The 115,343-nt window shown below is 64.2% G+C and carries 90 protein-coding genes, 1 tRNA gene and 7 pseudogenes (2 of these 98 running past the window's edge); 58 read left to right on the top strand and 40 right to left on the bottom strand.

What is annotated here, in order from left to right:
- Both OKW41_RS04145 and OKW41_RS04150 read right to left on the bottom strand, forming a co-directional pair.
- A protein-coding gene (locus OKW41_RS04145) for a heavy metal translocating P-type ATPase (RefSeq protein WP_429571665.1) crosses the window boundary here: on the bottom strand, nucleotides 1-328 show its beginning. It extends 2,309 nt beyond the left edge of the window; 328 of the gene's 2,637 nt are visible here — the first part of the coding sequence; the start codon lies at nucleotides 326-328; its stop codon lies off the left edge, out of view.
- A gap of 95 nt (nucleotides 329-423) precedes the next feature.
- The gene (locus tag OKW41_RS04150; RefSeq protein WP_429571666.1) at nucleotides 424-1,071 is read right to left on the bottom strand and encodes an FMN-binding negative transcriptional regulator; all 648 of its coding nucleotides are present in this window, start codon (nucleotides 1,069-1,071) and stop codon (nucleotides 424-426) included.
- 344 nt (nucleotides 1,072-1,415) lie between these two features.
- On the opposite strand from OKW41_RS04150, the gene OKW41_RS04155 reads away from it, so the two are divergent.
- Together OKW41_RS04155 and OKW41_RS04160 are read left to right on the top strand one after the other, a co-directional pair.
- Nucleotides 1,416-2,834, top strand: a complete 1,419-nt coding sequence (locus tag OKW41_RS04155) for a DUF1254 domain-containing protein (protein ID WP_429571667.1) — start codon at nucleotides 1,416-1,418, stop codon at nucleotides 2,832-2,834.
- Between the two features lie 213 nt (nucleotides 2,835-3,047).
- Nucleotides 3,048-6,818, top strand: a complete 3,771-nt coding sequence (locus tag OKW41_RS04160) for a DUF748 domain-containing protein (RefSeq protein ID WP_429571668.1) — start codon at nucleotides 3,048-3,050, stop codon at nucleotides 6,816-6,818.
- Between the two features lie 143 nt (nucleotides 6,819-6,961).
- Here OKW41_RS04160 and acnA read toward each other — a convergent pair whose 3' ends face one another.
- From acnA to OKW41_RS04190, 6 genes are all read right to left on the bottom strand, one after another.
- Nucleotides 6,962-9,676 carry an aconitate hydratase AcnA gene (acnA, locus tag OKW41_RS04165; protein ID WP_429571669.1) on the bottom strand — a complete coding sequence of 905 codons (2,715 nt, stop codon included), beginning with the start codon at nucleotides 9,674-9,676 and terminating at the stop codon, nucleotides 6,962-6,964.
- Nucleotides 9,677-9,718: 42 nt separating this feature from the next.
- On the bottom strand, nucleotides 9,719-11,170 hold the full coding sequence (locus OKW41_RS04170) for a bifunctional 2-methylcitrate dehydratase/aconitate hydratase (protein ID WP_429571670.1): 1,452 nt from the start codon (nucleotides 11,168-11,170) through the stop codon (nucleotides 9,719-9,721).
- Nucleotides 11,171-11,194: 24 nt separating this feature from the next.
- Entirely contained in the window at nucleotides 11,195-11,698 is a 504-nt protein-coding gene (locus OKW41_RS04175; RefSeq protein WP_429571671.1) for a hypothetical protein, read from the bottom strand.
- A 101-nt stretch (nucleotides 11,699-11,799) separates the two neighbouring features.
- Nucleotides 11,800-12,987 (bottom strand): bifunctional 2-methylcitrate synthase/citrate synthase, encoded by a 1,188-nt coding sequence (prpC, locus tag OKW41_RS04180; protein ID WP_429571672.1) that lies wholly within the window; start codon nucleotides 12,985-12,987, stop codon nucleotides 11,800-11,802.
- Between the two features lie 53 nt (nucleotides 12,988-13,040).
- On the bottom strand, nucleotides 13,041-14,057 hold the full coding sequence (locus OKW41_RS04185) for an HpcH/HpaI aldolase/citrate lyase family protein (RefSeq protein WP_429571673.1): 1,017 nt from the start codon (nucleotides 14,055-14,057) through the stop codon (nucleotides 13,041-13,043).
- A 191-nt stretch (nucleotides 14,058-14,248) separates the two neighbouring features.
- Complete coding sequence (locus OKW41_RS04190) at nucleotides 14,249-15,232, bottom strand: malate dehydrogenase (RefSeq protein WP_090808272.1); 984 nt, start codon at nucleotides 15,230-15,232, stop codon at nucleotides 14,249-14,251.
- Nucleotides 15,233-15,771: 539 nt separating this feature from the next.
- On the opposite strand from OKW41_RS04190, the gene OKW41_RS04195 reads away from it, so the two are divergent.
- From OKW41_RS04195 to OKW41_RS04310, 24 genes and pseudogenes are all read left to right on the top strand, one after another.
- Nucleotides 15,772-16,572 carry a GntR family transcriptional regulator gene (locus tag OKW41_RS04195; RefSeq protein ID WP_429444906.1) on the top strand — a complete coding sequence of 267 codons (801 nt, stop codon included), beginning with the start codon at nucleotides 15,772-15,774 and terminating at the stop codon, nucleotides 16,570-16,572.
- Nucleotides 16,573-16,729: 157 nt separating this feature from the next.
- Nucleotides 16,730-17,146, top strand: coding sequence for a succinate dehydrogenase, cytochrome b556 subunit (gene sdhC, locus OKW41_RS04200; RefSeq protein ID WP_429571674.1), 417 nt, complete (start codon nucleotides 16,730-16,732; stop codon nucleotides 17,144-17,146).
- Nucleotides 17,147-17,149: 3 nt separating this feature from the next.
- On the top strand, nucleotides 17,150-17,518 hold the full coding sequence (sdhD, locus tag OKW41_RS04205) for a succinate dehydrogenase, hydrophobic membrane anchor protein (protein ID WP_429444908.1): 369 nt from the start codon (nucleotides 17,150-17,152) through the stop codon (nucleotides 17,516-17,518).
- Between the two features lie 4 nt (nucleotides 17,519-17,522).
- Nucleotides 17,523-19,298, top strand: coding sequence for a succinate dehydrogenase flavoprotein subunit (gene sdhA, locus OKW41_RS04210; RefSeq protein WP_429444910.1), 1,776 nt, complete (start codon nucleotides 17,523-17,525; stop codon nucleotides 19,296-19,298).
- A 26-nt stretch (nucleotides 19,299-19,324) separates the two neighbouring features.
- A complete protein-coding gene (locus OKW41_RS04215) occupies nucleotides 19,325-20,029 on the top strand; it encodes a succinate dehydrogenase iron-sulfur subunit (RefSeq protein ID WP_184004350.1) in 705 nt (234 codons plus the stop codon).
- Between the two features lie 83 nt (nucleotides 20,030-20,112).
- Entirely contained in the window at nucleotides 20,113-20,385 is a 273-nt protein-coding gene (locus OKW41_RS04220) for a succinate dehydrogenase assembly factor 2 (RefSeq protein WP_018424116.1), read from the top strand.
- A gap of 72 nt (nucleotides 20,386-20,457) precedes the next feature.
- Nucleotides 20,458-21,759, top strand: coding sequence for a citrate synthase (gltA, locus tag OKW41_RS04225; protein ID WP_429444912.1), 1,302 nt, complete (start codon nucleotides 20,458-20,460; stop codon nucleotides 21,757-21,759).
- Nucleotides 21,760-22,084: 325 nt separating this feature from the next.
- Complete coding sequence (gene leuC / locus OKW41_RS04230) at nucleotides 22,085-23,494, top strand: 3-isopropylmalate dehydratase large subunit (RefSeq protein WP_429571675.1); 1,410 nt, start codon at nucleotides 22,085-22,087, stop codon at nucleotides 23,492-23,494.
- Between the two features lie 5 nt (nucleotides 23,495-23,499).
- Nucleotides 23,500-23,658 carry an entericidin A/B family lipoprotein gene (locus tag OKW41_RS04235; RefSeq protein ID WP_018424119.1) on the top strand — a complete coding sequence of 53 codons (159 nt, stop codon included), beginning with the start codon at nucleotides 23,500-23,502 and terminating at the stop codon, nucleotides 23,656-23,658.
- Nucleotides 23,659-23,742: 84 nt separating this feature from the next.
- Complete coding sequence (leuD, locus tag OKW41_RS04240; RefSeq protein WP_429571676.1) at nucleotides 23,743-24,396, top strand: 3-isopropylmalate dehydratase small subunit; 654 nt, start codon at nucleotides 23,743-23,745, stop codon at nucleotides 24,394-24,396.
- A 90-nt stretch (nucleotides 24,397-24,486) separates the two neighbouring features.
- On the top strand, nucleotides 24,487-25,554 hold the full coding sequence (gene leuB, locus OKW41_RS04245) for a 3-isopropylmalate dehydrogenase (protein WP_429571677.1): 1,068 nt from the start codon (nucleotides 24,487-24,489) through the stop codon (nucleotides 25,552-25,554).
- 360 nt (nucleotides 25,555-25,914) lie between these two features.
- Entirely contained in the window at nucleotides 25,915-27,042 is a 1,128-nt protein-coding gene (gene asd / locus OKW41_RS04250; RefSeq protein WP_429571678.1) for an aspartate-semialdehyde dehydrogenase, read from the top strand.
- 133 nt (nucleotides 27,043-27,175) lie between these two features.
- Nucleotides 27,176-29,833 carry a FimV/HubP family polar landmark protein gene (locus tag OKW41_RS04255; protein ID WP_429571679.1) on the top strand — a complete coding sequence of 886 codons (2,658 nt, stop codon included), beginning with the start codon at nucleotides 27,176-27,178 and terminating at the stop codon, nucleotides 29,831-29,833.
- Nucleotides 29,830-30,642 carry a tRNA pseudouridine(38-40) synthase TruA gene (gene truA, locus OKW41_RS04260; RefSeq protein WP_429444922.1) on the top strand — a complete coding sequence of 271 codons (813 nt, stop codon included), beginning with the start codon at nucleotides 29,830-29,832 and terminating at the stop codon, nucleotides 30,640-30,642. The genes OKW41_RS04255 and truA overlap by 4 nt, the downstream gene beginning before the upstream one ends.
- A complete protein-coding gene (locus tag OKW41_RS04265; protein WP_429446904.1) occupies nucleotides 30,639-31,349 on the top strand; it encodes a phosphoribosylanthranilate isomerase in 711 nt (236 codons plus the stop codon). Before truA ends, OKW41_RS04265 begins: the two co-directional genes overlap by 4 nt.
- Before the next feature lie 60 nt (nucleotides 31,350-31,409).
- Nucleotides 31,410-32,603, top strand: coding sequence for a tryptophan synthase subunit beta (trpB, locus tag OKW41_RS04270; RefSeq protein WP_429444924.1), 1,194 nt, complete (start codon nucleotides 31,410-31,412; stop codon nucleotides 32,601-32,603).
- A gap of 9 nt (nucleotides 32,604-32,612) precedes the next feature.
- Nucleotides 32,613-33,527 (top strand): DNA-methyltransferase, encoded by a 915-nt coding sequence (locus OKW41_RS04275; protein WP_429571680.1) that lies wholly within the window; start codon nucleotides 32,613-32,615, stop codon nucleotides 33,525-33,527.
- An 81-nt stretch (nucleotides 33,528-33,608) separates the two neighbouring features.
- Nucleotides 33,609-34,421, top strand: a complete 813-nt coding sequence (gene trpA / locus OKW41_RS04280; RefSeq protein ID WP_429571681.1) for a tryptophan synthase subunit alpha — start codon at nucleotides 33,609-33,611, stop codon at nucleotides 34,419-34,421.
- Between the two features lie 79 nt (nucleotides 34,422-34,500).
- Nucleotides 34,501-35,373, top strand: a complete 873-nt coding sequence (accD, locus tag OKW41_RS04285) for an acetyl-CoA carboxylase, carboxyltransferase subunit beta (protein WP_018424130.1) — start codon at nucleotides 34,501-34,503, stop codon at nucleotides 35,371-35,373.
- A 345-nt stretch (nucleotides 35,374-35,718) separates the two neighbouring features.
- On the top strand, nucleotides 35,719-37,029 hold the full coding sequence (gene folC, locus OKW41_RS04290) for a bifunctional tetrahydrofolate synthase/dihydrofolate synthase (protein WP_429571682.1): 1,311 nt from the start codon (nucleotides 35,719-35,721) through the stop codon (nucleotides 37,027-37,029).
- A 31-nt stretch (nucleotides 37,030-37,060) separates the two neighbouring features.
- A complete protein-coding gene (locus OKW41_RS04295) occupies nucleotides 37,061-38,050 on the top strand; it encodes an SPOR domain-containing protein (protein ID WP_429571683.1) in 990 nt (329 codons plus the stop codon).
- A gap of 7 nt (nucleotides 38,051-38,057) precedes the next feature.
- Nucleotides 38,058-38,609 (top strand): CvpA family protein, encoded by a 552-nt coding sequence (locus OKW41_RS04300; protein ID WP_429571684.1) that lies wholly within the window; start codon nucleotides 38,058-38,060, stop codon nucleotides 38,607-38,609.
- A gap of 89 nt (nucleotides 38,610-38,698) precedes the next feature.
- Nucleotides 38,699-40,249, top strand: a complete 1,551-nt coding sequence (purF, locus tag OKW41_RS04305) for an amidophosphoribosyltransferase (RefSeq protein ID WP_429571685.1) — start codon at nucleotides 38,699-38,701, stop codon at nucleotides 40,247-40,249.
- A 238-nt stretch (nucleotides 40,250-40,487) separates the two neighbouring features.
- Nucleotides 40,488-41,542: pseudogene (locus tag OKW41_RS04310) on the top strand (PLP-dependent transferase).
- Nucleotides 41,543-41,626: 84 nt separating this feature from the next.
- Here OKW41_RS04310 and OKW41_RS04315 read toward each other — a convergent pair.
- Together OKW41_RS04315 and OKW41_RS04320 are read right to left on the bottom strand one after the other, a co-directional pair.
- Nucleotides 41,627-42,415, bottom strand: coding sequence for a helix-turn-helix domain-containing protein (locus tag OKW41_RS04315; RefSeq protein ID WP_429571686.1), 789 nt, complete (start codon nucleotides 42,413-42,415; stop codon nucleotides 41,627-41,629).
- Between the two features lie 19 nt (nucleotides 42,416-42,434).
- A complete protein-coding gene (locus tag OKW41_RS04320) occupies nucleotides 42,435-42,776 on the bottom strand; it encodes an FKBP-type peptidyl-prolyl cis-trans isomerase (RefSeq protein ID WP_090808322.1) in 342 nt (113 codons plus the stop codon).
- A 195-nt stretch (nucleotides 42,777-42,971) separates the two neighbouring features.
- Between OKW41_RS04320 and OKW41_RS04325 the strand changes: the two genes are divergently transcribed.
- Both OKW41_RS04325 and OKW41_RS04330 read left to right on the top strand, forming a co-directional pair.
- Nucleotides 42,972-43,793: a sensor histidine kinase gene (locus OKW41_RS04325; protein WP_429571687.1), complete on the top strand. Its 822-nt coding sequence runs from the start codon at nucleotides 42,972-42,974 to the stop codon at nucleotides 43,791-43,793.
- Between the two features lie 91 nt (nucleotides 43,794-43,884).
- Nucleotides 43,885-45,228 (top strand): hemolysin family protein, encoded by a 1,344-nt coding sequence (locus tag OKW41_RS04330; protein WP_429571688.1) that lies wholly within the window; start codon nucleotides 43,885-43,887, stop codon nucleotides 45,226-45,228.
- A gap of 40 nt (nucleotides 45,229-45,268) precedes the next feature.
- Here the strand turns inward: OKW41_RS04330 and treY are convergent, their stop codons facing one another.
- The 8 genes from treY to OKW41_RS04370 form a co-directional block, all read right to left on the bottom strand.
- On the bottom strand, nucleotides 45,269-48,136 hold the full coding sequence (gene treY, locus OKW41_RS04335; protein ID WP_429571689.1) for a malto-oligosyltrehalose synthase: 2,868 nt from the start codon (nucleotides 48,134-48,136) through the stop codon (nucleotides 45,269-45,271).
- Complete coding sequence (malQ, locus tag OKW41_RS04340) at nucleotides 48,133-50,328, bottom strand: 4-alpha-glucanotransferase (protein WP_429571690.1); 2,196 nt, start codon at nucleotides 50,326-50,328, stop codon at nucleotides 48,133-48,135. Before malQ ends, treY begins: the two co-directional genes overlap by 4 nt.
- Entirely contained in the window at nucleotides 50,325-52,229 is a 1,905-nt protein-coding gene (gene treZ, locus OKW41_RS04345) for a malto-oligosyltrehalose trehalohydrolase (RefSeq protein ID WP_429444946.1), read from the bottom strand. Before treZ ends, malQ begins: the two co-directional genes overlap by 4 nt.
- 139 nt (nucleotides 52,230-52,368) lie before the next feature.
- Nucleotides 52,369-54,582, bottom strand: coding sequence for a glycogen debranching protein GlgX (gene glgX, locus OKW41_RS04350; protein ID WP_429444948.1), 2,214 nt, complete (start codon nucleotides 54,580-54,582; stop codon nucleotides 52,369-52,371).
- A gap of 115 nt (nucleotides 54,583-54,697) precedes the next feature.
- A complete protein-coding gene (glgB, locus tag OKW41_RS04355) occupies nucleotides 54,698-56,908 on the bottom strand; it encodes a 1,4-alpha-glucan branching protein GlgB (protein ID WP_429444950.1) in 2,211 nt (736 codons plus the stop codon).
- Nucleotides 56,901-60,368, bottom strand: a complete 3,468-nt coding sequence (gene treS, locus OKW41_RS04360; protein ID WP_429571691.1) for a maltose alpha-D-glucosyltransferase — start codon at nucleotides 60,366-60,368, stop codon at nucleotides 56,901-56,903. The genes glgB and treS overlap by 8 nt, the downstream gene beginning before the upstream one ends.
- On the bottom strand, nucleotides 60,365-63,817 hold the full coding sequence (locus OKW41_RS04365; RefSeq protein ID WP_429571692.1) for a maltotransferase domain-containing protein: 3,453 nt from the start codon (nucleotides 63,815-63,817) through the stop codon (nucleotides 60,365-60,367). The genes treS and OKW41_RS04365 overlap by 4 nt, the downstream gene beginning before the upstream one ends.
- Nucleotides 63,818-64,348: 531 nt before the next feature.
- The gene (locus OKW41_RS04370; RefSeq protein ID WP_429444956.1) at nucleotides 64,349-65,011 is read right to left on the bottom strand and encodes a DUF1345 domain-containing protein; all 663 of its coding nucleotides are present in this window, start codon (nucleotides 65,009-65,011) and stop codon (nucleotides 64,349-64,351) included.
- A gap of 336 nt (nucleotides 65,012-65,347) precedes the next feature.
- Between OKW41_RS04370 and OKW41_RS04375 the strand changes: the two genes are divergently transcribed.
- The 4 genes from OKW41_RS04375 (at nucleotide 65,348) to OKW41_RS04390 (ending at nucleotide 70,062) form a co-directional block, all read left to right on the top strand.
- Nucleotides 65,348-65,974 carry a sugar dehydrogenase complex small subunit gene (locus OKW41_RS04375; RefSeq protein ID WP_429571693.1) on the top strand — a complete coding sequence of 209 codons (627 nt, stop codon included), beginning with the start codon at nucleotides 65,348-65,350 and terminating at the stop codon, nucleotides 65,972-65,974.
- Between the two features lie 109 nt (nucleotides 65,975-66,083).
- Nucleotides 66,084-67,685, top strand: a complete 1,602-nt coding sequence (locus tag OKW41_RS04380; protein ID WP_429571694.1) for a GMC family oxidoreductase — start codon at nucleotides 66,084-66,086, stop codon at nucleotides 67,683-67,685.
- 20 nt (nucleotides 67,686-67,705) lie between these two features.
- The gene (locus OKW41_RS04385) at nucleotides 67,706-69,136 is read left to right on the top strand and encodes a cytochrome c (RefSeq protein WP_429571695.1); all 1,431 of its coding nucleotides are present in this window, start codon (nucleotides 67,706-67,708) and stop codon (nucleotides 69,134-69,136) included.
- A gap of 188 nt (nucleotides 69,137-69,324) precedes the next feature.
- Complete coding sequence (locus OKW41_RS04390; protein WP_429571696.1) at nucleotides 69,325-70,062, top strand: metallophosphoesterase; 738 nt, start codon at nucleotides 69,325-69,327, stop codon at nucleotides 70,060-70,062.
- 37 nt (nucleotides 70,063-70,099) lie between these two features.
- On the opposite strand, the gene OKW41_RS04395 is transcribed toward OKW41_RS04390, so the two are convergent.
- Together OKW41_RS04395 and OKW41_RS04400 are read right to left on the bottom strand one after the other, a co-directional pair.
- The gene (locus OKW41_RS04395; protein WP_429571697.1) at nucleotides 70,100-70,801 is read right to left on the bottom strand and encodes an RES family NAD+ phosphorylase; all 702 of its coding nucleotides are present in this window, start codon (nucleotides 70,799-70,801) and stop codon (nucleotides 70,100-70,102) included.
- Nucleotides 70,798-71,160, bottom strand: coding sequence for an MbcA/ParS/Xre antitoxin family protein (locus OKW41_RS04400; RefSeq protein WP_018424156.1), 363 nt, complete (start codon nucleotides 71,158-71,160; stop codon nucleotides 70,798-70,800). The genes OKW41_RS04395 and OKW41_RS04400 overlap by 4 nt, the downstream gene beginning before the upstream one ends.
- Before the next feature lie 187 nt (nucleotides 71,161-71,347).
- Between OKW41_RS04400 and OKW41_RS04405 the strand changes: the two genes are divergently transcribed.
- Nucleotides 71,348-72,022: a hypothetical protein gene (locus tag OKW41_RS04405; protein ID WP_429571698.1), complete on the top strand. Its 675-nt coding sequence runs from the start codon at nucleotides 71,348-71,350 to the stop codon at nucleotides 72,020-72,022.
- A 44-nt stretch (nucleotides 72,023-72,066) separates the two neighbouring features.
- On the opposite strand, the gene OKW41_RS04410 is transcribed toward OKW41_RS04405, so the two are convergent.
- Entirely contained in the window at nucleotides 72,067-72,918 is an 852-nt protein-coding gene (locus tag OKW41_RS04410) for a LysR family transcriptional regulator (RefSeq protein ID WP_429571699.1), read from the bottom strand.
- A gap of 99 nt (nucleotides 72,919-73,017) precedes the next feature.
- Here OKW41_RS04410 and OKW41_RS04415 point away from each other — a divergent pair, with 99 nt between their 5' ends.
- From OKW41_RS04415 to arsH, 6 genes are all read left to right on the top strand, one after another.
- On the top strand, nucleotides 73,018-73,410 hold the full coding sequence (locus OKW41_RS04415) for a tautomerase family protein (RefSeq protein ID WP_429444970.1): 393 nt from the start codon (nucleotides 73,018-73,020) through the stop codon (nucleotides 73,408-73,410).
- A gap of 91 nt (nucleotides 73,411-73,501) precedes the next feature.
- Nucleotides 73,502-73,834, top strand: a complete 333-nt coding sequence (locus tag OKW41_RS04420) for an ArsR/SmtB family transcription factor (RefSeq protein ID WP_429571700.1) — start codon at nucleotides 73,502-73,504, stop codon at nucleotides 73,832-73,834.
- Entirely contained in the window at nucleotides 73,831-74,298 is a 468-nt protein-coding gene (locus OKW41_RS04425; RefSeq protein WP_429573347.1) for an ArsI/CadI family heavy metal resistance metalloenzyme, read from the top strand. The genes OKW41_RS04420 and OKW41_RS04425 overlap by 4 nt, the downstream gene beginning before the upstream one ends.
- Nucleotides 74,295-74,816, top strand: a complete 522-nt coding sequence (locus OKW41_RS04430) for an arsenate reductase ArsC (protein WP_429444975.1) — start codon at nucleotides 74,295-74,297, stop codon at nucleotides 74,814-74,816. Before OKW41_RS04425 ends, OKW41_RS04430 begins: the two co-directional genes overlap by 4 nt.
- Nucleotides 74,803-75,900 carry an ACR3 family arsenite efflux transporter gene (gene arsB / locus OKW41_RS04435; RefSeq protein ID WP_429571701.1) on the top strand — a complete coding sequence of 366 codons (1,098 nt, stop codon included), beginning with the start codon at nucleotides 74,803-74,805 and terminating at the stop codon, nucleotides 75,898-75,900. The genes OKW41_RS04430 and arsB overlap by 14 nt, the downstream gene beginning before the upstream one ends.
- Nucleotides 75,897-76,658 (top strand): arsenical resistance protein ArsH, encoded by a 762-nt coding sequence (arsH, locus tag OKW41_RS04440; protein ID WP_429444977.1) that lies wholly within the window; start codon nucleotides 75,897-75,899, stop codon nucleotides 76,656-76,658. Before arsB ends, arsH begins: the two co-directional genes overlap by 4 nt.
- A gap of 59 nt (nucleotides 76,659-76,717) precedes the next feature.
- Here arsH and OKW41_RS04445 read toward each other — a convergent pair whose 3' ends face one another.
- Nucleotides 76,718-76,966, bottom strand: coding sequence for a hypothetical protein (locus OKW41_RS04445; RefSeq protein ID WP_429444979.1), 249 nt, complete (start codon nucleotides 76,964-76,966; stop codon nucleotides 76,718-76,720).
- A gap of 144 nt (nucleotides 76,967-77,110) precedes the next feature.
- On the opposite strand from OKW41_RS04445, the gene OKW41_RS04450 reads away from it, so the two are divergent.
- Together OKW41_RS04450 and OKW41_RS04455 are read left to right on the top strand one after the other, a co-directional pair.
- Nucleotides 77,111-77,815: an SDR family NAD(P)-dependent oxidoreductase gene (locus OKW41_RS04450; protein WP_429444980.1), complete on the top strand. Its 705-nt coding sequence runs from the start codon at nucleotides 77,111-77,113 to the stop codon at nucleotides 77,813-77,815.
- Between the two features lie 85 nt (nucleotides 77,816-77,900).
- A pseudogene (locus tag OKW41_RS04455) lies at nucleotides 77,901-78,747 on the top strand (TOBE domain-containing protein).
- A 37-nt stretch (nucleotides 78,748-78,784) separates the two neighbouring features.
- On the opposite strand, the gene OKW41_RS04460 reads toward OKW41_RS04455, so the two are convergent.
- The 4 genes and pseudogenes from OKW41_RS04460 to OKW41_RS04475 all read right to left on the bottom strand — a co-directional run bounded on the left by OKW41_RS04460 (nucleotide 78,785) and on the right by OKW41_RS04475 (nucleotide 81,860).
- Nucleotides 78,785-79,495, bottom strand: coding sequence for a sulfate/molybdate ABC transporter ATP-binding protein (locus OKW41_RS04460; protein WP_187612177.1), 711 nt, complete (start codon nucleotides 79,493-79,495; stop codon nucleotides 78,785-78,787).
- 1 nt (nucleotide 79,496) lies between these two features.
- A pseudogene (modB, locus tag OKW41_RS04465) lies at nucleotides 79,497-80,172 on the bottom strand (molybdate ABC transporter permease subunit).
- Between the two features lie 22 nt (nucleotides 80,173-80,194).
- Nucleotides 80,195-80,968 carry a molybdate ABC transporter substrate-binding protein gene (gene modA / locus OKW41_RS04470; protein ID WP_429444986.1) on the bottom strand — a complete coding sequence of 258 codons (774 nt, stop codon included), beginning with the start codon at nucleotides 80,966-80,968 and terminating at the stop codon, nucleotides 80,195-80,197.
- A 190-nt stretch (nucleotides 80,969-81,158) separates the two neighbouring features.
- Nucleotides 81,159-81,860: a phosphatase PAP2 family protein gene (locus OKW41_RS04475; RefSeq protein ID WP_429444988.1), complete on the bottom strand. Its 702-nt coding sequence runs from the start codon at nucleotides 81,858-81,860 to the stop codon at nucleotides 81,159-81,161.
- Nucleotides 81,861-82,218: 358 nt separating this feature from the next.
- Here OKW41_RS04475 and OKW41_RS04480 point away from each other — a divergent pair, with 358 nt between their 5' ends.
- A complete protein-coding gene (locus tag OKW41_RS04480) occupies nucleotides 82,219-83,397 on the top strand; it encodes an extracellular catalytic domain type 1 short-chain-length polyhydroxyalkanoate depolymerase (RefSeq protein ID WP_429444990.1) in 1,179 nt (392 codons plus the stop codon).
- Nucleotides 83,398-83,506: 109 nt separating this feature from the next.
- Complete coding sequence (locus OKW41_RS04485) at nucleotides 83,507-83,686, top strand: DUF3563 family protein (RefSeq protein ID WP_090808381.1); 180 nt, start codon at nucleotides 83,507-83,509, stop codon at nucleotides 83,684-83,686.
- A gap of 157 nt (nucleotides 83,687-83,843) precedes the next feature.
- Here OKW41_RS04485 and OKW41_RS04490 read toward each other — a convergent pair whose 3' ends face one another.
- The 7 genes and pseudogenes from OKW41_RS04490 to OKW41_RS04520 form a co-directional block, all read right to left on the bottom strand.
- Nucleotides 83,844-84,302 (bottom strand): TspO/MBR family protein, encoded by a 459-nt coding sequence (locus tag OKW41_RS04490; protein ID WP_429571702.1) that lies wholly within the window; start codon nucleotides 84,300-84,302, stop codon nucleotides 83,844-83,846.
- Between the two features lie 57 nt (nucleotides 84,303-84,359).
- A pseudogene (locus OKW41_RS04495) lies at nucleotides 84,360-85,439 on the bottom strand (cryptochrome/photolyase family protein).
- Nucleotides 85,440-85,625: 186 nt separating this feature from the next.
- Nucleotides 85,626-86,045, bottom strand: coding sequence for an organic hydroperoxide resistance protein (locus OKW41_RS04500; protein ID WP_429573348.1), 420 nt, complete (start codon nucleotides 86,043-86,045; stop codon nucleotides 85,626-85,628).
- Nucleotides 86,046-86,217: 172 nt separating this feature from the next.
- Nucleotides 86,218-86,670 carry a MarR family winged helix-turn-helix transcriptional regulator gene (locus tag OKW41_RS04505; RefSeq protein ID WP_429444997.1) on the bottom strand — a complete coding sequence of 151 codons (453 nt, stop codon included), beginning with the start codon at nucleotides 86,668-86,670 and terminating at the stop codon, nucleotides 86,218-86,220.
- A 173-nt stretch (nucleotides 86,671-86,843) separates the two neighbouring features.
- Nucleotides 86,844-87,650, bottom strand: coding sequence for a BPSS1780 family membrane protein (locus OKW41_RS04510; protein ID WP_187628859.1), 807 nt, complete (start codon nucleotides 87,648-87,650; stop codon nucleotides 86,844-86,846).
- A complete protein-coding gene (locus OKW41_RS04515) occupies nucleotides 87,641-88,636 on the bottom strand; it encodes a homoserine kinase (protein ID WP_429571703.1) in 996 nt (331 codons plus the stop codon). Before OKW41_RS04515 ends, OKW41_RS04510 begins: the two co-directional genes overlap by 10 nt.
- 213 nt (nucleotides 88,637-88,849) lie before the next feature.
- Complete coding sequence (locus tag OKW41_RS04520; RefSeq protein ID WP_429445002.1) at nucleotides 88,850-89,245, bottom strand: hypothetical protein; 396 nt, start codon at nucleotides 89,243-89,245, stop codon at nucleotides 88,850-88,852.
- 191 nt (nucleotides 89,246-89,436) lie between these two features.
- Here OKW41_RS04520 and OKW41_RS04525 point away from each other — a divergent pair, with 191 nt between their 5' ends.
- The gene (locus OKW41_RS04525; RefSeq protein WP_409259241.1) at nucleotides 89,437-90,963 is read left to right on the top strand and encodes an AMP nucleosidase; all 1,527 of its coding nucleotides are present in this window, start codon (nucleotides 89,437-89,439) and stop codon (nucleotides 90,961-90,963) included.
- 118 nt (nucleotides 90,964-91,081) lie between these two features.
- Here the strand turns inward: OKW41_RS04525 and OKW41_RS04530 are convergent.
- The 3 genes and pseudogenes from OKW41_RS04530 to OKW41_RS04540 form a co-directional block, all read right to left on the bottom strand.
- A pseudogene (locus OKW41_RS04530) lies at nucleotides 91,082-91,578 on the bottom strand (chromate transporter).
- 48 nt (nucleotides 91,579-91,626) lie between these two features.
- A pseudogene (locus OKW41_RS04535) lies at nucleotides 91,627-91,782 on the bottom strand (chromate transporter); the annotation flags it as partial.
- A 198-nt stretch (nucleotides 91,783-91,980) separates the two neighbouring features.
- Nucleotides 91,981-92,724 carry a TIGR00730 family Rossman fold protein gene (locus tag OKW41_RS04540; protein WP_035471771.1) on the bottom strand — a complete coding sequence of 248 codons (744 nt, stop codon included), beginning with the start codon at nucleotides 92,722-92,724 and terminating at the stop codon, nucleotides 91,981-91,983.
- 1 nt (nucleotide 92,725) lies between these two features.
- Here OKW41_RS04540 and polA point away from each other — a divergent pair, with 1 nt between their 5' ends.
- The 3 genes from polA to OKW41_RS04555 all read left to right on the top strand — a co-directional run bounded on the left by polA (nucleotide 92,726) and on the right by OKW41_RS04555 (nucleotide 97,943).
- Complete coding sequence (gene polA / locus OKW41_RS04545; protein ID WP_429571704.1) at nucleotides 92,726-95,467, top strand: DNA polymerase I; 2,742 nt, start codon at nucleotides 92,726-92,728, stop codon at nucleotides 95,465-95,467.
- A gap of 157 nt (nucleotides 95,468-95,624) precedes the next feature.
- On the top strand, nucleotides 95,625-96,980 hold the full coding sequence (locus OKW41_RS04550) for an NAD(P)/FAD-dependent oxidoreductase (RefSeq protein WP_429445006.1): 1,356 nt from the start codon (nucleotides 95,625-95,627) through the stop codon (nucleotides 96,978-96,980).
- A gap of 90 nt (nucleotides 96,981-97,070) precedes the next feature.
- A complete protein-coding gene (locus tag OKW41_RS04555) occupies nucleotides 97,071-97,943 on the top strand; it encodes a dienelactone hydrolase family protein (protein WP_429445008.1) in 873 nt (290 codons plus the stop codon).
- A 50-nt stretch (nucleotides 97,944-97,993) separates the two neighbouring features.
- Here the strand turns inward: OKW41_RS04555 and OKW41_RS04560 are convergent, their stop codons facing one another.
- The gene (locus tag OKW41_RS04560; RefSeq protein WP_429445010.1) at nucleotides 97,994-98,863 is read right to left on the bottom strand and encodes a sulfurtransferase; all 870 of its coding nucleotides are present in this window, start codon (nucleotides 98,861-98,863) and stop codon (nucleotides 97,994-97,996) included.
- A 149-nt stretch (nucleotides 98,864-99,012) separates the two neighbouring features.
- Nucleotides 99,013-100,119, bottom strand: a complete 1,107-nt coding sequence (locus OKW41_RS04565; protein WP_429571705.1) for an aromatic ring-hydroxylating oxygenase subunit alpha — start codon at nucleotides 100,117-100,119, stop codon at nucleotides 99,013-99,015.
- Nucleotides 100,120-100,438: 319 nt separating this feature from the next.
- Here OKW41_RS04565 and OKW41_RS04570 point away from each other — a divergent pair, with 319 nt between their 5' ends.
- The 4 genes from OKW41_RS04570 (at nucleotide 100,439) to folE2 (ending at nucleotide 104,672) form a co-directional block, all read left to right on the top strand.
- Complete coding sequence (locus OKW41_RS04570) at nucleotides 100,439-100,747, top strand: exodeoxyribonuclease VII small subunit (RefSeq protein ID WP_090808406.1); 309 nt, start codon at nucleotides 100,439-100,441, stop codon at nucleotides 100,745-100,747.
- Nucleotides 100,744-101,625 carry a polyprenyl synthetase family protein gene (locus OKW41_RS04575; RefSeq protein ID WP_184057461.1) on the top strand — a complete coding sequence of 294 codons (882 nt, stop codon included), beginning with the start codon at nucleotides 100,744-100,746 and terminating at the stop codon, nucleotides 101,623-101,625. Before OKW41_RS04570 ends, OKW41_RS04575 begins: the two co-directional genes overlap by 4 nt.
- Nucleotides 101,626-101,712: 87 nt before the next feature.
- Nucleotides 101,713-103,620 (top strand): 1-deoxy-D-xylulose-5-phosphate synthase, encoded by a 1,908-nt coding sequence (gene dxs / locus OKW41_RS04580; RefSeq protein ID WP_429571706.1) that lies wholly within the window; start codon nucleotides 101,713-101,715, stop codon nucleotides 103,618-103,620.
- A gap of 245 nt (nucleotides 103,621-103,865) precedes the next feature.
- Complete coding sequence (folE2, locus tag OKW41_RS04585) at nucleotides 103,866-104,672, top strand: GTP cyclohydrolase FolE2 (RefSeq protein ID WP_429571707.1); 807 nt, start codon at nucleotides 103,866-103,868, stop codon at nucleotides 104,670-104,672.
- A 94-nt stretch (nucleotides 104,673-104,766) separates the two neighbouring features.
- Here the strand turns inward: folE2 and tsaD are convergent, their stop codons facing one another.
- A complete protein-coding gene (gene tsaD / locus OKW41_RS04590; protein ID WP_184054832.1) occupies nucleotides 104,767-105,795 on the bottom strand; it encodes a tRNA (adenosine(37)-N6)-threonylcarbamoyltransferase complex transferase subunit TsaD in 1,029 nt (342 codons plus the stop codon).
- A gap of 145 nt (nucleotides 105,796-105,940) precedes the next feature.
- Here tsaD and OKW41_RS04595 point away from each other — a divergent pair, with 145 nt between their 5' ends.
- The 7 genes from OKW41_RS04595 to OKW41_RS04625 all read left to right on the top strand — a co-directional run bounded on the left by OKW41_RS04595 (nucleotide 105,941) and on the right by OKW41_RS04625 (nucleotide 115,075).
- Nucleotides 105,941-107,176, top strand: a complete 1,236-nt coding sequence (locus tag OKW41_RS04595; RefSeq protein WP_429571708.1) for an NAD(P)/FAD-dependent oxidoreductase — start codon at nucleotides 105,941-105,943, stop codon at nucleotides 107,174-107,176.
- A gap of 49 nt (nucleotides 107,177-107,225) precedes the next feature.
- Nucleotides 107,226-107,438, top strand: a complete 213-nt coding sequence (rpsU, locus tag OKW41_RS04600) for a 30S ribosomal protein S21 (protein WP_018424196.1) — start codon at nucleotides 107,226-107,228, stop codon at nucleotides 107,436-107,438.
- 235 nt (nucleotides 107,439-107,673) lie between these two features.
- Entirely contained in the window at nucleotides 107,674-108,120 is a 447-nt protein-coding gene (locus tag OKW41_RS04605; RefSeq protein WP_429445019.1) for a GatB/YqeY domain-containing protein, read from the top strand.
- 117 nt (nucleotides 108,121-108,237) lie between these two features.
- Complete coding sequence (gene dnaG, locus OKW41_RS04610) at nucleotides 108,238-110,112, top strand: DNA primase (RefSeq protein ID WP_429571709.1); 1,875 nt, start codon at nucleotides 108,238-108,240, stop codon at nucleotides 110,110-110,112.
- A 91-nt stretch (nucleotides 110,113-110,203) separates the two neighbouring features.
- Entirely contained in the window at nucleotides 110,204-112,594 is a 2,391-nt protein-coding gene (rpoD, locus tag OKW41_RS04615) for an RNA polymerase sigma factor RpoD (protein WP_429571710.1), read from the top strand.
- 153 nt (nucleotides 112,595-112,747) lie between these two features.
- Nucleotides 112,748-112,835: transfer RNA gene (locus OKW41_RS04620), tRNA-Ile, on the top strand.
- Between the two features lie 1,097 nt (nucleotides 112,836-113,932).
- On the top strand, nucleotides 113,933-115,075 hold the full coding sequence (locus OKW41_RS04625) for a porin (RefSeq protein WP_429445025.1): 1,143 nt from the start codon (nucleotides 113,933-113,935) through the stop codon (nucleotides 115,073-115,075).
- Nucleotides 115,076-115,229: 154 nt separating this feature from the next.
- Here the strand turns inward: OKW41_RS04625 and OKW41_RS04630 are convergent.
- Nucleotides 115,230-115,343 (bottom strand): annotated as a pseudogene (locus OKW41_RS04630) (porin) (it continues 1,022 nt past the right edge of the window).

Below are 115,343 nucleotides of genomic sequence, written 5' to 3' on the forward strand. Positions count from 1 at the left end.
TTCCCGGCGTGGCGGCGGGTGTCGCGGTTTGCGTCGCGGTTGGCGCGGCAAGCTCGGCGTTCGCGACCGGCGTCGCTTCGTATCCGGCCTTGCGCACGGCATCGGCCAGTTGCTGAGGCCCGAGCGTCGCGTCGCTTTCCACGCGGGCGCGCTCGGTCGCGAGATTCACCGACGCGCGCGCCACTCCCGGCAGCTTGGTCAGTGCTTTCTCGACGCGGCTCGCGCACGACGCGCAAGTCATCCCGCCGATGTCGAGTTCGACGACGCGCGTGGGCGAAGAAGAAGCGGCAGCGTCGGCGGGGCGCTGCGGGTTGGCAAGTGCGGTCATGGCAGGCGAGGCTCGTGGCGGCATTGGGCCGCATCGTGAATCCAGTATTGACCTTCCCATGACGGGAAGGTCAAGGCCGGATTATGCGGCCGTCGTCAGAACGCCGGCGGCGCATCGAGCATCGCCTGTCCCACCGCCTTCTGTTGATCGCCGTCGCGCGCGAGCAGCGTTTGCGCGGCGCCGCGCCGGTCTTCGGCCGCCTTGTTCTGCCCGAGCTTCCATTTGCCGACGAGCCGCGTTACCTCGATCTCGATACCGACGATCGCGCCGAGCATCTGCGCGATGTAGTCGGCGGGCGCGTCGCCCATCTTCCATGGCGCCGGCTCGCCGGCTTCCATCTTGCGCGTGAGTCGCGCGACGAGACCGCGCACGAACGATTCATCGTCATGCACCACGATCCTGCCATGTGCATGCACGACCATATAGTTGTAGGTCGGCACCTGCTTGTGCGTTTCGTGTTTGCTCGGATACCAGCTCGGGGAAATATAGGCGGTCGGCCCCTGGAAGATCACGAGCGCTTCGGGATGGGTCGCGGCTTCCTGCCAGACGGGGTTCGCCCGCGCGACGTGCACGCGCAGCACCAGACGTGCCGAATCCGCCGCATCCGCCTGGGCCTCGAACGGCAGATGATTCGCATCGAGCCCGTTGGGGCCGTGCGTAATCAGCGCGCCGAACGGGTGCTCGGCGATCAGGCGATGAAGAACCTCTGGACGGTTCTCTTCGAAATGGGCGGGCATGTACATTGAAGTATTCCGAATGCAGGACGACGAAAGAGTGGAGGCGAACGGCCCAGCTGGCGGATCGACGAATGCGCGAATCAAAAAAGCATGGCGCGCTCGCGCGAGCCGTTGGCGCGGGAACATAATGTGACAGCGACGCCGATTGTCACATCGGTGACGCGCCTGCGCGCTGTTAGCCACAATTCCCTGCTTTGTGCTTGCCTGGCTAGCAAGGATACGATACAACGCGGTGTTGTCGGAATCGCAATCCGCGGACTCGCTGCGCAGTGTTTCGGGAGAACCGCGCATGCACCAGGCGCTGCACACCGGCATCCCCCATAGGACTGCACGTTCCGCACTCTGAACGAATGATAAAAAATCTCCGAGAACTGTTTTTGCTTCAACGAACCTGCGCGTCGCTCGCGGGTCTGGCACTGCTGGCCAGCTGTGCGTCGACCCCCACCGCGACGCAACAACGCACCGGCTGGATCAAGGACGAAGTCGCCGACTCCTACGTATTCGGCTATCCGCTCGTGCTGATGAGCGCCGCGCGCGATGCGGCGGTCGGCACCGAGCCGGGTCAGGCGCCTTTCAACACGCTGCGTCACGCGCAGGCGCTGCCGCCGATCGGCGCGACCAATCCGCCGCAGCCGAGCCTCGACACGCTCGACTCGACCGGCTGGCTCGACCTTGCCGCCGAGCCGGTGATCCTGGCGCTACCTGATTCGCATGGCCGTTACGTCGATGCGCGCGTGCTCGACATGTGGACCAACGTCGCGTGGTCGACCGGGCCGCAGTTCGCCGCGGGCACGGGCACCGCGAAGGGCTTGCGCGCGCAGACGATCGCGTTCGTCGCACCGGGCTGGAAGGGCGAGCTGCCGAAGGGCGCAAAGCGCGTCGAAGTGCCGACGCGCAACGCATGGATCAGCGTGCGCATCCAGTCGAACGGCGCGCGCGATCTGAACGCGGTGCGCAAGCTGCAGCACGCGATCCGTCTGAAGCCGCTGAGCATGTTCGTCGGCGACGCGGAGCCGGCGGTGCCGCCGCGCGGTTACGCAAGCGGCGTCGCGGGCCCGAGCGGCACGCCGGCGCAGCAGGTCGCCGCGCTCGACGCGAGCGGCTTCTTCGGCCGTCTCGCCGACGCGTTGCCTGACAATCCACCGACACCGGCCGATCCGCACGCGCTCCAATTTCTCGCCGACCTCGGCGTGACGCCGGGCGATCCTGTGACGCTGCCGAAGTCATCCGATGCGCTCGCGGCCGGTCTCGCCGACGGTCGCGATCGCGTCGCGACGCCGCCGTCGAATCTGCTGAGCGCGAACGGCTGGAGCTGGTTCGGCGATGCCGTCGGCAACTACGGTCCCGACTATGGGTTGCGCGCGTATGCGGCGAGCACACAGTTGGGCCTCGGTACGAAGGACGACGAAGTACGCGCGTTCGTCACGCAGGACAGCGACGGCAACACGCTGAACGGCGCGAATCGCTATGTGATCCACTTCGCGGCGAACCAGCTGCCGCCGGTGCGCGGTTTCTGGACGATCACCGCGTATACGAAGGATGGCGCGCTGAGCGAGAACGCGCCGGCGCGGCTCGCGGTTGGCGATCGCAATGGCGCGCGCCGCAATCGCGATGGTTCGCTCGACGTGGTCGTGTCTTCGACGCGCAGCCGGACCGGTAACTGGCTGCCCGCACCGCGCGCGGACATGCAACTGTTGCTACGCCTGTATGCGCCGAAGCCGCAAGCCACCGACGGCAGCTGGCAGCCGCCCCCGGTCGTGCGGCAATGATGTGAACGGCGCGTGGGCAAACCGCGCGCCGTCCGGTTTCATTATCTAACGCTCGCGAAAATCTCGTTCGCGGGAAAGCCAGTCAGTCAGCAGCACGAATCGTCAAGGCGGGCCTGACATTCCTGTCTAACCATTGATTCACGCCTTATACTGCCGCTTGCGGGATCTCTGTTTTTCGCGGCGGGCTTGCCGCCGCATTCCTCCACATCGAGCATGGCAAGCCTCAATAAAGCATCGTTAGCCTCCTCCATACAGACCGTGCGCGCAGTCGCGCAGTCGCGCCGTACGCGACGGATTCTCGTCGGTCTGCTGATCTTCGTCGTCCTGTTCGGCCTGCTCGGCTTTTTCGCGGCGCCGCCGCTGATCCGCCACATCGCGAGCCAGCAACTGAGCAAGCAGCTCGACCGGCCGGCGTCGATCGGCCGCATCGCGCTCAATCCGTACACACTGCGTTTCGAGGCCGACAACGTGCATATCGGCGAGCGCGGCGGCTCGGGCGACTTCGTCGATATTTCGCGGCTCATCGTGAAGCCGTCGTGGAGTTCGCTGTTTCGCGGCGCGCCCATCGTCGACGAAGTGCAGGTCGATTCACCGCGCTTTCATATCGTTCGCCTCGATGCGCAGCACTTCAATTTCAGCGACCTGATCGAGAAATTCGCGAATCAGCCGGCAAAACCGAATAGCAAGCCGACGCAGTTCTCCGTCTCCAACATTCGCGTCGAAAACGGCCAGATCAGGTTCGACGACCGGCTGCTCGGCACGAGCCACGTGATCGATCAATGGAAGCTCGGCATTCCGTTCATCGCGACGCTGCCGTCGAAGACCGATATCTTCGTCGAGCCGCTGCTGCGCGCGCGTCTCGACGGTGACAGTCAGCTCGCGATCGACGGCAGGACCAAGCCGTTCGCGGCGTCGCGCGAGTCGGAAGTGTCGCTGCGCTTCGACGAGCTCGACGTGCCGAAGCTGGTGTCTTACGCGCCGTCGAAACTGCCGGTGATCGTGCAGTCGGGCAAGCTGTCCACCGACCTGAAGCTGAACTTCGAGATGTCGAACGACACGCCGTCGCTGCGCGTCGCCGGCACCGTCGATCTGAACGACGTCAACGTGCAGGATCAAGGCAAGGCGCCGTTTTTCGCGGCGCGCGCCGTGCATGTGGCGGCGGCATCGCTCGAACCGTTGAAGAGCATCTATCACTTCGACGATATCCGCATCGACGCGCCGAGCGCGAGCCTCGCGCGCGACAAGGACGGCGTATTGAGCGTCGAGCATATGTTCGCGCCCGCGCCGGAAAAAATCGCGGCAAAGGAAACCGCGGACGCGAATGCCAACGCCAAAACCGCCGCCGCCGAAAAGGCGGCCCCGCCGTTCGACGTCGCGATCAAACGTTTCACACTCAACGACGGCACCGTGAACGTACACGACGAAGCCGCGTCGCATCCGGTAGAAGCCGGGCTGCAAAACCTCGCGGTTACGCTGACCGATTTCTCGACGCTCGCGTCGGCGCCAGCGCACTACACGCTGAACACGAACCTGAAAGACGGCGGCGGTTCGCTCGCCGCCGACGGCACGGTCGGCCTCGCGGCGAAGACGGCGAGCGCGAAGCTCGATCTGAAGTCGTTGAAGCTGCCGCCGTTGCAGCCGTATCTGGATACCGCGACGTCCGCGCAGGTGCTCGACGGCGCGTTGTCCGCGACGACGAATATCGACGCGAACTGGTCGAAGTCGCCGATGGCGCTGACGGTCGCGGACACGCAGCTGGACATGCAGGCGGTGAAGCTCGCGGCGCGCGGCGGCAAGACGCCGGTGATCTCGCTCGCGCAGGGTAACGTGGTAGTCAAACGGGTCGACGTCGCGGCGCGCACGGCCGACGTGACGAGCGTAGACGTAACCGGTCTCGCGGTCGACGCGCAGCGCCTGAAGGACGGCACCATCAATCTGAATGCGCTCGCGGGGGCGCATCAACAGGCGACGGAGCGCACGGCGATCCACGCGGCGAAACAAGCGCACGCCGAAGGCCCCGCATGGCGCTACAAGATCGCCGAATTGACGCTCAAAGACGCGACCGCCGATTTCACCGACAACACGACGCCGCAGCCGGTCAAACTGAGCTTTACGCCGGTGCAGCTGAAGGTGCGGCAGATCAGCGACGACTTGGGCCGTCCGCTGCCGGTCGACCTGCAAGCGACGTTGAACAAAAAGGGCACGCTCGCTGTGAAGGGCGACGTGACCGCGACGCCGCTAAAGCTGGCTGTCAAGATCAACGCGAACCAGCTCGACGCGGCCGCGTTCGAGCCGTACTTCGGCAGCAACCTGAACGCGACGCTCGCGAGCGCGCTGCTGAACGCGAACGGCGATCTCGCGGTCACCCAGGCTAAGTCGCTGAAAGCGAACTTTCGCGGCGACATGGCGCTCGTCGCCGTGCGCATGCTCGACAAGGTGACGTCGGACCCGTTCGCGGGCTGGGGCTCGCTCGCGCTGTCGAACCTGAAGGCCGACTACGACGAGCACGGCACCGTCGTCGACGCGGGCCGCGTGACGTTCTCGAAGTTCTATGGGCGTGTACTGCTCGACGCGCAAGGCAAGCTGAATCTGAAGGATGTGGTCGCGCACGAGGGCGGTACGACGCAGTCGCTGACGCGCGACAAGAGCGGCTCGCACCCGATTCCGCTGACGCCCGAGGCGGTGTCCGAGGCAGTCGCGGCGTCGGCGCCGGTCGCGGCATCTGCTGCAACGCCCGGCGAGCCTGCCGCCACGGCCGTCGCCAGCCCCACGGCCCCGAGGCCGCCAGCAAACCCGGTCAAGATGCACGTCGGGCAATTGGTGTTGCAGCAGGGCCGCGTGACCTATACCGACAACTTCGTCAAGCCGAACTACACGGCGAACCTCGTCGCCATTCAGGGCACGATCGGCGCGTTCGGTACGGAATCGACGACGCCCGCGCCGGTCGACGTGGCCGCGAAGCTCGCGGCCAACGGTCCGCTGACGATCCGCGGCACCATTAATCCGCTGATCGCGAAACCGGCGCTCGATCTGACCGCGACCGCGCACGACATCGAGCTGACCAACCTGACGCCGTATTCGGCGAAATACGCGGGCTATCCGATCACGAAGGGCAAGCTCAACGTCGATCTGCATTACAAGCTCGAGAACGACCAGCTGAATGCGAACAACCACCTGTTCATCGATCAGCTGACGTTCGGCGATCACGTCGACAACGACACCGCGACCAAGCTGCCGGTGCGTTTCGCGATCTCGCTGCTGAAGAACTCGCGCGGCGAGATCGACGTGAACCTGCCAGTGTCGGGCTCGTTGTCGAACCCCGAGTTCAGCATCGGCGGGCTGATCTGGCATGCGGTGCTCAATCTGCTCGAAAAGGCGGTGACCGCGCCGTTCTCGCTGATCGCGCACGCGTTCGGCGGCAATGGTGAGGACCTCGGTTACGTCGAATTCGAGGCCGGCTCGGCGACGCTCACCGATGCGGACAAGCAGAAACTCGACACGATCGTGACGGCACTCACCGACAAGCCGTCGATCCGCATGGACCTGATCGGACGCGTCGATCCGAAGGTCGACGAGCCGGCGCTGCGCACGCAGTACGTCGATCAGATGGTCAAGCGGCAGAAGATCAAGGACGCGGTGGGTAACGGCGAGAGCGTCGATCCGTCGACGGTCACGGTCGATCAGCAGGACTACGACAAATATCTGACCAAGGCCTACAAGTCCGCCGACTTCAAGAAGCCGCGCAACTTCATCGGTATGACGAAGACGCTGCCCGACGACGACATGAAGGGCGCGCTCGCGGCCAACGCACCGATCGACGACGCGAGCTTGCGGCAACTCGCGCAGCGGCGCGCGCAGAGTGTGCAGCAGTACCTGGAAGGCAAGATCGACAGCAGCCGCGTGTTTATCGTCGCGCCGAAGATGAATGCCGACGACATCAAGGACAAGGGTGCGACGACGCGGGTCGATTTCGGCTTGAAGTGATGGAGGAGTCGCGGCGCGTGAGCCGTGGCGTTCGGCGAGCCGATAAAAAAAGCCCGACCTCAGGTCGGGCTTCAAAGTCGGCTGCGCCCTCCACAGGACGCAGCCCCTGCAAAACAGCGAGGCTGTATGCGTTGCCGCGAGGCTTAAGCAGCCAGCAGCGAGCGCAGCACGAACGGCAGAATCCCGCCGTGCTTGTAGTAGTCGACTTCGATCGGCGTGTCGATACGCAGCAGCACCGGAACGCGCTTGTCGCCGTCCTTGCCGTGGATCACGAGCGTGACTTCCTGTTGCGGCTTGAAGTCGTCGCCGAGGCCTTCGATGTCGTACGTTTCTTCGCCGGTGATGCCGAGCGACTGCACGCTATCCGAGCCCTTGAACTGCAGCGGCAGAACGCCCATGCCGACCAGGTTCGAACGATGGATCCGCTCGAAGCTGCGTGCGACCACAGCCTTCACGCCCAGCAGTTGCGTGCCCTTGGCCGCCCAGTCGCGCGACGAGCCCGTGCCGTACTCTTCGCCCGCGAACACGACGGTCGGCGTATTGGCGTCGATGTACTTCATCGCTGCGTCATAGATGGACAGCTGTTCGCCGCTCGGCTGGTGAATCGTCAGGCCGCCTTCGACGCGCGAGCCGTCCGCCTTCGCCGGGATCATCAGGTTCTTGATACGGACGTTCGCGAACGTGCCGCGCATCATCACGTCGTGGTTACCGCGCCGCGAGCCGTAGCTGTTGAAGTCGGCCTTTTGCACGCCGTTTTCCTTCAACCAGCGGCCTGCTGGCGAGTCTTCCTTGATCGAGCCTGCCGGGCTGATGTGGTCGGTCGTGACCGAGTCACCGAAGATGCCCAACGCGCGTGCGCCCTTGACCGGCGCGATGCTGGAAGCCGGCGTCATCGAGAAGTCCTTGCCGAAGAACGGTGGCTCGGCGATGTAGGTCGACTTCGGCCAATCGTAGACCTGACCTACTTCGCCCTCGATCTTGCTCCACAGGTCGCCCTTCTTCGTGAGCTGGGAGTAGTTCTTGCGGAACGCGTCGGCATCCAGCGCGTACTTCAGCAGCGCGTTGACTTCTTCGCTGGTCGGCCAGATGTCGCCGAGGTAGATGTCGTTGCCGCTCTTGCCCTTGCCGACCGGCTCGGTCATCAGGTCGCGCGTGATGTTGCCGGCGATCGCGTACGCGACGACGAGCGGCGGCGACGCGAGGAAGTTCGCGCGGATGTTCGGGTGAATCCGCGCTTCGAAGTTACGGTTGCCCGACAGCACGGCTGCCGCGACGATGTCGTTCTTCGTGATCGCTTCGTTCAGTTCCGGCGTCAGGTCACCCGAGTTACCGATACAGGTCGTGCAGCCGTAAGCGGCCAGCGTGAAACCGAGCTTGTCGAGGTACTTCAGCAGGTCAGTTTTCGTCAGGTACTCGGTGACGATGCGCGAGCCCGGAGCGAGCGAAGTCTTGATGTGCGGCGCGACGGTCAGGCCAGCCTCGACAGCCTTCTTCGCGAGCAGACCGGCGGCCAGCAGCACGCTCGGGTTCGACGTGTTCGTGCACGACGTGATCGCGGCGATCAGCACGTCGCCGTTCTTGACGTCGACGCCGTTGCTGGTCGTATATTGCGCGTCGAGATCGGCGGCCTTCTTCGCAAAGCCGTTTTCAGCGACCGGCTTCGAGAACAGGTCCGTGAAGGTCGACTTCACGTGGCCGATCTCGATGCGGTCCTGCGGACGCTTCGGGCCTGCCAGCGACGGCGCGACCGTCGCGAGATCCAGCGTGACGACCTTCGTGTAATCGATATCGCCTTCGCCCGGAATGCCGAACAGCTCCTGCGCCTTGAAGTAGTTTTCGAACGCGGAGATTTCCGCATCCGTGCGGCCCGTGCCGCGGAAGAAGTCGATGGTCTTTTCGTCGACCGGGAAGAAGCCCATTGTTGCGCCGTATTCCGGCGCCATGTTGCCGATCGTCGCACGGTCCGGCACCGAGAGCGAGCGCGTGCCTTTGCCGAAGAACTCGACGAACTTGCCGACAACCTTCTCCTTGCGCAGCAGTTCGGTGATCGTCAGCACGAGGTCGGTCGCCGTCACGCCTTCGATCAGCTTGCCCTTCAGGTGCACACCGACGACGTCCGGCGTCAGGAAGTACACCGGCTGGCCGAGCATGCCTGCTTCGGCTTCGATACCGCCCACCCCCCAGCCGACCACGCCGATGCCGTTGATCATCGTCGTGTGGCTGTCCGTGCCGACCAGCGAATCCGGGTAGTACACGGTGTCCGCGCCGTCGGCCTTCTTGTGCACGCCGCGCGCGAGGTACTCGAGGTTCACCTGGTGAACGATGCCGACGCCCGGCGGCACGACCTTGAACGTGTCGAACGCCTGCATGCCCCACTTCATGAACTGATAGCGCTCGTTGTTGCGCTGGAATTCCAGCTTCATGTTCAGGTCGAGCGCGTTCTTCTCGCGGAAGTGGTCGATCTGCACCGAGTGGTCGACGACCAGATCGACCGGCACCAGCGGCTCGATCGACTTCGGGTTCTTGCCGACGGCCTTCGCGACGCCGCGCATCGCGGCGATGTCGGCGAGCAGCGGCACGCCGGTGAAGTCCTGCAGCACGACGCGCGACACGACGAACGGAATTTCGTCGACGCGCGCCGCGGTCGGCTTCCAGTTCGCGAGTTGCGTGACATGTTCTTCGGCGACTTTCTTGCCGTCGTAGTTGCGCAGCACCGATTCCAGCACGATACGGATCGAGACCGGCAGGCGGTCGATCTTGAGGTTCAGAGCCTTGCCGAGTTGCGGCAGGGAGTAGAACTTGCCTTTGCCGGAACCGCTGTCGAATTCCTTGAGCGTTTTGTGGAGGTTGTGGGCCATGGTGTTTTCCTTGGTTTGGATCGCGGAACTACAGTACTCAACCTAGATGACGTACAGATCGACGTATTCATTGACCGGCGTCGCTTCGAGCTTGGCCTGGTCGAGCGATACGTCGAGAATCGCCAGATGTTGCTTGACCGGAAAGCGCCGCGCGAGGTTGGTCTTGAACTTCTCGACCAGCAACGGAATACCGTCTTCACGACGGCGCTTATGACCGATCGGGTATTCGACTACGACTTCACCGAACTTCGACCCGTCGTTGAATTCGATCGCCAGTGCGTTGGCGATCGAACGCTTTTCCGGGGCGTGATAGTCCTTCGTGAACTGTGGGTCTTCGACGCATTCCATCTTCGCGCGCAATGCATCGATACGCGAGTCCTGCGCGACTGAATCTTCGTAATCGGCAGCCGTCAGACGGCCGAAAATCAGCGGCACCGCGATCATGTACTGGATGCAATGATCACGGTCAGCCGGATTGTTCAGCGGACCCTGTTTATCGATGATGCGAATCGCCGCTTCGTGCGTGCGGATCGTGATGCGGCGAATGTCTTCGACGCGCCGGCCCTGCGCGGCGAGCTGCACATGCAGCGCGAGCGCGGCTTCCACGGCGGTTTGCGCGTGGAACTCGGCCGGAAACGAGATTTTGAACAGCACGTTTTCCATCACGTACGAGCCGTACGGACGCTGGAACTGGAACGCGTTGCCGTTGAACAGCACGTCGTAGAAGCCCCACGTTTTCGCGCTGAGCACCGACGGATAGCCCATCTCGCCGGTCTTCGAGATCAGCGCGAGGCGCACGGCGCGCGAGGTCGCGTCGCCGGCGGCCCACGATTTGCGCGAACCGGTGTTCGGCGCATGACGGTAGGTGCGCAGCGCCTGCCCATCGACGAGCGCCTGCGATACCGCGTTGATCAGCTCGTCGCGCGTAAGGCCGATCAGCTGGCCGACCACGGCGGTCGACGCAAGCTTGACGAGCAGCACATGATCGAGCCCGACCTGGTTGAACGAGTTCTCGAGCGCGATGCAGCCTTGAATTTCGTGCGCCTTGATCATGGCGATCAGGACGTCTTTCATCGTCAGCGGCGCTTTGCCGGCTGCGATGGCGGTGCGCGAGAGCCAGTCGGCCGTCGCGAGAATGCCACCGAGGTTATCGGACGGATGGCCCCATTCGGCGGCTAGCCAGGTGTCGTTGAAATCGAGCCAGCGGATCATCGCGCCGATGTTGAAGGCGGCCTGAACCGGGTCCAGCTGGAACGACGTGCCCGGCACCTTCGCGCCGTTGGGGACGATCGTGCCTGCCACGATCGGTCCCATCAGCTTGGTGCAGGCTGGGTAGGTAAGCGCCTCGAGTCCGCAACCGAGCGTGTCGATCAGGCAATGACGCGCGGTTTCCAGCGCGAGCGCGCTGTCGATCCGGTAATCCAGCACGTAGTCGACGATCTCGACCAGGACGGCGTCCGGGGCGGGTCGTACGTTGGAGATCGGGGCGGACATTGGGGGCTTCCCTGGCGGCGAAAATCAGTTGCCGGTCTTGTTGATCGCGTTCGATTGCGTTGCAGCCGGCGCGCCCTGTTCCATGGCGACCGTCTTGCACTCGTCCGCGAGACGCGAGCTGTCCTTGTCCTGGAACAGCATGGCCTTCGTCGGGATCACGACGAGGTCCATACCGGATGCTGCGTCGTGGAAGCGGTCGGCGCCCGTCGTGGTCGCTTCGCGCGGCAGGTTGTAGTTCTTGTTCGCCCAGTGAACCACGACGATCTGGTCGCGCTTCATGTCACCTTTCATTTCGAAAGCAAGGCCATCCTTGCACGACCACTTTTCCGCGCCTTCGGGAGTCGGATCGACCTTCGCTTCCTTCGCCGGATTCGCCTTGCGCTTGATCAGGCGGCGCGGCTCCGGGCGCTTTGCGACAGCCTTCTTCGTGGTGGTGGTGGCCGTGTCCGCAGCGGCGGCGTCAGTCGCGACGGTCAGCATCGTCGTGGACAGGGCGCCAATCATGGCGGCGATCATCAGCTTTTTCATGGAGAAAACCTTTCTATCAAAATCAGTTAAACAGTGCGCGGACGACCGGTCCGGCGGCCGCGTGGGTTGAACTGCACGCGCTGTGGAGCGCGCAGCGATCACTATTTTCTCCTATTTAGCGGCACGTACTTTAAATTCTCGGGTCCGGTGTAATTCGCGCTCGGCCGGATGATCTTGTTGTCGACGCGCTGCTCGATGATGTGCGCGCTCCATCCTGCCGTACGCGAGATCACGAACAGCGGCGTGAACATCGCGGTCGGCACGCCCATCATGTGGTACGACACCGCGCTGAACCAGTCGAGGTTCGGGAACATCTTCTTCGCGTCCCACATCACCGATTCGAGCCGCTCGGCGATCGAGAACAGTTTCGTGTTGCCCGCTTCCTTCGACAGCTTCTTCGCGACTTCCTTGATGATCTTGTTGCGCGGGTCCGAGATCGTGTAGACCGGATGGCCAAAGCCGATCACGACTTCCTTGTTCTCGACGCGGCGGCGGATGTCGGCTTCGGCTTCGTCAGGCGTCTGGTAGCGCGACTGGATTTCGAACGCGGCTTCATTGGCGCCGCCGTGTTTCGGGCCGCGCAGCGCGCCGATCGCGCCGGTGACCGCCGAGTACATGTCCGAGCCCGTGCCCGCGATCACGCGGCCGGTGAACGTCGACGCGTTGAACTCGTGCTCCGCGTACAGGTTCAGCGACACGTGCATCGCATCGACCCACGCCTTCGACGGCTCGACGCCATGCAGCAGATGCAGGAAATGCCCGCCGATCGAATCGTCGTCGGTTTCGACCTCGATGCGCTTGCCGTTGTGCGAGTAGTGATACCAGTACAGCAGCATCGAGCCGAGCGAGGCCATCAGTTTGTCGGCGATCTCGCGCGCGCCGGACAGATTGTGGTCATCCTTCTCGGGCAGCACGGTGCCGAGCACCGACACGCCGGTGCGCATCACGTCCATCGGATGCGCGGCGGCCGGAATCCATTCGAGCGCGGCCTTCACGTTGGCCGGCAGGCCGCGCATCGACTTCAGCTTCGTCTTGTACGCGGTCAGTTCGGCCTGCGTCGGCAGCTTGCCGTGAACCAGCAGATAAGCGATCTCCTCGAATTCGCACGCCTCGGCGATGTCGAGAATGTCATAGCCGCGATAGTGCAGATCGTTGCCGGTCTTGCCGACCGTGCACAGCGCGGTGTTGCCCGCGGTCACGCCCGACAGCGCGACGGATTTCTTTGGTTTGAAGCCGCTTTGCGTTTCGTTGTCGCCTGTTGCGCCAGCGGCTTGCGTCGTCTCGCTCATGTTCCGCCTTCTCCTGTGTGCCGGCTCATCCTGCCGTTTGAAAAACGCGTCGCTTATGCCACAGACTGTCCGTTGGCGCCCACTTGCGCAAAAAGCGGCGCCGCTTCTTGTGGAACAGCGCGGCCGGTGGTTTGCGCGCGGCGCAGCACCGACCAGTAATAGCGGTAGCTCGCGCGGTCGTGTAGCGTATCGCCATGACGCGTCGGGCCCCAATGCGCGGACTGCGCGGCCAGCAGGATTTCGGTGGCCGTTGCGATTTCTTCGTCGCGCGGCGCGAACGCGGCGACGATCGCCTCGATCTGCGCGGGGTGGATGCTCCACATGCGCGTGTAGCCGAACTCGTTGCGGGCGCGCTGTGCGTCGTTCGCGACCACGCTCATGTCGCGCACTTCAGTGCTGACGTTGTGCGACGGCACCTTGCCGAACGCATGGCAGGCCGCCGAAATCTCGAGCTTCGCGCGCCGCACGAGCGGATGATCGAATTGGCCCGGCGAGCGCATCGCGGTATCGGGGATCGCGCCGTCGTGCGCGGAGACGAAGTCCATCAGGCCGAAGCTCAGCGCCTCGACGCCCGGCAGCGCGGCGAGTTCGAACACACGCGTAAGCGCGCCGTGGGTTTCGACCAGCAACTGCACCGGCACCGGCTGCGCGAGGCCGAGCTCGCGCCGCGTCGCCTCGATGAACGCGATCATTTCGGCGGCATCGTGAACATTGCGGATTTTCGGCAGCGTGATGTAAGCGGGTGCTCGCTTTGCGGCGCGCAGAATGAGGCGTACGTCGTCGCGCCAGTGCGCGTGAGCGAAGTCGTGGATGCGCACGCCGACGCGGCCGAAGCGGTCATGCTCGCTGCCCAGTAGCGATGCGACCAGTTCCGCGTGCTCAGCCTCGCGGCCGACCTGCGCGCCGTCTTCGCAATCGAGCGTGATATCGAACACCGGGCCGAGTTGCTGCTGTAACGCGAGCGACTTCAGCATCAGCTTTTCGCTGCCCGCGTAGTGATCGCAGGCAGGCAGCACGGCGGGCGGCGCTTCGCCCTCAAACAGCACTTCGGCGGGTGTGAGAACGCGCATCTTCGGCGTGTGGGGCGTGGTGAGGATTAAGGATGTCGGATTCGGGCGTGCTCTGCGCGAGTGCCGTCGGGCAACGGCAAAGCACGTTCGAATCAGAGGCGAATGGCGATGATCGCACGGCCATTCACACGAAAAAAACCGGAACCCGCCGCGCTGACGCTTCGGAGTTCCGGTTCATCGGCATGAGATGCTTAGCCGAGCAGGTGCTGAACGCCGTCGCGCTCTTCCAGCAGTTCCTGCAGCGTGCCGTCCATCTTTTCGCGCGAGAACGCGTCGATTGCCAGACCTTCGACGCGCTTGTACTCGCCGTTTTCGCAGGTCACGGGCACGCCGTAGATGATGTCTTCGGGGATGCCGTACGAGCCGTCCGACGGGATGCCCATCGTGACCCACTTGCCGTTCGTGCCGAGCACCCAGTCACGCACATGGTCGATCGCAGCGTTAGCCGCCGATGCCGCCGACGACAGGCCGCGCGCTTCGATGATCGCCGCGCCGCGCTTGCCGACGGTCGGGATGAACGTGTTGCGGTTCCATTCTTCGTCGTTGATCAGCTTGGTCAGGTCCTGACCTTCAGCCGTTGCAACGCGGAAGTCGGGGTACATGGTCGGCGAGTGGTTGCCCCACACCGCGAGCTTTTCGATCGACGCGACCGGCTTGCCCGACTTGGCGGCCAGTTGCGACAGCGCGCGGTTGTGGTCCAGACGGAGCATCGCGGTGAAGTTCTTCTTCGGCAGATCCGGCGCCGACTTCATGGCGATGTATGCGTTCGTGTTGGCCGGGTTGCCGACCACCAGAACCTTCACGTCGCGGCTGGCGACGTCGTTCAGCGCCTTGCCCTGAACCGTGAAGATTTCGGCGTTGGCCGACAGCAGATCCTTGCGCTCCATACCCTTCGAACGCGGACGCGCGCCGACGAGCAGTGCAATGTCGGCGTCCTTGAACGCGACCTTCGGGTCGTCCGTGATCACGACGCCCGACAGCAGCGGGAATGCGCAATCATCCAGTTCCATCACGACGCCTTTGACGGCGGCTTGCGCTTGCGGCAGATCGAGCAGTTGCAGGATCACCGGCTGGTCCTTGCCGAGCAGGTCGCCATTGGCGATGCGGAATAGCAGGGAGTAAGCGATTTGACCTGCGGCGCCGGTGACGGCAACGCGCTTTGCGGGCTTAGCCATTGAGAAATCTCCAGGACGATGCGTTAGACGCTAGGGAAAACGCCATTCTATATGCGCGTTCAGCGTAGCGTTATGAAACACGGCGGAATTCACTGTTCGCGTGCGGGCTCGGAATTGCCGAGACCGGGTGGCGCGCTGCGGCAAGACCGCCGTGCCGGAAAGCTGTACTGCGGAGCGGGACGGGATGGCCCAGGGCTTACGCCGGGCCGGGGCCGCAACTGCACGGTGCGGGCTCCTGCAAACAGCGCGTTTCGGCAAGCATCGGGCCAGCGGGTGCAACACGGAGACAGCGCGCGAATGCAACGGATGGCGGCGAATCGAAACCTGGACTGCGTAGGGGACGGCATGGTGCAGAGTGGCTGCCGGAGCGTCGCGGCGCTGCATCAAACAGCCGCCCCAAAATCCCGCAAACCCTTGCTCGACAAGGAGTGTAGGAGTCGAAACAGACAAAGTCAACAGTATCTTATGTCTTATATAAGACACATCTATCGCGGGGAAAACCCTAGACGTGTCCCAGCCCTTTATGATGAAATGCGCGCATGAATTCGAACCCGGCGAATCCTGTGAACCCGAATGGCCAAGGGGCCGCCGGCGAAGGCGTATCCGCTGTTTCCGCTGCCGCGTCGCCTACCTTCAGCCCCTTATATCAGCAGATCAAGGGCTTGATTACGCAGAGCCTTGAAAGCGGCGAATGGAAGCCGGGCGAGATCATTCCTAGTGAAGTCGAACTGGCCGCCCGTTTCAAGGTGAGTCAGGGTACGGTGCGCAAGGCGATCGACGAACTCGCCGCCGACAACCTGCTGGTGCGCCGCCAGGGCAAGGGCACATTCGTTGCAACGCACAACGAAGAGCGCGCGCAGTTCCGTTTCCTGAGATTGCTCGCCGACGACGGCGCCGAGCATCCGCACGTGAGCCGTCTGCTCGAATGCCGGCGGCTGCGCGCATCGGCGGAAATCGCGCGGCAGCTCGATCTGAAGCCAGCCGATCCGGTCGTGCTGATCAAGCGTCTGCTGCAGTTCGACGGCGAAGTCACCGTGCTCGACGAAATCTGGCTGCCCGGCGTCGTGTTCCGCGGGCTCACGCTCGAGCGGCTGTCGGAGTACAAGGGTCCCCTCTACGCGATGTTCGAGACGGAATTCGGTACCCGCATGATTCGCGCGACGGAAAAAATCCGCGCGATCGCGGCGGAGCCTTCCGTGGCGGACCTGCTGCATGTGCCGGCGGGTTTTCCGTTGCTGTCGGTCGAGCGCGTGTCCTATACCTATGGGGACCGGCCGGTCGAAGTCCGGCGAGGTTGGTATGTCACAACCGGGTATTACTATCAGAACGACCTGAGCTGAATCGGGCTTAAACGAGGCGCGGCGTCCCACACGCGTGCCGATCGGAAGGCGCTTTCAATGCGCGCGCGGCAAAGGACCCAGCGTGGTTTTCGCTGCAGCGCGATATAAAAAGGCGCTAAAATTGCGGATTAGTGTGACTACATAGTAGGGGTCTAGCATGGCAGAAGCCGTAAAAAAACCGAGGCCGGAATTCCGGAACATCGGTATTGGGCAAATACTGACGGCATACCGTCTCCCGCTGGCGGGGCGCGTGTCGATTCTGCATCGCGTGAGCGGTGCCTTGTTGTTTCTCTTCCTTCCGTTCCTGCTGTTCCTCTTCGATCAGAGCCTGACTTCCGAACTGAGCTTCGAAGTATTCAAAGGCTTCCTCTCCAACATCATCGTCAAGCTGATCACGCTGGTTCTCGCGTGGGCCTTCCTGTTCCACTTCTGCGCCGGCATCCGTCACCTCGTGATGGATACGAATCATGATGCCGTGTCGAAAGAGAAGGGCAAATCGACCTCCATCGTGGTGATCGTTGTGTCGTCGCTGTTTACCATCGCATTCGCGGCAAAACTGTTCGGAGCATTCTAAAAAATGTCAGCCAATAACCGAATCGGTTCGAAGCGTCTCGTCGTCGGCGCGCATTACGGTCTGCGCGACTGGCTTGCGCAACGCGTCACCGCCTGCGTGATGGCGGTGTACACGGTGATTCTGCTCGCGTGGTTCTTCCTCGCGCGCGACTTTTCGTACGACGGCTGGGCGTCGATCTTCGCGACGCAGTGGATGAAGCTCGCCACGTTCGTCACGCTTCTCTCGCTGTTCTACCACGCGTGGGTTGGTATGCGTGACATCTGGATGGATTACGTGAAGCCCGTTGGCACGCGTCTCGTCCTGCAGGCGCTGACGATCCTCTGGTTGCTCGCGTGCGCGGGCTACGCTGCGCAGATTCTCTGGAGAGTATAAAAGCATGGTTGCAATCAAGAATTCTCTGCCGCGTCGCAAGTTTGACGTGGTCATCGTCGGCGCGGGCGGCTCGGGGATGCGCGCGTCGCTGCAACTGGCGCGCGCCGGTCTGTCGGTCTGCGTGCTGTCCAAAGTGTTTCCGACGCGTTCGCACACGGTCGCGGCCCAGGGCGGCATCGGCGCTTCGCTCGGCAACATGAGCGAAGACAACTGGCACTACCACTTCTACGACACGATCAAGGGCTCCGACTGGCTCGGCGACCAGGACGCGATCGAGTTCATGTGCCGTGAAGCACCGAACGCCGTCTACGAACTCGAACACTTCGGCATGCCGTTCGACCGTAACGCGGACGGCACGATCTATCAGCGCCCGTTCGGCGGCCACACCGCGAACTACGGCGAAAAGCCGGTGCAACGCGCCTGCGCGGCGGCTGACCGTACCGGTCACGCGCTGCTGCACACGCTGTACCAGCAGAACGTTGCTGCCAAGACGCAATTCTTCGTCGAATGGATGGCGCTCGATCTGATCCGCGACGCCGACGGCGACGTGCTCGGCGTGACCGCGCTGGAAATGGAAACCGGCGACGTCTACATCCTCGAAGGCAAGACCACGCTGTTCGCCACGGGCGGCGCGGGCCGGATCTTCGCGGCATCGACCAACGCGTTCATCAACACCGGTGACGGCCTCGGCATGGCGGCCCGTTCGGGCATCGCGCTGCAGGACATGGAATTCTGGCAATTCCACCCGACCGGCGTGGCCGGCGCGGGCGTGCTGATCACCGAAGGCGTGCGCGGCGAAGGCGGTATTCTGCGTAACTCGAACGGCGAGCGTTTCATGGAACGCTACGCGCCGACGCTGAAGGACCTGGCGCCGCGCGACTTCGTCTCGCGTTCGATGGACCAGGAAATCAAGGAAGGTCGCGGCGTCGGTCCGAACAAGGACCACGTGCTGCTCGACCTGTCGCACATCGGCGCCGAGACGATCATGAAGCGTCTGCCGTCGATCCGCGAAATCGCGCTGAAGTTCGCGAACGTCGACTGCATCAAGGAGCCGATCCCGGTCGTGCCGACCATCCACTACCAGATGGGCGGTATCCCGACGAACATCAACGGTCAGGTGGTCGGTACGCCGCGCGGCCACGAAGAAGTCGTCAACGGTTTCTACGCAGTGGGCGAATGCTCGTGCGTGTCGGTGCACGGCGCGAACCGTCTCGGCACGAACTCGCTGCTCGACCTCGTGGTGTTCGGCCGGGCTGCCGGCAACCACATCGTCAAGCACGTGAAGGAACTGAAGGAACACAAGCCGCTACCGGCCGATGCAGCCGACTTCGCGCTGTCGCGTCTGGCGAAGCTCGATAACTCGTCGTCGGGCGAGTACGCGCAGTCGGTCGCCAACGACATCCGCGGCACGATGCAGAAGCACGCTGGCGTGTTCCGTACGTCGGCTCTGCTGGCCGAAGGCGTCGAAGCCATCCGCGAAGTGGCTGCACGCGTCGACAACATCCATCTGAAGGACAAGTCGAAGGTCTTCAACACGGCCCGTATCGAAGCGCTTGAAGTGGCGAACCTGATCGAAGTGGCGCGCGCCACGATGGTCTCGGCCGAAGCGCGCAAGGAAAGCCGTGGCGCGCACGCGCAAGACGACTTCGAACATCGCGACGACGAAAACTGGCTGCGCCATACGTTGTGGTTCAGCGAAGGCGATCGCCTCGACTACAAGCCGGTTCACATGAAGCCGCTGACCGTCGAATCGGTTCCGCCGAAAGCGCGTACCTTCTAAGGCACAAGTCAAAGGAATTCAGAGAAATGGCCAAGCGTACATTTGAAATTTACCGCTACGATCCGGACAAGGACGCCGCACCGCGCATGCAAACGTACGAGATCGAAATCGACTCGCACGAACGCATGCTGCTCGACGCGCTGATCAAGCTGAAGGCGCTCGACGAAACGTTATCGTTCCGTCGCTCGTGCCGCGAAGGCGTGTGCGGTTCGGACGCAATGAACATCAACGGCAAGAACGGCCTCGCGTGCCTGACGAACCTGAACGACCTGCCGCAGAAGATCGTGCTGCGTCCGCTGCCGGGCCTGCCCGTCGTGCGTGACCTGATCTGCGACTTCACGCAGTTCTTCAACCAGTATCACTCGATCAAGCCGTACCTGATCAACGATACGCCGCCGCCGGAGAAGGAACGTCTGCAGTCGCCGGAAGAACGCGACGAGCTCGACGGCCTGTACGAATGTATCCTGTGCGCGAGCTGCTCGACGTCGTGCCCGAGCTTCTGGTGGAACCCGGACAAGTTCGTCGGCCCGGCTGGTCTGCTGCAAGCCTACCGCTTCATCGCGGATAGCCGCGACCAGGCAACCGGCGAGCGCCTCGACAACCTGGAAGATCCGTACCGTCTGTTCCGTTGCCACACGATCATGAACTGTGTCGACGTTTGCCCGAAGGGCCTTAACCCGACCAAGGCAATCGGCAAGATCAAGGAATTGATGGTTCGCCGCGCTGTCTAGTATCAATGAGCTCCGCGCTCCCTGGCGCGCGCTGCCCCCGAGAGGCGGTCAGTGCGCCCGGGCGCGGCGCGGGGTGTACCGACATGACCGAAACATCGCATCAGTCCGACCCTCTCCGCCGCGCGCGTCTTCGCTGGCGCGCACGGCGGGGCCTGCTGGAAAACGACCTGATTTTCGAGCGTTTTTTCAGCCGATATGAGCATGACCTCAGCGATGCCGACGTGGGCGCACTCACGCGCCTGCTCGAGCTGAGCGATAACGACCTGATGGACTTGCTGCTCGCGCGCAAGGAACCAGAAGGCGATCTAGCCGACCCGGACGTGGTCCGCGTTCTGGAGTTGCTGCGCAACGCTTGAGCGCCGCCAGTCCGTTGTTCCAGGCGTGCAATTATCGAAACCCTGTATCCATACTTCGATTGAGGATGTGCTATGACCCCGTCAGATGTTAAAGCCACGCTATCGTTCAGCGACAATTCGCCGAGCGTCGAAATGCCGATTTACAAGGGCACGATTGGCCCGGATGTGATCGACATTCGCAAACTGTACGGCCAGACCGGCAAATTCACGTACGACCCGGGCTTCATGTCGACGGCGGCGTGCAATTCGGCGATTACCTACATCGACGGCGACAAGGGCGAACTGCTCTACCGCGGCTACCCGATCGACAACCTCGCGCAAAACGCCGACTTCCTCGAAACCTGCTACCTGCTGCTGAACGGCGAGCTGCCGAACGAGAAGCAGAAGGTCGAATTCGTCGGCACCGTCACGAAGCACACGATGGTGCACGAGCAGATGCAGTTCTTCTTCCGCGGCTTCCGTCGCGACGCGCACCCGATGGCAATTCTGGTCGCCGCGGTCGGCGCGCTGTCGGCGTTCTATCACGACTCGCTCGACATCAATAACCCGCGTCACCGCGAAGTGTCGGCGATCCGTATGATCGCGAAGCTGCCCACGCTGGTCGCGATGGCGTACAAGTACAGCATCGGCCAGCCGTTCGTGTATCCGAAGAACGACCTGTCGTACAGCGCGAACTTCATGCGCATGATGTTCTCGAACCCGTGCGAAGAGTACGTGGTCAACGACGTGCTGGTGCGCGCGCTCGACCGTATCCTGATCCTGCACGCTGACCACGAGCAGAACGCGTCGACGTCGACCGTGCGGCTCGCCGGTTCGTCGGGCGCGAATCCGTTCGCGTGTATCGCGGCCGGTATCGCGTGTCTGTGGGGCCCGGCGCACGGTGGCGCGAACGAAGCCGCGCTGAACATGCTGGAAGAAATCGGCTCGGTCGACAACATTCCTGAGTTCATCAAGCAGGTGAAGGACAAGAACTCGGGCGTGAAGCTGATGGGCTTCGGCCACCGCGTGTACAAGAACTACGATCCGCGCGCGAAGCTGATGCGCGAAACCTGCCACGAAGTGCTCGAAGAGCTGGGCCTGCACGACGACCCGCTGTTCAAGCTCGCAATGGCGCTGGAAAAGATCGCGCTCGAAGACGAGTACTTCGTGTCGCGCAAGCTGTACCCGAACGTCGACTTCTACTCGGGCATCGTGCAGCGCGCGCTGGGCATTCCGACGTCGATGTTCACCTGTATCTTCGCGATGGCACGCACGGTCGGCTGGATTGCGCAGTGGAACGAAATGATCGCCGATCCCGAGCAGAAGATTGGCCGTCCGCGTCAGCTGTTCATCGGCGAGACGCTGCGTGAAGCGAAGCCGATCGCACAGCGCTGATCGCTGATCGCTGATCGACCCCGATACGCGCTTCGTCGCGGCATTCGTGCCGCGCACAAGCGCGAAATTGGAGTGAATGAAACGCCTCAACGGGTTGACCGTTGGGGCGTTTCTGTTTCTGCGGCCGCCGCGGGTCGGGGCATGCGGCGCATTGGCGTCGCCGGTCGCCGATGCTTGCCGGGTAACACCGATACAGGTATCGACACTACCAGCCAACCCCATGTTTTTTATCGGTTTTTTCGCCGTCTATGCAGCCCATCGCGGTGCGCAGCGTGGCATAATCGATCGACACAGTCAGCCCGCAGTCATTACTACCCCGCATACCATGGCACAGACTCTCTACGACAAATTGTGGAACACGCACGTGGTCCACACGGAAGACGACGGCACCGCGATTCTCTACATCGACCGTCACCTGCTGCATGAAGTGACCAGCCCGCAGGCGTTCGAAGGCCTGAAAATCGCCCAGCGTCCGGTGTGGCGCATCAGCGCGAACCTGGCCGTGTCCGACCACAACGTGCCGACCACGGACCGCAGCCACGGCATCGCCGATCCGGTGTCGAAGCTGCAGGTCGACACGCTCGACGCCAACTGCGACGCCTTCGGCATCACACAGTTCAAGATGAACGACCTGCGTCAGGGCATCGTTCACATCATCGGGCCGGAACAGGGCGCCACGCTGCCGGGTATGACGATCGTCTGCGGCGACTCGCACACGTCCACGCACGGCGCGTTCGGCGCGCTCGCGCACGGCATCGGCACGTCGGAAGTCGAGCACGTGCTGGCCACGCAAACGCTGCTGCAGAAGAAGAGCAAGAACATGCTCGTGAAGGTCGAGGGCCAATTGCCGCGCGGCTGTACCGCGAAGGACATCGTGCTCGCGATCATCGGCAAGATCGGCACCGCGGGCGGCACCGGCTACGCGATCGAATTCGGCGGCTCGACGATCCGTTCGCTGACAATGGAAGGCCGCATGACGGTCTGCAACATGGCGATCGAAGCGGGCGCGCGCGCCGGCATGGTCGCCGTCGACGACACCACGGTCGAATACCTGAAAGGCCGTCCGTTCTCGCCGCAGGGCGTCGAGTGGGATCACGCGGTCGAGTACTGGAAGCAGTTCAAGTCGGACGACGGAGCGCATTTCGATCGCGTGGTCGAGTTGAACGCCGCCGAAATCGTGCCGCAGGTCACCTGGGGCACGTCGCCGGAAATGGTCACGCCGATCGACGGCCGCGTGCCGGATCCGGAGCGCGAAAAGGACCCGGTCAAGCGCGACGCGATGGAGCGCGCGCTCAAGTACATGGCGCTCGAGCCGAACGCGCCGATCGAGTCGATCAAGCCGGATAAAATCTTCATCGGGTCGTGCACCAACGCGCGCATCGAAGACATTCGCGCCGCGGCTTACGTCGTGAAGAAGCTCGGCCGTCGCGTCGCGCCGAACATCCGTCTGGCGATGGTCGTGCCGGGTTCGGGTCTCGTGAAGGCGCAGGCGGAGCGTGAAGGCCTCGACAAGGTCTTTACCGAGGCCGGTTTCGAATGGCGCGAGCCGGGCTGCTCGATGTGTCTGGCAATGAACGCCGACCGGCTCGAGCCGGGCGAGCGTTGCGCGTCCACGTCGAACCGCAATTTCGAAGGTCGTCAGGGCGCTGGTGGCCGCACGCACCTGGTGAGCCCCGCAATGGCCGCGGCTGCGGCCATCGAAGGGCATTTCGTCGACATTCGCAAGCTCGGATAAATCGCATGATGAAGAACATGAATCGCATCACTCTATTGCGCCGCTTCGCACTCGGCACGTTCGCCGGGCTCCTGCTCGGTCTTGCCGGCTGCAACACGGTGCACGGATTCGGCCAGGACATGTCGCACCTCGGCAATTCGATCAGCAATCACGCTGAGAAATAAGCGGTTTTTGATTTTTGCCGGCGATACGGCGCGGGGGTTCCAGCCGCCAGTCGCATCGCCCGGTCCTGAACAGGCGCAAGCGTCATGGATAAATTCATCGTACACACCGGCGTCGTGGCGCCGCTCGATCGCGAGAACGTCGACACGGACGCGATCATTCCGAAGCAGTTCCTGAAGTCGATCAAGCGCACGGGTTTCGGTCCGAATGCGTTCGACGAATGGCGCTACCTCGACCACGGCGAACCGGGTCAAGACAACTCGAAGCGTCCGCTGAACCCGGATTTCGTGCTGAACCAGCCGCGCTACCGGGGCGCCTCGGTGCTGCTCGCGCGCAAGAATTTTGGCTGCGGCAGCTCGCGCGAACACGCGCCCTGGGCGTTGCAGCAATACGGCTTTCGCGCCCTGATCGCGCCGAGCTTCGCGGACATCTTCTACAACAACTGCTTCAAGAACGGCGTGCTGCCGATCGTGCTGACCGAACAGCAGGTCGATCATCTGTTCAACGAGACGTATGCGTTCAACGGCTTCGAGCTGACGATCGACCTCGAAGCGCAAGTCGTGCGCACGGCCGACGGCGGCACCGAATATCCGTTCGAAGTCGCAGCGTTCCGCAAGTATTGTCTGCTGAACGGTTTCGACGACATCGACCTCACGCTGCGTCACGCGGACAAGATCCGCCAATTCGAAGCGGAGCGTCTCGCGAAGCAACCGTGGCTGAACAATCGCCTCGTCCGTTAAGCGAAGCCGTGAGGGCGTTAGGGGCGTGAAGTCCGCGCGCCAATGTCGGTTTGCGCCAGAAAGATCCGAAAAAATCATCAAGGAATTCGCATGAAGATCGCAGTGTTGCCGGGCGACGGCATCGGTCCCGAAATCGTCAAGGAGGCCGTCAAGGTCCTGAACGTGCTCGGCGAGAAGTTCGAACTCGAAGAAGCGCCGGTCGGCGGCGCAGGCTACGAAGCGAAGGGCCACCCGCTGCCGGACTCGACGCTCGCGCTCGCGAAGGAAGCCGACGCGATCCTGTTCGGCGCGGTCGGCGACTGGAAGTACGACAAGCTCGAACGCGCGCTGCGCCCTGAGCAGGCGATTCTCGGTCTGCGCAAGCATCTGGAACTTTTCGCGAACTTTCGTCCGGCGATCTGCTACCCGCAACTGACGGGCGCATCGTCGCTGAAGGAAGAGATCGTTTCGGGTCTCGACATCCTGATCGTGCGCGAACTGAACGGCGACATCTACTTCGGCGCGCCGCGCGGCGTGCGTACGTCGCCGGACGGCCTGTTCGCCGGCGCGCAGGAAGGCTTCGACACGATGCGCTATTCGGAACCCGAAGTGCGCCGCATCGCGCACGTCGCCTTCCAGGCGGCGCAAAAGCGCGGCAAGAAGCTCACCTCGGTCGATAAAGCCAACGTGCTCGAAACGTCGCAGTTCTGGAAGGACGTGATGATCGACGTGTCGAAGGAATACGCGGACGTCGAACTGTCGCACATGTACGTCGACAACGCCGCGATGCAGCTCGTGAAGGCGCCGAAGTCGTTCGACGTGATCGTGACCGGCAACATGTTCGGCGACATCCTGTCCGACGAGGCGGCCATGCTGACCGGCTCGATTGGCATGCTGCCGTCGGCATCGCTCGACAAGAACAGCAAGGGCTTGTACGAGCCGTCGCACGGCTCCGCGCCGGATATCGCCGGCAAGGGCGTTGCCAATCCGCTCGCCACGATCCTGTCGGCCGCGATGATGCTGCGCTATTCGCTGAACAAGGCGGAGCAGGCCGATCGCATCGAAACCGCGGTGAAGAAGGTGCTCGAACAGGGATATCGCACCGGCGACATTCTCACGCCGGGTTGCAAGCAGGTCGGCACCGTCGCGATGGGCGATGCCGTCGTGGCCGCGCTGTAAAACGCGTGCACCGCATGCGCTCGCAGAGCGAGGGCATGCGGTAGTCAGGTCAACGATACTGGCCTTTTAAAAGCGCGAATCGGGCCTTGAAACAGGCCGATTTGCGCGTCATACGGCGAAGAACGCCGCCAGTTTTCCGTTTTCGTGTATATTCTTGTGATGGCTCAGATCTCCCAAATCTCCTCGATTTCCAAATTGCACGGCACAACGGCCCGTGCGATCGAGCTCGCCATTACCATCAAAACCATTACCCCGAAAACGATCACGAAGCGCTGATCGTCCGTCGTGCCCGCCCATCTTCCCCGCGCGGTCACTGCGGGCAAAGACGCGGGGAAGTTTCCATTCGAAGGGTATGAAGTCATGAACGTAGGTCTCGTAGGTTGGCGCGGCATGGTCGGCAGCGTCCTGATGCAACGTATGCAGCAGGAAGGCGATTTCGACTTGATCGAACCGGTGTTTTTCAGCACCAGCAACGCGGGCGGCAACGCGCCTTCGTTCGCCAAAAACGAGACCAGGCTCAAAGATGCGACAAGCATCGACGACCTGAAGAAGTGCGACGCGATCATTTCCTGCCAGGGCGGTGACTACACGAACGAAGTGTTCCCGAAGCTGCGCGCGGCGGGCTGGAACGGCTACTGGATCGACGCGGCATCGTCGCTGCGCATGAAGGACGACGCGGTCATCATTCTCGATCCGGTCAACCTCGACGTGATCAAGAACGCGCTCGTCAAAGGCCAGAAGAATTTCATCGGCGGTAACTGCACGGTCAGCCTGATGCTGATGGCATTGGGCGGCCTGTTCCGCGAAAACCTCGTCGACTGGATGACGGCCATGACTTATCAGGCCGCATCCGGCGCGGGCGCGCAGAACATGCGCGAATTGTTGTCGCAAATGGGCACGCTGCACGGCGCGGTGAAGAACGAACTGGCGGACCCGGCTTCGTCGATTCTCGACATCGACCGCCGCGTGCTCGAAGCGATGAACAGTGACAGCATGCCGACCGACCACTTCGGCGTACCGCTCGCGGGCTCGCTGATTCCGTGGATCGACAAGGATCTCGGCAACGGCATGTCGAAGGAAGAGTGGAAGGGCGGCGCGGAAACCAACAAGATCCTCGGCAAGCCGGCCATGGGCACGCCGGGTTCGATTCCCGTCGATGGTCTGTGCGTGCGGATCGGCGCAATGCGCTGCCATTCGCAAGCGCTCACGATCAAGCTGAACAAGGACGTGCCGCTCGACGAAGTGAACAGCATCCTCGCGTCGGGCAACGACTGGGTCAAGGTTGTGCCGAACGAACGCGAAGCGTCGATGCGCGATCTGTCCCCGGCGGTTGTCACCGGTACGCTGACGGTGCCGGTCGGCCGCGTGCGCAAGCTCGCGATGGGCGGCGAGTATCTGTCGGCCTTCACGGTCGGCGATCAGCTGCTGTGGGGCGCGGCTGAACCGCTGCGTCGTATGCTTCGCATTGTGCTCGACAATGTAAAGTAAACTACGCGCTCACGACGCGTAGACAACTCAAGAAGCGTCGCGCTTGCGCGGCGCTTTTTTCATTGTGTGCTCCGATCATCTTGTCTCTTTCCACTCGCAAAAAAGGCTGCGCGCTGACGCGCCAGGAGTCCCGATGAACTTTCGACGCTCCGCTCTTCGGGCTATGTCCATTCGTCACAAGAAGGTTCGATTCAGCAGCCGTCCGGCGGCGATGGCCGCTTGTGCCGCTTTCGCCCTTGCGCTGCTCGGCGGTGGCGCGGGCAATGCGCTTGCCGCGCCGGCTAGCGCCGCGAGCGCGCCGGATGCCGCTTCCGCTGTCAGTTCCACTACCGCTGTCGTTGCTGTCGCTGCGGGCTCTCAGTACACCGTACACGCAGGGCAGTCGCTGAACGATGTCGCGATCGCTATTACGCAGTCGCATGACCGGGCGGTACTCGCGCGCGCTACGCACGCATTGTTCGACACGAATCCGGCCGCGTTCATGAATCACGATCCGAGTCGGATGCGTGTAGGAGCGGTGTTGATCGTGCCGGCGCTCGATGCGTCGGGGGCCTTGGCGGCTTCGTCGACTGGGGCCGCGGCAGGGGCGTCGGAGTCCACGGCGGCTGCGCCCGCTTCCGCGCCGATTGCCGCGCCGGCCGCGGCGGCGGCTGCCGCCAGCACGGCGAGTGCAGTCGCGCAGGTCAACGCCGCCGCCGCGAGTGCCGCCAGCGCGGCGGCTCAAGCGACGACGCCAGCCGCATCCACGGTTTCCGGCGCGGCCAGCGCGGCGGTATCGACCGGCGCGGCGGCGGGCGGTGCGGTTTCGTCCGCGCCAGTGGCCGGTTCGGCACCGGTGGCGACGAGTGGCACGCGGGAATGGGCCGGATCGATTCAACCGGCGGCGAGCGCGCCCGCCGGACAAGCGCCGTCGGCAGCGACCGCGACTGCACCGGCGGCCGCGGCCGCGCAGGCGGCTTCGCAGCCGCATCCGCAGGTGTCGAGTCTGCAGCAATTGCTGGCGCTGAAAAACCGCGTGCTGATGGAGTTGCAGAAGCACGGTATCGGCGGGGCGCCCGTCGCTTCAGGCCCAACGCCGACGAGCGCTGTGCAGCCGGCACCGGCAGGTTCCGCGGCGACCGTGGCCGTGGCGCCGGAGCACGCGAATGTGACGACGTCGCCGTCGAATGAGGGCGGCATCTCTCAGCGCGATTTGAGCATCGCGGCGGCCGTGGGCGCGGCACTGATCGTTCTGCTCGCTGCTCTGCGCATGGGTCGCCGCAAGCGCGATAAAGAGGCTGCGGCACGGGCTGCCCAGACAACTGATGCAGGAATGGCGAGATCCGCGCGTGAGGCCGATTCGCGCAATGGCAGCGCGGCGGCGGGGCAGGCGGCGGTCACGGAAGGATCGGACGCGCAAGATCAGGAGGTTGCACGGCAGGCCGCAGCAGCAGAGCATGCGGCTGCGGAGCGTGCGGCAGTCGAACAGGCAGCGGCAGCGGAGCGGGTAGCAGCGGAACGCGCGGCTGCGGAACGTGCAGCAGCCGAGCAAGCCGCAGCAGAAAGCGCGGCAGCCGAACGTGCAGCAGTCGAGCAAGCCGCAGCGGAAAGTGCAGCAGCCGAAAAGACGGCAGCGGAGCGAGCAACGGCCGGAGAATACGCCGCGGCGGAACGCGCAGCAGCCGAACAGGCAGCAGCCGAACAAGCAGCAGCCGAACAAGCAGCAGCACGCGTCGCCGCCGAACACGCGGAAGCGGAACGCATAGCAGCCGAACCCAGCGCATCCGAGCGCGCCGCGGAAGAACAGGCGGCACAGCAAGCAGGCACGCCCGAACCTACCGCACCGACGGCGCCACTCGCCAGCATCCCGCTACCCAGCCAAAGCGAACTGTCCAGCGAACCACCGGCGGTCGCACCCGCCCATGACGAGACGCTGCGCTCCGCCGCGACGGCCGCCAATCTCGCCGCCGCGGCAGAACTCGGCGCCGACGCGTTGCCGCTGGGACCGCTCGAACCGGTTGGCGCCGCGACGCAGGACGAGAACGCGCATCGCCTGCCATGGGACGAGGAACCCACAGAAAGTCCGACCGCAGAGAAAACGACAGGCACAACGACAACCCCGAGCCCAAGCGCCGCGGAACCGCCCTCGACAGCGTCGCACACCGCGACGGCCGAACCGCAGTCCCCCTTGAACGTTCCACCCCCAGTGATCGATTTCACGCAACATCAGATCGAACCGCGCGCCACTACGTCGTTCGGTCAGCCGTTCAGCGACATCCCCGTGCCGACGGAACCCGCGCCGTCCGCACCGACCGAGTTCCCGCGCGACGCCGTCGACGCGTTCGGCAGCCTCAACATGCCGCTGCCGCCGCGCATCGAAGAGCCCACCGTCGGCGAAGCGGAGCCTTCCACGTCGCTTTCGACGCAACCGGTCGCATCGCCCGACACGACCGCGCAGCAGGCCTTCGGCGTCCATGGCGCGGACGACGACTCCCCGCACATCGCCGACCAGATCGCCGCCGGCACAGCCGGCCACGGCGCCGTCGCGGGCCTCGGCGCGGCCGGCTTCGGCGCGCTGAAGCTCGACTTCGACCTCGAGTTGCCGCCGAGCCCGGCTCAGCCATTGCCGGCCTTCACACCGGCCGATCTCGGCCGCATCGCGCGCAACAAGCTCGAGTTGGCCTCCGAGTACATCGAGCTCGGCGATCTGGCGGGCGCCCGCGCGCTCATCAACGAAGTGATCGAAGCAAACGATCCAACCACGCGCACCGAAGCCCGCGCGTTGCTTTCGACTCTCGCACCGCTGTCGTGAAGCGCATCGCATTAGGCGTGCAATACGACGGCGCCGCGTTCACTGGATGGCAGTCGCAGCCGCATGGCAACACGGTACAGGACGAGCTCGAACGGGCGCTGCGCAAATTCATGCGCACGCCCGTGCAGACGGTGGTCGCCGGCCGCACCGACCGCGGTGTGCATGGCTTGGGTCAGGTCGTGCATTTCGACACCGACCTCGATCGCCTCGACATCTCCTGGGTGCGCGGCCCGAACGCGTTTCTGCCGAAGACGATCGGCGTGCAATGGGCCAAGCCGATGCCCGACGATTTTCACGCGCGGTTTTCGGCATTCGAGCGGACCTATTACTACGTGCTGTACGTAAGTCCAGTTCGCTCGCCGATGCTCACGACGCGCGCCGGCTGGGTGCACATGCCACTCGAGGTCGACGTGATGCGCTCGGCCGCCGAGCACCTGATCGGCGAGCATGACTTTTCGGCGTTTCGTTCGTCGCAATGCCAGTCGAAGACGCCGTTCAAGCACCTGTACCAAATCGACGTCAAACGACAGGGTAACTTCGTGCATTTCCGCTTCCGCGCGAACGCGTTCCTGCATCACATGGTGCGCAACATGATGGGCTGTCTGATCGAAATCGGCAGCGGCCGCCGCCCGGTCGCGTGGATGGCCGACGTGCTCGCGAGCCGTAGCCGCGATTGCGCGGCGCCGACCTTCATGCCCGACGGCTTGTACCTCGCGCAAGTGGGCTATCCTGAGCAATTCGGCGTGCCCGACCCGGCGACGGGCAGCGTGCCGTGGAGCAGCGTATGGACCGAACAACCGGAAACATGAAAGCAGCAGAGAACCCCGCCATTCAGACCGACGCCACCGCCTTGCAAGGCGTGCCACATCGCACGCGCATCAAGCTGTGCGGACTATCGAAACCCGTCGACATTGCAAATGCGATCGACCTCGGCGCCGACGCGATCGGCCTCGTGTTCTATCCGCCGAGCCCGCGCTCGGTGAGCGTCGCGCAAGCGGTCGAACTCGTGCATGAGGTGCCGCCGTTCGTGTCGGTCGTCGGTCTGTTCGTCAACGCGACGCCGGAATGGGTTCACGAAGTCGCGAGCAACGTGAACCTGACGCTGTTGCAGTTCCACGGCGACGAGACGCCTGAGCGGTGCGAGGTGCTCGCCGGCGTTGCGGGTTTGCCTTGGTTGCGCGCGTTGCGTGTTGCGGCGGATACTCGGCCGGCCGATTTGGTAGAATCGGCGTTCAACTATTCAGCAGCCAGTGGTCTTCTGTTCGACACCCATGTCGAAGGCTACGGCGGCGGTGGGAAGGTTTTCGATTGGTCACTTATTCCAGCAGAGCTCGCGCATCGGGCCGTTTTGAGTGGTGGGTTGAACGCGCAAAACGTCAGTGATGCGATCCATCGCGTGCGCCCGTACGCGGTCGATGTCTCGAGCGGCATCGAAGTAGCGGGCGCCCGGGGTGTGAAGGATCACGCCCGGATGGCGGCGTTCGTACGCGCAGTGCGCGCTGCGGACGCTGAATGATTCAGGCTCGCGGGCGCTTTCCGATGAAAGCCGCGAGCCATCCTGAGAAGAGTGATCACCATGTACAACTTGCCTGACGAAAGAGGCCACTTCGGCCAATTTGGTGGTGTGTTCGTCGCCGAAACGCTGTTTTCCGCACTCAACGAGTTGCGTGAAGCGTACGAGAAATATCAGAAAGACCCGGAGTTCGTCGCCGAGTACGAGCGCGAATTGAAGTATTTCGTGGGTCGCCCGTCCCCGATTTATCACGCCCAGCGCTGGAGCGAATTGCTCGGCGGCGCGCAGGTTTATCTGAAGCGTGAAGACCTGAATCACACCGGCGCGCACAAGATCAACAACGTGATCGGCCAGGCGCTGCTCGCCAAGCGCATGGGCAAGCCGCGCGTGATCGCGGAAACCGGCGCCGGTCAGCACGGCGTGGCCACGGCGACAATCTGCGCGCGCTTCGGTATGGAGTGCGTGGTGTACATGGGCGCCGAGGACGTGCGCCGCCAGGCCGCGAACGTTTATCGCATGAAACTGCTCGGTGCGACGGTCGTGCCGGTCGAATCGGGGTCGCGCACGCTGAAGGACGCGCTGAACGAAGCGATGCGCGACTGGGTCACCAACGTCGAAAACACGTTCTACATCATCGGTACGGTTGCGGGTCCGCATCCGTACCCGATGATGGTGCGGGACTTCCAGCGTGTGATCGGCGACGAATGCCGCGTGCAGATGCCAGAACTCGCTGGCCGTCAGCCGGACGCCGTCATCGCGTGTGTTGGCGGCGGTTCCAATGCGATGGGGATCTTTTACCCATATATCGACGATAGTTCCGTGCAGTTGATCGGCGTCGAAGCGGCCGGCGACGGCATCGAAACGGGTCGTCACGCGGCATCGCTGATCGGTGGTAGTCCCGGCGTGTTGCACGGTAACCGCACGTATCTGCTGCAAGACGAAGACGGCCAGATCATTGAGACGCATTCGGTGTCGGCAGGCCTCGACTACCCGGGCGTCGGCCCCGAGCACGCGTGGCTAAAAGAGAGCAATCGCGCTCAATACGTAGGCATCACCGACGAAGAAGCCCTGAAGGCGTTCCACGATTGCTGCCGCATCGAGGGCATCATTCCGGCGCTGGAGTCGAGCCACGCCCTCGCTTACGCTACGAAACTCGCGCCGACCTTGTCGAAAGACAAGATTCTGCTGGTCAACCTGTCGGGCCGCGGCGACAAGGACATGCACACGGTCGCTGAGCGATCGGGTATCCAGTTCTGAGCCGCGACGATGCGCGACGAGTTCGACGAGCCGCAGCCGGCGATTGAATCCACGAATCCGGCCGCCGAAGTCCCGGCGGCCGCGGCATCCGCACCGCTGCTGGCGCAGGTGCCGGCCGGCGTTCAGCTGTTGAACCGCGATTTTCTAACCGATGTAGCGAACATTCCCGATGAGTCGATCGACCTGATCGTCTGTGATCCGCCTTATGGGTTGGGGAAGGACTATGGCAACGACTCGGACATGCGCACGGGCCAGGAATTTCTCGTCTGGACGCGCGGCTGGCTCGAGCTCGCTGTACCGAAGCTCAAGCCAACAGGGTCGCTCTATATTTTCTGCACCTGGCAATACGCGCCGGAAATCTTCAGTTTCCTGAAGACGAAACTCACGATGGTCAACGAAATCATCTGGGACCGGCGCGTGCCGAGTATGGGCGGCACCACTCGCCGCTTCACGTCAGTGCACGACAACATCGGTTTTTTCGCGGTATCGAAGGACTACTTCTTCGATCTCGATCCCGTCCGCATCCCGTACGATGCAGTCACGAAGAAGGCGCGTTCGCGAAAGTTGTTTGAAGGAAGCAAGTGGTTGGAGCTTGGCTATAATCCGAAGGATGTCTGGTCGGTATCGCGTCTGCATCGGCAGCATGCCGAGCGCGTTGCGCATCCAACCCAGAAACCTCTGGAAATCGTCGAGCGGATGGTACTGTCCAGCTGCCCGAAGGGCGGCCGCGTGCTCGACCCATTCATGGGCAGCGGCACCACCGCAGTCGCTTGCGCCCGTCATCAGCGCGAATTCGTCGGCTATGAGATCAACGAGAGCTATTGTGCGATAGCGCGCGAGCGCGTCAGCGCCGCCGCTACGCCTGCTGCGCCCCGTCGGACCCGAGCCAGGCCAAAAGTGCAGCCGTCGACCGAAGTGCAGTGAAAAGCGCGAGATACGCCGCTAAGTTCGCCGAAAAGCGCGCGGCAATGGGCGCGCAATAGCCCTAATTCCGAGAGTACTTCCATGTCCCGTATCAAGAACACGTTTGCCGCCCTGTCCGCCCAAGGTAAGAAAGGCTTGATCCCGTTCATGACCGCTGGCGACCCGGACCCGGCTCGCACGGTCGAGTTCATGCACGCCCTCGCCGTCGGCGGCGCCGATGTGATCGAACTAGGCGTGCCGTTTTCCGACCCAATGGCAGACGGTCCTGTCATTCAGCGGTCGTCTGAACGCGCGCTCGCGAAGGGCGTGTCGCTACGCCATGTGCTCGCCGACGTCAAACGCTTCCGCGAAGCCGATAACAAAACCCCGGTCGTGCTGATGGGCTATGCGAATCCGATCGAGCGAATGGGCGCCGAGGCATTCGCGAACGCCGCGAAGGAAGCCGGTGTCGATGGCGTGCTGGTGGTCGATTATCCGCCCGAAGAGTGCGCAAACTTCGCGGAACAGATGCAATCTGCCGGGATCGATCCGATCTTTTTGCTCGCGCCGACTTCAACCGACGAACGTATCGCCGAAGTCGGCCGCATCGCCAGCGGCTACGTCTACTATGTGTCGCTGAAAGGGGTCACCGGCGCCGCAAATCTGGACGTTTCCAGCATCGCGAGTAAAATCCCGGCCATCAAGTCGCGCGTCCCCCTGCCGGTGGGCGTCGGTTTCGGCATTCGCGACGCGCAAACGGCGCGTGCGGTGGGCGAGGTGGCCGATGCCGTCGTGATCGGCAGCCGTATCGTTCAATTGCTCGAACAGGCAGCGCCCGACGCCGCTGCCGAGACGCTCACGCGTTTCGTTGCCGAGGTGCGCGAGGCGCTCGATAGCGTTGCGACTGCCCGATAACAGTTATTTTTTGTCGCGGTAACGTGAGCGGCGGGCTCGTCCCGCCGTTCGCGCGACTGCTGACCCAGAAGGATTCCCTATGAGCTGGCTCGATAAGCTGCTGCCGCCGAAAATCAAACAAACCGACCCGAAAAACCGCAAGGGAATTCCGGAAGGCCTGTGGATCAAGTGCCCGTCGTGCGAAGCCGTGCTATATCGCAACGACGTCGAGGCCAATCTGCATGTTTGCCCCAAGTGCGACCATCACATGCGCATCGGCGCGCGTGAGCGCCTCGACGGTCTGCTCGATCCGGAAGGCCGCTACGAAATCGGCCAGGAAATCGTTCCGGTCGACGCGCTGAAGTTCAAAGATAGCCGCAAGTACCCTGAGCGCATTAAAGAGGCGATGGACGAAACCGACGAGACCGACGCAATGGTCGTGATGGGCGGCGCGATTCACACGCTGCCGGTCGTCGTGGCGAACTTCGAGTTCTCGTTTATGGGCGGCTCGATGGGTTCGGTGGTCGGCGAGCGTTTCGCGCGCGGGGCGCAGAACGCGCTCGAACAGAAAGTGCCGTTCATCTGCTTCACCGCTTCGGGCGGCGCGCGGATGCAGGAAAGCTTGCTGTCGTTGATGCAGATGGCAAAGACCACCGCTATGCTCACGAAGCTGGCGGAAGCCAAGCTGCCATTCATCTCGGTGCTGACCGACCCGACGATGGGCGGCGTGTCTGCGAGTTTCGCATTCCTCGGCGACGTCGTGATCGCCGAACCGAAGGCGCTGATCGGCTTTGCTGGTCCGCGCGTGATCGAACAGACCGTGCGCGAGAAACTGCCGGAAGGCTTCCAACGCGCCGAGTTTCTGCTGCAAAAGGGCGCGATCGACATGATCGTCGATCGTCGCAAGCTGCGCGAAGAGATCGCGCAATTGCTGGCGCTGTTGAGCCATCAGCCGGCGGACGCGGTCGCGTAAAAGCCGGGCAGCACTGCATTTGCCGCTCTTTCGCCGCGCTGTCGAAGACGCGGCGGAGCCAGAGAAGCAATCAAAAAATAGCGCGCCGCGTGAGCAATCAAGCGGCGCGCTGTCATTTCCAGGATAATTACCGTCGCCTGCGATGCGGCAGCGGTCGAAGCCGAAGCTGGCGCGGCTCAAGGCGCGGGTTTGTGCGCATAAACCGCGCAACGACCTACGCCCATGACTGGCGACCCTCGACCCTCGACCCGCGACCGCAACCGCAACCGCAACCGCAACCGCCTGACCAGCACCCTTTGCAGCACTGCAGAACCGAACTACCGCGACTCACTCAAGATTCACCCGATGACGACATTCCCCACTCTCGACGCGTGGCTCACGCACCTTGAATCCGCGCATCCGGTCGGCATCGACATGGGTTTGGGCCGAATCTCCCCGGTGCGTGATGCGATGCAGCTATCGTTTGCGTGCCCGATCATCACGGTCGGCGGCACGAACGGCAAAGGCTCGACCTGCGCGATTCTCGAAGCGATCCTGCTGCGCGCGGGCTATACGGTCGGCTGCCACACGTCGCCGCATCTGCTGTCGTTCAACGAGCGCGCGCGCATCAATGGGGCAATGGCAAGCGACGCAGATCTGCTGCCGCACTTCGAAGTCGTCGAGGCCGCGCGCCAGAGCCTCGCCAAACCGGTCACGCTGACCTACTTCGAATTCACGACGCTCGCGATCATGAGCCTGTTCGCGTCGCACGGCCTCGACGCGGTGATTTTCGAAGTTGGCCTCGGTGGCCGTCTCGACGCGGTCAATATCGTCGACACCGACTGCGCGATCATCACGAGCATCGATATTGACCACACCGACTATCTTGGCGACACGCGCGAAAAAATCGCGTTCGAAAAAGCCGGTATCTTCCGTCCCGGCAAGCCCGCGATTTGCGCGGACCCGGTGCCGCCGCAATCGTTGATCGATCACGCGGAAAAGATCGGCGCGCAATTGTGGTTGTTCGGCCGCGATTTCCGTTACGAAGGCCAGGCCGGCAGCGAGCGACAGCAGTGGAGCTATGTCGGCCCGACGCTGAGGCGCTCGGCGCTCGCGTATCCATCGCTGCGCGGCGCGAATCAGCTGATCAACACGTCGGCGGCGCTGGCCGGGCTCGAAGCTTTGCGCGACCGTCTGCCGGTGTCCGCGCAGGACATCCGGCTCGGCATCGCCAACGTGGATCTTCCGGGTCGTTTCCAGGTACTGCCGGGCAAGCCGTCCATCGTGCTCGACGTCGGCCACAATCCGCATGCCGCCGCGGTGCTCGGGCAGAACCTCGGCAACATGGGCTTTTTCCCGTACACGTACGCGGTGTTCGGCGCGATGCGCGACAAGGACATCGCCGGCGTGCTAAGTCATCTGAAAGGCGAGATCGATCACTGGTGCGTGACCGATCTGCCGACCCCGCGCGCCGCGTCCGCGCAAGAACTGGAAACCGTGTTGCGCGAGCTGGGCGTGGAAGACGGCGCCGACAGCAGCGTCACGCGTTATGCGACGCCGGCGCAGGCTTTCCAGGACGCGCTAAAACGTGCGTCAGAGAATGATAGAATCGTGGTTTTCGGCAGTTTCTATACGGTAGCGGGTGTGATGGCCTACCGGAAATCGCAGCAACACTGAGCGGGGGCACCAGGCTCGAACCAAGCGATTCATGGGAATTTTCTCGTTCGGCAAGAAAGACGACGCGCCCAGCCGGCGCGGCGCAAACACCAGTTCCAATCGGGCCACCCGGGGTGAACGCGTCGAGCGGCGCACCCGCCGCACCGAGCGCACCGTCGATGCAGATGCAATGCTGCTCGACCCCACGCTGCCGGAAAAGCAGCGCGCGCGCCGCCGGCTCGTCGGCGCAATCGCACTGGTTGTCGCGGCGGTGATCATCCTGCCGATGGTGTTGGACTCGCACCCCAAGCCCGTCACCGACGACATCTCGATCGACATTCCGAACCGGCCCGCGCCGAAGCTCTCCAGATCCGCCGCCAACGAAGACTTGCAGGCCGGCGTCGCGCCGGACAATCCGCCGGCCGGCGACACGGGCGTGGCTGCGTCCGGCCTCGCGCCGGCAACGAGCGCGGCGACCACGGCGGCCGCCTCGGCCTCCGCCGCCAAATCGACGCAATCGACCCAATCGACGCAATCGACGCAATCGACGCAATCGACGCAATCGACCGCAGCGAAACAAGGCGCGACCCCCTCCGCCGCAACTGGCGCTGTTACCGCCGCGACGCCGAAGCCCGCCGCGAAGCCGCAAACGCAATCGCTCGCAGCCAACAGCGCGCCTGCTGCCCCCGCCAAACAGACGAAGGCACCCGCCACCGCACCGTCGGCGTCGACCGACGACGAAGCGAACACGGCCCCCGTCAGCGCCGACGCGAACTCCGGCACGCCGGCCTCGCCGCCGGGCAACCGTTTCGCGGTGCAGCTCGGCGCTTTCTCGAACGAAGCGAACGCGCGCAATTGGGCCGCGAAGTTGAAAGCGGCAGGCGTGCCCACATATACGGAGCATAGGAAGCAAGCCGACGGCTCGACGCTGACATTGCTGCGTGCAGGCCCGTTCGCCGACCGCGCCGCGGCCACCGCCGCTGTCGCGAAGGTCCGCGAGGCGGGCCTCGTGTCGGGCTCGAACGGCGGCAGCGCACAGTAAGCGAGCGATGTTCACTGCCTTCGACTACGCTGTAATGGCGGTGATCGGTTTGTCGGCGCTGCGAGGCGCCTGGCGGGGTTTGCTGTCGGAAGTGTTTGGTTTGATCGGCTGGGTCGCGGCGTTTTTCATCGCTTGCGAGTTTGTGGGCTACGTGGTCCCGTATATCCCGTCTACCTGGCCGGGCGGCGCGTTGACGCAGTGGCTGCTGGCCTTTTCGCTCGTGGTGATCGGCGTAGTGCTGGTCACGAGCGTGGTGAGCGCGCTGCTCAGCCGCCTCGTGCAGGTCACGGGACTGGGTGGTGCGGACCGCTCGCTCGGTTTGATGTTCGGCCTCGTGCGTGGGTTCGTTCTGGTGCTGATTCTGGTCGCCCTCGCAGGCTTGACCGAACTGCCCAAAGAGGAATTCTGGCGCAACGCGCTGTTTCGTCCGTATGCGGTTGCGGGCGTACGCGCAATGAAACCGCTGCTCCCCGAGGCGCTCGCCGCTTACGTCCATGTGGACGATTCGGGCGCCCCGAGCAATGCGCAACAGGACTCCGGCGCATACCGGCTGCCTTGACGTCGTAGCGCGTGCCGTCGCATGAAAGCGCGGGCGCGGTCGCAGGCACCGGTCGCCATCACGAATTTCGTACCTTTGAAGGACATGCCATGTGCGGCATCGTAGGCGTAGTTTCCCATTCCCCGGTCAACCAGCTGCTCTATGACAGCCTGCTGCTTCTGCAGCATCGCGGTCAGGACGCCGCCGGCATCGCCACGGCGAACGGCAGCAATTTCCACATGCACAAGGCCAATGGCATGGTGCGCGACGTGTTCCGCACGCGCAACATGCGCAGCCTGCCGGGCACGACGGGCATCGGCCAGGTCCGTTACCCGACCGCCGGTTCGGCGTCGAGCGAAGAAGAAGCGCAGCCGTTCTACGTGAACGCGCCGTTCGGCATCATCCTCGCGCATAACGGCAACCTCACCAACTGGCAGCAGCTGAAAGATGAGATGTTCCGCATCGACCGCCGCCACGTGAACACCAATTCCGATACTGAAGTGCTGCTCAACGTGCTCGCGCACGAGCTGCAACTGTCGAGTTCGGGTCTGCAGCTCGATCCGGCCGCGCTGTTCAAGGCGGTGTCGGGCGTGCATCGCCGGGTGCGCGGCTCGTACGCGATCGTTTCGCTGATCGCCGGCTACGGCCTGCTCGGTTTCCGCGACCCGTTCGGTATCCGTCCGCTGTGCCTCGGCAAGCACGAAACGGCAGAGGGCGTCGAGTGGATGCTGGCGTCGGAATCGGTGGCGATCGAAGGCATCGGTTTCGAATTCGTGCGCGACGTGCAGCCGGGCGAGGCGATTTTCATCGACACCGAAGGCCAACTGCATTCGCAGCAATGCGCGACGACCACGAGCCTGAACCCCTGCATCTTCGAACTCGTGTATCTGGCGCGTCCGGATTCGGTGCTCGACGGCGTGCCGGTCTACAACGTGCGTCTGCGCATGGGCGACTACCTCGCCGAGAAGATCAGGCGCGAGCTGCCCGACGTCGCAATCGACGTGGTGATGCCGATTCCCGATTCGTCGCGCCCGGCCGCGATGCAGGTCGCGAAGAAGCTCGGCGTCGAGTATCGCGAGGGCTTCTTCAAGAACCGCTATGTAGGCCGTACCTTCATCATGCCGGGGCAGGCGGTGCGCAAGAAGTCGGTGCGCCAGAAGCTGAACGCGATGAACATCGAGTTCAAGGGCAAGAACGTGCTGATCGTCGACGACTCGATCGTGCGCGGCACGACGTCGCATGAAATCGTGCAGATGGCGCGCGATGCGGGCGCGAACAAGGTGATTTTCGCGTCGGCGGCGCCGCCGGTGAAATTCCCGAACGTCTACGGCATCGATATGCCGACGCGCGGCGAACTGGTCGCGCACGGCCGCTCGGACGAGGAAGTTGCGCGCATGATCGGCGCGGATCACCTCGTGTATCAGGACGTCGATGCGCTGAAGCAGGCGGTGCGCGATATCAATCCGGCGCTGAAGGAGTTCGAGGCTTCGTGCTTCGACGGCAACTACGTGACCGGCGACATCACGACCGAATACCTCGACCGCATCGAAAGCGCGCGTCTCGCGCCGTCGTCGCAATGGGATCGCGATGCCGCGAGCGAAGCGATCGACGGTGGCGGCCCGGCGCGTTCACAGCTGCATCTGCAACTGTCGGTGGGTTGAGCGTACGCACCGCGCCCCGAGCGCATTAACATGTTGGCTTGCGTCGATTTGATCTCAGCTTGCGGACGCGGGGCAACCCGAAACAGCTAAAGCGAAGGGCGGAACGCCACGGTCGTCCGCCCTGGCTCCAGCCTCCCCGCACATGAAGCCCGCTTATGCCGACGCAAAAGCGGGCTTTTTTATTGCTGCCTCATTTAGCCACGGAAGCCGCCACGGAAACCTGGAGACCAGAACCAACATGGACGACTTCCACGACTTTGACTTCGACACGCTGGCCGTTCGCTCGGGCACCGTGCGCAGCGATTTCAACGAGCACTCGGAAGCGATCTTCCTGACCTCGAGCTTCGTGTTCGCGAGCGCCGCGGACGCCGCCGAACGCTTCAGGAACTCCGAGGACTATTTCACGTACTCGCGCTTCTCGAACCCGACCGTCTCGATGTTCCAGGACCGTCTGGCCGCGCTCGAAGGCGGCGAGGCCTGCATCGCGACGGCTTCGGGCATGGCCGCGATCATGTCGGTCGTGATGTCGACGTTGCAGGCGGGCGATCACCTCGTCAGCTCGCGGGCGCTGTTCGGCTAGACGCTCGGCATGTTCTCGCAGATCTTCAGCAAGTTCGGCATTACGCGAATGCGCTGTTCGTCGTCGATAACTGCTTCTGCAGCCCGGCGTTGCAGCAGCCGCTGAAGCTCGGCGCGGACGTCGTCATGCATTCGGCGACCAGGTTCCTCGACGGCCAGGGTCGTGTGCTCGGCGGCGCGCTGGTCGGTTCGAAGAAAATCATCATGGAAAAGGTGTTTCCGTTCGTACGCAGCGCCGGGCCGACGCTGTCCGCGTTCAACGCGTGGGTACTGTTGAAAGGCATGGAAACGTTGTCGCTGCGCGTCGAGAAGCAGTCGGCGAATGCGCTCGAAATCGCGCGCTGGCTCGACTCGCATCCGGCCGTCAACCGGGTGTTCTATCCGGGGCTCGAATCGCATTCTCAGCACGCGCTCGCGATGCGTCAGCAGAAGTTGGGCGGCGCGATCGTGTCGTTCGAATTGAAGGGCGACACGCCCGAGCAGATGCGTACGAACACATGGCGCGTGATCGACGGCACGAAAGTCTGCTCGATCACCGGCAACCTGGGCGACACGCGTACGACGATCACGCATCCGGCGACGACCACGCACGGCCGCATTACGCGCGAAGCGCGCGCGGCGGCGGGCATCAGCGAAGGTCTGATCCGGCTTGCGGTAGGGCTTGAAAACGCGGGCGATATCCCTGCGGATCTGCAATGTGGGCTCGAAAGCTGACAGGCAGGGCAAAACCTGTGCGCGGCATACAGGCTTCAAATGGCCTCAAGGGTCTCAAAGCCCTCCGCGCCACCTCCGCCACGCTCAGTGCCGCAACGCGCGCCACTGCCCGGGCGCCAGTCCGAAACGTCGCGTGAACGCGTGCGTGTAAGCGCTCTGATCGCCGAAGCCGATCTCGAGCGCGACATCGGTCAACGAAAGACGCGGATCCGCAAGCAGCGTGATCGACGTGTCGAGCCGCAGCCGCTGCAAATAGCGATGCGGCGTCTCGCCGAACGCATCGATAAACAGTTGATGAAAACGCCGCATGCCGAAGCCGCAGTGCGCGGCGAGGTCCGCGATCTTCAGCGGCTCGGACAGATGGGCGCGCAGCCAGCGGTCGATGCGCGCGAAATCGAGGCGAACGCCTTCGCTCTGCACACCGGCTAGTGCCCCGGAATCGGCGACGAGCGCGGCGCCCAGGCGTGCCGCAGCATCCCAATGAAAGCGACGGTGACCGAAGGCATTACCTTGCGCTTCGCCCACGCCGCCCGCAGCATGCGCGGCAATCGCGTGCACGAGCTGTGCGAGCGATGGATCAACGGCCACGGCGCGCGCGCGCTCGAACAACCGCTCGGGCACCGCCAGCGACGCCGCAGGCAAATCGAGCACGAGCTGCCGGTTCGTGCCGACACCCGCATAATCGTGCCGCGCGCCGGCCGGGATCAGCCATGCGGAGCCGGCGTCGATCTGCTCGGCGACGCCGTCAACCGCCATCACCATTGCGCCGTCGAGCCCCAGCACGACCTGATGGAAGTCGTGCACGTCCGACGCTTCGATCGCGCCATAGCAGCGCAACGAAACGTTGGGGGCGGTGACGGCGGCGTGGCCCATGACAATACTCAGGCGTGACTCAGACTTCGAGCAGTTCGACTTCGAACACGAGCGTCGCGTTCGGCGGAATCACCCCGCCCGCGCCGCGCACGCCGTAGCCGAGTTGCGGCGGAATGGTCAGCTTGCGCTTGCCGCCGACCTTCATGCCTTGCACGCCTTCGTCCCAGCCCTTGATGACCATGCCGCCGTCCAGCACGAACGCGAACGGGTCATTGCGGTCCTTGCTCGAATCGAACTTCTGGCCGTCGGTCAGCCAGCCCGTGTAATGCACGGTCACGGTCTTGCCGGCCACGGCTTCGGCGCCGGTGCCTTCCACGAGATCTTCGTACTTCAGGCCGGATTCGGTCGTCACAGTCGACATGCGTTGCTCCTCAGATCAAAACGTAAAGCCGACATTGTAGGCGCGTTGACGTCGATCGCGGAGTCTGATCCGGTTCCGCGCATGGCATGCGGATTGCATCCCGCGTCGCGATTCGGCCTCGACTGGTCGGTCCGAACGGGATGCCTATAATGAGGCTTCCCCCCATCATCCAGCATTGCCTGAGAGGACTCGATCGTGACTACGTCACCCAACGGGACTGCTGGCGCCCAGCCGGCGTCGGCCGGCTTCGTCATCACCGAACGCAGCGCGCGGCTGCGCGCGGAAACCGCGTTGTTCATGCGCGATCACGTGCTGTCGCTGGTGTCGCACGACCTGCGCGGTCCGTTGAATGCGATTCATAGCTGGGCGTACGTGCTCGAGCGCAAGCTCGACGCGAACGATCCCAATTCACAGCGCGCGATCACCGGCATTCGCAGCGGCGTCGATCAGCAGGTGAAACTGCTCGAGACGATCGTCGATGCGACGCGCGCCGAAACGAAATCGCTCGCGCTCACGTATGAACCCTTTCCGCTGCATCCGCTGCTCGACGAAACCGTCGAGGAAGTCCGCGCCGGCCTCGCCCGCGCGCGCGGCGTCGAAGTGCGGCTCGACTCGCAGATCGCCACCGAGCAACTGAACGGCGACCGCGCTCGGCTCGCCGCCGCGGCGTGGCTGATGCTGATGTTCGCCGTCGAAGCGAGCGCGCGGGGCACCGAGGTCGCACTGGCCGCGCGCGCGGACAACGGCACATGGCATGCGAGCGTCACGTACGAGCCGAACGAGGCCGCGTTGAATGACGCCGCGCTGCCGCATGTGCTCGAAGCGTTCGCGCGCAAGCAGGCGGGCGAACCGCGCGAGGCGAAGCGCATCGCGTGGGTGTTCGCGTTGTGCAAACGCGTCGCGGAGGCGCACGGCGGAAGCTTCGAGCAAAGCGATACGACGGAAGCGGACGGCGTCACCGCGACCCCCGCCACGCTCGTGCTGCGCGTGCCGTTCAGCGCGGCGGCGCCGAAATGAGCGTCGCGCGCGAATGCGTTAGCGCACAATCAAGATTTCATCGAGCTTTCAGCCCCTATACTGACAACTTTTGTTGCCGGAGCCCGTCGCTTTGACCCAGGTTGTCGCTCTTATCGGTGCAATGTTTCTGGTTGCACTCAACGGCTTTTTCGTCGCCGCCGAATTCGGTCTGGTCAAACTGCGGCAGACCCGCGTGCAAAGCCTTGCCACCCAGCATGGCATGCGCGGACGTCTGCTCGCGAAGGTGCACGGACAGCTCGACGCGTATCTGTCGGCGTGTCAGCTCGGCATCACGCTCGCGTCGCTCGGCCTCGGCTGGATCGGCGAACCAGCGTTCGCGCGACTGCTGATGCCGCTTTTCACCGTGATCGGCGTCGAGTCCGAGAAGCTGATGCATGGCATTTCGCTGTTCTTCGCGTTTTCGTGTATTTCGTTCCTGCATATCGTGGTCGGCGAACTCGCGCCGAAGTCGCTCGCGATTCGCGAGGCGGAGAAAATTTCGCTGTGGGCCGCGACGCCGCTGTACGGTTTCTACTGGGCCATGTACCCGGCCATCTGGCTGCTCAACACGAGCGCGAACGCGGTGCTGAAGGCCGCGGGGCTCGATACCGACCAGGGTCACGACTCGCGTTACTCGACCGAGGAACTCAAGCTGATCCTGCGCGGCCGCCGCGCGAACGTCGCGAGCGAACTCGGTGTGTCGACCGGCGCGTACAGCCAGGACGAATGGAACACGATCGCGCACTCGCTCGACTTCTCGCGAATGACCGTATCGGACCTGATGCGGCCGTCGCATGAAATGGTGTGCCTGCGGCGCGATCTGCCGTTGCGCGACAACATGCAGGTGGTCGCGCGGCACCGCTTCAGCCGCTATCCGCTGTTCGAGGATGCATCCGGCGAACGCGTGGCCGGCATGATCCATCTGAAGGACCTGCTGCTCGCGCGCCAGGCGGGCAGCACGCTCGACGACCTGTCGCGCTACGTCCGCCCCGTGCAGTACGTGAAGCCGGACATGCCGGCGCTCGAACTGTTCCGGCGCTTTCGCAAGGGCGCGCCGCACTTCGCGCTGGTCGGCCACAAGAACGCGAAACCGATCGGCTTCCTGACGCTCGACAACCTGCTCGGCGCGCTGGTCGGGCAGATCCACGATGAATTCCGCCAGGGCGACGCCGACTGGACCCGCATGGACGACGGCACGCTGATGGGCAAGGGCAGCTTGCCGGTGGTGTCGCTCGAACGTGCACTGGGTATCGACATCGATGAAGGCAAGGCCGAATCGGTGGGCGGGCTCGTGATCCAGGCGCTCAACGATCTGCCGAGCGAAGGACAGCGCGTCGAGTTCGAAGACTTCGACGTCGTGGTCAAGAAGATGAAGGGGCCGCGCATCGTGCTCGTGCGCGTGTATCCGAAGCTGTTCGACGACGAGGGCGGTTGAGGGCCGAGCCAACCCGAAGCCTCAACCCTTCTTAGCCGCCTCAGCTTCGAGGCACCCCATCCTCCACCAACACCGCGACCGGCATCGCGGCGAGCGCGTCGCGCAGATACAGCAGCCCGTGATCGTCGACTTTCGGCGCGGCGGGGCTCAGCCAATCGAACAGCGCACGCGCCGACAGATCGGGCGGCATTTCGATGGCCGTATCCGCCCATTGCGCCGGCTCGACGAGCGGCAGACCAGCATCATCGCCAAGCAGTCGCGCGGCCAACCGGCTGGCAATCACCACGGCCCACGCATTGCCATGCCGCCGCGCGAACGCGATCACACTCGACGCATGCGCGCCGCGCACCGTGAGCGGCAGATACGCCCCCTGACTCAGTAGCTCCGGCAGATGCGCGCGCAACGCCAGCACGCGCTGGATCACCGCGAGCTTTACGCGCCCGTCGCGCCAGTCCGTCAGAAATTCCGACGGCGGCGTTTGCGTCTGCGGCAGCCGCGCCTCGCGTTTCGCGAAATCGACGGGCCGCCGATTGTCCGGATCGACGAGGCTGAAGTCCCACAGTTCGGTGCCTTGATAAAGATCAGGGATCCCAGGCGACGCGACGCGCAACACCGTCTGCTGCAGGCTGTTGAGCGCGCCCGCGCGACCAATGCGCTCGACGAACGCCGACAGCTCCTTCAGAAAGGCGTCGCGCCGCTGCGGCGCAAGGATGCCGAACAGGAATTCGCGGCAGCCGGCTTCGTAGGCTTCGTCGGGCGCGAGCCAGCTGGTTTGCAGCTTCGCCTCGCGCAGCGCCTTCAACTGCCATTGCGCGACGCGCTCGGCCAGCTCCTTGATGCCGGCTTCGTCGTCGGCGCGCAGCGCCGGCGGCCAGCAGCCCACCAGCGTCTGATACAGCATCGCCTCGGCGGCGGGGCCGGGAGCCCAGGCGTCGCTCTTGTCCTGGCTCACGCTGCTGATCGGCGTGCCGTCGAGCGCTCGACGCTGCGGTGCGTTCAACGTCGACCATGCACGCAACGTCGCGCCCCATTCGTCGGCGATCTCGCTGAGCACCGCGAGCCGCGCGCGCACATCTTCACCGCGCTTGTGATCGTGCGTGGCGGTCGCAAGCATCGCATGAGGAAAACGTTGCGCGCGCTCGAGATTGCCCGCATGAAACTGCTCCACCGACAGCGCGAACTCGCCCGGGTCCGAGCCGACTTCGTTGCGCGACAGCAGACGGCCGTAGCGATAGCACGCGGTGTCCTCGATCGCCTTGGCGGCGAGCGGCGCGGTCAGCTGCGAAAACAGCGTTTGCGCGCTGCGCCGGGACGAGCCCGCATGCGGCGGCGCTCCGCCGCCTTGCGCCTGCTGCTGCGACTGCGCGCCGGGCCGCGCGGGCGGGGCCTCTTCGGCGCTGCCGCCGAGCCACGCATTCACGCGCTCGAGCGCCGCATGGTCCGAGCGCGGCAGCGAAGCGCGCGCGCCCGCGAGCGCCTCCTCGAAATAGACGTTGTCGGCGGCGCTGCGCAGTCCGCCCAGCGGATACATGCGGTACACGGAGAAATGCACGACCAGTTCGGTCAGCACGCGGCGCAGCGCCGGGTACGTGAAGTCGCGCGTGCTCAGCGAATCGCGTGCGATCCGATGCAGCGCGCGCGCCGCGCGGTCCAGTTCCGCCGAGAAGTTTTCCGCGAGAATCTTGCGCCGCGCCGCGTGCGCTTCATCGGCGAAGCGCGCGCTGCGGCCGGTGAGCTCGGCCCACGTACCGGCGAGCGGGTCCGCGCCGGCCGGATCGTGCAGCAGCGCGCCGACGTCGCTCATGAAGTCGTAGCCGGTCGTGCCGTCGACGGGCCAGTCGTCGCGCAACGGCTCGCCACGGCCGAGAATCTTCTCCACCACCACATACGGCGCGGTGTCGCGTAACTCGCTGAGCCGCTGGCGCAAACGCTGGCAGTATTCGCGCGGCTCGGCGAGCCCGTCGATGTGATCGATCCGCAAGCCGTCGACGAGCCCTTCGCGATAGAGGCGAAAGATCAGCGCGTGCACCGCCTCGAACACCTCGGGCCGCTCGACGCGCACGCCGGCGAGCGTCGAGATGTCGAAGAAGCGCCGCCAGTTCACTTCGTCGGAGGCGGTGCGCCACCACGCGAGCCGGAAATGCTGCCGCTCGATCAGCCGATGCAGCCGGTCGCGCGTGACCGGATCCTCTGGCGCGTAAGTCTCCAGCACGAACTCGATCGCCGACTCGCCTTCGCGCGCGACGAACTCGCGCAGCGCGTCACGCGCCTCGGCGGCGCGCGGCTGATCGGCGGGCTGCGTGGTGAGCCCCTGAAAGCGATTCGCGAGCGCGCTCAGATCGGCGCGGTCGGCGCCTTGCAGGATGGCCGCGTAATCGACCGGGCAGATCGGGAACACGTGCGGACCGTAGCCGATATGAAAGCGTCCGCTCTCGGCCGCGAAATGCAGCCCGATGCGGCCCGCCGCCAGTTCTTCGCCGTACGACGCGCCGAGAGTCGGCAGCAGCACCTTGCCGCGCAGCGCGGGATCGGGCGAATGCCAGTCGACGTCGAAATGACGCGCATACGCGCTGTGGCGGCCCCATTCGAGGATGTCGAGCCACCACGCGTTGCTCGACCCGCCGACGCCCATATGATTCGGCACCATGTCGACGATGAGCCCCATGTCGTGCGCGCGCAGCTTGTCGACGAGGCGCTTCAGGCCCGACTCGCCGCCGTATTCGGCACTGACCTGGGTGTAGTCGACGGTGTCGTAGCCGTGCATCGATCCGGGCTCGGCCGTCGTGATCGGCGAGGCGTACAGGTGGCTGATGCCGAGCGCGGCGAAGTAGTCGACGTGCCGTGCGGCGTCGTCGAACGTGAAGCCTCGATGGAACTGGAGGCGCAGTGTGGAGCGTGGAACGGTCATGGCGTGTCAGGCTCCGCGGAAGTGTGGGATGAAGGCGCGGCGGCGCGGCGCGCGCCGTCGACGGCCAGCAGGCGGTCGGTGAACACGGGGTCGTCGAACATCGCGTCGACGGGCAGCGTCATGCGGCGGCGCCAGTTCGGATGTTCGTCGATCGAGCCCGGCAGGTTCGGCTGCTCGTCGAGCGCGAGCAGGTCTTCGAGCGGAAACGTGACGAGCGGCCCGGGTGTCGCGGCGACGAATGCGAGCGCTTCGTCGACCGGCGCGTTGTCGGCGTCCGGCGGCGCGACATCGGGCGCGGCCACGCCCGCTTGCTGGAACGCGCGCCACAAGTCGGCGCGCTGCTGCGCGCGCTCTTCGAGCGCCGCTTCCTCGGGATCGCGCCCATCGGCGCGCGCTATCGTCTGGCCGATGCGGTTGCGCCACATGATGTCGCTGCCGCGCCACCAGCCGGCGACGGTCGGCAGATCGTGCGTGGTCGTCGTGCCGACCGCGTAGCGGTCCCAATCGGCCGGCGCCTTGAAGCCGTTGCCGTCGTGGGCGCCTTCGAACCACAGCACGCGAATCCCCTCGATGCCGTGCTCGTCGAGCCGCTCCCGAAACCCGGACGGCACGGTGCCGAGGTCCTCGCCGATCACGATCGCGCGATGCCGCCACGATTCGAGCGCGATCAGCCGCAGCAGGTCTTCGAGCGGATAGCGCAGATACGCGCCATTGCGCGCGCTTTCGCCTTCGGGCACGAGCCACAGACGCCGCAAGCCGAGGATGTGATCGATGCGGATGCCGCCGGCATGCGCGAACGCCGCGCGCAGCATGTCGATGAACGCGGTGAAGCCTTGTGTGCGCATCGCGCGCGGCGAAAAGGTCGTGAGTCCCCACGACTGGCCGGCCTGGTTGAAGAGATCGGGCGGTGCGCCGACCGACACGCCCTGCAGCATGTCGTCGGGATAGGACCATGCATGACTGCCGGCGCTGTCGCAACCAACCGCGAGATCGGCGATCAGGCCGACCGCCATGCCGGCTTCGCGCGCGGTGTGCTGAGCGTGCAACAGGCCGCGCGATGCCAGCCACTGCAGGAACAGATGAAAGTCGACCTCGTCGCGATGCGCGGCGGCGAACGCCTCGACTTCGGGGCTGCGTGGGTCGCGCAACGCATCGGGCCAGTTGCGCCAATGACCGTCGCCGCCTTGCGCGAGCTGCGCGGCCTGCAGCGCTTCGAAGCGCGCATGATCTTCGAGCGCGCGCCCCGCGCGTTCGCAGAAGCCGTGAAATTCGAGCGCGCGCGGCGAGTGCTGCGGGCGCTCGTTGGCGCTGAACTGCTCGTACAGCGCGCGCAAAACCGTGAGCTTCAGCGGGCTCGCGTGCGGCCAATCGATCAGCGGCAGCTCTTCATATTTGGACCACGCGTTGCCGGCCTGCGCCGATGCGGACGCGGACGCATCCGCGCCGAACACCGCGGCCGGATCGATATGCGTGACGTTGAGCCATAAACGCGACGACGGCGCGTACGGGCTGAAGCGCTCGGGCTGCGCGCTGAACATCGCGTGGGTCGGACTGACGGCGAGCGCGTGCGCGCCGTGCTGCGCGCCGTGCCGCGCAAGCTGCGCGAGCGCCGTGTAATCGCCGATGCCGCCGTCGCCGGTGCGGCGCAAGCCGTACAGTTGCGCGGCGATGCCCCACAGTGGCGGCGCGGCTTCGCGTTCGCCTTCTCCGTCGCCGCCGTGCAGCGTGCGCCACGCGTCGGCGACGGTGTAGCAGCGCGGCGGCGCGACCGCGAGCGTCATGCGCTGGTCGTTGATCACGAGCGTGTGATAGCCGGTTTCGTCGATCGGCGCGAGCAGCGCTTCCTCGCCTTTCGGCGCGGTGAAGCGGCCGTCGATGATCGAGCCGCTCTCCAGCTCGATCCGGTAATGGCTGCCCGACCTGACCGCGGCCGCGGGCAGCGCGATGCCACGCCCGATCACCGCGGTCATCAGCGGCGGTAGCCGGCGGCCCGATAGTTCGGCCTCCAGAACAGCGGCGCTGTGGCGGATATCCGTGGCGTTGCCGCACGGCAGACCCATGCGTTCGAGCAGCGTGCCAAGTGTCTTTTCGGGCACGTGCTGCGTATTGTGGTGCGCGTCCTGCCACTCCACCTCGAAGCCTGCGCGGGTGGCGAGCGCGGCGAGCCTGTCGTTGGGGCGTCGGGTCGTCACGCGCGCTGCTCCTCGTGCGATGCGATGCGCGCATCGTGGCGGCTCGCGAATTCGTGGATGTCGCCGGTCAGCCACACGATGCACGCATGCGCGGGCAACATCCGCGCGTCGGCCTGTTCGCGCGCGCGCGGCGGTGTTTCGAAAATGATCTTGCCGTCGGGGATGGCGTCGAACGCGACGTTCTGCTGCGACAGATTCAGCGCGATCGACAGCGTCTCGCCATCGCCGAGTTTCCAGCGCGCGATCAGCGCGTTCGCGTCGCCGCCACCGGCATCGCGCAGCACGGTCGCGCCGCACGCCTTCGTATGTTTCAGGCGCGGCGTGATCAGCTTCGCGCGCACGGCGAGCGCGGACTTGTAGTAATGCATCCAGTCGAGCCGATCCGGCGTCGGCTTTACATCGGGCGCGGGTGGCGACGAGGCGGCGAAGGTCTGGGCATCGTTCGGATCGGGAATCTGCGCGCGGCGTTTCTCATCGCTGAACGCGGCAAAGCGCGCGAATTCACGGCGTCGCCCTTCGCGCACGGCGTCGGCGAGATCGCCGGTGTAATCGGTGAAAAACAGGAACGGTTGCGTCGATCCATGCTCCTCGTCCATGAACAGCAGCGGAATTTGCGGCGACAGCAACAGCAACGCGGTCGCGGCGCGCAGCGCGTCATCCGAGGTCAGCTTGCGCAGACGTTCGCCGAACGCACGGTTGCCGATCTGATCGTGGTTCTGCAAAAACATCACGAACGACGTCGGTGGCAGATGCGCGCTCGCTTCGCCACGCGGCGCACCATCGTGCAGCGGCGACGGCTCGCCCTGATACGCGAAGCCTTCGGCCAGCACTCGCGCGAGCCGTCGAATCGGTTCGTTGGCATACGCGTGGTAATAGCCTTCGGTTTCGCCGGTCAGCAGCACGTGCAGCGTGTTGTGCGCGTCGTCGTTCCATTGCGCGTCGAAATGCGCGCCGAGCAGGCTCGCGCTGTTGTGCTCGTTTTCGACCACCAGATGCACGTGACGGCCCTGCTGCACGCGCGCGCGGATATGGTCCGACAGCTCGCGCAGCCACCCGGGATTGTCGATCGCATGCACCGCATCGAAGCGCAGTCCGTCGAAGCGGTACTCGTTGATCCAGTAGACGGCGTTGTCGGTGAAGAAGTCGCTGACTTCGCTGCGCTCGAAGTCGATCGCGGGGCCCCACGGCGTGTTCACGCCTGCGAGGAAAAACGGCTCCGCGTAAGTATGCAGATAGTTGCCGTCCGGTCCGAAATGGTTGTAGACGACGTCGAGAAACACCATCAGGCCCACACCATGCGCGGCGTCGATCAGCGCCTTCAGTTCTTCTGGGCGGCCGTATGCGGAGTCGGGCGCGTACGGCAACACGCCGTCGTAACCCCAGTTGCGACGACCGGGAAAGTCGTTCAGCGGCATCAGTTCGATGGCGGTGACGCCGAGCGCGGCGAGCTCGGGCAGGCGCTTTTGCACGCCCGCATACCCGCCCATCGCACCGACGTGCAATTCGTACAGCACCGTTTCTTCCCAGGGCCGGCCGTGCCATTCGGTGTGTTCCCAATGGTAGGTGCGCGGATCGATGACCTCGCTCGGGCCGTGCACGTCCCGCGGCTGGAACCGCGAGGCCGGATCGGGCACCGCCTGCCCGTCGTCGAGCTGGAACCGATACAGCGTGCCCGCGCCGCTCTCCACGGTGGTCTCGAACCAGCCGTTGCCGGTCGGAGCCATGTCGTGCGTGCCTTGCGCGGGGCCGTTTTCGACGACCACCCGCACGCTGTTGCACGACGGTGCCCAAAAACGGAACCGCGTGCGCGGTCGCGTGCCGCCCGCGCCGATCAACTGCGCGCTGAACGGCAGGCAGTGCGCGTGATGATGCGTGTGGGGATCGATCGGACTTTCAGACATGTCTTCACCATTCGAATCTGCTAACGAGCCTGGACGGCAATGCGCCGCAACGCAAGCAGGCATTGCGTTGCAACATTCTTGCCACCCCGGCTGCGGTGCGATTTGTCCACGCTCGAACCAGGTCGCCGCAGTGCATCGTTCATTGCGAACCATCGTCGTTTGCGGTCTGCGCGCCCGGATCGGGCGGCAGCGCGGTCAACAGCCGCGGCCCGTGCTGCGCGCCAGCCACCCAGCCGGCTTGCCAATCCGCTTCACCGGTCGGTTGCGCGGCGAGTATCACGAGGCCGTGCGCGGCGACCTCGAGTTCGGCCGTCGCGAGCCGCTGCGGCGCGCGTTCCGGATCGGCCGTGTCTAACAGCACATGCCATTCCAGGTGCGGCGCGGGAGGCGCGAACTGCAGCGGTTCCTCGTGAGCGTTGAGCATCAGTAACAATACTTCGGTTTCGCCATTCAGGCCCGGACCCGCGCGACGCAACGTGAACGCGCGTCCCTCCGGGTCCTGCCACGCTTCGATCGTCAGCGGATCGCCGTGTTCGTCGAACCAGCCGACGTCGAACAGGCCGGGCAGCACTTCGCGGTCGCCGAACAGAAAGCGCGTTTCACGCAGCAGCGGATGGCGCTTGCGCAACCCGATCACGCGCGCGACGAACTCGGTCATGCGCTGACCTTCCGGCGAATCCGCGAGGTCCCAGTCGATCCAGGATAGGTCGTTATCCTGACAGTACGCATTGTTGTTGCCGCGCTGCGTGCGCAGCGCCTCGTCGCCGGCAAGCAGCATCGGCGTGCCGAGCGCGATCATCAGTGTCGCGATCAGCGAGCGCGACACGCGACGGCGGATCGCGAGGATCGCGGGGTCGTCGGTCGCGCCTTCGAGACCCCAATTGCGGCTGCAATTCTCGTTGTGGCCGTCGTTGTTGTCTTCCAGGTTGGCTTCGTTGTGCTTCTGCTCGTACGCGGTGACATCGGCCAAGGTGAAGCCGTCATGCGACGTGACGAAGTTGATCGACGCCCACGGCTTGCGATGCCGCCGGTTGAACAGATCGGCCGAACCGGTCAGGCGCGCGGCGAGGTCGGGCCGCAGGCCGGCATCGCCACGCCAGAAACGTCGCACCGTGTCACGGAAACGGTCGTTCCATTCGCTGAATCCCGGCGGATGATTGCCGAGCTGATAGCCGCCAGGGCCGAGATCCCATGGCTCGGAAATCAGCTTGCGTTGCGATAGCACCGGGTCCTGGCGCAACGCGTCGAACAGGCCCGAGCCCGGATCGAAGCCGTGGCTTTCGCGCCCGAGCGTCACGCCGAGATCGAAACGGAAGCCGTCGATATTGAACGCGGTCGACCAGTAGCGCAGTGAATCCATCACCATCTGCAGCACGCGCGGATGCGGCAGATTGACCGTGTTGCCGCAGCCCGTGTCGTTGATATGGTGACGCTGGTCGCCGGGAATCAGCCGGTAATAGCTGGCATTGTCGAGGCCGCGCCATGAAATGGTCGGGCCCATTTCATTGCTTTCGCAAGTGTGGTTGTAGACCACGTCGAGAATCACCTCGATGCCGGCCGCGTGCAGCTGGCGCACGGCGATGCGCATTTCGTCGAGCCGGTGCGTGCTCAGATAGGTCGGCTCCGGCGCGAAGAACGCCGCCGTGTTGTAGCCCCAGTAATTGCGCAGGCCGCGCTCCACGAGAAAGCGGTCGTTCAGAAATGCGTGCACGGGCAGCAGCTCGACCGCGGTCACGCCGAGCTTCAGCAGATGCTCGATGAACTCTGGCGACGCGAGCGCCGCGAATGTGCCGCGTTCATGCTGGCGCAGATCAGAGCGCAGCATCGACGCGCCGCGCAAGTGCGTTTCGTAGATCACGGTCTCGCCCCACGGCACGTCGGGCCGCCTGTCGTGCGACGAGTCGAACGCCTCGTCGATCACGACGCACTTGGGCATCGCGGGCGCGGAATCGCGCCGGTCGATCGAAAGGTCCGCGCGATTCGAATGCACGCGATAGCCGAACAGCGCGTCGGACCAGCGAAACTGCCCGACGAGCTTGCGCGCATACGGGTCGAGCAGCAGTTTGTGCGGATTGAAACGATGCCCAAAGTGCGGCTGATACGGCCCATGCGCGCGAAAGCCGTACGCGGTGCCCGGATGCGCGTTCGGCAGATAGCCGTGCCAGATCTCGTCGGTGCATTCGGGCATGGTGAAGCGGCGAATCTCCTTGCGGCCGGTTGAGTCGAACAGGCATAGCTCGATTTTCTGCGCATTGGCCGAGAACACCGCGAAGTTGGCACCCAGCCCATCCCAGTTCGCGCCGAGCGGATACGGCGAGCCGGGCAGCAACCGGTCGGGCAACGCATGCGACATGATTTCCCTTTCCTGTTCTGATTGTCGAGCTGGAGCTCGGGTCTGCCTGGGTCTTCATGCAACGGGCGCGCGGCGGCTGCCTGTGCGCCGCGCGCCCGGGTTGCGGCACGTTTCCTCAGTCCGCGCGCAATACGATCGTCGCGAGCGGGGGCAAGGTCAGCGCGGCGGAGTGTGGCCTGCCGTGGCTCGATACATGGTCGGAATGAATCAGCCCGCCGTTGCCCATGTTCGAGCCGCCGTACACGCCTGCATCGGTATTCAGCACTTCCACCCAGCGTCCGCCGCGCGGCATGCCGAGCCGATAGCCGAGCCGCGGCACCGGCGTCATGTTGCACACCACGACGAACTCCTGGCCCGCGCCGTCGGTGCGCCGATAGGCGAACACGCTGTTGCCGCTGTCGTCGCCGATCAACCATTCGAAGCCGCCCGGTTCGCTGTCGAGCAGATGCAGCGCGGGCTCGTTGCGATACAGATGGTTCAGGTCGCGCACCAGTAATTGCACGCCGTGGTGGTTCGAATCGTCGAGAAGATGCCAATGCGGCGAGCCGTCATGGTCGAACTCCGCCATCTGGCCGAATTCGCCGCCCATGAACAGCAGCTTCTTGCCCGGGTGCGTCCACATGAAACCGAAGTACGCGCGCAGATTAGCGAAACGCTGCCAGCGGTCGCCGGGCATCTTGCCGAGCAGCGAGCCCTTGCCGTGCACCACCTCGTCGTGCGAAAGCGGCAGCACGAAGTGCTCGGAATATGCGTACACCATGCCGAACGTCATGTTGTGGTGGTGATACTGGCGATACATCGGGTCTTCGTGCATGTAGTGCAGGGTGTCGTGCATCCAGCCCATGTTCCACTTGAAGTCGAAGCCGAGGCCGCCGTCCGCGAGGCGCGCGGTCACGCCCGGCCATGCGGTCGATTCCTCGGCGACCGTGATCGCGCCGGGGGCGCCCGGCACATAGCGGACCTCGTGATTCAACCGCTTCAGGAACGCGATCGATTCGAGATTCTCGCGGCCGCCATAGATGTTCGGCACCCACTCGCCGGCCGCGCGGGAGTAGTCGCGATACAGCATCGACGCGACCGCATCGACGCGCAGGCCGTCGATGTGATAGCGCTTCAACCACGCGAGCCCCGACGCGATCAGGAACGCGCTGACCTCGTTGCGGCCGAGGTTGTAGATCATCGTGTTCCAGTCCTGGTGATAGCCTTCGCGCGGATCGGCATGCTCATAGAGAGGCGTGCCGTCGAAATCGATCAGGCCATGCGCGTCGTTCGGGAAATGCGCGGGCACCCAGTCGAGAATCACGCCGAGCCCTGCTTCGTGCGCGCGATCGACGAAACGCGCGAACTGCTCGGGCTTGCCGAAGCGCGCGGACGGCGCGAACTGCCCGAGCGGCTGATAGCCCCACGAACCGCCGAACGGATGCTCGGCGATCGGCAGAAATTCGATGTGCGTGAAGCCCATGCTCTTCGCATAGGGGATCAGCCGCTCGGCGAGTTCTTCCCAGACGAGACCACGCTGGCCTTCCTCGGCGACGCGCAGCCACGACTCCGCGTGCACTTCGTAGATCGTGATCGGCGTGCGCGCGGTCTGCTTGTCGGCGCGCGACTGGATCCACTCGTGATCGCTCCACGGAAACTGCTCGATCTCGTCGACGTGTGCGACGATCGATGCGGTGCCCGGCGGCTTTTCCGTCTGCATCGCGCACGGGTCGGCCTTCAGCGGCAGCGGATGGCCGTCGCGCGACAGCAGCTCGTACTTGTAGCGCGTGCCGGCGCCGACGCGCGGCACGAACAGCTCCCACACGCCCGCCTGGTGACGCAGCCGCATCGGATGGCGGCGGCCGTCCCACGCATTGAAGTCGCCGACCACCGACACGCGCCGCGCATTCGGCGCCCACACCGCAAAGCGCACGCCCGGCACACCGTCGACGTCGACCGGCCGCGCGCCCAGACATTCGAGCACCGCGTACGGATCGCCGCGCGCGAGACGTTCGAGCGGCTCGTCGCCGAGCACCGGAGCAAACGAATAGGTATCCTCCACTTCCTGCACCACACCATGCCAGTCGATGCGCAAGCGATACGGCATCGCCGACGTGATGCGGCCCGCGAACAGGCCAGGGCGCAGTTGTTCGAGTTCGCCGAGCGTCGCGCCATCAGCGCGCGAAATCACGGTGACGTGCGCGGCGTTCGGCAGCAGCGCGCGCACGATCGGCCCCGCGTCCGTCTGATGCAGCCCGAGCTGCGAAAACGGATCGGGGTGACGCGCTTCGACGAGCGCGTCGATATCGACGGGTTGAAGGCCTGCGGCCGGATCATGCTCACTCATAGTCGCCCTCGGCCGGGTTAGGCGGCGTGGCCGCGCCAGGCGCCTGGGTTGATGGATCGTGGTGCGGCGGCGTGCCGGTGTCGCCGAGCAGACGGCTCGTGAGCGCCGCGAGGCCGCGCACCGGTAAGCCGAGCCACGTCGGCCGGTTGGCCGCCTCATAGCGGATCTCGTAAGCGGCTTTCTCGATCAGGAACAGATCGAGCAGCGCCTCTTCGGATTCGGGCGCGACGAGCGGCGCCGGCGACTGCGCGGCGGCCGCGCGGTATTCGGCGAGGAACGCGCTGGTCGCGTGCGCGCGGAAGCGTTCGAACAGCGCGCGCTTGCGATCGGCGGTCTGTTGCGGCGCGCTTTCGGTGGTCGATTGCGCGGCTGCGCTCGCATACGACAGCGAGCGCATCAGACCGGCCACGTCGCGCAACGGGCTCGATTTCTGGCGACGCTCGTCGAGCGAACGCGCGGGCTCGCCTTCGAAATCGATCAGATACGCGTCGCCGTGCGCGACCAGTACCTGGCCGAGATGGAAGTCGCCATGGATGCGGATGCGCAACGCGCCCGCGTCGCCCGGCACGAGATTGTCGACGGCCTCGACGAGCGCGGCGCGGCGATCGATCAGACTTTGCGCGAGCCCCTTCGTGTCCGCGTCGCTCATGTCCGCGATGCGCGGCGCGAGCAGATCGAGCGCTGCCGCTAGCATGGTCTGCGTCGCGTCGACCCACGCCTTCACCTGGTCGGCGTTGGCCGGTTCCGGCGCGAACGCGGGGTCGTCGCTCGGCGTGGCGAGCGCGACGTGCAACTCACCGAGCCTGCGGCCGATGATGCCCGCGAGTTCGCCGTAACCGTCCAGCAGAATCGACTCGTTCGTGCGATCGGATACGGTCTGCGTTTCGGTGTCGATCGCGATCGCGAGTTCGTCGACCGAGCGGCGCACATAGTCGAGCGACCAGTTCCACGCATCGCCCTGATTGTCGATGAAGCCCTGCAGGATCGCCAGCGTATGCGGCACGCCCTCGGGATCGACGCGCACCACTTCGCCATACAGCGGCGCGGTGTTCGCATAGCCGAGCTGCGTCAGATAGCGGCTGATTTCCACTTCCGGATGGATGCCGCTGACGAGCCGCCGCACCAGCTTCAGCACCACGGCATCGGCGACGATCAGCGAGCTGTTGCTCTGTTCGGCCGCGAGCCAGCGAATCTCGGGCCGCTCGCCGAGACCGTCGAGTTCGGCGAAGCGCTCAGTCGGCAGGAACTTGATCTCGCTCTTCTGCACGGTCGGCACGACCGCGCGCTCGCGCATCTTGCGCAGCACGTTGTGCGCGAAGATCGGCAGCGAGAACGCGTCGGTCAGATGGCCGACGTTGCGGCCCCGCCGCACGCGTGCAAGCGCCAGTTGCAGAAACAGCGGCGTGGTGGTTTCGCCGCCCCATGTGATCGCGATCGGCACAACGTAGCGCTCGGTGTGGTCGCCGACGTCCGCTTCGATTTCAGTGAAGGCAAAGCCGCCGTTCGGAATCGTGGTCAGTGCGGCCAGCCGCACCGCATGCATCTTCTGATCCTTCGACGCGAACCAGCGGCGCCGGCTCAGCCACGACGGCAGCACCTCGGATTCCAGCAGCCGCACGTTTTCGGGTGTCGGCCCGGATTGTCCTTCGCGGATCACGATCGTGACGAACTCGGGCAGCGGCTCGGAATGCGCCTGCGCCCATGTCGGACGCCCGCCGCCTTCGCACAGCATGAACCACAGGAAGCCGTAGGGCGGGAACGTCAGCAGATAGGTCAGCTGACCGATCGCGGGGAACACCGAATCGGCGGTCATCTCGATCGGCACGAAGCCGTTGAATTCTGACAGCTCGAGCTCGACCGCCTGCGGCGCGCGCGACAGATTCGCGACGCACAGGATCGGCGCCTCGCCGGGCATCTCGCGCAGATACGCGAGAATTTTGCGGTTTTCCGGCTTCAAAAAACGGATCGTGCCGCGTCCGAAGGTCTGCTTCGCGCGCCGCGTCGCAAGCATGCGGCGGGTCCAGTTCAGCAGCGAATGCGGGTCGCGGCTCTGCGCTTCGACGTTGACCGCGTCGAAGCCGTACAGCGTACCCATCACGGGCGGCAGCACCAGTTGCTCAGGGTCGGCGCGCGAGAAGCCACCGTTGCGATCCGACGACCACTGCATCGGGGTGCGCACGCCGTCGCGGTCGCCGAGGTGGATGTTGTCGCCCATGCCGAGTTCGTCGCCGTAGTAGATGACCGGCGTGCCGGGCATCGACAGCAGCAGCGAGTTGATCAGCTCGATGCGGCGGCGGTCGCGCTCCATCAGCGGCGCGAGACGGCGGCGAATGCCGAGATTCAAACGTGCGCGGCGATCGCTCGCATAGGTGTTCCACAAATAGTCACGCTCGGAATCGGTGACCATTTCGAGCGTCAGCTCGTCGTGATTGCGCAGGAAGATCGCCCACTGGTTCGATTCGGGGAGTTCCGGTGTCTGCTTCATGATGTCGGTGATCGGGAAGCGGTCTTCACTCGCGATCGACATGTAGATGCGCGGCATCAGCGGGAAGTGGAACGCCATATGGCATTCGTCTTCGTTGCCGAAATACTCCTTCACGTCTTCGGGCCACTGGTTCGCCTCGGCGAGCAGCATCCGGTTCGGGTACTCGGCGTCGATGGTCGCGCGAATCCGCTTCAGGATCTCGTGCGTCTCAGGCAGGTTCTCGTTGTTGGTGCCTTCACGTTCGACGAGGTATGGCACCGCATCGAGCCGCAGCCCGTCGATGCCCATGTCGAGCCAGAAACGCATCACCTGCAGCACCTCTTTCATCACCGCCGGATTGTCGAAGTTCAGATCGGGCTGGTGCGAGTAGAAGCGGTGCCAGTAGTACGCGCCCGCAACCGGATCGTGCGTCCAGTTCGACGGCTCCGAGTCGATGAAGATGATGCGAGTCTCCGGGTACTTCTGATCGGTATCGGACCACACGTAGTAGTTGCGATAGTTCGAGCCGGGCTTCGCGCGCCGCGCGCGCTGGAACCACGGGTGCTGATCCGACGTGTGGTTGATGACGAGCTCGGTGATCACGCGGATGCCGCGCGCGTGCGCTTCCTGGATGAAGCGCCGCACGTCCGCGAGCTGACCATAGTCGGGATGTACGTTGCGGTAGTCGGCGATGTCGTAGCCGTCGTCCCGGCGTGGCGACGGATAGAACGGCAGCAGCCAGATCGCGTTGACGCCGAGCTCGGCGATGTAGTCGAGCTTGGCCATCAGACCGGGGAAATCGCCGACGCCGTCGTTGTTCCCATCGAAGAACGACTTGATGTGCACCTGATAGATGATCGCGTCCTTGTACCACAGCGGATCGTCGCTGAGGGCCGCGGGTTTGCCGCGGCGGCGCGTGCGTACCTTCGCCGCGGTGCCGACGGCCACGGCCGTTTGCGCCTCGTGCGCGGTTTGGGCTGGATCGTCGCGCTTCATGTTCCACCTTCCATCCAGGTTGGGTTGACAGCGTCTGCGTGAGGAGCGCTGTCGGGATCGTGGCCGCTGTCCTCGGGGCGATCGGCGGGCAGGCCGCCTAGCGGCGCGATGCGCCAGATCGAGAAGGGTTGGCCCGAGCCGAGCCGCACGTGTTGCCAGCGTCCGTGCCATTCGAAGCGTGCGCCGGTCATCTGGTCGATCACTTCGAGTGTGGCGTGATCGTGTAGATGCCAGCGCTGGAACGTGTCCCACGACAACTCGATGTCCGCGCCCTGTTCGTTGAACGGATCGAGATTGATCGCGACGACGATCACGTTGTCGCGCGATTCGGTCGCTTTCTCGAAGCACAGGATGTGGTCGTTGTGCGCGGCGAGGAACGTGAGACCGAGATGCGTTTGCAGCGCCGGATTCGCGCGACGGATGCGGTTCAGTGCGGTGATCTCGCCGACGATATTACCGGGCCGGTGCCAGTCCCACGCCCGCAACTGATACTTTTCGGAGTCCACATACTCTTCGCTGTTCGGCAGCGCGCTGGCCTCGCACAGTTCGAAGCCGCTATACACGCCCCACAGGCCGGCCAGTGTCGCGGCCAGCGCCGCGCGGATCAGAAAGCCCGTGCGTCCCTGCGATTGCAGATGGCGCGGGTTGATGTCCGGCGTATTGACGAAGAAGTTCGGCCGATAGAAATCGCGCGCGCCGGTCTGCGTGAGTTCGCCCATGTACTCGGTGAAGTCGCGCTTCGACTCGCGCCACGTGAAGTACGTGTACGACTGCGAGAAGCCGATCTTGCCGAGCCGGTTCATCATGCGCGGCCGCGTGAAGGCTTCGGCGAGAAAGATCGTGTCGGGGTGGCGCGCACGCACGTCGGCGATCATCCATTCCCAGAACGGCAGCGGCTTGGTGTGCGGATTGTCTACGCGGAAGATGCGCACGCCCGCGTCGACCCAGAACAGGATCACGTCGCGCAACGCGAGCCACAGGTCGGGCTTGGCGTCGTGCGCGTAGAAGTCCGGGTTGACGATGTCCTGATACTTCTTTGGCGGATTTTCGGCGTAGCGCAGCGTGCCGTCGGGGCGCCACGCGAACCACGTCGGATGCTCCTTCAGCCACGGGTGATCGGGCGAGCACTGGATCGCGAAGTCGAGCGCGATCTCGAGGCCATGCGCATGTGCGGCGGCGAGCATCGCCTTGAAATCGTCGAGCGTGCCGAGTTGCGGATGCACGGCGGTGTGACCGCCCTCGGCGGCGCCGATCGCATAGGGACTGCCCACATCGCCCGGCTGCGTGGTCAGCGTGTTGTTGCGGCCCTTGCGGTTCGCGAGGCCGATCGGGTGGATCGGCGGGAAGTACAGCACGTCGAAGCCCATGTCGCGGATGCGCGGCAGCTTCGCGGTCACGTCCGCGAGCGTGCCGTGGCGCGACTCGTCGTCGCTCATCGAGCGCGGGAAGATCTCGTACCAGCTCGCGAAATAGGCGGCCGTGCGTTCCGCGTCGATCTTGTAGATCACGGGGTCGCGGCTCAGAAACGGGCGATGGCGCGCAGCGGTTATTGCCTTCGCTGTGGCGGGCGCGAGAATCACTTCGAGTTTCTGTTCGGCGTCGGCCTTCTGGAAGTCGCGCACGATGTGTTCGAGCGGCACCTTGTCGGCGCCTTCGGTCGTCTCGACTTCGGCGAGCACGAGCGCGAACAGATGCGCGGCTTCGTCGAGTTCTAGCTCGACGGTCTGGTTCGCCTTCTGCTTCTTCTGGATGTGCTCGACGAGCGACGCGAAGTCGTCGCGCCACGCGATCACGGTGAACTCGTAGCGGCCGATCCGCTCGAGCGGAATGCGCGCGCTCCACAAGTCGAGCCCGGCCGGCGGCGCGGGCGACATCAGTTCTTCGTGCCACGCGGTTTCGTCGGCCGCGCGCCACAGCACGGCAGCCGCGATCTTGTCGTGACCTTCGGCGAAGATCGCCGCGCGAATTTCCGCGCGCTCGCCGACGCTGCGCTTGGCCGCGAAGCGACCGTTCTCCACCGACGGCGACACGCTCTCGATTGCGACGCGCGGCGCTTCGATCGCGTCGAGCACAGTCTTGCGGCCGCTGCGCTTGCTGTTCGCCTTGTCGATCGGCGGCGCGAGGTAGATCGGCTTTTCCTTGAACGCGCGCAGCAGCCGCACCGCACCGGGCGCGAGCGCGAACGGCGCGAGTGCCGCGGGTTCGGTTCGGCCGCGCGCATCGAGCGGCGCGAAGCGCGTAAAGCTGCCCGGCACGCCCGCGAGGAAGCGCGCGGGATCGACACGCACTGGCGCGCCGAGTTCGGGATTCACGAAGATCAGGACTGCTTCGCTGGCGTCGCGCAAATCGGCTGCGTCGCCGCGCAGCAGAACTGCGGCCGATGCGCCGGGGCCGCTCAATGGGCGCAATTCACCGTTCGCGTGCAGCGTCGGCGTGTTGCGCGCGAAGTCGTTGGCCTGGGTGACGGCGGCGCTCAGATCGAAGCGGCGCGACTGCGCGGCGCGGGCGAACTGCGCGGCGTCGCCGCGCGTTTGCGACATCGGTTCGGCGATGCCGTATTCGAAGCCCATTGGCATCATCCAGCCGCTGCCCAATGCAACCGACGTGAACAGCGCGCGTCGATACGCCCGCTCGACGATCGCCGCATCATGCACGTCGCTCAGCTCGGCGGCGAGGCGCGTACCGTACGGCGCTTCGGGAAAGGCGATCGGCGCACCAACGCGCGCGAGCGCCGCATGCTCCTCGGCCATCCAGCTCGAACGGAAATCCCACCAGCGCACCGACGAAAACGCGCTGTCGAAGCCGGCTGCTTCGAGACCGGGCAGATCGCCGCGCGACAGGCCCGGCGTTGCCGCAAGAAAGCGCACGCGCGGATGCTTCGCGCGCACTTCATCGCCGAGGTGCCGCCATACGGCAGCCGGCACGCGATGCGGCGAATCGAAACGGAAGCCGCCGACACCCGCCTCGGCGAGCGCGAGCAGTTGCTGGGTCCACCAGACGCTCAGCGAGGCACTCGTCGCGGGGTCGTCGAAATTCGCGTAGGCAACGTTGTCTTCGCGATGCACGTGGCGCGGATCGAGCCGTGCGAGCTCGGACTCACGCGCGTGAAACCAGTCCGAATGCTCGCTGTACAGCACGCCGTCGGCGGCCATGCGGTCGATCACGAGATCGACCAGCAGTGTCAGGTTGTTGCGGCGCGCGGCATCAGCGAGCATGCGTACGGCGTCGTGCACCGAATGCTGCGCCTCGAACACCGGATGCAGCCGAGCGTGATTGCCGACCACCTGGCCATGGCCGGCCTGGCCGGGCTCGAACAGCCCGCCGATCAACGCATGATCGAAGCCTAGCCCGGCCGCATGAGCGAACTGCGCGGGCCAGGCATCGAGGGGCCCGACGAGAAGAGAATGAAAAAAGTAAATCCGCGGCGCGTACCCGTTTGGAGATTCCATCGGTCGTTTCCAGAGTTGTCCTGCTGCGGTGTGGATGCACTTGGCATGCGATCACAGCGCTCATTGGGCTTCCCGAGCCGGATGCCGCGCGATGCGTCAGCGGGGGCACGTACTGGTCAATGTAGTGCAAAGATCGTCGCGCCGCTGGCCAGTCGCGGGTGCTTTGACGCCAGACGCCGGTCTCGCGGGACTGGTCGTCACTCGTCGCGGAAAGCAGCAAACCGTGTGCCAACGCGCGGGCAGCCGGGCACCGCGCTAGCGCGGAAACGGGGAGGTTACGGTGAGATGGCGGGTGCCGAAGGTGCGCGCGCGCACGGAGCGCGCGCAAAAATGCGGGCATTGTTACGCACGCCGCGGGTGGCCGGCATGTAAAACGGGATGGTGTGGGGCCGGTTTTACACGGGCGGCCCCGCGTTGCACGGAATGCGGTTCAAGCGGACGCGTGAAGCCCGGGTGCCGCTCACGTGGCAGCCATGTGGCACGCGCGTGGCATTCGCATGAAATTCATCCGAACGCTGCGCAGCGGCCGTGTCACGAACCCAGCAGCCCCGCCGCGATGTTCACGCACAGGCCGAGCACCGCGACGTTGAAGTAGAACGACAGGACCGATTGGGCGAGCGTCGCGCGGCGAATTTCGCGTGAGCGCAACACGACATCGGAAGTCTGCGACGCGACCGCGATCGTGAACGAGTAGTACAGGAAGTCCCAGTAGTTCGGCAGCAAATGATGATCGGGAAACTTCAACGCGGTCTCTTGCGCGTCCGTGTCGTAGTAGAGGCGCGCGTAGTGCTGCGTGAAGATCGTCGGAATCAGAAACCATGCGCCGATCAGCGTCAGACCGGTCAGCAGGTAGTGCCAGACGGTCGTTGCGCCGCCCGCGCCCTTGGCCGACGCGAGTTCGAGCACGATCGCGGCGACGCTCGCGATCGTCGCGACGCAGATGACGACCAGCACGACGCCCGCGTTTTCGTCGTCGCGCATCGCGTATTCGCGCACGCGGTGCTCGTCGGCAAGAGCCATATGCACCCAGATCATCAGCAGGTAGCTCCAGATGGCCGCGTCCCAGCCGATCAGTGTGCGGGCGATCGGACTCGTATGACCGGGCACGAGGAACGCGACGACGATCCCGATCACGAGGCCGATCACCGTGCGGGGCCGATTGCGAAGAAGCTGCGGATAGTAGTTGATGGACATGGACTCGATGAACGACGAAGTGTAGGGCAGTCGGTGTCGCGGATTCTACGCGTGCAACGCGGACCGATTGTCGAATGGTGGGTCACAGGCTATAGTCTTTCGCAGCGGCCTTGCGCGCCGCTTTCAGTTGAAAGGCGATTGGCAGAAAACGGCAGCAATCGTTGCGATCATGCATGCAACTCCACACATGCGGCGCGCGTGAATCACGCGCACAGATACGAGACCGCTGAAGCGGCGTAAGACCAGGTTTGGGGAAGAGCAAACGAAGCGGCAGGCGAACGGCATCATACCCTCGCCGCGCTGTTCGTCGAGAACGACTCATCATCTGGAGCCCCCATGACAGATGTTCCTGAGGATAACGATGCGCATCCCCACGTGACGCATCGGCAAGGAGCGAAGTCTTATCGCAATGCCACACGTTTCACCGGCTTGCCGCCGTCGTTTTCCGCTTCGCGCAGGGCCTGGGTGCTCGGCTCGTGCGCGACGGCCGCGGCGCTCGGGTTCGCCGGCGCGAGCCGTTCGCTGTCGTGGATCGCGCCCGCCTTCGCCGATACGCGGCCAGCCGGGGGCGGACTCGATGCCTTCCTCGCGCTTTCGCAACACCTCACCGGTCGTAGCAGTTTCGATACCGTGCTTGGCCAACGTGTCTACGATGCGCTGTCGCGTGCCGATAACCAGTTCGCGCCGAACGTCGCGGCGCTCAACACGTGGCTGCAAGGCCACGGCGGCGTGCCGTCCGATACGGTCACGCAGGCGCTGCAGACCGACCAGCCCGCGCTCGCGAAAACGGTCGGCGCGATCATGCGCGCGTGGTATCTGGGCCTCGTCGGCGACATGCCGCACGTCCAGGTGATCGCGTATGAAAAGGCGCTGATGTTCGAGCCCGTGCAAGACGTGCTCACGATTCCCTCCTATTGCCGCGACGTGCCGTTCTACTGGACGCAGAAGCCGACGCCCGCGTAAGCCGCGCGAGCCCGCGAGCGGGCCACGCCAGCAGCGCAACCAGCACGCCGGACCCGCAAGCGTCGCACGAACAAAGCCCGCAACTGGCAGGGCATCGAAGAGAGAAACGATGGCAAACACACAATCCGCCGATATCGTCGTGGTCGGCTCCGGCGTCGCCGGCAGTCTGGTTGCGCATCAGCTGGCGCTGGCGGGCGCGTCGGTGATCCTGCTCGAAGCGGGGCCGCGCATTCCGCGCTGGCAGATCGTCGAGAACTTCCGCAACTCGCCGGCCAAGTCCGACTTCGCGACGCCGTATCCGTCGACGCCTTACGCGCCGCATCCCGAGTACGCGCCCGCGAACAACTACCTGATCCAGAAGGGCGATTATCCGTACAACTCACAATACGTGCGGCTGGTCGGCGGCACGACCTGGCACTGGGCGGCCGCCGCGTGGCGGCTGCTGCCGTCGGACTTCCAGTTGCGCAAGCTGTATGGCGTCGGGCGCGACTGGCCGTATCCGTACGAAACGCTCGAGCCGTGGTACGTGGCCGCCGAAGTGCAGCTCGGCGTGTCCGGTCCCGATAGTTCGATCGATCTCGGTTCGCCGCGCTCGAAGCCCTATCCGATGCAGCAGCTGCCACTGTCGTACATGGATCGGCGGTTCAGCGACGTGCTCAACGCGCAGGGCTTCAAGGTCGTGCCCGAACCGGTCGCGCGCAACAGCCGTCCGTACGATGCGCGGCCCACCTGCTGCGGCAACAACAACTGCATGCCGATCTGCCCGATCGCCGCGATGTACAACGGCGTGATTCACGCGGAGAAGGCCGAGCAGGCCGGCGCGAAACTGATTCCCGAAGCGGTCGTGTATCGCATCGAAGCGGACGACAAAGGGCTCATCACCGCGGTCCACTACAAGGACCCGAACGGCAACAGCACACGCGTCACCGGCAAGCTGTTCGTGCTCGCGGCGAACGGCATCGAAACGCCGAAGCTGATGTTGATGTCGACCTCCGACAAATTCCCGCACGGCGTCGGCAACAGCTCCGATCAGGTGGGCCGCAACCTGATGGACCATCCCGGCACCGGTGTCACGTTTCTCGCCAACGAACCGCTGTGGCCCGGCCGTGGCCCGATGGAGATGACCTCGATCGTCAACTTCCGCGACGGCGCGTTCCGCTCCGATTACTCGTCGAAGAAGCTGCATTTGTCGAACGGCGTGCCGACGATGGGGGTCACCGCCGACCTGCTGAAAAAAGGCCTGACCGGCGCCGAGCTCGACCGGCAGATTCGCGACCGCGCGGCGCGCACGCTGAACATCAACAGCTTTCACGAACATCTGCCGGAGCCGCAGAACCGCATCGTGCCGTCGGCAGATCACAAGGACGCGCTCGGGATTCCTCAGCCCGAGATCTACTACTCGATCAACGACTACGTGAAGAAGAGCGCCGCCAATACGCACGAACTGTATGCGCAGATCGCGACGCTATTCAGCGGCACCGAGGTCTCGTTCGACGACAGCTTCGCGCCCAACAATCACATCATGGGCACGACGATCATGGGCAGCGATGCGGCGAGTTCGGTCGTCGACGCGGACTGCCGCACGCACGATCATTCGAACCTGTTCATCGCGAGTAGCGGCGTGATGCCCACCGCCGCGTCGGTGAACTGCACGCTAACGATCGCTGCGCTGTCGCTGAAACTAGGCGACAAGCTGAAGCGCGAAATCTGAGCGCCGACCGGAGAGCCACAATGACGAAGAACACCTGTCGCGTGCAGCCGGACCCTGCGCTGATGCACGTCAACCAGCGCCGCCGCTTCGGCGGCGCGGCGCTCGCGGCCGCGTTTTCGCTGTTTGCGCTGTCGATAGCGTGGCACGAGTCGCACGGCCCGGACGCAAACTCGACCGACGAAATGCCGATCACCCAGGCGCGCGCCGACGACGCGGCGCAGGCTTCGGTCGGCGGCCCGGCCATGCTCGCAGGCAAGGCCGCGAATGGCGAACTCGTGAAGCGCGGCCAATACCTGACCCGTGCTGCCGATTGCGCGGCCTGCCATACGGCGGACAAGTCGCGCCCATTCGCGGGCGGCCTGCCGATCAGCACACCGTTCGGCACGATCGTGACGCCGAACATCACGCCCGATCCCGACACCGGCATCGGCCAGTGGAGCGACGCCGATTTCATGCGCGCGATGCACGAAGGCATCGGCAAAGGCGGCGAGCGGCTCTATCCGGCGTTCCCGTACACCGCCTACACACGCGTAACCGAACAGGACGTGCTCGCGATTCGCGCGTATCTGAACACGCTCGCGCCGATTCACTACACGCCGCCCTCGAACAGCCTCAAGTTCCCGTTCAATCAGCGCTGGCTAATGGTGTTCTGGAACATGTTCAACTTCACCGAGGGGCGCTTCGTGCCGGACCCGAAACAGAGCCCCGAATGGAACCGAGGCGCGTATCTGGTCGAAGGGCTCGCGCATTGCGAGGAATGCCATACACCGCGCAATTTCATGCAGGGGCTGAAGTCGAGCGCGCGTTTCTCCGGTGCGGTGCAGGCCGGCTGGCATGCGTTCAATATCACGCCGGACAAGCTGAGCGGAGTCGGCGACTGGCGCGACGACGAACTCACGGCGTATCTGTCGACCGGCGCGGCGCCGAGCCGCGCAAACGCGGCCGGCCCGATGGGCGAAGTGGTCGCGAACAGCACGCAGTACCTGACGCCGGTGGATCTGCGCTCGATCGTCGTGTTCTTGCGCTCGGTGCCGGCCGTGAGCGGCGGCGACGCGCGTCCCCGTCATCAATGGGGCAAGCCGGCCAGCGATGTCACCGCCATGCGCGGCACCGCGATCACCGGCGTGAACGGCGCGCAGCTGTTCGTCGCCAATTGCGCGACCTGTCATAGCTGGACCGGGCAGGGCGTGGGCGCGAGCGCGCCGGGCGCGTATCCGTCGCTGATCCACAACTCGACGGTCGGCGCGAACGACGCGAACAATCTCACGTTGGTCATTCTGCACGGCGTGAATCGCACGACCGCGCACGCGGACGTGCTGATGCCCGGGTTCGGCAGCCATCTCGACGACCAGCAGATCGCGGCGATCACCAACTACGTGACGAAACAGTTCGGCAATCCGCAGGCGACGATCGCGGCCGACCAGGTGGCGAAGTTGCGCACGCTGCAATAGCGCGCGGGACGACTCGGGCGCGCGCCAGGAGTGACTCGCGCAAACGTGCATTTCCGGTAACACATACCGCAAATGTGCCGTTTCAGCGTCATTTTTGCGTCGTTCGATGTCTTTCTTGCTCGATGAAGCGTGCGGATACGATAGGCACCCCGCATACGCACCCGCGTCGGCCGCATTATCATGGTGGGATGGATTCCACCCCCGCCAACTTCGTTCAGCATCACGACGCCAACGAGGCCGGCCGCGATTTCGTGGTCGGCGACCTGCACGGCTGCGTCGACGCTTTGCGCTACCTGCTGCGTCAGATCGCGTTCGATCCGACGTGCGACCGGCTGTTTTCGGTCGGCGATCTGGTCGATCGGGGCGAGCACTCGGAGCAGGCGCTCGCGCTGCTCGCGAAGCCGTGGTTCCATGCGGTGCTCGGCAATCACGAGGACGCGCTGTGCGCGGTCGCCGACGGCCGCTTGCGGCGGCAGTGGTGGTACGGCATCGGCGGCGCGTGGGCGGTCGACGTGCCCGACGAGCGTCTGCGCGATTACGCCGAGCATCTGCGCACGCTGCCGCTCGTGCGCGTGATCGGCAGCGGCAAGGCGCGCTTCAACGTTCTGCACGCCGAATTTTTCGGCTCCGACGCCGAGCTCGACGCGGGCAATTATTCGGCCGAAACGCGCCAGCAATTGCTGTGGGGTCGCGAGCTCGCGCTGGGCAACGGCGATCCGCTGCGGCAGCGCGGGCTGTCGCTGACTTATTGCGGCCATACGCCGGTGCGCGACATCATGCAGATCGGCTCGCAAGTGTTCATCGATACGGGCGCGTTCGGGCCGGACGGCACGTTGACGATCGTGCAGCCGCAGGCGTTGCGTCGTTGGTCGATCTCGGTCGAGGCCGCGCGCGCGGAAGGGGCGGCGGAATTGGCCTTGCCTTGAACGGCTGAAGTCCCCGCGCTGCTTCGCCGCTCTTCTGTCACCCGACCTGATTCAACTCGAACACCATATCGACGTTCGTGCCGTTCCAGTTGTATTCGAGGTATGCCGCGTGATGGCAGTCGCGCAGCAGCATCGTGCGGAATGCCGCGAGGCATTCGCCAGCGCTGTCGCGCACCGACGGATACGCGATGCCCGGCGCGCCCGCCGCGCGTACCGCGCGCCCGAGCGCCTGTCCGGGAAGGTAGTCGTCGGGCGACAGCACGGCGGGATCGAACTCGGGATCGCGACGCAAGTCGACCACGCTGCCTTGTGCGACTACCGTGTAGAGACGCATCTGTTGACGCATAGGCGGCTCGGCGGTCGCCTGGAGAAACCGACCCGTGTGATAGCGTGTTTCCGCGATCGCAGTCGCGCGTGAACGCGCGCAATAGAACACGCCGTAGGTGCCGTCGGAAAAGCGGCTGCCGAGCGGATTCAGATGCGTGAGCGCGGCCATGATCGGCCCGTAGCCGGGCCCGAAACGGCGCTCCTCGCGCGGCACCAGATCGAGTTCGCCGATTTCGGTGCGCAGCCGGTCGTTGGTCATCGCTTCGAGCGCGTACAGCGCGTCGAAATCCTCCGGCGATGCGACCCGATCGAACAGGTTGATGGCCGGAAAGCGCGTCGGAATCACGCGATACGCGGGCGACCAATCGAGCGCTGCGCTGGTCCAGCGGTCCTGCCATTGCGGTTGTGTCACGCCCAGCCGCCTCGCATTGCGTCGAGATACTGGCGCACGGCCACGAGATCGCTGATGTTGCCCGCCAGCATGCGGTCCAGCGCGCGTTTGCCGCCGAACGGCGGCGCGCTGTTGGGACGTTTGACCCAGGTGTCGGCGGCGCTCGGCTGCGGCAGCAGAATCTGCAGCGCCTTGTAGATGCCGAGCAGCAGCGACAATCGCTCCAGCGTGTCGTGGCTGAGGCGCGCGGTCTCGGGCGTCGCCCTCCACTTGAAGAACGTCGAGCGACCCGGCTTGCCGAGCAGCACGATCTGCTCGTCGGCGCTCAGGTCCCAGTCGCGCGCGATGTTGAAGAACGCACGCAGACCGGCCGCGGACATCTGCGTCAGCGTGGGTTCCGAAAGCGATCGTCGCGGCGATGCCTCGGGCGAGGAAATTCGGGCAGCGTGAGCCATTGCGGGTAAGTCCCTATGTGTACTTTTTAAGAATATTAGTCCAAAAGTGGATTTTTGCAAGAGAATATAATCCCGGCTCGTTTTGGCAGCCGTCGATCAGGAGAAGCAGCAGATGCGGGTTCGAGGAGTAGCAGCGGCGCTGGCCGTGTGGTGTGTGTCGGAGGTGGCGTTGGCTGCCGGTTATGCGGAAGTGTGGAATCCGCCGGAGGCGGGCGGGCATATCGCGGGCGGACACGTTACCCAACAGGCGCACGCGCGGAAAAAACCCGAGGCGGTGAAAGTGAAGGCGGGCGCCAAGGGCGGAATCAAGACCAAAGCTGGTGCGCATGCGCGGCAGACGGCGAGCGCCCGGCACGCGGCAACCCATGTCGCGTCGGCTAGCGCGGCCCACGGCGGCAAACTCGCGGCGCATGGGAACGGCGTCAAACGTCTCGTGGCGGGCGGGAACGTGAAAGGCGGTACGAAAGTCGCGGCGTCGGGCCCGAACCGGTCGCACGCCACCGTGACCGCGCCGACCGCGAAGCACGCGCAGCCGCATGTGCAACTGGCGCACGCGAAGCCGGCTCAGGGCAAGGTCGTGCACGCCGATTTCGCGGCGGCTCACACCGCGCGTCCGCATGTGGACAAGGTCGCGGCGAAGCCCGCGATTTCCCGTGCGAATCTGATCAAACCGCCCGTGCGGACTTCGTCGGACGCGTCCGCAAACGTTAGCGACAGCGCGCCGATGGGCTCCGTGGCCAATCCCGCGACCGCCAGCAGCGGTTCGCTGCCGCCGATCATCCACTAAGGCTGCTTCGAGCGGCGCGGCGCGGTGTGGCATCGGTCGTGGCGTCACGCCGTGGCGAGGCCGTTTGCAAGCAGCCGCAGCGTTTCCGCCGAGCGGGCCTCGCGCACGCGCGAATGCAGCGTCACACGCGATTCCGGCAGGGCCGGCAAGCTGAGCCGCGCGCCGACGTCGATCAGACCGCGCGGCGCAACCCGACGCGCGAGCGGCGACACGGCGAGCCCAGCGGCCACAGCCGCGCCCACTGCCGCGACGCCACCACCCACAAACACCTCCTGCCAGGCGATCCCCGCCGCCGTCAGCGTGCGCAACGCGACGTCACGCACGTTGCACGGCGGGCTCAATAGCGCGAGCGCTAGCGGCTCACCGACTCGCGGCAGCCATGTCGGCGTCGCGAGCCAACCGAGCGGTTCGCTGAACAGCGTCTGCGCGTCATCGCGCGGCGGTTCGTCGGCGCCGTAGCGGACGATCGCCGCATCGAGCCGGCGTTCGTCGAACTGCGCGAGCAACGCCGCCGATGTGCCCATATGCAACTCGACCACGAGGCCCGGATCGTGTGCGTTGAGCCGGCCGAGCAGGTGTGGCAGATCGGAGCCCGCAACGTGCTCGCTGAGCCCGAGCACGAGCCGTCGCCGCTCCACCGACAGCGCGCCGAGCGCGCGCTCGTGCGCGTTCAGCAACTCGCGCGCGGCGCCGAGAAACGCGTGGCCGTCGGCGGACAGACGCACGATGCGCGGCGTGCGCTCCAGCAACTGCTTGCCCAGGTGCGCCTCCAGTCGCTTCAGCTTCAGGCTGACGGCCGATTGCGTGGTGTCGAGCGCGTCCGCGGCGCGCGTGAAGCTGCGCAGATCGGCGACCAGCACGAAGGCGCGCACCGCATCGAGATCGAGGACTTTCATTTCGTATGAAAATGGATGAAATAAACAGGGATATCTGTTTATTATGACCGAGCGCGCCTAAGCTGTGTTCAACCCAACACCGCAAACAAGGAGCCCATCATGCCGCTCACCCGGATCTCACTGCGCGCCGGCAAGCCGGCGGATTACCGTCAGGCGCTGACCGCCGGCATCCAGCGCTCGCTGGTGGACACGTTCAACGTGCCGAAGGACGACATGTTCATGCTGATCACCGAGCACACGCCCGACAACATGATCTACGACCGGCAGTACCAGAATATCGAGCGCGGCGACGATCTCGTCGTGATCCAACTGACCGTTAGCAACACGCGCTCGGTCGAGCAGAAGAAGGCGCTGTACCGACGCATCGTCGATGAACTCGGGAAGTCGCCGGGCGTGCGGCCCGAGGATGTGTTCATCAATCTCGTCGAGGTCGAGAAGGAGAACTGGTCGTTTGGGAATGGGATTGCGCAGTACGCAAGCCGTCCCGACTAGCGAAATGCGTCATCAAAGAGCGAACCATCGACCAAATTGCGACATTTCAACAAATATTGAAATATAACGATGAAGTGGATATAGTGTCTTTATGGACACGATCAATGCCGTACGCGCGCTCGGCGCGCTCGCTCACGAATCCCGTCTCGCGATCTTTCGCCAGCTCGTCGTTGCCGGCCCCGAAGGCATGGCGGCTGGCGAAATAGCGCAGCGGTTAGGCATTTCGCCTTCCGGCCTTTCATTCCACCTGAAAGACCTGACACACGCCGGACTGGTGAGTCCGCGACAGGAAGGGCGCTTCGTCATCTACACCGCAAACTTCGACGCGATGACGTCGCTGATCGGCTTCCTCACAGAGAACTGCTGCTCCGGTGCATCGTGCGCCGCGAGCGACCTTTCCAACTGCTGCCGAGACGAAACATGAAACGCATGCACATTCACGTGGCTGTGGACAATCTTGCCGACAGCATCCGCTTCTACAGCGCGATGTTTGGCAACGTCGAGCCGACAGTCATCAAGAGCGATTACTGCAAGTGGGAGTTGAGCGACCCCGTCGTGAACTTCGCGATCTCGCAACGCGGGGCGAAACCTGGCGTCGATCACATTGGCATCCAGGTCGAAACCGATGAAGAACTGGCAGAGATGAACGCGCGCTTCGCCGCCGCTGAAGGTCCCGTGCAGCACCAGAGCGGCACGACATGCTGTTACGCGAAGTCGGACAAGGCGTGGACCGTCGATCCGCAAGGCGTGGCCTGGGAAACCTTCCTGACGCTCCAATCGGCTCCCATCTATGGGCAATCTCATACTCAGGCATTGGCAGCAAACGAATCCGCAGCAGCCTGCTGCGCTCCGTCCCAGACAGGCATTTCATTTCGGAGCCGCACATGAGCGGCAAACCGTATTCGGTACTGATTCTCTGCACCGGCAACAGCGCACGCAGCATCATGGCCGAGGCGCTGTTCAACGTGCTCGGCAAAGGACAGTTTCGCGCGTACAGCGCGGGCAGCCATCCATCCGGCGCAGTCAATCCGTTCGCGATCGAGAAATGCGCGGCACTGGGCTACGACACCGCGAAGATGCGCAGTAAGAGCTGGGACGAGTTCGCAACGCCCGACGCGCCGCAGATGGACTTCGTCATTACCGTATGCGATCAGGCTGCGGGCGAGGTCTGCCCGATCTGGCCCGGCAAGCCGATCAGCGCACACTGGGGCTTTGAAGATCCCGCAGCCTGCCAGGGAACCGACGACGGGAAGCGCGAAGTTTTCGACAAGGTCTATCGACAGATCATGAATCGCGTGAGCCAGTTCGTGAACCTGCCGCTGCGCGCGCTCAACCACGACGCAATCCAGCGCGAAATGCGTGCCATTGGCGAGCGTCCGGCAGAGGAAACCAATGAGTCGCGCTGAGGCTCGTGCAGCCGCGCGCCCGGCTATCGGCTTCTTCGAGCGCTATCTGACGGTGTGGGTCGCGCTGTGCATCGTGGCAGGCGTGATACTCGGCCAGGTGTTGCCGGGCGCATTTCAGGCGCTCGGGCGCATGGAAGTCGCGCACGTCAACCTGCCCGTCGGGGTGCTGATCTGGGTGATGATCATCCCGATGCTCATCAAGATCGACTTCTCGGCGATGAAGCAGGTCGGCAGCCAATGGCGCGGCATCGGCGTGACGCTCGCGGTCAACTGGCTCGTCAAACCGTTCTCGATGGCCGTGTTGGGCTGGGTGTTCATTCGTCACGTGTTCAGGCCGTGGCTGCCCGTCGAGCAACTCGACAGCTACGTCGCAGGTCTCATCCTGCTCGCCGCCGCGCCGTGCACGGCAATGGTCTTCGTGTGGTCGCAGCTGTGCAAGGGCGACCCGTATTTCACTCTGTCGCAGGTCGCGCTGAACGACTCGATCATGGTCGTGGCGTTCGCGCCACTCGTCGCGTTGCTGCTCGGGCTGTCCGCGATCACAGTGCCTTGGGACACACTGATCGCTTCGGTTGGCCTTTACATAGTGATCCCGGTCATCCTCGCGCAACTGCTGCGCCAACGCTTTCTTCGAAAGGGCGAAGAGCATTTCCGGAGCGTCGTCGCCCGTCTCGGTCCCTGGTCCATCTGCGCCTTGCTCGCGACGCTGGTCCTGCTGTTCGCGTTTCAGGGTCAGCAGATCGTTGAGCAGCCGCTGGTGATCGCGATGCTCGCCGTGCCAATCCTCATTCAGGTGTTTCTGAACTCGGGACTGGCCTACCTGCTCAACCGCCAGTTGGGCGTCGCACATTGCGTCGCTGGCCCGTCGAGTCTGATCGGCGCAAGCAACTTCTTCGAACTCGCCGTGGCCACGGCAATCAGCCTGTTCGGCTTTCATTCGGGTGCCGCACTGGCGACGGTGGTTGGGGTTCTGATCGAGGTCCCCGTGATGCTGCTCGTCGTGGGGGTCGTGAACCGTTCGCAAGCATGGTACGAATCAGGGCAGCGCAAAGTCGCGCCCAACTTGAGGAGAAACGGATCGTGATGAGTGATCTGCCGAACGTCAGCCCTATTCACCTCGATATACCGGACGTGGACAAGCTGGCACCCGTGACGACTTCAACGCATCCGCCACGCATCCTGCTGCTTTACGGGTCGCTGCGAGCAACGTCGTATAGCCGGCTGCTGACGCTCGAAGCCGAGCGCATCCTCCGGCATTTCGGAGCGCAAACGCGGGTATTCGACCCGCACGGCCTGCCGCTCGCCGATAGCGTCCCGGCAGATCATCCGAAGGTCGTCGAACTGCGCAAGCTGTCCGAGTGGTCGGAGGGGCAGGTTTGGTGCAGCCCGGAGCGCCACGGCAATCTCACGGCCGTATTCAAGAATCAGATCGACTGGCTGCCGCTCGAAAGCGCGGGAATACGGCCGACCCAAGGGCGCACGCTGGCTGTGATGCAGGTGTGCGGAGGCTCGCAATCGTTCAATGCGGTAAACGCGCTGCGCGTGCTTGGCCGCTGGATGCGGATGGTGACCATCCCCAATCAGTCGTCGGTCGCGAAGGCATACCAGGAATTCGATTCCGATGGCCGTATGAAGCCCTCGTCCTACTATGATCGCGTGGTCGACGTGATGGAAGAGCTGTTCAAGTTCACGCTGCTCGTGCGGGACCGTTCGGACTATCTGACCGATCGATACAGCGAGCGCAAGGAGGCCGCGCCCCTGCAAGCGAGCGTACTTGCTGGCTCGGCGATGCGACACGAAATCAACTCCAATGCCGACACCGACGACAGCGAAACCGAATGAACCCGACCACCTGCATGCCCGGCTAGAGACGTGGGTGCTGGCGTGGCTGAGCGGACTTGCTAGTCCTTACCCCACCGCCAGCGCGGCGGCTCGCCCTTCAGCCAGCACACGACCACGAGGGCCACTGTTAATAGCGCGACCAGCAAGGCGAACGTGAGCGGATGACCCGCGGGTCGAAACCGGAAAACGACCACCCCGAGCAACACGAAATACGCGAGCAGCGTCACCCATCCTTGCCAGCGCACGGGAAGGCCCCAACCCCAGCCATAGCGTTTGGCTGGGAACCAGTATTCACGAGTGGGTGACATCGCGCGGTCTCCTGATTCGTGCGCTTGCTCATTGTCGACGATTCACGGTCGGTAAGTGCAAGCATTGCATCTTCCGCCCTGTATCACGCGGGACTATATTTCCTGGACCGGCTTCAACCCGAGTTCATCGACAGGAAACGCTCCATGCAACCCGCAAACCAGCAAAAAACCGCGCTTCTGATCGGCGCCTCGCGCGGCCTCGGCTTCGCGATGGTCGAGGAGTATCTGAAGCGCGGCTGGCGAGTCATCGCGACCGGCAGGCAAAATTCCACGACCAGGCTCCTTCAGCTTGCGACGGCGTCACATGACGCACTTGAAGTCGAAACGGTCGACATCACGATTCCCGAACAGGTCGCCGCGTTGCGGGGCCGCCTCGAAGGACGTCCGATCGACCTGCTGTTCGTCAACGCCGGCGTCAAGAACGACGATAGTGAAACGATCGCGGATGTATCGACCGACGAATTCGTGCGCGTGATGGTGACGAACGCGTTGAGTCCGATGCGGGTCGTCGAGGCCTTGCAGGATCTCGTTCGGCCGACTGGCACGATCGGCGTGATGTCGTCGGGGCAGGGCAGCGTCGCCAACAACGAGAACGGCAACTACGAGGTCTATCGCGGCAGCAAGGCCGCGCTCAACATGTTCATGCGCAGCTTTGCCGCACGTCATCGAAGCGATACCAGAACCCTGCTGCTGATGGCGCCCGGCTGGGTGCGAACCGACATGGGCGGGCCGGACGCGTGTCTGAGCATCGACGAAAGCATCCCGAACCTGGTCAGCACGATCGACGCATACGACGGCCGTGCCGGTTTGCATTACCTCGACTACCTCGGCAGAGTCGTGCCATGGTGAGCGGCAAGCGTAGGGGCCAGCGGCGCAAGAGCGCGTCGCTATAATGATTCGCCGCCCTACCACGTACCCTCAACCACTCTCTGCCATGACCATCGACCGCCCCGATCCTCCCCGCGATGCCCTCGAACTCGGCGGCTCCGTCTGGTTTCAGGCGGGCACGCAGACGCTCGGCGGCGCGGCCCGCATCGCGCTGCTTGCGGCGATTGGCGAGACCGGCTCGATCACGAGCGCGGCGAAGGCGGTCGGCATCAGCTACAAAGGCGCGTGGGATGCCATCGACACGATGAACAACCTCGCCGGCGAGCCGCTCGTCGTGCGTCTGACCGGCGGCAAGGGTGGCGGCGGCACGACGCTGACGCCGCGCGCGGTGAAGCTGATCGAGACGTTTCGCGCGGTCGAGCGCGAGCATCGGCGCTTTCTCGAACGCGCGGGCGCGGCGATTGGCGAGGGCTTCGCGACGGACTGGGACCTGATCGGCCGCATCGGCGTGAAGACGAGCGCGCGCAATCAGTTCTACGGCACGGTGTCGGCGATCGAGCGCGGCACCGTCAACGACGAAGTGTCGCTCGCGCTGCCCGGCGGCCACACGATCGTCGCCGTGCTCACGCACGAGAGCACCGAAGCCCTCGGGCTCGCGGTCGGCGTGGCGGCGTTTGCGCTGATCAAGGCGTCGTGGGTCGTTTTGCTCGTACCGGGTGATGGCGATCGCGATGCGCCGTTTGAACCTGTCGGCGCGCAATCAGTTGTTTGGCACCGTGCACAGCGTGAAGCGCGGCGCGGTGAACGCGGAAGTGTCGCTCGGGCTCGAAGGCGGCGCGGTGGTCACGGCGGTCGTCACCAATGGCAGCCTCGACATGCTCGGTTTGCAGGAAGGCGCGAGCGCGGTCGCGGCGTTCAAGGCGTCGAGCGTGATACTTGGCGTGAAGGATTGAGATTGCCGGGGCATAACGAAGGCGCAATGCCACCCGCTCAACGAGGCGACGCCTCGCTGCGCGCATATCCTGCGAACGGATGATCCTCGCGCACGCGGCCGTCGCTGACCTGCACGACCTGATCGCCGAATGCGGCGACGTCGTCCGGATCGTGCGTGATCAGCACCATCGGAATATCGAGCCGCGTTTGCAGGTCCGATAGCTCGCGTCGCATGCGCTGGCGCAACTCACTATCCAGTGCGGAAAACGGCTCGTCGAGCAGCAGCAGGCGCGGCTGCGAAACCAGCGCGCGCGCGAGCGCCACACGCTGCTTCTGCCCGCCGGACAGCTGCGCCGGGTGATTGCCCGCCAAGCCCCTCAATTCGAGCGCATCGAGCCAGTAATCGACCTGCGCATGCGCGCCGCGCGCACGCGGATTGAGCCAGCCCCGGTGCAGCCCGAAGCCGATGTTCTGCCGCACGTTCAGATGCGGAAACAGCGCGTAGTCCTGAAACAGATACGCGATCTTGCGCGCCTGCGGCTTCTGATCGATGCCGACCGCGCTATCGAACAAGGTGGTGCCGTGCAGCGTGATGGTCCCTTCATCGGGACGCAGCAAGCCGGCGATCGCCTGCAAGGTCAGGCTCTTGCCCGCGCCCGACGGCCCGAACAGCACGAGCCGCTGCGTGCTCGCGCTGAACGCGACGTCGAGCGTAAAGCGCCGCTCGGCGGTCTCGAAGGTCTTGCGGATGGCGACGTTGAGCGGCATGTCAGCGGGCTCTCAGAAGCGTGTGCTGCGGCACGAGACCGCCCCGCGAGCAGCAGGATCGTCACGCACGCGACCGATGTCACGAGCACGAGGAAGTTGGCGGTGCTGTCGTCGCCGGCCTGCACCGCCGAATAGACCGCGACCGACAGTGTCTGCGTGCGGCCTGGCAGATTGCCCGCGATCATCAGCGTCGCGCCGAATTCGCCGAGCGCGCGCGCGAACGCGAGCAGGCCGCCCGCGAGGATGCCGCGCGCGGCGAGCGGCAGCGTCACGCGGAAAAACACCGCGGTTTCGCTGACGCCGAGCGTGCGCGCCGCGCGCTCCAACTGCGGATCGACGCCTTCAAAGGCAGCGCGCGAGGACTTCAGCACGAGCGGAAACGCGACCACCGTCGACGCGATCACCGCGCCCTGCCACGTGAAGACGAGCTGGATGTCGAAGCGGTCGAGCCACGCGCCGATCACGCCGCGTCGGCCGAGCAGCACGAGCAGGTAATAGCCAAGCACGGTGGGCGGCAGCACGAGCGGCAGCATCAGCAGCGAATCGATCACGTCGCGCGCGCCGGAGCGCCAGCGCGACAGGCCGAGCGCGGCCGCGACGCCGAGCACGAGAGTGAGCGCGGTGGCCCAGCCTGCGACCTTCAGCGATAGCAGCAGCGGAACCCAGGCCTGTTGCATGAGCGTGTGCTCTCCCCGTGAATCAATGCGCCGGCTTGAAGCCGTACTTCGCGAGCACCGCCTGACCGGCCGGCGACAGCACGAAGTCGATGAAGGCTTGCGCGTCGGCCGCGTGATGGCTGCCTTCGACCTGCGCGATCGGATAGCTGATCGGCGTTTGCGTCGGCAGGTTCAGCGCGACCTTGACCTTGTCGGGCATGATCGCGGCATCGGTGCCGAACACGAAGCCGGCGTCGACTTCGCCGCGCGCGACGTAATCAAGGCTCTGACGCACGTTCGACGCGAGCACCGCCTTCGCGCTGACCGCGTCCCACACGCCGGCGGCCTGAAGCGCGCCTTGCGTGTAGCGGCCAACCGGCACCGAGGCCGGATCGCCGAACGCGACGCGCTTGACGTTCGCGGTCGTCAGCGCGTTGAGGTTGGCGGGCGCGAAATGACTGTCGGCTGGCACGATCAGCACCAGCGAGTTGGCGGCGAAGTCGCGCCGCGTCGACGGCACGATCACCTTTTCGGCGGCGGCCTTGTCCATTGCCTTCTGATCCGCGGACGCGAATACGTCGGCGGGCGCGCCTTTGACGATTTGTTGCATCAGCACGTCGGACGCGCCGAAGTTCAACAGGACCTTGGTGCCCGGATGCTGTTGCTCGAACGCTTTGCCGACCGCCTTGAACGCATTGGTCAGGCTGGCGGCGGCCGAGACCACCAGTTCATCGGCGTGGGCCTTGACGCTGACCACGACGGCGACGGCGGCTGCGACGCACAGCGCGTACTGCTTCAGATGGCAAGAGAGTGTCATGAAGGACCTGGAGTCTGACGTGAACGGGAAGCAGTGTCCTAAAAACGCTATCGTAATATATGCGCGGTTATAGCGGTGCGCGAAACGGTCGATTCGGCGCAGCGCTTCACGTATGGCGTGAAGCGAGGGAAGTGCTACAAAACTGTAAAGGGAAGCTTGAAAACGCGGCGGAAGGGCCGGCGCAGCGTGCTCAGATGTCCGACGCGCGCATCAGCTCAAGCGTATTGCGCGTTTGCGACAGCGGCGCGGCCGACGGTCGAATGTCGCGGGGGGACCGCCATTTCGCGCGAATGAACGGCCGGTCGTGGCCGGACACCTTCAATGCGATATGCGTGACCCAGCGCTGCGTGGGCACGTGCACGCCGTGCATCAGGATTGCCAGCACCATCAGGCTGACGGTGACCGGGAGCGCCGACAGCCGGCCCGGCTCCGCATTCCACGCGATGCGCACGAACACGAGCGCGGTGAGCGCGCCGACGAGGCAGCCAGTCACGGCTTCGGACGGCGAATGCGCGCTCAGCACGACGCGCGACAAGCCCACCGCCAGGCCGGCGGCAAGCCCCCCGAGCACGCCGAGCAGCCGGACGGCGCGGCGCGCGGGCAATAGCATCAAAAACAGCGCGACCGGATAGACGGCCGTGGACAGCATGGAGTGACCGCTGACGCCGGTGAAATCGAGCTCGCGCACACCGACGCCCCAGCCGAGGAAGGCGAGCTTGGTCACGGTCACGACGCCGATCGCCGTACCGAGCAGCGCGAGCCAGCAGGCCGCGAGCCGCCACGAGTAGCCGACCGCCAACCACAGCGCGATGGCGAGCGCGAGCGGTAGCGTCAAGCCGGCGCCGCCGAGACTGGTGATCGAATACCACAGGTGGATCGGAAAATCGGGCATGGCGGGAGCGCGACGCGGGTCGCGTGAAATCGGGTTGGTGGAAATCGGCGCGCGGCCGGCACGAAACGCCGATGCGGCCCGGATCGACACGTCGGGAAATCAACCGCCAGTATAGTCGGGTGTTGCGCGACGGTCTTGCGGCGCACAGCGCTTTTGCACGCCGAATGTGAGCTGCCGAACGGCTATCGACGTGGTTTGACGACAGGGCCCCGGCAAGGTTCGCGACGATCGAAATGGCCACGAAGAGCGGCGCTGGTGTTCAGCACCGCAAGAAAAATGATGTTATTGTGCATTGCACAACTTCATCTGATCCACAGTTTTGGGGTCCACATTTGTCCCTTTTGCGAGGTTATCGCCGATGGCAAAAAGCCTGTCGAAAATCTGGCTGCGTGGTTTCAAGCGCCTGCTTGCGATCCAAACCGAACACGCGCAAAAAACCGCCAAGCGAGCGCAGGCGCGACCGGTTCGCGCCGCCACCACCAAACCGTCGAGCAAGGCTCATCCACTGAAGCCGGCTGCCGCGCTACGCACGCCGATGAAACGCGAAGCGCCGCGCGAGTCGCGCGTGCGTCCACGCGCGGCCGCGTGGGCGAGCGGCGCGTGGACGCGCTCGTTCCATTCCGCGCCGGCCGCGCCGGGCCGGCTGGTCAATCACCTGCAGTACGGGCTCTATATCCCTTCCGGGCACGCGCATGAGGCGATGCCGCTGGTCGTGATGCTGCATGGCTGCACGCAGTCGATCGACCAATTCGCCGAGGGTACGCGCATGAACCTGCTCGCCGACCGCTACGGCTTCGCGGTCGTGTATCCGGAGCAATCGAAGCACGCGCACTCGCACCGCTGCTGGCATTGGTACGATGCCGGCGATAACGCGGGCGGCGCGGAAGCGCGTGCGGTCGTGTCGCTGGTGGATTCGCTGGTCGAGCAACACGGCTTTGACCGCGCGCGTGTCTACGTGGCGGGGATTTCGGCGGGCGCGGGGCTGACCGCGCTATTGGCCGTCAAGTACCCCGGGCATTTCGCTGCGGTCGCGCTGCATTCCGGCCCCGCTTTCGGCGAGGCGCGCTCCGGCATTACCGCGATGGACGTGATGCGGCGCGGCGCGCGTCGCGAGCCGGCGGAACTCGTCGACGAAACCACGAACGTCGCGCAATACCCAGGCATGCCGGCATTGATCGTCCACGGCGATGCCGACCATGTGGTGGCGCCGGTCAACGCGGACCAGTTGGCGACACAGTTCCTGCGTCTGAACCGCCTCATTGACGCAAACGGCGCGCGCAAAGGCGGCGAGACGCGCGAGGACCGCAAAAATGGCGTCGTGATGCGCGATTATCTGCGCGGTGGCCGGCGCGTGGTACGGGTTTGTCGTGTGCAGGGGCTGGGTCACGCATGGGCCGGCGGCGACGATGCGCTGCCCTTCCACTCGTCCAAGGGCCCGGACGCGAGCGCCATGCTGTGGGAGTTTTTCCGGCATCAGCGTCGTACGGACGCGGGCCGCATCGCGGAAGGATTGGCGGCATCGTCGGTCGGGCGGTGACGTCCGAGCAACACCTCGAAAATGAGTAGTGGCATGAAATCAGGGTTTTCCCTATAATACGGGTTATCCCTTAGGCGTAAACGCCTAGCTATCATTGCCGAGGTGAACCATGTATCTGATCAGCCGCCTGTTCCTGTTTCTGACCAAGTCGCCGGACCAGCTCGCGAAGGAGCGCGCTGACGCCTATCTCGCTGAAGCGACCGATCTCTACGATCTCGAATTCCGCATGCGCAAGCTCGATCAAGAGACGAACGCGCGTCCGTCGTGGATGAGCCAGCACTACGGCTAAGCCGACTGCCTGTAAAATCGGCATCAGGCAGTCAGCAATCGGAACATCGGCGCGTGGTGAGGCGCTGGTGTTTGGGGTTGGTCATCAAGGCTAGTGCCCTGTCGCGCACTCCCCTTTTCTCATCGCGCGGCCTTCGCGCCCGCTTGGCAGACTCCACTCAAGCAGCCGGATTCAGCTGCCACAACGCGTAGTTCAAAAGCGCGGCGTACGCGACCCACACGACATACGGCACGAGCAGAATGCCCGCGAGGCGATCGCGCCGCCAGAACACATACGTCAGCATCACAATCAGTAGCAGCAGAATCAGGATGTCGATCAGCGCCGTCTCCGGCCGATGCAGGCCGAAAAACAGCCACATCCACGCGGCGTTGAACACCAGCTGCACGACCCACAGTACGATCGCCGCGGTCAGGCCGTCGCGCTTCCACACGCGCCACGCGGAAAACGCCATCAGCACGTAAAGTACGGTCCAGACCGGTGGGAAAACCCAGTTCGGCGGATTGAACACAGGCTTTTGCAGGCCCGTGTACCACACGTCGGGCAGAGACAGACTCGCGGCCCAGCCGGCCGCCAGCGTCAGGATCAAAAACACGAGCAGCGACGGCAGACGGCGCATCTTCGCCCCCTTCAGACCTTCTTATTCAATAATGTGAGCAGGCACTCACTTTCCGTATCAGGCCAGTGTGCGCTCGCGGGCCTGTGCCTGGTCGACGATCCGTTCGGGATAATTTCCGCCCAGTACCATGCACCGAATTCCGCGAGCCGCTCCGCGCCGGCCAGCCACCGCGCGTGAATCCATTTTGCCGGCAAGTTCGCGAGCTGCGGTAGATATCGTTTGATAAAGCGCCCGTCGGGGTCGAATTTTTCGGATCGAATAACCGGATTGAACATACGGGAGTAAGGTTGCGCGCCGTAGCCGGTCGAGGCGGCCCACTGCCAGCCGTCGTCGCCGTTGTTCGCCGAGAAATCGAAGTCGTTCAGCAAATCGGCGAAGTATCGCGCGCCGAGCCGCCAGTCGATGCCGAGATCCTTCGCGAGGAAGCTTGCCGTGACCATCCGCAGACGGTTGTGCATATAGCCGGTCTGGTTCAACTGCAGCATCGCGGCATCGACGAGCGGATAGCCGGTGCGGCCGTCACACCAGGCGGCGAACGCTGCGTCGGCCGAGCGGCCTTTTTCCCAGTGCAACTGCTCGTATTCCGGCTTGAACGGCGCGCTTTTCGCGAGGCGCGCGTGGTGCGCGAGGACCATGAAGTAAAAATCCCACCAGATCGGTCCCGACAGCCACGTCGCGGCGCCTTTGCCGTCGGGTTGCAGCGACATCTCGTACGCGAGCCGCGCCAATGTGCGGATCGACACCGTGCCGAAGCGCAGATGCACCGACAGATAGCTCGGCTTTTCGCAGCGGGGAAATCGCGCCGTTCCACGTAGCTGTCGATGCGCGTGAGGAAATCGTCGAGCAGCTGTTGGGCGCCGCACATGCCGGCGGGCAGTTGCAAGTCCGTCAGGTTGCCAGGCGCGAAGCCGAGCTGGTCGAGTGTGGCGATCCTGCACCGGCTCGCGTGGGTGGCGCGTCTGCCAGGCATCGACAATCGGCTGCAGGATCGTCGTGTCGAACACGAACACGCACCAGACACGCTCGCAATGCTTTTGCGCGTAAGTACAGCGCGGCATGATCGGTGCTGCGCAGATCGCGGCGGAACCAGACGAGGCCGGAGTCGAAGCTGTCGTGCAGGCGGCGGGCGCGTGTCATCGGGAGAGGCAGTCGGGCTGAAGGTGGTCGAGAACCGGCTAAGCAGGATGCGTGCCGTGCGCGCGAAAACAATCAACGCCCGGCCCTATTGCGCAGGGTGCGGGCGCTGCTCGCGACGGCGCAGGGTGATGCGCCGTGAGCGGTTCTTCTTGAGCATTGCTGATCGGCGCAACGGCCGACCTGACCTCAAGCGACGTGCAGACGAACCGCGACGTTGTTACGCGTAGCGTTCGAGTACGGGCAGACCTGGTGCGCTGCATCCACCAATTCCCTGGCAGCGTCCGCAGCCAGACCCGGCAGAGTGATACGCAGATCGATGTCGAGCGCGAAGCCGCCCTTGTCGTTCGGACCGATGCCGACGTCGGCGGAAGCCTGCGTGTCGGCCGGCAGGGCCTGTTTGCGCTGGCCGGCGACAAACTTCATGGCGCTCAGGAAACAGGCCGAGTAGCCGGCTGCAAACAGCTGTTCGGGATTCGTGCCTGCTGCGCCATTTCCGCCGAGTTCTCGCGGTGCCGCCAGTTTCACGTCCAAGGCATTGTCCGACGATACGGCGCGGCCGTCGCGGCCGCCGGTGCTCGTTGCGCTTGCCTTGTAGAGGATGTTCATGGTGCAGCTCCTAGTCTGGGGTGTCAGGGTTGGCATGTTTGCCGCTGGCTGCCGGTTCGCCGGTCCGGCGAAGCGCTAGCTAAGCAGCATGTGAGTAAGATAGTACACAAATCATTTGTGTGCAAATTAATTTTGCGATGGAACCGGAACTAGTCCTTTTCAGTTATCCGCCCTACTGGTCCATGAAGTCATTGAGCGTCGTGCGCAGGCGTGTGAGGTCGTCGCGCAGACGCAGCAGGAAGTCCGCCGTCTGCTGCGTCGCGCAGAAGATTTCGCCGGGCACGTCGCGCGCCTGACGCTTGAGCGCCTTGCCCGCGCCCGTCAGGCGAATGTAGACGAGGCGCTCATCGTCGGTGCCGCGCGCGCGCTCGATGAGTCCCTGCGCTTCGAGGCGCTTGAGCAGCGGCGTGACCGTCGCCGGATCGAGATTCAGGCGCGCGGCCATGTCCTTGACGGTGATGTCATCGGTTTCCCACAGCACGAGCATGGCCAGATACTGTGGATACGTGAGTCCGAGCTTTTCGAGCAGCGGCTTGTACGCTTTCGTCATCGCGAGCGAGGTCGAGTAGAGCGCGAAGCACAGTTGCTCGTCGAGCGTGAAGGGGAGAGCGGGGCGCTGGGTCATGATTCATCTCGGCAAAAAAAGCGTGCAAATGGATTGCACGCAAACCATTGTGCCGCAAGTCGATTCAGGATGCCGAGCGTCGGGAACAGGTGTGTCGACAGAGACGTCGGGAAGATGCGCGCGGAACACGCGGCGCGCGGGCGCCAGAACGGCTCCCGCGCGGGAACGACGGATCAGGCCGCCGGCGTGGTCGGCAGATCCGGCGTTTGCGGCGTCTGCACGCCGAAGCAGCCGCGATAGGTCGCGTAGAACGAGCAGTACAGCATGGTCGTGACGATCATCGTCGCGGGCATCAGGATCGCGAACGCGAAGTCGGCCGCGCCGAGCGCCTGCATCAGCGCGGACAGCCCGATCGACACGACCGTTGCGACTGCGAACCACAGCGCCGCGAATACGACGAAAGCGCCGCGATTGCGCCAGCAACTGACGACGCTGAAGAACATGGCCTTGACGGGCGGCACGTCGTGCCAGGCGGCGAGGATGGGCGAGAACCAGAACAGCATCGCGACCGGTATGTAGAACGCGAGCGCGGTGATCACCGCGAGCGGGATATTGCTGTTGGCGATCGTGTTCTCGTCCATCGACGCGTTGCCGAGCATCACCTTCAGCAGCATGCCGCCGTCGGCGAGCGCCGAGCCGGCCAGCACGAGCGCCATGGCGATGACATACAGCACGCCGAGCACGAGCAGCCGCCGCGCGACCACCGGGCCATACGAATGAAAGCCGTCGACAAGGATGGTCGGAAACACCGGTTTGCCCGCGATCGTGTTGCGGCATGCGGCCATGAAGCCGACCGCGACACCGGGAATGAACAATAGCGGCAACACGCCGCCGACCACCGGAATCTGTGACACGAGCGTCATCACCAGCAAATAGGTGAAGAACAGCGTCAGAAAGGCGAGCGGATTCTTGCGGAACAGCCAGATACCCTGGCGGAACCACACATAGCCGGTTTTCGCGGGGACTTCGATCAGTTGCATGAGGTATGGATGCCTGGATTTGCGACGCCCTGCAGGCGCTCGCGCAGAATGCGTTCGAAATGACCGGGGTCGTGCGGCTTCAGCAGTTCGGCCGCGCGCGGCAAATGAAAATCATACAGGCGCGAGACCCAGAAACGGTATGCGCCCGCACGCAGCATGTCGCCCCAGTGATGATTTTCCTCGACGGTGAACGGCCGCACCGTCTGATACGCGCGCAACAGCGCCTCGGTGCGCTCGGCGTCGAGCTTGCCGGTCGCGAGGTCGACGCACCAGTCGTTGACCGTCACCGCGACGTCGAACAGCCACTTGTCGCAGCCGGCGAAATAGAAATCGAAGAAACCACCGAGCCGCACTTCGTGGCCGGTGTCGGGCGCCGCGTGAGCGAACATCGCGTTGTCGCGGAACAGGTCGGCGTGGCACGGGCCCGCGGGCATTGCCGCGTAATCGGCGGAGGCGAAGAACGCTTCCTGATGCGCAAGCTCGGAGGCCAGCAGATCGCGCTGCTCGCCTTCCAGATACGGCAGGATCGTCGGCACGGTTTCGCGCCACCACGGCAGGCTGCGCAGGTTCGGCTGATAGCGCGGATAGTCGCGGCCTGCGAGGTGCAGGCGCGCGAGCATCTGGCCGACCTCGACGCAATGCTCGACGCCCGGCGAGAGTTCGGGTGCGCCTTCGAGCTTCGTCACGATGGTCGCGGGTTTGCCGTGCAGCATGCCGAACAGCGCGCCGTCGAGACGCGGCATCGGATCCGGTACCGGCACGCGATGCGCGGCAAGATGCCGCATCAGGTTCAGATAGAACGGCAGTTGTTCAGCTGTCAGCTTTTCGAAAATCGTCAGCACGTATTCGCCGCGCGTCGTCGTCAGAAAGAAGTTGCTGTTTTCAATGCCGGACGAAATGCCGCGAAACTCGACGACATCGCCGAGATCGTAGTGACTCATCCATTCTGCGAGTTGGGATTCGTTGACAGCGGTGAAGACGGCCATGCGGAAACGTCGGATCAGGTTGTTCGGGCTGGCGCGGTGCGGCCAGTGCGAGGTGAGACAAACGAATGTGGCGGAGCGGGCGACGAATGCGGAACGGCGAAGTGCAAGCGTCGCCGAATTCAGCACGGGTTCATCGCGCAGCGGCCGCGATCGGGTTGAGCGGGGCGCGGTCGCGCCGCGGCCGCCGTTGCCGGCGTGCCGCTTTCGTAACGATCAATAGTGGAGATTCACCGATGGCAAGCGCGTACTGGGCTTGCCGCTGTCGTGGACGGTGGGCGACGTGTCGGGCGACGCGCTCATCTGGTAGCGGGTGCCGAAATTCGATTGCACGTTGATTTCGACCGGCTTGCCCTTGTCGCGGAATTCGGTGATTTCGGTGCCGTTCGGGCTGACTTCGTGAAAGCTCGGCGTGCGCGGAACGTTGATGTCGACCTTCGAGCTGACCTCTGCGCCCGGACGATTGATCTTGTCCAGGTCCGGCAGACCGGCCCGTTCATTGGCGGACTGGGGCACGCCGGCGGCCGGCGGTTCGTCGACGGGCTGGGCAGCCATCGCGGCGTTGCCGAAGGCCAGAGCCAGCGCAACAGCGATGGGAAGGAGCAGCTTCATGGTGATTCTCCGATTGGGTGCCCAGATTCTAGCAAATCCGGCCTGACGCACGGGCGCGAAGCCTTATTTTGCGCCGCTTTCGCGCAACCTGCGCGCGTTCTCGCGGGCGCTGTTGCAAGCGTCGCCGCCGACATTTGGCAACAGCGGGTTCCGTGGTAATGTCGTCTCATCAAAAAGGGTGAACGATGATGATCAACAACGATATCAATCAGCGCACGGTGCAGACTCCCGCCAACAGCTTCCCAACCGAAGGCTTCGACGACGCGGCCGAGGCCGTCACCCGCCTCGCCGCGATCTACGAGGCGAACACGTCGTTCCTGCGCGATGCGTTCGCGCGCTATCGCCGCAACGAGCAGTTCGACCATCGCGTGCGCGCCTGCTATCCGTTCGTGCGCGTGCGAACCGAGGTCAACACGCACGTCGATTCACGCCGCTCGTACGGTTTCGTCGCGGGGCCGGGCGTGTTCGAGACGACCGTCACGCGGCCAGACCTGTTCGGCAACTACTATCGCGAGCAACTGCGGCTGCTGGCGAAGAATCATCACGTGCAGATCGAGGTCGGTGTGTCGGACCAGCCGATTCCGATTCATTTCGCGTTCGCCGAGGGCATCCACCTCGAAGGCGATCTGGACCGCGAGCGCCTGTTCCTGATGCGCGACATCTTCGATATACCGGACCTCGCGCTGCTCGACGACCGCATCGTCAACGGCACGTACGAGCCGCTGCCGGGCGAGCCGCATCCGCTCGCGTTGTTCACGGCGGCGCGCGTCGATTTTTCACTGCATCGGCTGAAGCACTACACGGCGACCTCGCCGACGCATGTGCAGAACTACGTGCTGTACACCAACTACCAGTTCTATATCGACGAATTCGTCAAGCTCGGCCGGGGCATGATGGCCCGTACCGACGACGAGGAATTGCGCGCCTATCGCAGCGAATACACGTCGTTCGTCGAGCCCGGCGACGTCATCACCTACAACGAGAATCTCGGCGAGCAGGCGCAGGAGGGCACGCTGCCGCCACGTCTGCCGCAGATGCCGGCCTATCACCTGAAACGCGCGGACGGCAGCGGCATCACGATGATCAACATTGGGGTCGGGCCGTCGAATGCGAAGACCATCACCGATCACATCGCGGTGCTGCGTCCGCATGCGTGGATCATGCTCGGCCACTGCGCGGGACTGCGCAACACGCAGCGTCTCGGCGACTACGTGCTCGCGCACGGCTATGTGCGCGAAGATCATGTGCTCGATGCAGATCTGCCGCTGTGGGTGCCGATTCCGGCGCTCGCCGAAGTGCAGGTCGCGCTCGAGCGCGCGGTCGCGCAGGTCACGCAGCTCGACGGCGTCGAGCTGAAGCGCGTGATGCGCACGGGCACGGTGGCGAGCGTCGACAATCGCAACTGGGAGCTGCGCGATCATCGCGAGCCGGTGCAGCGGCTGTCGCAAAGCCGTGCAATCGCGCTCGATATGGAAAGCGCGACGATCGCCGCGAACGGCTTCCGCTTCCGCGTGCCTTACGGCACGTTGCTGTGCGTGTCGGACAAGCCGCTGCACGGCGAGCTGAAGCTGCCGGGCATGGCCGATCAGTTCTATCGCGCGCAGGTCGATCAGCATCTGCAGATCGGCGTGAAGGCGATGGAACTGCTGCGGATGAATGGGCTGCATCGATTGCATAGCCGCAAGCTGCGGAGTTTCGCGGAAGTCGCGTTTCAGTAACTCAGGCGGAGGCACTGATAAACAGCCCGCTTACGCTGGATGTGCCGCTTTGAAGATGGCTCGCGAGCGACGTCGGAACCAATCGGCTTCGTTGGTTGTCGAGGTGACGCTCGCCGGCTCAACCCTGCCCGAAACCGGTCAACCCGATCAAACTCCCCGCCGCCAGCAGCCACAGCGGATGAATCCGCGTCTTCGTCGCCATCACGGCCGTGAACGCAGTAATCGACCACGCTATCGCGGTCGGATTCGACGCGCGTGCGATCAGCGCCGCGCTCGCCGCGACGAGGCCGGCCGTCACCGGCACGACTTGAAGCGGTCCCACGCATGCAGCGCGAGGATCGTCGGGAGCGACGACGGCCCGAACTTCGCAATCGACGTGACGAGCATGCCGGCCCAGCCGGCCACATGCCAGCCGACCAGCGTGACGATCATCTGGTTCGGGCCGGGCGCGGCTTGAGCGAGCGCGAACAGCGCGCTGAACTCGCTGGCCGGCATCCAGTGATGCACGTCGACCACCTGCCGCTGCATCTCCGGAAGGATCGTATTGCCGCGGCCGAACGCGAGCAGTGACAGCTGACTAAAAATCGCCGCAAGTGAAACGAGCGTGTCGTTCATCGCGCGCTCCTTGCAGCAAGATAAATGCTGAGCGGCGTGAGCACGAGCATCGTCGGCAGCAGCGGCAGTCGCAGCATCGACGAGTGCGCGGCGCGCGAGCGGCAACGCGCCGCCGAATGAAATGAGACCGAGGCCGAGAAAACCGCTGAAGATCTCACGCAACGTCGGCGCGAGCGCGGCTTCGGGTGAGGTGAGTTCGTTCAGATTGCGAGCTTCGAGTACCAGCTAAGCACGTTAGCGCCGGACGGCAAGCGTGCAAACGATTTGTTCCCAATCCGGTTGACAGTCAGCGCGCCGGAATCTGGTCTGCAAAACGAAAGCGGGCAGCCCGAAGGCTGCCCGCCATGTGCGCGACGATGGGCATCGTGCTACGCATAATGCGAGGCGCGCCGCCTCTTGCCATCACAGGTAGAACATCCGGTCTTCTTCCGACTTGACCGGATGAACTTCGCCTTCCTCGCGGTCTTCGTAGAACTTGAGCACCGCTTCGAGCACCTGGTCCGGATTGTCGATCACCTGCATCAGATCGATGTCGGTCGGATTGATCAAACCCATCGGAATCAGAGCGCTCTTGAACCACGCGAGCAGACCTTCCCAGAACTCGGCGCCGACCAGAATGATCGGCACATGGCGCGACTTCTTGGTCTGGATCAGCGTGAGCACTTCGGCCAGTTCGTCGAGTGTGCCGAAGCCGCCGGGCATCACGATCACCGCGTCCGAGTTCTTCACGAACGTGACCTTGCGCGTGAAGAAATGGCGGAAGCGCAGCGAGATGTCCTGCCACTGGTTGCCCGACTGTTCGTGCGGCAACTCGATGTTCAGACCGACCGAAGGCGCCTTGCCCGCATGCGCGCCCTTGTTGGCCGCTTCCATGATGCCGGGGCCGCCGCCGGAGATCACCGCGAAGCCAGCATCCGACAATTTGCGCGCGATCTGCGTGGCGAGTTTGTAGTACGGCGAGTTCGGTTTCAGGCGCGCCGAACCGTAGATGCTGACCGCCGGGCGAATCTCCGACAGGTACTCGGTCGCCTCGATAAACTCTGCCATAATCGTGAACATCTGCCACGATGCGCGGGCTTTCTTGGCCGTTGCGCGCTCTTGATCTGCGAGCGATCGCAGACTCGGAATCACTTTTCTCTTAGTCATAATGCCTGAAGAACGAAGCCTTGAAGGTAAGACCCTGCTGTTGGTCGACGGTTCGAGTTATCTGTACCGGGCCTACCATGCGATGCCTGATCTGCGCGGTCCCGAGGGTGGCCCGACGGGTGCGCTCTACGGGATGATCAACATGCTGCGGCGCATGCGCAAGGAAGTCACAGCAGAGTATAGCGCGTGCGTGTTCGACGCCAAGGGCAAAACCTTTCGCGACGACTGGTATCCGGAATACAAGGCGAACCGTCCGTCGATGCCGGAAGATCTTGCCCGTCAGATCGAGCCGATTCACGTCGCGGTGCGTGCGCTCGGCTGGCCGCTGCTGATGATCGATCGCGTCGAAGCGGATGACGTGATCGGCACGCTGTGCACTGAAGCGGAAAAGCTCGGCATGAACGTGGTCGTGTCGACCGGCGACAAGGATCTCGCGCAGCTCGTGTCGAACCGCGTGACGCTCGTCAATACGATGACCAACGAAACGCTCGACCGCGACGGCGTGGTCGCGAAGTTCGGTGTGCCGCCGGAGCGCATCATCGATTATCTGTCGCTGATCGGCGATACCGTCGACAACGTGCCGGGCGTCGAGAAGTGCGGTCCGAAAACCGCGGTCAAATGGCTGACGCAATATGAGTCGTTAGATGGCATCGTCGAGCATGCGAGCGAGATCAAGGGCGCGGTCGGCGAGAATCTGCGCCGCGCGCTGGACTTTTTGCCGATGGCGCGCAAGCTCGTCACAGTCGAGCGTCATTGCGATCTGACCGGGCACATCGTGTCGATCGAGGAGAGTTTGCCGAGCCTTCCCGAATCGCGCGAAGAGTTGCGCGAGGTGTTCACGCGCCACGGCTTCAAGACGTGGCTGCGAGAAGTCGAAATCGCCGATGCGGTCGAAGGTCCGGAAACCTACGTGCCCCCCGCGTTGTCCGTCGATCACGAGCGCCACTACGAGACCGTGCAAACATGGGAGCAGCTCGACGCGTGGCTCGACAGGAGCAATGCGGCCGAGCTGACCTCGTTCGATACCGAGACCACGTCGCTCGATCCGATGATCGCGCAGATCGTCGGCTTGTCGCTGTCGGTCGAAGCGGGCCGCGCCGCGTATGTGCCGCTCGCGCATCGCGGCCCCGACGCGCCAGTGCAACTGCCGCGCGACGAAGTGCTCGCGAAGCTCAAGCCGTGGCTCGAAAGCGCCGACCACAAGAAGGTCGGCCAGCATCTGAAGTACGACGAACAGGTGCTCGCGAATTACGGCATCGAAATGCGCGGCGTCGAGCATGACACGCTGCTCGAGTCGTACGTGCTCGAATCGCATCGCACGCACGACATGGACAGCCTCGCGCTGCGTCATCTCGGCGTGAAGACGATCAAGTACGAAGAGGTCGCGGGCAAGGGCGCGCAGCAGATCGGCTTCGACGAAGTCGCGCTCGACAAAGCCGCCGAATATGCGGCCGAAGACGCAGACATCACGCTGCGTCTGCATCAGGCCTTGTATCCGCAGGTCGCCGCGGAGAAGTCGCTCGACCATGTGTATCGCGAGATCGAAGTGCCGACTTCGCGCGTACTGCGCAAGATGGAGCGGACCGGCGTGCTGATCGACGCGGAGAAGCTGCGTCAGCAGAGCAGTGAGATCGCCACGCGTCTGATCGAACTCGAAGGCAAGGCGTACGAACTGGCCGGCGGCGAATTCAACCTCGGCTCGCCAAAGCAGATTGGTCAGATTTTCTTCGAGAAGCTCGAACTGCCGGTCATCAAGAAGACGCCGAGCGGTGCGCCTTCCACCGACGAAGAGGTGTTGCAGAAGCTCGCCGAAGACTATCCGCTGCCGAAGATTCTGCTCGAACATCGCGGCCTGTCGAAACTGAAGTCGACCTATACCGACAAGCTGCCACGCATGGTCAATCCGCACACCGGCCGCGTGCATACGAACTACGCGCAGGCCGTCGCGGTGACGGGGCGGCTCGCGTCGAACGATCCGAACCTGCAGAACATTCCGGTGCGTACCGGCGAAGGTCGGCGCATCCGCGAGGCGTTCATCGCGCCGCTCGGGCACAAGCTCGTCTCCGCCGATTATTCGCAGATCGAATTGCGCATCATGGCCCACATCTCGGGCGACGAATCGTTGTTGCGCGCGTTTTCGCAGGGCGAGGACATTCACCGCGCCACCGCGTCGGAAATCTTCAGCGTGACGCCGCTCGAAGTGTCGAGCGATCAGCGGCGCGTTGCGAAGGTCATCAACTTTGGGCTCATCTACGGCATGAGCGCGTTCGGACTCGCGTCGAACCTCGGCATCACGCGCGATGCGGCGAAGATTTATATCGACCGCTACTTCGCGCGCTATCCCGGCGTCGCGCGCTATATGGACGAGACGCGCTTGAGCGCGAAGGCGAAGGGCTACGTCGAAACCGTGTTCGGCCGCCGTCTGTGGCTGCCCGAGATCAACGGTGGCAACGGTCCGCGCCGCCAGGCCGCCGAGCGTGCCGCGATCAACGCGCCGATGCAGGGCACCGCGGCCGACCTGATCAAGCTTTCGATGATCGCCGTGCAGAACTGGATCGAAGACTCGAAGATCGGCACGCGGATGATCATGCAGGTGCATGACGAACTGATTCTCGAAGTGCCCGACGCTGAGTTGTCCGAAGTCCGCAAGCGCCTGCCAGAACTGATGTGCGGCGTCGCCGCGCTGAAGGTGCCGCTCGTCGCCGAGGTCGGTGCGGGCCTGAACTGGGAGGAAGCGCATTGACATGCCCGTGACATGCGCACGATAACGTCGTGCGCATGTCACACATGGGTTTTGGCGACTTGTGACTTCCCAGGCGGGTCGAGGACAATCGGTTCAGGACGGCGTATTCATGCGCAGCGTCGCGACAGATAATTCATCGGCTACACGGAGAAGTGCAATGCATCGATTTATCGTCGTTGGCGGAGGTGCGGGAGGATTGGAACTGGCGACGCGTCTTGGCGATCGCTATGGGGCCGGCAAGAAGGGGCGCAGCGCGCAGGCCCAGGTCACGCTGGTCGACCGCTATCCGACGCATATCTGGAAGCCGCTGCTGCACGAGGTGGCGGCGGGCAGCATGGACCCGTTCACGCAGGAGCTCCCGTACGCGGCGCAGGCGCGCTGGCATGGCTTCGCATTCCAGCAAGGCGACCTGACCGCACTCGACCGCACGAACCGACGCATTACGCTCGGCACCGTGCTGGACGACGACGGTGCTGAACTGCTGCCCGAACGCGAGCTCGAGTACGACACGCTGATCATCGCGATTGGCAGTACCACGGCCTTCTTCGGCGTCAAGGGAGCGGCCGAATTCTCCATCGCACTGGATACGGTTAGCGAGGCAGAGCGTTTCCGCAAGCGCCTGATAGCGGCGTGCATGCGCGCCGAGCATCAGGCGCACGAACCCGTCGAGTCGAGACCGGGCCCCGGCACGTGGACGTCCAGCGAGCCGCGCATTCAGGTGGCGATCGTCGGCGGCGGCGCGACGGGGGTCGAGTTGTCGGCGGAGTTGCGCAATACCGCGCAGGTTTTGTCCGCGTATGGCTTGCACAAGCTCGATCCGCGGCATGACGTCGGCATCGTGCTGATCGAGGCGGGGCCGCGCATTCTGCCCGCGTTGCAGGAGCGCGTTTCCACGGCCACCGCCGAATTACTGACCAAGCTCGGCGTGAAGCTGATGATCGGCGAGACGGTGGCCGAGGTCGCGCCGGGCTACATCCGCACCGCGAGCGGTCACACCGTGCGGGCCGATCTGACCGTGTGGGCGGCGGGCATCAAGGCGCCGGCGGTCCTCGGTCAGCTCGACGGCTTGCCGGTCAACCGGCTCGGCCAGCTGGTCGTGCGCCGTACGCTGCAATCCGGGATCGACGACAACATCTTCGCGCTCGGCGACTGCGCGGCCTGCGAGTGGCCGGGCAACGAGCGCAACGTGCCGCCGCGCGCGCAGGCCGCGCATCAGCAGGCGAGCTTTCTGCTGAAGGCACTGGCGGCGCGCCTCGACAACAAGCCGCTGCCGGAATTCACCTATCGCGACTTTGGTTCACTGGTCTCGCTCGGCCACTTCAGCGCGGTCGGCAATCTGATGGGCGGGGTGATCGGCGGCAATATGCTGATCGAAGGGCTGTTCGCGCGCTTCATGTATATGTCGCTGTACCGGCTGCATATCGCGGCGCTGCACGGCTATCCGCGCATGGTGCTCGACACCTTCGCGCATTGGTTGCGCCGTACCACGCTGCCGCGCGTCAAGCTGCACTGACGCGCGCCGACGATCTCCTCAGTTGAATGTGCAACGGGATGCGCGCAAGGCGTATCCTGTTGCCTCTAACAATACTTCGAGGAGCGCCCCATGCTGAAGCCTGAAGTCGACTGTCTGATCCCGCACGTTCCTTTCGATCGGCGCACCTTCATCAAGGCGACGCTGGGTTCCGGCTTCGCGGCGGCGGTGCTGCCAGTCTCGGCGCAAACCATCCATACCGATAGCGACGGTCTCGAAGCAGGGGAAGTGGCGTTCCATTCGGGCGGTACGCTGATACCGGCTTATCGCGCGCAGCCGAAGGGCAAGACGCATCTGCCGGTGATCCTCGTCGTGCATGAAATCTTCGGCGTGCACGAGCATATCGCCGACGTCTGCCGGCGCTTCGCGAAGCAGGGCTATCTGGCGATCGCGCCGAACCTGTACGAGCGCGAGGGCGATCCGACTGTCTATACGAGCATGCAGCAACTCGACGAGCAACTGGTCAGCAAGGTGCCAGACGAGCAGGTGCTGGCCGACCTCGACGCGGCCGCCGCGTGGGCCGGCGAGAATGGCGGCGACCTCAACCGGCTCGGCGTGAACGGCTTCTGCTGGGGCGGGCGCATCTCGTGGCTGTATGCCGAGCACAATCCGCGCGTGAAGGCAGGCGTCGCCTGGTATGGTCGCGTCACCGGCGCGAAGAATGCGATGACGCCGGCCAATCCGCTTGATCTCGTCGCCGACCTGCATGCGCCTGTGCTCGGCTTGTATGGACGCCAGGATCAAAGCATTCCGCAGGACACGCTCGAGCAGATGAAGCAGGCGATCGCGCAAGGGCCGCAAGCGGGACGCGGCTCGCAGTTCGTCGTATATGACGACGCAGGTCACGCGTTTTTCGCCGATTACCGTCCGAGCTACAAGAAGGCCGATGCCGAGGATGGCTGGCGTCGTACGCTCGTGTGGTTCAAGCAGCATGGCGTGGCATGAAGCGCTGCTCGAATTTGTCGCGTCTGGTTACGACTTGCGGCGGCTCGCGCTCAAGGTTTCGCCCCCGTCGCCACCGGCCGTTTCGGGTCGGAACTCCATTCGCTCCAAGAGCCCGCGTACAACGCTGAACCATGCAGGCCGGCAACCTCCATCGCAAGCGAATTGACGCAGGCGGTCACGCCGGAGCCGCACTGCAGCACCACGTGTTCGGGCGGCGTGTCGCCGAGCAGCGCGTGGAATTCCTCGCGCAGTGTGTGCGCCGGCTTGAAGCGGCCGTCGGGGGTCAGGTTGTCCTTGAAGAAGCGGTTCAGCGCGCCCGGGATATGGCCGCCGACGCGGTCGAGCGTCTCGTTTTCGCCGCGATAGCGATCGGCCGCGCGCGCATCGACGACGATTCGCTCCTTCGAACCGAGGTTGCGCTCGACCGCCTGGGTATCGATGGTCACGGCGAGCGGCGCGGCCGCCTTGAAGTCGCCGGTGTTCTGCGCGGGCACGTCCTGCGTCAGCGGTTGGCCGGCCGCTTCCCATGCCTGCAGCCCGCCGTCGAGCAGCGCGACCGCGTCGTGACCGAGCCAGCGCAACAGCCACCAGACGCGCGCCGCGTACATGCCGCCTTGTGCGTCATATGCGACGACCTGTTGACCTTGCTTCAGTCCCCGCGACTCCAGCGTTTCGACGAGCCGCGCGCGATCGGGCAGCGGATGCCGGCCGTTCGAGCCGTTCGTCGGCCCGGACAGATCGCGATCGAGATGCAGATAGTGCGCGCCCGGCAGATGGCCGGCAAGCCAGGCTTTCTCGCCCGCGTCGGTATCGGCGAGGTCGAACCGGCAGTCGATCACGAACACGCTGCCCGGCGCGGCCGTGAGCCGCTCGGCAAGATTGGTCGCGGAGATCAGGGTGGTGTAATGAGTGTGGGGCATGAGCGTCTCCTCGATACGGGCGATGGCGGCTGCGGGCCGCGTCGTTCACGCGGCTGGCGAATGGCCGGTCTATGTCGGTAGTCTAAACAAAAAAAGACGGGTCGAAGCCCGTCTTTCCTTGAGTCGATCGATGCGCCACGCGGCGCGGATCAGACCGTGCCGAGTTCGCGCCGCAGAAACTCGTGGAAATGCTGCATACCGTCTTCCATTGGGCTCTGATACGGTCCGACCTGTGATTCGCCGCGCTCCATCAACGCGAGGCGGCCGGCGTCCATGCGCTCGGCGATCTCGTCGTCTTCGCGGGCTGTCTCCATATAGGCGGCGCGCTCGGCTTCGACGAAGTCGCGCTCGAACAGCGCGATTTCCTCGGGGTAATAGAACTCCACCACGTTGGTGGTCTTCTGCGGACCGCGCGGAATCAGCCACGACACGACCAGCACGTGCGGATACCACTCGATCATGATGCCCGGGTAGTACACCATCCAGATCGCGCCGAACTCGGGCGGATTGCCGTCGCGAAAGCGCAGCACTTCGTCGTGCCACCTGCGATACGTCGGGCTGCCCGGTTGCTCGAGCGCCTTGTGCACGCCGACCGTCTGCACGCTGTACCAGTCGCCGAACTCCCACGTCAGATCGTCGCAATTGACGAAGCTGCCGAGGCCCGGATGGAACGGGGCGACGTGATAGTCCTCCAGATAGACCTCGATGAAGGTCTTCCAGTTGTAGTTGCACTCATGGACTTCGACGTGATCGAACATGAAGCCCGAGAAATCGAAGTGGCGCTTGGTGCCGAGGCGTGCGAGATCTTTCGCGACGTCCCGACCTTGGGCCTCGAACAGCAGACCTTGCCAGTTTTGCAGTGGCGTGGCGCCGAGATTCAGGCACGGGTTGTCGGCGAAATGGGGCGCGCCGAGCAGCTCGCCCTTCAGGTCGTACGTCCAGCGATGCAGCGGACAGACGATGTTCTGCGTCTGTCCGCGGCCGTTGAGCATGATGGCTTGCCGGTGGCGGCACACGTTCGACAGCAACTCGACTTGCGACTGCTGGTTACGGACGAGTATCCGCCCCTCGCGTTCGCTGGGCAAGGCAAAATAATCCCCCGCTTCGGGCACCATGAGATCGTGGCCGATGTAGCGAGGACCTTTCTTGAAAAGGGTGTCGATTTCGCGCGTAAGAAGCGCTTCGTCAAAGTAAGCCGTGACTGGCAGCTGGCTGTGAACAGACCGCAACTGCAATGCATTGCTCAGATTGGACATTCCCACTCCCGATGAAGACGTGAAAGCAGTGAACAACCCAACCATCGAAGATTCGATTTAGGGAGCCCGCAATTATACCCGTTTCCCTGTGACAGGGGCACTTAAGTCCCTGATTTGGGTTAAAAATGTCAAGAAAGTTCGGCATTTTCGCCGCAGACCTCGAGCTTTTTTTCTGCGAGACTTCAGGGTCGAAGCGGGGCAAGGGTGGCATCGGACAGGCTCGAAGCGAGACAGCACGGCGGGGCGCAGGCCGGCGAGCGGATCGAAAATGTCGCTTTTGCCGTAGAATGTCCGACTTGTTTTAATTTTGCGACTATTCATGGCGAAGACCGCATCGAACGATTCCGCCGCCGCCCCAGCCGAAAGTGGCGATAGCGCGCCGCTGCCGGAGAACTACGAGGCCGCGCAGACCGAACTGGAAGAGCTCGTCGCGCGCATGGAAGGCGGCAGTCTGAGCCTCGAGGAATCGCTGGCCGCTTACCGTCGCGGGGCGGCACTTGTCGCATTCTGTCAACAGCAGCTCGAAAAGGTCGAGCAGCAGGTGCGGGTCCTCGATGGCGAGACCCTCAAGCCGCTGCCTATGAATACCGCAGGAACAGCCGCGACTGAGAGCGGGGACGACCTATGACATTCGAACAATGGACGCGCTCGGTGCTCGAACGCGTCGAAACGGCTCTGGAACACTATCTGCCGGCCGAGACGACCGAACCCGCCAGGCTGCACGAGGCGATGCGCTATGCGGTGCTCGGCGGCGGCAAGCGGGTGCGGCCGCTCCTGTGCCACGCGGCCGGCGAGCTGACCGGCGCGCGTGCCGAATGCCTCGATGCGGCGGCGGCGGCGCTGGAAATGATTCACGTGTACTCGCTCGTGCACGACGACATGCCCTGCATGGACGACGACGAACTGCGCCGCGGCAAGCCGACGGTCCACGTCAAGTATGACGAAGCGACCGCGCTGCTGGTCGGCGACGCGCTGCAGTCGCAGGCATTCATTGTGCTCACGTCCGACGTACTCGGCCGGCCGCAGCAGGCCTCGCTCGTACGCGAACTCGCGCTCGCAAGCGGCTCGATCGGCATGTGCGGCGGCCAGGCCATCGATCTGGCGAGCGTCGGCCACACGCTGACCCGCCCGCAGCTGGAGACCATGCATCGCATGAAGACCGGCGCGTTGCTGCGCGCGGCCGTGCGCATGGGCGCATTGGCCGGCGAGACGCCGGACGCGCAGGGTCTGGCGTCGCTCGACGCCTACGCCGCCGCGGTCGGTCTCGCGTTTCAGGTCGTCGACGACATTCTCGACGTCACGACCGACTCCGCAACGCTCGGCAAGACCGCCGGCAAGGACGCGAAGGACGGCAAGCCGACCTACGTGTCGATTATTGGGCTCGACGCGTCGCGCGCGCTCGCGGCGCAACTGCGCAGCGACGCGCACGCCGCGCTCGCGCCGTTCGGCGCGCGCGCGCAGCGTCTTGCCGAACTGGCCGACCTGGTGGTGAACCGGGTCAGCTGAACGCGAAAGCCCGCCGCCGCGCACCTTCCATCCCCGGGGTGCATGTATGAAGTGCGGGCGCGTAAGTTTTCCTACAATGGAACGACGATGTACGACTTGCTGAAAACCATCGACGACCCGGCAGCCCTGCGCCGCCTCGATCGCCGCCAATTGCAACCGCTTGCCGACGAGTTGCGTGCCTTCGTGCTCGACAGCGTATCGCAGACGGGCGGCCATCTCTCGTCCAACCTCGGCACGGTCGAGTTGACCATCGCGCTGCACTACGTCTTCGATACGCCGCACGACCGGATCGTCTGGGACGTCGGCCATCAGACCTATCCGCACAAGATCCTGACCGGTCGTCGCGACCAGATGCACACGCTGCGTCAGTTGGGCGGCATCTCGGGCTTCCCGAAGCGCGACGAATCGGAATACGACACCTTCGGCACCGCGCACTCGAGCACGTCGATTTCGGCCGCGCTCGGCATGGCGATCGCGAGCAAGCTGCAAGGCGACAACCGCATGGGCATCGCCGTGATCGGCGACGGCGCGATGACGGCCGGCATGGCCTTCGAGGCAATGAACAACGCGGGCGTCGAAGACGACGTGCCGCTGCTCGTGATCCTCAACGACAACGACATGTCGATCTCGCCGCCGGTCGGCGCGCTGAATCGCCATCTCGCGCGCCTGATGTCGGGGCGCTTCTATGCGGCCGCGCGCGCGGGCGTCGAACGCGTGCTGCGCGTCGCGCCGCCGGTGCTCGATCTCGCGCGCAAGCTCGAGGAGCACGCGAAGGGCATGATCGTGCCGGCCACACTGTTCGAGGAGTTCGGCTTCAACTACATCGGGCCGATCGACGGTCACGATCTCGATTCGCTGATTCCGACGCTGCAAAACATCAAGGAACTGCGCGGGCCGCAATTCCTGCATGTGGTCACGAAGAAAGGCCAGGGCTACAAGCTGGCCGAGGCTGATCCGGTGCTGTACCACGGCCCGGGCAAGTTCAATCCGGCCGAGGGTATCAAACCGGCCGCGACGCCGTCGAAAAAGACCTACACGCAGGTGTTCGGCGAGTGGCTGTGCGACGCGGCCGAACTCGACTCGCGCGTGATCGGCATTACGCCGGCAATGCGTGAAGGCTCGGGCATGGTCGAGTTCGAAAAGCGCTTCCCGGATCGTTACTTCGACGTCGGCATCGCCGAGCAGCACGCGGTGACGTTCGCGGGCGGCCTTGCCGCGGACGGCATGAAGCCTGTCGTCGCGATCTATTCGACCTTTCTGCAACGCGCATATGACCAGCTGATTCACGACGTCGCGCTGCAAAACCTGCCGGTGGTGTTCGCAATCGATCGTGCGGGTCTCGTTGGTGCGGACGGCGCGACGCATGCGGGCGCGTACGACCTCGCGTTCATGCGCTGTATTCCGAACATGACCGTGATGGCGCCGTCGGACGAAAACGAGTGCCGCCAGATGCTGTACACCGCGTTGCAGCAGTCGCATCCGACCGCTGTGCGCTACCCGCGCGGCGCGGGTACCGGGGTCGCAACGGTCAAGCAGATGGCCGCGTTGCCGCTAGGCAAGGGCGAAGTGCGCCGCGAGACGTCAGCGCCGGCCGGCAAGCGCATCGCGATTCTCGCGTTCGGCACGATGGTCGCGCCGTCGCTCGCGGCTGCTGAGCAACTTGACGCCACCGTCGCGAACATGCGCTTCGTGAAGCCGCTCGACACCGAACTCGTGCGCAAGCTGGCCGAGACGCACGACGCGATCGTCACCGTCGAGGAAGGCTGCATCATGGGTGGCGCGGGTTCGGCGTGCGTCGAAGCCCTGCTCGCAAGTGGGGTTATGCGCCCCATACTACAATTGGGCCTCCCCGATCGGTTCATCGATCACGGGGACCCGGCCAAGCTGCTCGCCGCTTGCGGTCTCGACGCCGCGGGTATCGCCCGGTCGATCCGCGAACGCTTCCTTGCGAGCGGCGCGGTCGGCGGCCAGTCGTCCGTGAAGCGCGTCGCGTAAAGCGCTGTCGGCTCTCGTGCCGTCGTAGGTGCGACTCATGCCGCCGTCATGCGACGGCGGCTTCGGCAATCTCCAGTTTGTACCGACGGGTGTTGCGGCCCGTCACCCAACGCCGGCGCGAGCCGGCGTTCGCCGTTGCGCGCGCTGATCCGCATGGCCGCTGGGCGCCTCGAATTCGCTGCGCGATAGTCGCCGATGCAGCGAGACCTTGGCGCAGCCCGGCGCTTTCCAGAAAGGACAAAACAATGAATCAGATGAATCCCGCTTTCGTGATGCCCGACGTGCAAAGCACCCCCGACACGCGCCAGATTCCGATCCAGCGGGTCGGCGTGAGGGGCGTGCGTCATCCGTTGACGATTCGCACGCAAGGTGGCGAAGCGCAGCCGTCGGTCGGCACGTGGAATCTCGACGTGCATCTGCCGGCCGAGCAGAAGGGCACCCACATGTCGCGCTTCGTCGCGTTGCTCGAAGAGAACAAGGCGCCGCTCGAACCGGCCACGTTGCGCACGATGCTCGCGGCTATGCTCGAAAAACTCGAGGCCGAGGCGGGCCGCATCGAAGTGTCGTTCCCGTACTTCGTGAACAAGACCGCGCCGGTGTCGGGCGTGCAGAGCTTGCTCGATTATGAAGTCACGCTGACCGGCGAGACCCGCCATGGCGCGACGCGGGTGTTCCTGAAGGTGCTGGTGCCGGTCACGAGCCTGTGCCCGTGCTCGAAGAAGATCTCGCAGTACGGCGCGCACAATCAGCGTTCGCACGTGACGATCGATGCCGAGCTGAACGGCGACGTCGCTGTCGAAGAGTTGATCCGTATCGCCGAGGAAGAAGCGTCGTGTGAACTGTGGGGCCTGCTCAAGCGCCCGGACGAGAAGTTCGTCACCGAGCGCGCGTATGAAAATCCGAAGTTCGTCGAAGACCTCGTGCGCGACGTTGCCCAGCGTCTGAATGCCGACGAGCGCATCGTCGCGTATGTGCTCGAAGCGGAGAACTTCGAGTCGATTCACAATCACAGCGCGTATGCGGTGATCGAGCGGGACAAGCGCCTCGCCTGATACGTTCCTGATCGCTCCACGCCGTTTCGTTGCGAAAGCATTGAAGCAAAAAAGCCGCTTGTAAAGCGGCTTTTTGTCCTCTTGGGGCGGCGGTTCAGTGCGCGAGCGACGTCAGATCCCAACGCGGCTTCACGGTGAACGCGTAGTCGTGGCCGGCCTGTTCGGGCCAGCGTTGCAAACGCAGCGCGCCGGCCAGCGCGATCATCGCCCCGTTGTCCGTGCACAGCGACAGGTCCGGGTAGTGGACGTAGAAATTGCGCTTCTGCGCGGCGGCCGATAGCGCTTCGCGCAACTGCCGGTTCGCGCCGACGCCGCCCGCCACCACCAGCCGGTTCAGCTTCGTGCGCTTGAGCGCCGCTAGAGATTTCGCGGCCAGCACGTCGACGGCGGCATCGACGAAACCGCGCGCGAGGTCGGCCTTGGCCTGCTCGCAGATGTTCGCGCCGCCCAGCCGGTTCGCGTGCGTGAGCACGGCGGTCTTCAGGCCGCTGAAGCTGAAATCGAGGTCGCCGGAATGCAGCATCGGGCGCGGCAGCACGACTGCGCCGGGTGTACCGAACTCGGCCATGCGCGAGACTTCGGGGCCGCCCGGATAGCCGAGGCCCAGCAGCTTGGCGGTTTTGTCGAAGGCTTCGCCGGCGGCGTCGTCGAGCGTCTCGCCGAGCGTCTCGTAGAAGCCGACGTCCGTCACGCGCATCAACTGCGTGTGGCCGCCCGAGACCAGCAGCGCGACGAACGGGAACGGCGGCGGCTCGTCGACGAGCAGCGGCGACAGCAGATGGCCTTCGAGATGGTGAATGCCCACGGTCGGCTTGTTCCACGCCATCGCCAGCGAATTCGCGACGCTCGCGCCGACCAGCAGCGCGCCCGCGAGCCCGGGCCCTTGCGTGTAAGCGATCGCGTCGATGTCGCCGCGCGCGACGCCGGCGCGCTCCATCACCTCTTCGAGCAGCGGCAGCGCGCGGCGGATATGGTCGCGCGATGCAAGCTCCGGCACGACGCCGCCGTACTCCCGATGCATCGCAATCTGCGAATGCAGCGCGTGCGCGAGCAGGCCGCGCTCCGTGTCGTAGAGCGCGAGACCGGTTTCGTCGCAGGAGCTTTCGATGCCGAGAACGAGCATGATGAATCGCTTGAGACGGGCGCGCGCGACGCGCGTCCGGAAGTGAAAGGTAAGCCTCAAAGTATACCAGCGCGGACAGGCGGCCGCAGGCGGCCGGCAGAGCACGAGCATGGACGCGAGGGCCCGGCAGGTACAATGCGGCCCCATGGAATCCTTCGATATCGCGGTGATCGGCGCGGGCGCGGCCGGCATGATGTGCGCGGCCGTGGCCGGTCAACTCGGCCGGCGTGTGGCGCTGATCGACCACTCGCAGCGTCTCGCGGAAAAAATCCGCATCTCCGGCGGTGGCCGGTGCAACTTCACGAATCTGTATGCGGGGCCGGCCAATTATGTGTCGGCGAATCCGCATTTTTGCCGCTCGGCGCTCGCGCGCTATACGCCGCGCGATTTCATGGCGCTGCTGAAGCAGCATCGCGTGACATGGCACGAGAAGCACAAGGGCCAGCTGTTCTGCGATCAGTCGAGCGACGCGGTCATCGACGTGCTGAAGAACGAGTGCGGCGCCGGTGGGGTTGCATGGCGCACGCCGCTGTCGGTCGAAGAGGTGCGCCAGGACGCCGAAGGACAGTTCCTGCTCGGCACGACGGCGGGCACGATCGCCGCCCGTGCGCTCGTGATCGCGACGGGCGGTCTGTCGATCCCGAAGATCGGGGCGACCGATTTCGCGTACCGGATCGCCAAGCAGTTCGGCCACAAGTTGATCGACACGCGTCCCGCGCTGGTTCCGCTGACCTTCGCTCCGGCCGACTGGGAGCCGTTCGCGGCGCTATCGGGCGTGTCGCTTGAAGTACAGCTGTCGACTGGCAATACGAAGACCGGCGCCGAATTCACCGAAGATCTGCTGCTCACGCACCGCGGCCTGTCGGGCCCAGGCGTGCTGCAGATCTCGAGCTACTGGCAACCCGGCGAGCCGATTCACATCAATCTGCTGCCGGAGCGCGACGTCGCGACTGCGCTCATCGACGCGAAAAGCGGCACGAAGCGGCAGATCGCCAATCTGCTATCGGAATGGGTGCCGCAGCGGCTGGCGCATGTGTGGCTCGACACTCACCAGGTGGCCGCCGAGGCCCGCGTCGCCGATCTGCCGGACAAGGCGCTGCGCGGCATCGGTGAGGCGCTGTCGCGCTGGACCCTCACGCCGAACGGCACCGAGGGTTATCGCAAGGCCGAAGTGACGCGCGGCGGGGTCGATACGCGCGGTTTGTCATCGACCACGATGATGAGCGCGCGGGTGCCGGGCCTCTACTTCATCGGCGAGGCGGTCGACGTGACTGGTTGGCTCGGCGGCTACAACTTCCAGTGGGCGTGGGCGTCGGGTGTCGCGGCGGGCGAGGCGGCGGCCGAATATACCCGGGGGCTTGACGGCGCAATGGCTTTGTGAGAAAGCTCTGCTATACTCCTGAACCTTTACAAAGTTCCGTTATTGAAAAATGACGACCATCCGCGTAAAAGACAATGAGCCGTTCGAAGTCGCCATGCGCCGTTTCAAGCGCACCATGGAGAAAAACGGCTTACTGACGGAACTTCGCGCTCGCGAGTTTTACGAGAAACCCACAGCCGAACGCAAGCGCAAGAAGGCGGCGGCAGTGAAGCGTCATTTCAAGCGTCTGCGTGGCCAGATGCTGCCAAGGAAGCTCTACTGATTCTGGCGTTGCCCCGCTGTACACGGCGCGGCAGCATCCAAACCGATGGCGGCACGACAGGTGTCATCATGGCAAACCCGGCCCATCGGGCCAACCGGCAGGGTCGCATCCACTACGCAAAATTGCGCCAACCCGCTTGAGGAAGAAGTCCCAAGCGGGTTTTTGTGCTGATGCGGCGGTATCGCCGCCGTCGACCGGCCGGTTTTTCAACTTTTCAACGCAATTCAGGTGAGTGATGAGTCTCAAGGACCGGATCAACGACGATATGAAAGCTGCCATGCGGGCGCGCGAGACCGAACGTCTCGGGACGATCCGCCTGCTGCTCGCCGCGATCAAGCAGCGTGAAGTCGATGAGCGGGTCACGCTCGACGATGCCGCCATAACCTCCGTCGTCGACAAGATGATCAAGCAGCGCAAGGATTCGATCAGCCAGTTCGAGGCCGCAGGACGTACGGATCTTGCGGACAAGGAAAAGGCCGAGTTGGCCATTCTTTCCGCGTACATGCCTGAGCAGATGTCCGAAGCGGAAATCGTTGCCGAGGTGCAGGCGGCGGTCGCGCAAACCGGCGCTGCCGGCGCGCAGGACATGGGCAAGGTGATGGGCGTGCTGAAGCCGAAGCTGGCCGGCCGCGCCGACATGACCGCCGTCTCCGCACAGGTCAAGGCCGCGCTCGCTAAGTAACTCTGTCGATTTGTCCGGGTCGCGCGCCTCCTGAAGGCGAGGCGCGGGACCCGGGCGCGGTGTCGAGCCCGGTCTCCGGGCTTGGATTTTGAAGCTTTCCAGGCAGCGTCATTTACTGTGATCCCACCGTCATTCCTGCAGGACCTGCTCAACCGCGTCGATATCGTCGACGTGGTCGGCCGGTATGTGCAGCTGAAAAAGGGCGGCGCGAACTTCATGGGGCTGTGCCCGTTTCACAACGAGAAGAGCCCCTCGTTTACGGTTAGTCCGACTAAACAGTTTTATCACTGCTTCGGCTGCGGTGCGCATGGTACGGCCATCGGTTTCCTGATGGAACACGTGGGCGCGTCGTTTCCCGAAGCGGTCAACGAGCTCGCGCAATCGGTGGGTCTCACCGTACCGCACGAGCCTTCTCCCGGATATGGCGGCGGTGGTGCCGCAACTGGCGGCTACGCGCCGGCGGCATCGAAGGCCGTCACAACCGCGCTGTCCGATCTCATGCAGATCGCCTGCGACTACTACCGTAAGCAACTGCGCGGTGCGCCGGGCGCGATCCAATATTTGAAGAAGCGCGGCCTGACCGGCGAAGTCGCCGCGCGCTTCGGTCTCGGCTATGCGCCCGACGGGTGGCAAAACCTCGAGGCGGCGTTCCCGAACTATCGCGACGACGCCCTGGTCGAAGCGGGTCTCGTGATCGTCAGCGAAAAGTCGGACGCGCAGGGTCAGAACCGCCGCTACGACCGCTTTCGCGAGCGGATCATGTTCCCGATCCGCAATGTCAAAGGGCAGGTGATCGGCTTCGGCGGCCGCGTGCTCGACGGCGGCGAGCCAAAGTATTTGAATTCACCGGAAACGCCGCTATTTAACAAGGGCAGCGAGCTGTACGGGCTGTTCGAGGCGCGTCTTGCGATTCGAGAGCAACATTACGTGCTGGTCGTCGAAGGTTATATGGACGTGGTCGCGCTGGCCCAATTGGGCTTCCAGAACGCGGTCGCGACCCTCGGCACCGCTTGCACACCGATTCATGTGCAGAAACTGATGCGCCAGACCGATACGGTCATCTTCAGTTTCGACGGCGACGCGGCCGGCCGGCGCGCCGCGCGTCGCGCGCTCGATGCGTGCCTGCCGCACGCCGCCGACAACCGGACGATCCGTTTCCTGTTCCTGCCCAGCGAGCATGATCCCGACAGCTACGTGCGCGAGTTCGGCACCGAGGCTTTCGCCGAGCAGGTCGAACGGGCGATGCCATTGTCGCAGTTCATGCTCAACGAGGTGTTGACCGGCAAGGAGCTCGATCAGCCCGAAGGCAAGGCCCGCGCGCTGTTCGACGCGAAACCGCTGCTACAGGCGTTGCCGGCCAATGCGCTGCGCGCGCAGATCATGCATATGTTCGCAGACCGGCTCGATGTGCCATTCAGCGAAGTCGCGGCGCTTTGCGAAGTCGACGCGCGGATCGCGGCCGCGTCGCGCGAGGCGCCGGCCCGCAAGGACCGGCGCAGCGTGACCGGCATCGAGGAAAAGACGCTGCGCAATCTGGTGATGTATCCGCGCACGGTCGCGATGCTCGACGAAGAGGCCGAAGAGGCGCTGCTCACCGTGACCCGGCACGGCGAACTGTTCGCGGAAGTGACGACGCACGCGCGAGCCCTCGGCGATTCGGCAGCGTTCCAGTTGTTGTCCGATCTCTTGCGAAATGGCGCGAACGCCCCAACTTTCGAGGAAATCTTTCGCAAAATTCTAGACTATGATGAAAACGTCCGGGATTTGCTGCTGAAAGACCCGAAGGACGCGGCCGTCATCGAGGAACGGCGCGAGCAGGAACGAATTGTCGGCGAGGAGCTGAAAGCCGCGATTTTGAAGATGCGATACGACGCCTATTGCGATCGTCTCGAACAGCTTTCGCGACAGTCGCGGCATACGCCGGAAGAGTTTGCCGAGTTTTCGGAGCTCAACCGGAAGCGGGCCGACATGAAGCGTCAGCTCGGGCTGTAGCGGAGAGTCCGAAACCTCGGGTGGTATAATCAAAAGTTTCTAGCGGTTTGTTTTTTCAAGGGTTTTCCTAGCAAAGGCGAAAGGCGATGCGATGGCAAAGACGACAGGCGGAAATCATGCAACGGGCTCTCGCGCTAAAGAGCGCACCGGAAAAGTTACCGAAGCCAAGCTGACTGCATCCGCCAGAAGAACGTCTGCTGTCAGCGTTGCGCCGGCTGCCGGGAAGAAGTCGTCGACCACTGCGGCCGCGCAGGCCGCACCGGTTCGGGCGGCGAAAGCTGTAGCACCGCCGGCTGCCAAGCGGGCGGGTGTCAGAAGCGCAAGGGAAGCGGCTGCCGTTCAGAACGATGCGGTAGCGCGCGTGACTTCAGTATCCACGGTTCAACCGGCTGTTGTCCAACAGCCGGGGGCCGAGACTACAGCCGGTACGGCGAACTCCATGACGAAAAAGCTGAATGAAGTACCCGTCGATGACGATGCAACCCAGACCGAAGAAACCGCTGCCGCCGCACCGGGCAAGCCGGAGAAGGTCAAGGCTCGCGACCGTCGTGCAAAGGAAAAAGCGCTGCTGAAGGATGCGTTCGCGTCGTCGCAGCCTGGCACGGTGGAGGAACTCGAGGAGCGTCGCTCCAAGCTGCGCGCCCTGATCAAGCTCGGCAAGGAGCGCGGCTTCCTCACGTACGCTGAAATCAACGATCACCTGCCGGACAACTTCACCGAGACCGAGGCGATCGAAGGCATCATCAGCACGTTCAACGACATGGGCGTCGCGGTCTACGAACAGGCCCCGGACGCTGAAACGCTGCTGCTCAACGACAACGCGCCCGCGGCTTCGTCAGACGACGAAGTCGAAGAGGAAGCTGAAGTCGCGCTGTCCACCGTCGACTCCGAATTTGGCCGCACCACCGATCCCGTGCGTATGTACATGCGCGAAATGGGCACGGTCGAGCTGCTTACGCGTGAAGGCGAAATCGAAATCGCGAAGCGCATCGAAGACGGCCTGAAGCACATGGTGATGGCGATCTCTGCATGCCCGACCACGATCGCCGACATTCTCGCGATGGCCGAGCGCGTCGCCAACGACGAAGCGCGCATCGACGAACTCGTCGACGGTCTGATCGACGCCGACGCGGCAGACGCCGACGGCTTCTCCGCGCAGGAGGCGGAAGCGATCGAGAATGAAGACGAGGAAGCCGAGGAAGAGGACGAAGAGGACGAGGAAGAAGACGATGGCGCGGCGCAAGCCACCGCCAACGCCGCGCAACTCGAAGCGCTGCGGCGCGCGTCGCTCGAAAAATTCGCGTCGATCAGCGAATGGTTCGACAAGATGCGTCGCGCGTTCGAGAAGGAAGGCTACAAGTCCAAGTCGTATCTGAAGGCGCAGGAAACCATCCAGAACGAGCTGATGACGATCCGCTTCACCGCGCGTACCGTCGAGCGTCTGTGCGACACGCTGCGCGCGCAGGTGGATGAAGTGCGTCAGGTCGAGCGTCAGATCCTGCATACGGTCGTCGACAAGTGCGGCATGCCGCGTGCGGAATTCATCGCGCGTTTCCCGGGCAGCGAGACGGACCTCGAATGGGCCGACAAGATCGTCGCCGAAGGTCATGGGTATAGCGCGATCCTCACGCGCAACATTCCGGCGATCCGCGAACAGCAGCAACGTCTGCTCGATCTGCAGGCGCGCGTGGTGCTGCCGCTGAAGGACCTGAAGGAAACCAACCGTCAGATGGCGGCCGGCGAACTGAAGGCGCGCCAGGCGAAGCGCGAAATGACCGAGGCCAACCTGCGGCTCGTGATCTCGATCGCGAAGAAGTACACGAACCGCGGTCTGCAGTTCCTCGACCTGATTCAGGAAGGCAACATCGGCCTGATGAAGGCGGTGGACAAGTTCGAATACCGTCGTGGCTACAAGTTCTCCACGTATGCGACGTGGTGGATCCGCCAGGCCATTACGCGTTCGATCGCCGACCAGGCGCGCACGATCCGGATTCCGGTTCACATGATCGAAACGATCAACAAGATGAACCGCATCTCGCGTCAGATCCTGCAGGAAACCGGTCTCGAGCCGGATCCGGCGACGCTGGCCGAGAAGATGGAAATGCCGGAAGACAAGATCCGCAAGATCATGAAGATCGCGAAGGAGCCGATCTCGATGGAAACGCCGATCGGTGACGACGACGATTCTCATCTGGGCGACTTCATCGAAGATACGAACACGGTCGCCCCGGCGGATGCGGCGTTGCACGCGAGTATGCGCGACGTCGTGAAGGACGTGCTCGATTCGCTGACGCCGCGCGAAGCGAAGGTGTTGCGCATGCGTTTCGGTATCGAGATGAGCACGGATCACACGCTCGAAGAAGTCGGTAAGCAGTTCGACGTGACGCGTGAGCGAATTCGTCAGATCGAGGCGAAGGCGCTGCGCAAGCTGCGTCATCCGAGCCGTTCGGACAAGCTGAAGTCATTCCTCGAAGGGAATTGACGGCGACGGCCGCGGTTGGCCGCAAATGATGCGATCAAAGGGGCCTCCCGGTCGTTTCGCCGAAGCGAAGCGGTTGCGGAGGCCCCTTTTTCGTGTAGTATGTCGGCCAATCGACGAAACGGGCCCGGCCTTCACGACCGGGTCTTTTTTCTTGGGCTGGACGCCGTGCTGGTTGCAGGCAGTGGACTCATAATCCACCTCCGAAAGGACATCGTGGGTTCGAATCCCACCCGGCCCACCAAAGTATCGAAAAAAGGGTTCCGAATTCCGGAACCCTTTTTTGTTTTTGGGCGGCCTTCGGCTGCCTCAGCTGGGCGACCAGTGTCCAGCCTCAACCCCGGCGAGCCGCGTCCGTTGCCCCACACCGCCCGACACCGACCCGCTCGCGCCGGACCTCGCCCGCACGTGGAGGCGCTTAAGCGCGCTCCGCGCCAGCCATTAAGCGGTGATCACGCGTAATCAGGGAAACTCCGTGTAAAAACGGGCGCAACCCCGCCGTTAATTAAATGCGGAAGGGTTGTTGATGCATGCCGTCCGCTTTCAGGGCGGGTCTTGTCACGCGGCGGCCGGCGTCGCAATTCACCTCCGGGCAACGCCCGTGCTAAAGGCTTTTTCGAATCGCGCGCGCATCTTATAGAGACGTGACAGAGGGTGCTCACTAAAGCGGGAAATCAGAAGACCGCCGCAATGGCAGTGTCTCAATAGTGAATGCTGATTCGACGCGGCAGGCTCAGACCGTTGTGCTGCCCGGGGGCGGCAGCGATTGCTTGCGTCGGTCAATAAAGATTAGGTGAATAAGCCGTCTCGGTGATTCGACGAGTTAATCGCCCGCCGGAAACCATTAATTGGCGGGTGCGCGAGCAAGACTGCATTTAACTCTATTAAGTTCCGGCGCTCCAAAAATAAATCTCAAACGACGCGGAAAACCGTCACTTCAACCATTCGATTACAAAAAATATCGGCCGGTCTTTTCGTCAATTTGCTCCGACCCGATTACGTCACGCGTATTAAAGCACTGTTGCAAATGCACAACTTAGAATATTGACGCGTTGCAAATTCGTTTTGGCTGGAGCTGTCGATCCGGCACCTCGATCTTGCAATAAACGGTGGAAAAACAAGAAGTTATCCCCATCGGCTCCAACATTGTTGCGAATTTCGAAAAATCCTGTTGCGTGAATTGCCTGCGTCGGTACCAGGGTGTCCCCCTACACTCACGCTTCGCTTCATGGGTGCCCGGCCGATCCCCACGATTCGGCCAAGCGGGCGGCGGCAAATGCGATGCATCGGCTGCTGAGGCAGGTCCTGCTCCCCGTATAAATTTTTCGAATTGGAGTTCCCATGAAAAAAAGTCTCATCGTCGTTGCGGCTGCCGCATCGTTCGCTTCGGTCGCTCACGCACAAAGCAGCGTGACCCTGTACGGTCTGCTCGACGCAGGTCTGACGTACACCAGCAACGTTGCCCACAACTCCAAGTGGGCAGCAGGTAGCGGCGGCATCAACCAGAGCATGTTCGGCCTGCGTGGTTCGGAAGATCTGGGCGGCGGTCTGAAGGCAATCTTCACGTTGGAAAGCGGCTTCAACATCAACAACGGCAAGTACGCTAACAACAACGGCATGTTCAACCGTCAGGCCTTCGTCGGTCTGTCGAGCTCGCAATTCGGTACGGTCACGCTGGGTCGCCAGTACGACGCAGCGCAGGACTACCTCGCACCGCTGACCGCAACGGGCAGCTGGGGCGGCACGTACTTCGCGCACCCGTTCAACAACGACAACCTGAACACCAACGGTGGTCTGTCGGTCAACAACTCGGTCAAGTACTCGAGCGCTAACTACGCTGGCTTCACGTTCGGCGGCACGTACGGCTTCTCGAACCAGGCTGGTGGCTTCGCAAACAACCGTCAGTACAGCTTGGGCGCCGCATACCAGTGGCAAGGCCTGCACCTCGGTGCTGCCTACGCTCAGCAAAACAACCCGGCTGCTAACGCAAGCGGCGCATCGGACGGCGTTCTGGCGAACACCGCGGGCGTGCTGCAAGGCAACTTCCGTCAGCGTCAGTTCGGCGCAGGCGCTTCGTACGGCTTCGGCCCGGCGCTGGTTGGCGTGGCATGGACGCAATCGCGCGTCGACAACCTGGTTGGTGAAGCTCCTGGTCAGCGTCAAGGCCACACCAACAACTACGAAATCAACGGCAAGTACAACGTGACCCCGGCTATGGCTCTCGGCGTCGCGTACACGTTCACCGACGCGCGCGGCTACGGCATCAACGCCGACGGTAACGACATGAAGACCCGTTACCACCAGATCGGCCTGCAGGCTGACTACTCGCTGTCGCGTCGCACCGACGTCTACGCTCAGGCTGTGTACCAGCACGCAATGGGTGACGGCGGCGTGGCTTCGATCTACAGCGGCGACAACACGGTTCCGACCTCGTCGTCGAAGAACCAGACGGCTGCTACGGTCGGTCTGCGTCACCGCTTCTAAGCTTCAGCAGAAGCTGCCTGTAGTACAGAAAGGTGCCGTTCGCGGCACCTTTTTTTATGCGCGCGGCAGACCGGTGAGCCGGTTTCCGTATGCGAGGCGAAAAAAACGGGCGTCCCTAGAGGACGCCCGTTTTGCCATGACGACGTGAAACGATTCAGAAAATTGTCCGCAAACCGAGCGCAACGCCGGTCTGGTTGTCGCGGCCCGGCAGTTCGACCGACGCCGCGCCCGACACCTTGTCGAAATCGACGGTGCCGTACACCGCGGT

The organism is Paraburkholderia sp. UCT70, assembly GCF_050434085.1.
Lineage (GTDB): Bacteria > Pseudomonadota > Gammaproteobacteria > Burkholderiales > Burkholderiaceae > Paraburkholderia > Paraburkholderia tuberum.

What these genes read in the sequence shown, in the direction of transcription:
- OKW41_RS04150 (WP_429571666.1), bottom strand. Translation starts at nt 1,071, where the DNA reads ATGTACATGCCCGCCCATTTCGAAGAGAACCGTCCAGAGGTTCTTCAT.
- OKW41_RS04155 (WP_429571667.1), top strand. Translation starts at nt 1,416, where the DNA reads ATGATAAAAAATCTCCGAGAACTGTTTTTGCTTCAACGAACCTGCGCG.
- OKW41_RS04160 (WP_429571668.1), top strand. Translation starts at nt 3,048, where the DNA reads ATGGCAAGCCTCAATAAAGCATCGTTAGCCTCCTCCATACAGACCGTG.
- acnA (WP_429571669.1), bottom strand. Translation starts at nt 9,676, where the DNA reads ATGGCCCACAACCTCCACAAAACGCTCAAGGAATTCGACAGCGGTTCC.
- OKW41_RS04170 (WP_429571670.1), bottom strand. Translation starts at nt 11,170, where the DNA reads ATGTCCGCCCCGATCTCCAACGTACGACCCGCCCCGGACGCCGTCCTG.
- OKW41_RS04175 (WP_429571671.1), bottom strand. Translation starts at nt 11,698, where the DNA reads ATGAAAAAGCTGATGATCGCCGCCATGATTGGCGCCCTGTCCACGACG.
- prpC (WP_429571672.1), bottom strand. Translation starts at nt 12,987, where the DNA reads ATGAGCGAGACGACGCAAGCCGCTGGCGCAACAGGCGACAACGAAACG.
- OKW41_RS04185 (WP_429571673.1), bottom strand. Translation starts at nt 14,057, where the DNA reads ATGCGCGTTCTCACACCCGCCGAAGTGCTGTTTGAGGGCGAAGCGCCG.
- OKW41_RS04190 (WP_090808272.1), bottom strand. Translation starts at nt 15,232, where the DNA reads ATGGCTAAGCCCGCAAAGCGCGTTGCCGTCACCGGCGCCGCAGGTCAA.
- OKW41_RS04195 (WP_429444906.1), top strand. Translation starts at nt 15,772, where the DNA reads ATGAATTCGAACCCGGCGAATCCTGTGAACCCGAATGGCCAAGGGGCC.
- sdhC (WP_429571674.1), top strand. Translation starts at nt 16,730, where the DNA reads ATGGCAGAAGCCGTAAAAAAACCGAGGCCGGAATTCCGGAACATCGGT.
- sdhD (WP_429444908.1), top strand. Translation starts at nt 17,150, where the DNA reads ATGTCAGCCAATAACCGAATCGGTTCGAAGCGTCTCGTCGTCGGCGCG.
- sdhA (WP_429444910.1), top strand. Translation starts at nt 17,523, where the DNA reads ATGGTTGCAATCAAGAATTCTCTGCCGCGTCGCAAGTTTGACGTGGTC.
- OKW41_RS04215 (WP_184004350.1), top strand. Translation starts at nt 19,325, where the DNA reads ATGGCCAAGCGTACATTTGAAATTTACCGCTACGATCCGGACAAGGAC.
- OKW41_RS04220 (WP_018424116.1), top strand. Translation starts at nt 20,113, where the DNA reads ATGACCGAAACATCGCATCAGTCCGACCCTCTCCGCCGCGCGCGTCTT.
- gltA (WP_429444912.1), top strand. Translation starts at nt 20,458, where the DNA reads ATGACCCCGTCAGATGTTAAAGCCACGCTATCGTTCAGCGACAATTCG.
- leuC (WP_429571675.1), top strand. Translation starts at nt 22,085, where the DNA reads ATGGCACAGACTCTCTACGACAAATTGTGGAACACGCACGTGGTCCAC.
- OKW41_RS04235 (WP_018424119.1), top strand. Translation starts at nt 23,500, where the DNA reads ATGATGAAGAACATGAATCGCATCACTCTATTGCGCCGCTTCGCACTC.
- leuD (WP_429571676.1), top strand. Translation starts at nt 23,743, where the DNA reads ATGGATAAATTCATCGTACACACCGGCGTCGTGGCGCCGCTCGATCGC.
- leuB (WP_429571677.1), top strand. Translation starts at nt 24,487, where the DNA reads ATGAAGATCGCAGTGTTGCCGGGCGACGGCATCGGTCCCGAAATCGTC.
- asd (WP_429571678.1), top strand. Translation starts at nt 25,915, where the DNA reads ATGAACGTAGGTCTCGTAGGTTGGCGCGGCATGGTCGGCAGCGTCCTG.
- OKW41_RS04255 (WP_429571679.1), top strand. Translation starts at nt 27,176, where the DNA reads ATGAACTTTCGACGCTCCGCTCTTCGGGCTATGTCCATTCGTCACAAG.
- OKW41_RS04265 (WP_429446904.1), top strand. Translation starts at nt 30,639, where the DNA reads ATGAAAGCAGCAGAGAACCCCGCCATTCAGACCGACGCCACCGCCTTG.
- trpB (WP_429444924.1), top strand. Translation starts at nt 31,410, where the DNA reads ATGTACAACTTGCCTGACGAAAGAGGCCACTTCGGCCAATTTGGTGGT.
- OKW41_RS04275 (WP_429571680.1), top strand. Translation starts at nt 32,613, where the DNA reads ATGCGCGACGAGTTCGACGAGCCGCAGCCGGCGATTGAATCCACGAAT.
- trpA (WP_429571681.1), top strand. Translation starts at nt 33,609, where the DNA reads ATGTCCCGTATCAAGAACACGTTTGCCGCCCTGTCCGCCCAAGGTAAG.
- accD (WP_018424130.1), top strand. Translation starts at nt 34,501, where the DNA reads ATGAGCTGGCTCGATAAGCTGCTGCCGCCGAAAATCAAACAAACCGAC.
- folC (WP_429571682.1), top strand. Translation starts at nt 35,719, where the DNA reads ATGACGACATTCCCCACTCTCGACGCGTGGCTCACGCACCTTGAATCC.
- OKW41_RS04295 (WP_429571683.1), top strand. Translation starts at nt 37,061, where the DNA reads ATGGGAATTTTCTCGTTCGGCAAGAAAGACGACGCGCCCAGCCGGCGC.
- OKW41_RS04300 (WP_429571684.1), top strand. Translation starts at nt 38,058, where the DNA reads ATGTTCACTGCCTTCGACTACGCTGTAATGGCGGTGATCGGTTTGTCG.
- purF (WP_429571685.1), top strand. Translation starts at nt 38,699, where the DNA reads ATGTGCGGCATCGTAGGCGTAGTTTCCCATTCCCCGGTCAACCAGCTG.
- OKW41_RS04315 (WP_429571686.1), bottom strand. Translation starts at nt 42,415, where the DNA reads ATGGGCCACGCCGCCGTCACCGCCCCCAACGTTTCGTTGCGCTGCTAT.
- OKW41_RS04320 (WP_090808322.1), bottom strand. Translation starts at nt 42,776, where the DNA reads ATGTCGACTGTGACGACCGAATCCGGCCTGAAGTACGAAGATCTCGTG.
- treY (WP_429571689.1), bottom strand. Translation starts at nt 48,136, where the DNA reads ATGACCGTTCCACGCTCCACACTGCGCCTCCAGTTCCATCGAGGCTTC.
- treZ (WP_429444946.1), bottom strand. Translation starts at nt 52,229, where the DNA reads ATGTCTGAAAGTCCGATCGATCCCCACACGCATCATCACGCGCACTGC.
- glgX (WP_429444948.1), bottom strand. Translation starts at nt 54,582, where the DNA reads ATGTCGCATGCGTTGCCCGACCGGTTGCTGCCCGGCTCGCCGTATCCG.
- glgB (WP_429444950.1), bottom strand. Translation starts at nt 56,908, where the DNA reads ATGAGTGAGCATGATCCGGCCGCAGGCCTTCAACCCGTCGATATCGAC.
- treS (WP_429571691.1), bottom strand. Translation starts at nt 60,368, where the DNA reads ATGAAGCGCGACGATCCAGCCCAAACCGCGCACGAGGCGCAAACGGCC.
- OKW41_RS04365 (WP_429571692.1), bottom strand. Translation starts at nt 63,817, where the DNA reads ATGGAATCTCCAAACGGGTACGCGCCGCGGATTTACTTTTTTCATTCT.
- OKW41_RS04370 (WP_429444956.1), bottom strand. Translation starts at nt 65,011, where the DNA reads ATGTCCATCAACTACTATCCGCAGCTTCTTCGCAATCGGCCCCGCACG.
- OKW41_RS04375 (WP_429571693.1), top strand. Translation starts at nt 65,348, where the DNA reads ATGACAGATGTTCCTGAGGATAACGATGCGCATCCCCACGTGACGCAT.
- OKW41_RS04380 (WP_429571694.1), top strand. Translation starts at nt 66,084, where the DNA reads ATGGCAAACACACAATCCGCCGATATCGTCGTGGTCGGCTCCGGCGTC.
- OKW41_RS04385 (WP_429571695.1), top strand. Translation starts at nt 67,706, where the DNA reads ATGACGAAGAACACCTGTCGCGTGCAGCCGGACCCTGCGCTGATGCAC.
- OKW41_RS04390 (WP_429571696.1), top strand. Translation starts at nt 69,325, where the DNA reads ATGGATTCCACCCCCGCCAACTTCGTTCAGCATCACGACGCCAACGAG.
- OKW41_RS04400 (WP_018424156.1), bottom strand. Translation starts at nt 71,160, where the DNA reads ATGTCCGCGGCCGGTCTGCGTGCGTTCTTCAACATCGCGCGCGACTGG.
- OKW41_RS04405 (WP_429571698.1), top strand. Translation starts at nt 71,348, where the DNA reads ATGCGGGTTCGAGGAGTAGCAGCGGCGCTGGCCGTGTGGTGTGTGTCG.
- OKW41_RS04410 (WP_429571699.1), bottom strand. Translation starts at nt 72,918, where the DNA reads ATGAAAGTCCTCGATCTCGATGCGGTGCGCGCCTTCGTGCTGGTCGCC.
- OKW41_RS04415 (WP_429444970.1), top strand. Translation starts at nt 73,018, where the DNA reads ATGCCGCTCACCCGGATCTCACTGCGCGCCGGCAAGCCGGCGGATTAC.
- OKW41_RS04420 (WP_429571700.1), top strand. Translation starts at nt 73,502, where the DNA reads ATGGACACGATCAATGCCGTACGCGCGCTCGGCGCGCTCGCTCACGAA.
- OKW41_RS04425 (WP_429573347.1), top strand. Translation starts at nt 73,831, where the DNA reads ATGAAACGCATGCACATTCACGTGGCTGTGGACAATCTTGCCGACAGC.
- OKW41_RS04430 (WP_429444975.1), top strand. Translation starts at nt 74,295, where the DNA reads ATGAGCGGCAAACCGTATTCGGTACTGATTCTCTGCACCGGCAACAGC.
- arsB (WP_429571701.1), top strand. Translation starts at nt 74,803, where the DNA reads ATGAGTCGCGCTGAGGCTCGTGCAGCCGCGCGCCCGGCTATCGGCTTC.
- OKW41_RS04445 (WP_429444979.1), bottom strand. Translation starts at nt 76,966, where the DNA reads ATGTCACCCACTCGTGAATACTGGTTCCCAGCCAAACGCTATGGCTGG.
- OKW41_RS04450 (WP_429444980.1), top strand. Translation starts at nt 77,111, where the DNA reads ATGCAACCCGCAAACCAGCAAAAAACCGCGCTTCTGATCGGCGCCTCG.
- OKW41_RS04460 (WP_187612177.1), bottom strand. Translation starts at nt 79,495, where the DNA reads ATGCCGCTCAACGTCGCCATCCGCAAGACCTTCGAGACCGCCGAGCGG.
- modA (WP_429444986.1), bottom strand. Translation starts at nt 80,968, where the DNA reads ATGACACTCTCTTGCCATCTGAAGCAGTACGCGCTGTGCGTCGCAGCC.
- OKW41_RS04475 (WP_429444988.1), bottom strand. Translation starts at nt 81,860, where the DNA reads ATGCCCGATTTTCCGATCCACCTGTGGTATTCGATCACCAGTCTCGGC.
- OKW41_RS04480 (WP_429444990.1), top strand. Translation starts at nt 82,219, where the DNA reads ATGGCAAAAAGCCTGTCGAAAATCTGGCTGCGTGGTTTCAAGCGCCTG.
- OKW41_RS04485 (WP_090808381.1), top strand. Translation starts at nt 83,507, where the DNA reads ATGTATCTGATCAGCCGCCTGTTCCTGTTTCTGACCAAGTCGCCGGAC.
- OKW41_RS04490 (WP_429571702.1), bottom strand. Translation starts at nt 84,302, where the DNA reads ATGCGCCGTCTGCCGTCGCTGCTCGTGTTTTTGATCCTGACGCTGGCG.
- OKW41_RS04500 (WP_429573348.1), bottom strand. Translation starts at nt 86,045, where the DNA reads ATGAACATCCTCTACAAGGCAAGCGCAACGAGCACCGGCGGCCGCGAC.
- OKW41_RS04505 (WP_429444997.1), bottom strand. Translation starts at nt 86,670, where the DNA reads ATGACCCAGCGCCCCGCTCTCCCCTTCACGCTCGACGAGCAACTGTGC.
- OKW41_RS04510 (WP_187628859.1), bottom strand. Translation starts at nt 87,650, where the DNA reads ATGCAACTGATCGAAGTCCCCGCGAAAACCGGCTATGTGTGGTTCCGC.
- OKW41_RS04515 (WP_429571703.1), bottom strand. Translation starts at nt 88,636, where the DNA reads ATGGCCGTCTTCACCGCTGTCAACGAATCCCAACTCGCAGAATGGATG.
- OKW41_RS04520 (WP_429445002.1), bottom strand. Translation starts at nt 89,245, where the DNA reads ATGAAGCTGCTCCTTCCCATCGCTGTTGCGCTGGCTCTGGCCTTCGGC.
- OKW41_RS04540 (WP_035471771.1), bottom strand. Translation starts at nt 92,724, where the DNA reads ATGACTAAGAGAAAAGTGATTCCGAGTCTGCGATCGCTCGCAGATCAA.
- polA (WP_429571704.1), top strand. Translation starts at nt 92,726, where the DNA reads ATGCCTGAAGAACGAAGCCTTGAAGGTAAGACCCTGCTGTTGGTCGAC.
- OKW41_RS04550 (WP_429445006.1), top strand. Translation starts at nt 95,625, where the DNA reads ATGCATCGATTTATCGTCGTTGGCGGAGGTGCGGGAGGATTGGAACTG.
- OKW41_RS04555 (WP_429445008.1), top strand. Translation starts at nt 97,071, where the DNA reads ATGCTGAAGCCTGAAGTCGACTGTCTGATCCCGCACGTTCCTTTCGAT.
- OKW41_RS04560 (WP_429445010.1), bottom strand. Translation starts at nt 98,863, where the DNA reads ATGCCCCACACTCATTACACCACCCTGATCTCCGCGACCAATCTTGCC.
- OKW41_RS04565 (WP_429571705.1), bottom strand. Translation starts at nt 100,119, where the DNA reads ATGTCCAATCTGAGCAATGCATTGCAGTTGCGGTCTGTTCACAGCCAG.
- OKW41_RS04570 (WP_090808406.1), top strand. Translation starts at nt 100,439, where the DNA reads ATGGCGAAGACCGCATCGAACGATTCCGCCGCCGCCCCAGCCGAAAGT.
- OKW41_RS04575 (WP_184057461.1), top strand. Translation starts at nt 100,744, where the DNA reads ATGACATTCGAACAATGGACGCGCTCGGTGCTCGAACGCGTCGAAACG.
- dxs (WP_429571706.1), top strand. Translation starts at nt 101,713, where the DNA reads ATGTACGACTTGCTGAAAACCATCGACGACCCGGCAGCCCTGCGCCGC.
- folE2 (WP_429571707.1), top strand. Translation starts at nt 103,866, where the DNA reads ATGAATCAGATGAATCCCGCTTTCGTGATGCCCGACGTGCAAAGCACC.
- tsaD (WP_184054832.1), bottom strand. Translation starts at nt 105,795, where the DNA reads ATGCTCGTTCTCGGCATCGAAAGCTCCTGCGACGAAACCGGTCTCGCG.
- OKW41_RS04595 (WP_429571708.1), top strand. Translation starts at nt 105,941, where the DNA reads ATGGAATCCTTCGATATCGCGGTGATCGGCGCGGGCGCGGCCGGCATG.
- rpsU (WP_018424196.1), top strand. Translation starts at nt 107,226, where the DNA reads ATGACGACCATCCGCGTAAAAGACAATGAGCCGTTCGAAGTCGCCATG.
- OKW41_RS04605 (WP_429445019.1), top strand. Translation starts at nt 107,674, where the DNA reads ATGAGTCTCAAGGACCGGATCAACGACGATATGAAAGCTGCCATGCGG.
- rpoD (WP_429571710.1), top strand. Translation starts at nt 110,204, where the DNA reads ATGGCAAAGACGACAGGCGGAAATCATGCAACGGGCTCTCGCGCTAAA.
- OKW41_RS04625 (WP_429445025.1), top strand. Translation starts at nt 113,933, where the DNA reads ATGAAAAAAAGTCTCATCGTCGTTGCGGCTGCCGCATCGTTCGCTTCG.